The following is a 112,788-nucleotide window of genomic DNA, read 5'->3' as shown; positions in this document are numbered from 1 at the left end:
CCATCGGGGAGACCCGCACGGCCAGCGGGTCGATCCGGGCCTGCTGAAGATCGAAGTTTCCGAAGTCGTCGACGCTGCCTTGGAGGTCACGTCATGAGGGCTCTGGTCACCGGGGGCGCCGGGTTCCTCGGCTCATACCTGTGCGAGCGGCTGCTGGAGGAGGGGGCGGAGGTCGTCTGCATGGACAGCTTCCTCACCGGCGGGCCGCGCAACGTCGAGCATCTGATGGACCGTCCGGAGTTCCGGCTCATCGAGTGCGACCTGACCGGGTTCGTGCACGTCCCGGACCGGCTGGACCTCGTCCTGCACTTCGCCTCGGCCGCCTCGCCGGCCGACTACCTGCGCTACCCGATAGAGACGCTGCGGGTGGGCAGCGTGGGCACGCTCCACGCGCTGGGGCTGGCCAGGGAGAAGGGCGCCAGGTTCGTGCTGGCCTCGACCAGCGAGGTGTACGGCGACCCGCTGGAGCACCCGCAGAAGGAGACGTACTGGGGGAATGTGAACCCGGTCGGCCCGCGCAGCGTGTACGACGAGGCCAAGCGCTTCGCCGAGTCGCTCACCACGGCCTACCGCCAGTCGCGCGGCACCGACACGGGCATCGTCCGGATCTTCAACACCTACGGCCCGCGCATGCGCCCGTTCGACGGGCGGGCGATCCCGACGTTCATCAGGCAGGCGCTGACCGGCGAGTCGATCACCATCACCGGCGACGGCTCGCAGACGCGCTCGATCTGCTACGTCGACGACACGGTGTCGGGCATCCTGGCCATGGCCCGCAGTGACTTCGCCGGACCGGTCAACATCGGCAACCCGGACGAGGTCACCATGCTCGAGCTGGCCACGATGATCAAGGAGCTGACCGGGTCGTCGTCGGAGATCGTGTTCATCGACCGGCCGGCCGACGATCCCAAGGTCAGGCGTCCTGACACGACGCTGGCGGCCGAGCGGCTCGGGTGGCGGGCGCAGGTGCCCGCGCGCGAGGGGCTGCGCCGCACGATCGAGTGGTTCTCGGCCGAGCTGGCCGCGATCGACGGGCTCGAACGGCTGCGGGTCTGAGCGTGCCGCGGACCGCGATGGTCGTCATCGACATGCTCAACCCGTACGACCACAAGGACGCCGATCAGCTCGCCGGCAACGTCGCACCGATCGTGCCGGTGCTGGGCGAGTTGGTCGGCCGGGCGCGCGAGCGCGACGACGTGGAGCTGATCTACGTCAACGACCACTACGGGGACTTCGCCGCGACGCGGGAGGACATCGTGGCGCGGGCGCTGCGGGGACGGCACCCGGAGCTCGTGGAGCCGATCGTGCCGCCGGAGGACTGCGCCTTCCTGCCCAAGGTGCGGCACAGCGCCTTCTACGGGACCGCGCTGGAGTATCTGCTGCGGCGGCGGGACGCCCGGACGGTGTTGCTGACCGGTCAGGTGACCGAGCAGTGCATCCTGTACAGCGCGCTGGACGGCTACATCCGCGAGTTCTCCATCATGGTGCCGCCGGACTGCGTGGCGCCGATCCACCATGACCTCGGCCGGGCGGCGCTGCGGATGATGGAGCGCAACATGTCGGCCGAGATCGTCCCCGCCTCCGATTGCCTGGTCTAGTGATCGCGCCCCGCACCCTGTGCGAAGTGCGGGGCTTCGACGGTTTTCGTCAGAGAGCGACGCCGAGAAGGGCGTCGGCCAGGTCCTTGACCAGGGCGGGGGCGGCGGGGTCGGGGTCGCCGCCGGTCGCTAGGGCCTCCTCGGCCCAGGCGTCGATCACGGCCAGGGCGCCCGGGGAGTCGAGGTCGTCGGCCAGGCGCTCGCGTACCCGGGCCAGCAGGTCGTCGGCGCGCGGCCCCGAGGACAGCGCCGTCGCCGACCGCCACCGAGCCAGCCGCCGCTCGGCCTCGGCGATCAGCTCGGGGACGTACTCCCAGTCGGCGCGGTAGTGATGGGCCAGCAGCACGAGCCGGACCGCCATCGGGTCGTGCTGCTGGCGCAGCTTGGAGACGAAGACCAGGTTGCCCTTGGACTTCGACATCTTCTCGCCGTCGAGCCCGACCATGCCGGCGTGGGTGTAGAACTTGGCGAACGGCCACTCCCCCGTGGCCGCGTGGCCCTCGGAGGCGCCGCACTCGTGGTGCGGGAAGATCAGGTCGGAGCCGCCGCCCGCCACGTCGTAGCCGGCACCCAGGTGGTCGAGGGCGATCGCGGTGCACTCGACGTGCCAGCCGGGGCGGCCCCTGCCCAGCCGGGACTCCCAGGCCGGCTCGCCGGGCCGCTCCGCCCGCCAGAGCAGCCAGTCCAGCGGGTGGCGCTTGCCCACCCGGTCCGGGTCGCCGCCGCGCTCGGCGAACAGGGTCGTCATCTGCTGCTCGTCGTAGCCGGAGACCTGGCCGAACTTGGGGGCGTCGGCGACGCTGAAGTAGACGTCGCCGCCCAGGACGTACGTGACGCCCTTGGCCGACAGCCGGGCGATCAGGTCGGCCACCTGGCCGACGACCTCGGTGACGCCGACGTACTCGCGGGGCGGCAGGATCCGCAGCGCCTCCATGTCGCCGCGGAACAGCTCGATCTCCCGCTCGGCCAGGTGCTGCCAGTCGACGCCGGTCTGGGCGGCCCGCTCCAGCAGCGGGTCGTCGACGTCGGTGGCGTTCTGCGTGTAGTGGACCTCGTGGCCGGCGTCCCGCCACATCCGGCCGACCAGGTCGAAGGCGTGATAGGTGTTGGCGTGGCCGAGGTGGGTGGCGTCGTACGGCGTGATGCCGCAGACGTACATCCTGGCGGTCGGCCCGGGATCGGTCTGCCGCACCTGCCTGGCCGAGGTGTCGTAGAGACGCAGCGGAATGCTCTTACCGGGGAGCTTTGGAACGTTCTGGGCAGACCACGATCTCATGTCCCTGAGCCTATCCGTCCCGTTCTGCGGTCAGGTCGGTGAACTCGTACGTCACGCCGTCCGGGGCGAGCGCGACCTCCATCACCGACAGGGAGGCGAAGATCCGGCCGTCGGGCAGCTCGTGCCGGACGATGAGCGCGCCGGGGTCGGAGGAGGGCTCCGCCGTGATCAGCTCCCGCCAGGCCTCCGAACGGAACCTCGGCAGGTACGCGACCACCCGCTCGTCGGCCGGGTCCAGCCCCGAGTTGACGACCATACTGGTGCCGTCGGGCAGGCCGGAGGTCGTCAGCCGCTCGCCGTCCCAGCTGAACAGCCGCACCCGCGCCAGGTCCGCCAGGACCAGGTGGAAGGGGTCGTAGCGGGTGAGGTCGGCGTCGGGCATCTCCCCCGTGTGCGCCGCCCGCAGCGCCAGATCGCCGCGCGAGACCTTGGTCGTCTCGGGCGCCGGGGTGCCGTGCGCGTTGAGCAGGGCGGCGGCGCGCCGGGCCGCCGGGTGGACGGCCAGCCAGGTGCCCCCGGCCTTGAGGTCGCGCCCGCCGATCACGCCCGGGTATTCCGGCCAGTGCTCCCCCGGCCCCTCCCAGGGCCGGTCGGTGAACTCGTCTCGCACTCCCATGAGCGTCAGCGGCCGCCCGGTTCTCACGATCAGCGTGCACATGGGCAAAGGGTATTAAACGGGCGCAATCATGAGGACGCGGGGCCGGGGCTTGGGACGGAGGCCCAGGTCAGATGGGCGGCCAGGGGATGGCGGGCCAGCCCTCCGACGGGTACGGGTGCACGCCGGTGTCGAGCAGCCGCCTGACCCGCTGCCAGGTGGCCTCGACCTCCGCCAGCGTCAGCAGCTCGCGCAGCCGCCGCCCCAGCGGGCCGGACTCCAGGTCGCGCTCCAGCTTGGCCAGCACCGCCACCGCCTCGCGGGCGAGCGGCTTGCCGCGCCACTGCCACAGCACCGTGCGCAGTTTGTCCTCGACGGAGAAGCACACCCCGTGGTCGACCCCGTACACGTGGCCCGTGGGCAGCGGCAGCAGGTGGCCCCCCTTGCGGTCGGCGTTGTTGACCACCGCGTCGAACACCGCCATCCGCCGCACCACCGGATTGCGGCTCTTGACCAGCCGCATCAGGTCGATCTCGCGCTCGGTGTCGATCCACAGCTGCACCATGCCGGGGCCGAAGGGGCCGTCGCGGTAGACCGTGGGCGGCACGATGCGCCAGCCGGTGGCCTGCGACACCTCGTACGCGGCCACCTCGCGGGCGGCCAGCGTGCCGTCGGGGAAGTCCCACAGCGGGCGCTCGCCGCGTACCGGCTTGTAGACGCAGGCGGCCGTGCGGTCGCCCAGCTTGATCGAGCAGTAGAGCGTCATGTTGGTCGCCTCGACGAGGCGACCGGCCACCTCCAGGCGGCCGTCGCGGAGCAGTGTGAGGGCCTCCTCGTCGTGCATGCCCGGCGGGTTGGACGGTTTGACGGCCGGTTCGCTCTCCGGAGCGGTCATGAAGCCGCCTCACCCCCGCGGTATCCGTTGAGACGTACGCACACATGCCCGGTGGCGTCGAGAGGCTGCCCGCACAAGGGGCACGGCGGGCGGCCCGCCGCGACGATCTGGAGCGCCCGCTGGGTGAAGGCGCGTGCGGCACCCGCACTGATCCGCACGCGCAGCACCGCGGGGTCGGGGCTCTCGAGGTCCTCCTCGTCGATCACTTCCTGCGCCTCGATCACCACCTGAGATCTCTCGGCGTCCCATGCCAGCGCCATGGTGCCCACGCGGAAGTCCTCCGCGACGGGCACGTCGAGAGGGTCGTCGTCGGTCAGGTCCGCGGGCGCCAGGGCGGGCACCTGCGCGGTGCCCCCGCTGAGGCGCAACACCTCGTCGAGCAACTCCTCCAGCCTGCCCGCGAGCGCGGCGACCTGGAGCTTCTCCAGCGCCACCGTGGTCAGTCTGCCCTCGGCCCTGGCCTGCAGAAAGAAGACCCGCGCGCCCGGCTGCCCCACGGCACCGGCGACGAACCTCTCTGGTGGGTCGTAGTCGAAGACCGGCATAGCCTGACCTTACGTGGTTCCGGGTCCGCCGCCGACGGCGGCATCGCTCCCGGTGATGTTTTCTCCCCCGTCTTTCTCCTCCGAATCCTCGGGAAGCCTCAATTCCCCCATATCGTTAAGTCTGAGAACAAAGGGGCGCAAGGGGGCATAGCGAATGACAGTGAGGGCTGCCGGATCGGCTGTTATCCGCTGAAAGTGATCGAGGTGAAGGCCTAGGGCGTCGGCGACGATCGACTTGATCACGTCGCCGTGGCTGCAAACCAGGTAGACAGCTTTCTCCCCGAGGCGTTGGTTCCACTCCCGGACCGCCGCGACCGCCCGATGTTGCATTCCGGCCAGCGACTCGCCTTCCGGAAATGTCGCCGCGCTGGGGTGGGCCTGCACCACCTGCCACAGCGGCTCCTGGGCGAGCTCCTTCAGCGGCCGCCCGGTCCAGCCGCCATAGCCGCACTCGATGAACCGCTCGTCGATCTCGACGCCGAGCTCGCGGCCCTCGGCGACCGCCTCGGCCGTTTCCCTGCAGCGTTCGAGCGGACTGGAGACGATGGCGTCGAGCCTGACGCCCGCGATGCGCTCGGCGAGCGCGGCGGCCTGCGCCCGGCCGGCCTCGCTCAGCCGCACCCCGGGGGTGCGGCCGGCCAGCACCGGCCCGGTGAGGTCCGTCAGCCCGTGCCGGGCCAGAAGCAGCGTGGTCACCCAGCAAGTGTCGCAGGCGTCGATCACAGTGTCGAAACCGGAGATCACGATCTCACGGCGGCCCGATCACGCCCGGGCTGCCGCCACGGCGTCGCCCACCAACCCGGGGGCTGCCGCTACGGCGTTGACCACGAACAACAGTAGTGCGGGAGCCCGGTGGAGCAGGTTTCTTGTTGGTAATCTGGCGGGATCATGGAGCAGCGCTATGTCGGCCACAGCGGCCTGTCGGTGTCCCGGCTGGGGCTCGGCACGATGACCTGGGGGCGTGACACCGACGCGGACGAGGCGGCCGCCCAGCTCCGCACGTTCCTGGACGCGGGCGGCACCCTGGTCGACACGGCCGACGTCTACACCGGCGGCGACGCCGAGCGGCTCCTGGGCCGGCTGCTGCGCGACTCGGTGCCGCGCTCCGAGCTGGTGATCTCCACCAAGGCCGTGGTGACGCCCGCGGGGCGCCGGCCGCGCGACGCCTCCCGGCGCCACCTGATCGCCGCGGTCGACGACTCGCTCAACCGCCTCGGGCTCGACTACGTCGACCTGTGGCAGCTGCACACGTACGACGAAGAGGTGCCGCTGGAGGAGACCCTGGCCGCGCTCGACGCGATCGTCTCCTCCGGCCGCGCCGTCTACGCCGGCGTGTGCGACTACACCGGCTGGCAGCTGGCCGCCGCCGCGGTCACCCAGAAAATGATCCCCGGCCGCATCCCGATCACCTCGGCCCAGGTCGAATACTCGCTGCTGGCCCGCGAGCCGGAGCGCGAGCTGCTGCCCGCGGCCGCGCACCTCGGCGTCGGGGTGCTGGCCTGGTCGCCGCTGGGCCGGGGTGTGCTGACCGGGAAATACCGCACCGGCATCCCGGCCGACTCACGGGCCGCGACGCCGCATTTCGCCGATTTCGTCCGCCCGTACCTCGACGAGAGGAGCCGGCGTGTGGTGGAGTCGGTCATGACCGCGGCCGACGGGCTGGGGGTGTCGCCGCTGGCCGTGGCCCTGTCGTGGGTGCGCGACCAGCCGGGCGTGGCCTCGGCGATCGTCGGCGCCCGTACGCACGCGCAGCTCACCGGGGCCCTGCCGGCCGAGGACGTGGTGCTGCCCATAGAGATCCGAGAGGCCCTCGATGACGTGTCGTCACTCGACTGACCGGGAACGAGAGACTCTCTCGTGTATCACTAGTCGATACCGAATCGCAACGTTACCTGCCAAACGCCTGCGTCCAGCGAACGATGTCCATAAAGATTTCCCCCGGAAGCGACGCAGGAGGGGACGGATGGGGAGCAGGACCGCGATCTCGGCTGGGGTGCTCGCGGTGGCGCTGGCGGCCGTCCCGAGTGCGGCGCCCGCCGCGACGGCCGCCACCGCGACGCAGGACTGCACGCGCGAAGAGGGCCTGCTCTCGGGGGTGACCAACACCCTGTGCGACGTCGTGAAGACGGTCACGGGCACGGTCGACTCCCTGACGGGCGACGCGACCGATCCGGTGACCAGCGGCGTGGACGAGACCACCGACGACGTACTGGGCAAGGTCGGCAAAGCGGTCCCGACCGGCAAGGCGTCCCCCTCCGATTCGGCCAAGCCGTCGCCCGGCCCGACCAAGACCGGGCTGGTGCCCGAGACGCTCAACGACGTATGCCTGCCGGTGCTGGCCTGCGAGGGCGGCACCGTCCCCGACACTCAGTCGCCCAGCCCCACGCCGTCCGACGACCGCACGGGCCGGCCGCGCGCCCGCGACAAGGAGTCCTCCACCGTCCCCACCGCCGATCCCACGCCGCCGCAGAGCCGTCCGCAGCAGATGGACACCGGGCGGCCGGTGGCCGAGCAGCCCACCGCGGACACCGACGAGCCGCGGGTGGACCTGCTGTGGCCCAACCCGTTCGCGCACGAGCTGACGGTCCCGATGCAGGACCAGCGCGTGGTCCGCCCCACGCCGCCCGCCTCCGACGTGCTGGGGACGGCGCTGACGATCGCCCTGCTGGGGTCGGCGGTGCTGGCGACCCGGATCGTGCAGCAGCGGCGGCAGCGCACGGAGCCGGTGGAGTCGATCCCCTTCGAGCCCGCCCACGTCGGCAGCGGGCGGCATCGCCTGGCATGACCTCGCCTCGCCCGTGAGGATCCCTGCACCGGGTTCGGGCGGGTGAGGGGCGAGCCGGGGCACGGCCAGGGGCCAGGCGTGATGTGCAGACGTCCAGGACATGCCGATGCGCCTGTAGTCGGAACGCGGTGTTTCAGGGTGCCGGGACGGCGGTGCCGAGAGGGAGGGAGACCTCGATGAGGGCGCCGCCGTCCGGTGGCGAGGAGATCATGCAGGAGCCGCCCACCTCCGCGGCGCGTTCCCGCATCGAGGACATGCCCACACCACCGGGCCCGGATTCCGCCAACCCCACGCCGTCGTCACGCACTCGCAACGACAACACCGAGTCCGCGTGCAGCGTCACCGACACGGTCGTGGCATTCGCGTGCCGGATCGCGTTGGTGAGCGCCTCCTGGAGGATCCGGTAGACCGCCACCTCGAGGGCCGCGGGAAGACCCGACAGGTTCCCGCTCACCGACACCGTGATCAGCGGAGCTCTGCCGTCCCCGCCCTCCAGAACGGCCCCGTTCCCGGCTCGGACCATGAGGGCTTTCCCGCGTGCCGCGACGGCGGTCCCGTCGACCAGGCCTGAGGTTGGGTCGGGGTCGGGGCCGGCGACCGGCCCGGCGCCGCCCGCGCCCATCGCCTCGGCGGCGAGCGCGCGCACCGCGCCCTCCAGACCCAGGTCGTCGAGCACGGGCGGGCGCAGGCCGTGAACCAGCTCGCGAATCTCGATGGTCACCCTGTTCATGCCGGCATGCAGATCGCGCAGCATCTGGTCGGCCTGCTCCGGCGACGTCCTCAGCGTGTGCCGCGCCGAGGTGAGTGTCATGGCCATCCCGGCGAGCGATTGGCCGAGACCGTCGTGGAGGTCGCGGCGGAGCCTGCGGCGCTCCTCCTCCCTGGTGCCGAGGATGCGCTCGCGGGAACGTTGCAAATCGGCGGTGAGTCGTACGGCATGAGCGATGTCGGCGACGTAGGGCGTCAGCGCATTGATCACACGCTCGCTGTGGGCGGCGGGAAAGCGGCGTGGTCCGGGCGCGCCGATGAGCAGCCGGCCGACGTTCTCACCGTGCCATACCAGCGGTACCACGCGGGCGGTTCCGGCGTCGATCTGCCCGCTCTCGACATAGTGCGGCTGCCCGTCACGCACCTCGATGGCCGCGCCCGTGACCGCGAGGCCCTCCCGTACCGCGGCGACCACCGAGGCCAGCGAGGTGGCCGGGTCGGCGTCGTGCACCTCACGGGCCAGCCGCCGCGTCAACGCCTCGGGATCGCCCACGGGGCCGTAGAAGAGGCGGTCGAGCAGCCGCTGCAGCCGACGGCGGAGCGGCCGGAAGAACGCCCCGGCGAAGAGCGCCGCGGCCACCCCCTGCAGCTGGCCGTACTCGGACAGGAACAGCCCGAGTAACGCGCCGACTCCGATGTACATCGCGCTGACCGAGCCCACCACGCCGACGGCGACCATGGTTCTGCTGACCAGCGTGTCGATGCCGTACAGCCGATAGCGCATGACCGCGACGGCGACCGCGACCGGTATGGCGGCCGTGGTCAGCATCGCCAGCGGCGAGTAGGGCGCCCAGAACTCGACGATCAGGTTGGCGGCCACGGCGTACAGCAGCCAGCCGATCTGCCGCCGGCTGACGGTGTCCGCGGCGCGGAACCTGACCAGGAGCGACAGCAGGCAGACCGCCTCGAGCAGGTAGGAGTAGCTGAAGGGGATGGCGGCCGGCCACTCGTTCAGCGGGTCCAGCCAGGCCACTTCCAGCGGGTTCGGCCCTCTCCGCGAGGTCGGGGGGACGACACGGCAGATGTACGCGATCGACTGGACCGCTATCACGAGGCTCACGACGACGGCGACGGGGCGCCATCGCCGTGACGGCAGCCGTCCGTCCGGGTACAGCAGCGGCAGCAGAAGGTCCACCGCGAGCACTCCGAGGCCGCCGAGGGCGGTGTTGACGATGAGGGGGTAGTACTGGGCCGGCAGGTCGCCCTGGTAGGCGAGCCACTCGTACACCGCCTGCGACGGCCCGAGCACCGCGATCGCCATGCCGCCCCCGACCATCAGCCACCCCACGCGGACCTTCGGCCGCCGGACGACCAGCAACGCGCCGAGCACCGGATAGGCGATGCCCACCACGTCGTCGCCGGTGAGCACCGCAGGCCTCACCCGCGCCTCGATGGGCAACGCGAACCGGCTCACGGCCGCCGCCACCACAAGGACCACCGAAAGGGCGGCCAGTCCCCCGGCCACCAGGCCCGCCGTACGGGCTCCGGTGAGTCGGCACACCCCGTGCTCCTCCCCCGCCACGCCACCCGTGAGATGCGGCGTCGCCGGAGCTTAACGCTTGCTGGAGGGTGCCTGTCCAGTGACCGGGGCCCCGGCCGCTCGAACACCGCCTGGGCGTCGCAGGCCGTTGCTCACGAAGCTTCTCCAGCCGACCCGGTGCGAGCGCCTGGGTCCGTTCCCACCTGCGGCGTGAGCTGGGAGGCTCTCGTCTTCCACCAGGGCCGGGTCAGGCGCCGATGGCGTGGACGCCGCCGTCCACGTGGACGATCTCGCCGGTCGTGGCCGGGAACCAGTCGGACAGCAGGGCCACGCACGCCTTGGCGGCCGGGAGCGTGTCGGACAGGTCCCAGCCCAGCGGGGCCTTGTCCGGCCAGCTGTCCTCGAACTCCTTGAAGCCGGGGATCGACTTGGCCGCCATCGTGCGCAGCGGGCCCGCCGCGACCAGGTTGACGCGGATGTTCTGCTTGCCGAGGTCGCGGGCCAGGTAGCGGTTGCACGACTCCAGGCCGGCCTTGGCGACGCCCATCCAGTCGTAGACGGGCCACGCCTTGGAGGCGTCGAAGTCGAGGCCGACGACCGCGCCGCCCTCCTTCATCAGCGGCAGGCAGGCCACCGCCAGCGCCTTGTACGAGTACGTCGACACCTGCAGGGCGGTGGCGACGTCCTCCCACGAGGTGTTGAGGAAGTTGCCGCCGAGCGCGGTCTGCGGGGCGAACCCGATGGAGTGGACGACGCCGTCGAGGCCGTCGACGTGCTCGCCGACCCGGTCGGCCAGCGTGTCGAGGTGCTCGGTGCTCTGGACGTCGAGCTCCAGCACCGGCGCCGGCTCGGGCAGGCGCTTGGCGATGCGCTCGACCAGGCTGAGGCGGCCGAAGCCGGTGAGGACGACGGTGGCGCCCTCCTGCTGTGCCAGCTTGGCGACGGAGAACGCGATCGAGGAGTCGGTGAGCACGCCCGTCACCAGGATCCGCTTGCCTTGGAGAATGCCCACGTCAGTGCCCCATTCCGAGTCCGCCGTCGACCGGGATCACGGCCCCGGTGATGTAGGAGGCGTCGTCGCTCGCCAGGAAGCGCACGACGCGCGCGATCTCCTCGGGGGCCGCCTGCCGCCCGAGGGGGATGTTGGCGACGATCTTGTCGTGGTCGAGGTCGGCCGTCATGTCGGTGGCGACGAAGCCGGGCGCGACCACGTTGACCGTGATGTTGCGCGAGCCGTACTCGCGGGCCAGGGAGCGGGCGAAGCCGACCAGGCCGGCCTTGGAGGCGGCGTAGTTGGCCTGTCCCGCCTGGCCGGACAGGCCCACGACGGAGGAGATGAGGACGATGCGGCCGCGCTTGAGCTTCATCATGGGCCGGATGGCCCGCTTGGCCACGCGGAAGGCGCCGGTCAGGTTGGCGTCGATGACGTCGGTGAAGGCTTCTTCCTTCATCATCGCCAGCAGCGTGTCCTTGGTGATGCCGGCGTTGGAGACCAGGACCTCGACCGGGCCCTGCTCGGCCTCCACCTTGTCGAAGGCGGACTCGACGTCGGCGGTGCTGGTGACGTCGCAGCGCACGCCGAACAGACCCTCGGGCGGCTCTCCCGATCGATAGGTGACCGCGACGGAGTCGCCGGCCGCGGCGAGTTCACGGGCGATCGCGAGGCCTATGCCGCGATTGCCCCCGGTGACGAGTACAGAGCGTGCCATGCCACCTGACGCTATCTCCTACCCGCCGGTATCCGGTTGTCCGGGTGACACAAGATCACGGGGTTAGGATCGTGGACATGCGCCAGATCGATCCCGATTTCCTGGAGCTGCCGCTGCGGCAGCTCGCGGACGCCGCCCTGCAACGCGCTCGCGACCTCGGCGCCGAGCACGCCGACTTCCGGCTCGAACGCGTCAGAGCCGAGACGCTCAGCCTCTACGACACCCGGCTCGAGGGCGCCATGGACGCCGACGACCTCGGCTACGCCGTGCGCGTCGTCAAGGGCGGCACGTGGGGGTTCGCCGCCGGGATCCATCTGACGCCCGAGGCCGCCGCGACGGTGGCCGAGCAGGCGGTGCGGGTGGCGGAGGTGAGCGCGCCCATCAACAGGGAGCGGATCGAGCTGGCGCCCGAGCCGGTGCACGCCGAGGCGGTGTGGGTGTCGGCGTACGACGTCGACCCGTTCGACGTGCCGCAGGCCGACAAGGTGGGCCTGCTGGCGGAGTGGTCGGCCGGGCTGCTCAAGGGCGCCGACCACGTCTCGGCGCGGCTGCTGCAGGTCAAGGAGCAGAAGTTCTACGCCGACACGGCCGGCACGGTGACCACGCAGCAGCGGGTGCGGGTGCACCCGAAGCTCAACGCGATGAAGGCGCACGAGACCGGCTTCGACGACATGTCGACGATCGCGCCGCCGGTCGGGCGCGGCTACGAGTACCTGACGGGCACCGGCTGGGACTGGGCGGCCGAGCTGGGCCGCCTTCCTGAGCTGCTGGCGGAGAAGCTGGCGGCGCCGTCGGTCGAGGCGGGCGACTACGACCTGGTGATCGACCCGTCCAACCTGTGGCTGACGATCCACGAGTCGATCGGCCACGCCACCGAGCTGGACCGGGCGCTCGGCTACGAGGCGGCGTACGCGGGCACCAGCTTCGCCACGTTCGACCAGCTCGGCGAGCTGGTCTACGGCTCGCCGCTGATGAACGTCACCGGCGACCGCACCGTCACCCACGGCCTGGCCACGATCGGGTACGACGACGAGGGCGTGCAGGGTCAGAGCTTCGACATCGTCAGGGACGGCATCCTGGTGGGCTACCAGCTCGACCGGCGGATGGCGCTGATGAAGGGGCTCGGGCGCTCCAACGGGTGCGCGTTCGCCGACTCGCCCGGGCACATGCCGATCCAGCGGATGGCCAACGTGTCACTGGTGCCGGCGCCCGACGGGCCCTCGACCGACGAGCTGATCGCGGGCGTCGAGCGGGGCATCTACATCGTCGGCGACAAGAGCTGGTCGATCGACATGCAACGCTACAACTTCCAGTTCACCGGGCAGCGGGCGTACAAGATCTCGCACGGCAAGCTGGCCGGTCAGGTCAGGGACTTCGCCTACCAGGCGACGACGACGGACTTCTGGTGGTCGATGGAGGCGGTGGGCGGCCCTGAGACGTACGTGCTGGGCGGGGCGTTCAACTGCGGCAAGGGGCAGCCGGGGCAGGTGGCGCCGGTGAGCCATGGATGTCCGTCGGCGCTGTTCAGGGGCGTGCGGATCCTCAACACCGTTCAGGAGGGTGGTAAGTAGTGACCCCGCAGGAGATGGTGGAGAGGGCGCTGGAGCTCTCCCGGAACGACGGCTGCGTGGTGCTCGTGGACGAGGGGTCCACGGCCAACCTGCGCTTCGCGGGCAACACGCTCACGACGAACGGCGTGGCCCGGTCGTCGCGGCTGACGGTGATCTCGATCGCGGGCGAGGGCGTGGGGGTCGTGTCGCGGGCCTCCGTACGCGACGAGCAGCTCGCGGACGTGGTGGCGGCGGCCGACGCGGCGGCGCGGGACGCGCGGCCCGCCGAGGACGCCCGCCCGCTGGTCGAGGCCGGCCCTGCGTCGGCCGAGTGGGGCGAGGCGGTGCGGCCGACCGACATCGGCGTGTTCGAGGGGTTCGCGCCGGCGCTCGGCGAGGCGTTCGCGGCGGCCGAGTCGGGCGGCAGGAAGCTGTACGGCTTCGCCGAGCACTCGTTCACCTCGACCTTCCTCGGCACGTCCGCGGGCGTGCGGCTGCGCCACGACCAGCCGACGGGGCGGCTGGAGCTCAACGCCAAGTCGGCCGACCTGAAGCGGTCGGCGTGGACGGGCGTGTCCACACAGGACTTCACGGACGTGGACGTGGCCGCGCTGGACTCGTCGCTGGCGCAGCGGCTGGAGTGGGCCAAGACGCGGGTGGACCTGCCGGCCGGGCGCTACGAGACGCTGCTGCCGCCGAGCGCGGTGGCCGACCTGATGATCTACCTGTTCTGGTCGGCGGGGGCCAGGGACGCGCTCGACGGGCGCTCGGTCTTCTCCAAGCCGGGCGGGGGCACCCGGGTGGGCGAGCAGCTGGCGACGCTGCCGGTGACGCTGTCGAGCGACCCCGGCGCGGACGGCATCGCGTGCGCGCCGTTCGTGACGGCGCACGCCTCCAGCAGGCAGAGCTCGGTGTTCGACAACGGGCTGCCGCTGGCGCCGACCGACTGGATCAAGGACGGGCGGCTGGAGGCGCTGCTGCAGACGCGTTACTCGGCCGAGCTGAGCGGGCTGGCGGTGACGCCGGCCATCGACAACCTGATCATGAACGGGCCCGAGGGCGGGCGCCCGCTGGAGGAGATGATCGCCTCCACGCAGCACGGGCTGCTCGTGACCTGCCTGTGGTACATCCGGGAGGTCGATCCGCAGACGCTGCTCGTCACCGGCCTGACCAGGGACGGCGTCTATCTGGTCGAGCACGGCGAGGTCGTCGGCGAGGTCAACAACTTCCGCTTCAACGAGAGCCCGGTCGACCTGCTGGCGCGGCTGACGGAGGTCGGGGCGAGCGAGCGCACGCTGCCCCGGGAGTGGAACGACTACTTCCAGCGGACGGTCATGCCGCCGATCCGGGTGCCGGACTTCAACATGTCCACGGTGAGCCAGGCCAGCTGACGTGCCGCGCCCGCCCCTCCGGTGACCGTCAGGGGCGGGCGACCCGGTAGCGCACGTGGGTCACGCCGTCGGACGGGATGACGGAGACCTGCTCCAGGTCGACCGGCCCGATCCCGTCGAGCAGGCGGACTCCGGAGCCGAGCAGGCACGGCACGACGCTCAGCCGGATCTCATCGAGCAGGCCGGCGCGCAGGAGCCCGCGGGTGACGCCGGCCGCCGACACCGACACGTCGCGCCCGTCCGCGGCTTCCTTGGCCAGCTTCACGGCCCGCTCGACGCCCTCGGTGACGAAGGAGACCCGGGGGCTCCACTCGCCCTCGGCGGGCGGGTTGTGGGTGAGAACGAAGATCGGGACGTCGATGGGGTGGCCGTCCCGCCAGCCGCGGGCGATGTCGAACGTCCGGCGGCCGCTGATCATCGCCCCGCAGTCGCGGTACCAGCCCTCGACGATCTGCTTGCTGGTGTCGGGAGGGCAGAAGTACCGGTTGATCCGGTTGGACTCCGGGCCGGCGGTGAACCACTCGAACAACCGCCCGCCGCCGTCCCCGAGGGGGTTGTCCAGACCGTCGTCCGCGCCGGCGATGAATCCGTCCAAGGAGATGCTCAGCTCGACGAACACCGTGCTCATGTCCCGCTCCTTTCGTACGTCACCTGGTTGACCGCCTCGGGGAGCGAAACTCATCGGAGGGTCAGCGGGGGCCGAGGAGGGCGCCCAGGGCGTGGCTGAGGGACTCGCCGAGGCTCTTGGCGCAGGTCTCGTAGCCTTCCGGCGGGCCGCCGTACGGGTCCCACACCTCCATCACGCGCCGGAGGTCGCGGCGCTGGGCGGCCGACTGGACGATGGCGCGGGCCCGTTCCACCGTGTCCGACCGGTAGCGGCGGTGCCCGTCACCGGAGGCGAGCTGGGCGAACTCCGGCAACGTGAACGTCTTCTGCGCGGCCGCCGGATCGAGGCCGACCGCGACCCCCACGTGCGCGGTCTCCATCGTCAGCAGCAGGTCCGCGGACCTGACCAGGTCGGGGTCGAGCATCCGGGCCCGGTGCGCCCGCCCGTCGAGGCCGAGCTTGTCCAGAGCGGCGACCGCGTGCGGCGCCATCGGATGGCCGACCAGAGCGCGGACCCCGGCGCTCCCCGTCGCCACGGGCAGGGGTGCGGAGCGGAGCATCGCGCCGGCGATCACTTCTGCCATGGCGGAACGGCAGATGTTGGCCGTACACACCAGGAGGATGCGGAACTCAGCCGTCACATCGGCCAATCTAACCCGTGGAGTCGGATCATGAGAGGCGGATGGTGTGGACGCGTTCCCAGCGCTGCCCGGCGACGAGCCTGGCGCTGCCCGCGTCCAGGTCGTAGACCACGGACCAGCGGGTGTGCCGCTGGGCCACCCGGCGCAGCAACTCCAGGGCGTCGGCGCGGCCGCCCTCGGCCAGCTTGCGGTAGCGGGGGTCGGCCAGCCGGGCGGCGCGGTCGGTGCCGGTCATCGTGATGTTGGTGAGGACGCGGTCGTCGATGACGTTCATGCGGCCGTCGGCGTACTCGACGACGGCGGACCTGCCCGCCCGGTCGGCGATCAGGTAGTGCAACTGCGGGCCGCCGGTGAAGTCCAGGTCGTAGCGGCGCATGAGCGCGATGGCCTCGGGGACGGTGGCGGCCCGATCGAGCAGGAGGCGGATGATCCGCACGCCGCTCACCGTGACCCGCCCGGGCGTCCTGGCCGGCAGCCGCGCGTCCGGCGCCTGGGCCAGGCCGACGGCCAGCCCTTTGTCGTTCACGCCGTCGAACGGGGCCAGCACCGCGTGCGCCAGCCGCCGCCGGTCCTGGGGGGCGGCCAGGTCGGGCGGGCCCGGCGCGGCGAGCAGGTAGGAGACGTCCACGAGGGAGAGCGAGGCGTGGGCACCGGGCGGGCGGGCGTGGACGATCATGGCGGGGTTTGGGTCCCAGTCGAAGTTCCTGCCGAACTCGCCCGGGCGGTGGAAGAGCGAGCACGCCCATCCGTCGGCCTTCCTGGCCAGCTCGGCGTCGGTGAGCGGGGCCTCGGCGTCGTAGCCGCCGTGGTAGGTCATCTCGTACAGCGGCAGCCCGGCGTCCACCAGGCGCAGGCTCGAGGCCGTACGGGCGATCTGGTCCGGGGTCTGGCGCAGGACCTCTCGCACGGCGGCGGGCGCGGGGGCGCGTGGGGCGGGGGCTGCGGCGCAGGCGGGCGCGGCGGTCAGGGCCAGCGCCGCCAGCACCGCGACGGTACGGCTCCGCATGCCCGCAGTGTGCCGTCCGGCGCCCGCCCTGTCACGTCCCATCGGAAAAGCCCTCGAAGGCCTGTCAAGCCCCCTGGAGGCCGCTCAGGCGTCTTCCAGGCGGAAGCCCACCTTCAGGCCGACCTGGAAGTGCGCGACCTCGCCGGCGTCGATGTAGCCGCGGATCTCGGTCACCTCGAACCAGTCCAGGTGACGCAGCGTCTGCGCGGCCCGCTTGATGCCGTTGCGGATGGCCTGGTCGACGCTCTCCCCCGACGTGCCGACTATCTCGGTGACCCGGTACGTTCGATCCGTCATCTCGTCCTCCTCCTTACTCGAAGGCCATGATCGCATGACCCCCGTCGCCGCCCGGGTGCGCCGTCGCGTCCCGCTCGTCCGAGGTCTACGGTGGAAGATATGAAGGGGTGGCGCAGGAAACCAGACGTCCACCAGGTCACCGACGCCAGGCCGTCGCTGTCGGCCGACATCCGCAAGCGGGAGATCAGCTACCTCATCAAGATGGGGATCCGCACGATCTGCCTGATCCTGGCGGTCGTGGTGCCGTTGCCGTGGCCGTACCGGCTGCTGTTCATCGCGGCGGCGGTCTTTTTGCCATACATAGCGGTAATCGGGGCCAATGAGAGGGGGAAGGCTGCCCCGCCTCCTACCTTTCAGAGCCCTGAGGCTAACCAAACCGAGATACCGCTGCATCGACGCGAGATCGGGTCGTGACTAAGTCTTGACGCATCCCATGGGTTGTAGGTGTACGCTTTAGCCAAGCGCTCCGGTCCCCCGTCGGAGTGCTGGTGCCGGCGTTCCGGGCCCCCGTCGGAACGCCGATGAAGCGACGCCGGGTGGTTTGCCCCCGTAACCACCCGGCGTCGCCCTTTCCTGGCAAAACCTTTGCCGACGGGCGATCAAGCGCCGCGGTGCCGGACCAGTTCGATAGGGCCGCTTTCCCGAAATCGTTTACACTCGCTCCCGCCTCGAAATTCACAGGAAATCTTCAGGTAGGAGCGAGCTTGACTTCAAGAGTTCGTTCGAGTGTCAGCTGTCGGTCAGGGTCTCAGTGGTGGCCTGTCCCCAGTTCTTCGCCAATGTGATCAGTTTCGCCACGGCGTCCTCCGGAGCGCTTCCCGATCCCTGGGCCAGGCCGAGTAGATAGGCGGTCAGGGGCGCGGCCGGGCGGGCGACGCCGTGGGCGACCTCCTTGGTCAGGTCGAGGATCTGGTCGCGGTCCACGGCGGCCGGGTCGATGCCCAGCTCCTTGCAGGCCAGCGCGGTCCATTCGTTGAGTACGTTCATGCGAGCCTCCTTCAGGTCGTCCATTGTGTCGCAGTCGAACCACGGCCGTCCGGGTCAGCGCCGGACGCGTGCGATCACGGGCGCGATCGCGTGACGGCTACCACCGGTCCGGCCGGTCATGTACCCGCCGCCGGTCCGGCCGGTCATGCCGCCAACGCCACTGAGCCGGGTGGTCGCCTGGTCGGCGGCGTCGGGTCGGCCCATTGCGTGGCGGATCCAACCAGCCCTCGTCGCTTGGCCGGTGTCATCTGCCCAGCGCCACGTGCGGTGGGCTCACCGGGGCGCCCGGCGACACACTGCCGACGCAGGCCGACACCGGCCGACGCAGGCCGACGCAGGCCGACACCGGCACGGGCCCATGGCGGCGGGTCGCCTCCTGGCCGGCCTGGTCGGCATGGGCGGTCGCCTTGAGCGCCAGGGTGGCGCGCATCGCCGCGCGGCCGGTTATCCCGGCGCGGATGCCGCGTCGCCGGCACCGTCGGGTAGGGAAGCCGCCCGGTCGGGCGCTTGAACGCTGCCGGCCGCATCGCCGGCACCGCTGACGAAGGACCCCTGCGGGTCGGGCGCTTGGATGCGGATGGCCACAGCCCCAGCAACGCCGACGAAGGACGCCGCCCAGCCGGGCCCTTGAGCGCGGGTGGCCACAGCGCCGGCGAAGCGGTGCGGTGTGCGGGCGGAGCCGTGGCCGTGGAGCGTCACAGGGGCGGGTCCGGCGGGTCCGGGGGCTTTGTCGGGTGGGGGCGGCATGGGGAAGGCATGCCGGCGGGCCGTCAGCCGCCGATGGCGGACATCGGGCGGGCCGGCTGGAGGAAGGTGGGGTCGTCGATGCCGTGGCCGGCGCGCTTGCGGGCGACGGCCGCGATCCAGCGCTCGGCGAGCTCGTCGTCGGAGGCGCCGGCCCGCATCGGGGTCTTCAGGTCGGACTCCTCCGTGGCGAACAGGCAGTTGCGCACTTGGCCGTCGGCGGTCAGCCGGACGCGGTCGCAGGCGCCGCAGAACGGCCGGGTCACCGAGCCGATCACGCCGACCCTGGCCGGCCCGCCGTCCACCAGGAACCGTTCGGCGGGCGCGCTGCCGCGGTCCTCCAGGTCGTCGACCGTGAGGTCGAACGAGTCCGACAGCAGGGCGAGGATCTCGTCGGCGGTGACCATGTCGGCGCGGTTCCACCGGTGCTGGGCGTCGAGCGGCATCTGCTCAATGAAGCGCAGTTCGTACCCCTGGTCGAGACACCAGCGCAGCAGCGGGACGGCCTCGTGGTCGTTGACGCCGCGCATGAGCACGGCGTTGACCTTGACGGGTCGCAGGCCGGCCGCGTCGGCGGCGGCGAGCCCGGCGATCACGTCGGCGTGCCGGTCGCGGTGCGCGAGCCGCTTGAACGTCCCGGGGTCGAGCGTGTCGAGGGAGACGTTGACGCGGTCGAGGCCGGCGGCGGCCAGCGGCTCGGCCAGGCGGGCCAGCCCGATGCCGTTGGTGGTCAGCGAGACCTGCGGCCGGGGCTCGAGCGCGGTGGTGCGGGCCACGATGTCGACCAGCTCGCGCCGCAGCAGCGGCTCGCCGCCGGTGTAGCGGACCTCGCTGATGCCCAGCCGCTCCACGCCGATGCTCACCAGGCGCACGATCTCGTCGGCGGTGAGCAGCTGGGCGTTGGGCAGCCAGTCGAGACCCTCGGGCGGCATGCAGTACGTGCACCGCAGGTTGCACTTGTCCGTGAGGGACACCCGAAGATCTGTCGCCACCCGTCCGAACGAGTCTCGCAACACGGGGCGTCACCTCCTTGTTCTCTCGCCAGGGGGCCAGCCTACGACGGCGGCCGTCCCGCACCCAAAACCGACTCTTCACCGCACGACAACACATTTGGCCCTAGATCGATTCCACTCCCCCACGACTCAGGGCCGCGTCGTCCGCCGCGGCGTCCTCATCGGTCCAGGGTGTGTCCGGCGGGTTGGCCAGGTGCCAGCGCACCGACTCGGCCACCCGCGCCGCAGGGTCGCCGGGCGACCAGCCGAGCAGCTCCTGGGCGCGGGCCGAGGACGTCAGCAGGTGCTGTGCGGGCGCGCCGGACAGCGCCAGGTCGGGAGGGAGGGCGTCGTCGGGCACGCGGACGAGGCGGGCGCCGAAGCCGGCGGCGTCGAGGATCTGCTGGAACCAGGCGCCCACCGTCACCGTTCCGCTCTCGCCGAGATTGAGCGCCTGCCCGTCGGCGGCCCGGGTGTCGAGGGCGGAAAGCACCGCGGTCGCGAGGTCGTCCACGTATGCCCTGGTCCAGAGCAGGTTCGCGGCGCCGACCGGGATGCGGTCGCGGCCGGCGCGGACGCGGCGCAGGATCGGCTCCTCCCTGCGTTGCCAGTCGTGCGGGCCGTAGATCATGGGCAGGCGGAGCACGACGGCGCCGCGCGGCAGCCACCGTGCCTCCACGTCGAGCTTGTCGTAGTCGTCGGGCACGCCCGGATAGCCCTTGCCGCGGTACGGGTAGCGCTCGCGACGCAGCTCGGACCCCTCGGTGATCGGCACGGGCGCCAGGCAGCGGCCGACCTGCAGCCCGGTGTAGGCCTCGTACACGTCTTGGCTGGACAGCACCACGGTCGGCACGTGCGGCAGCACCGGCAGGACGGCGTCCACGTCGGTGGCGGTGAGGGCGTGGGTGTCGACGACGGCCTGCGGGCCGAAGTCCTTGATCCGGCCGGCGTGGCGGGCCAGGTTGTGGCGTTCGGCCGTCAGATGCGTGCCCGGCAGGCCGGGCGCGGACCGGGGCGAGCCGCAGTGGGCCAGCATGATCTGGTCACCGCGTTGCGCGAGGCGTTCGGCGATGCGGCGGCCCAGGAACCAGGTGCCGCCGAGGATCAGGACTCTCATGTGCCCAGACTGGCCGCCTCCCAGGACTCGCGGGCGCGCATGAGCTCCGCCAGGTGGCGCCGCGACCACTCGCAGCCGGCGTTCATGGGTTCGAGCAGGCTGCGGCCGAGGTCGGTCAGCTCGTACACGACGCGCGGCGGGATCTCGTCGTACGCGGTCCTGGTGAGCAGGCCGTCGCGCTCCATGGCGCGCAAGGACTCGGTGAGGACCTTCGGGGTGATCCCGCGCAGCGGCGTCTGGAGCTCGGTGAAGCGGCGCGGTCCCGACTCCAGGCAGCGGATGATCTTAGCGGTCCACTTGTCGCCGATGCGGATGGGCGCGGCGACGGGCGGGCAACCGGTGAACATGTCCGGATCGAGCGGCACTCCCATGCCGAGCATCGTACGTGCGTGACGGCGACCTGCGGGGAACCGTGGGTGACTATCGTTGCGGATAGTGGCATGTCCGCCTCTAGCGTCTGCGGTGCGGCCGGGAAGCCCGGCCGGCAGGAGGCGAATGGAGGCCCGGCATGGGCAGGATCGTGGTGTTCGGGGCTGGCGGCCGGGCAGGGCGCCGGGTGGTCGCGGAGGCGGCCGGGCGCGGGCACGAGGTGACGGCCGTGGTCCGCGATCCGGGCAGGCACGGGGATCTGGCGGGCGACCGGGTGCGGGTGGTCGCGGGCGACGTCACCGACGCGGCGAGCGTGGCGGCGGCCGCGGCCGGGCACGACGTGGCGGTGCAGGCGGCCGCCCGGCTGGACGTGCCGTCGGAGGAGTTCTACGGGGCGGCGGCCCGCGCCCTCGTCGAAGGGCTGGGACGGGCAAAGGTGACCCGGCTGGTGGCGATCGGTGTCGGCACTCTGCTGGAGGTCTCGCCGGGGATCCGGCTCGTCGACACGCCCGGCTTTCCTGAGGAGGCGCGGGCGTTCTCGCTGGGGCACGCGGTGGAACTGGCGGTGTTCGAGGAGTCGGAGCTGGACTGGGTGGTGCTCGCGCCGCCGCCCGTGTTCCTCGACGAGGAGGCCGGCCGGAGCGGGCGTTACCGGATCGGTGACGGGCGGGTGCCGGACTCGGCCGAGGGCGCTCCGGTGTTCTCGTTCGCCGATCTGGCGGTGGCGGTGGTGGACGAGGCCGTGGGCGGCGGGCGTCACCGGGTGCAGGTCGCGGTGTCGTACTGATCCGCCGGGGGCCGGGCGATCAGGGCCGCTGTCGCCGCGCATGGCGGACGCCCGGCCGCGGCGGCCGGGCGTCCGGGTGACACTAGTGGTGGTGGCGGCCGATGACCTTGACCCAGTCCGTGGCCTGCGAGGGCTCCAGCCACTTGGCGCCCTCGAAGACCGCGCGCCACGTACCCGAGGTGCGGGCGGGCACGCGGGTGTGGAAGTAGCCGCCGCGGTTGGTCCTGACGGTGTCCACGTACTCCCACTTGCCGCTGCCGTCCGGCTGGAAGAGGATCACGATCCGCTTCCAGGCGAGACGGTGCCAGCGCTCCTGGCTCTTGCAGGTGTCGGCGTGGTGGACGTGCACGAACCCGTCGATGTAGTCCTCGTTGCACTGCACCGACAGCTTGCCCTCGAGGTCGATGGGCTTTCCGCGCCAGGCGGGCTCCGGGTTCGCGTCGAACTGCAGGCTCGTGTTGCCTCCGTCGATGTCGGGATCGACCTCGTCCGCGAGTGCGGGCGAAGCCGCGGTGGCCACCACGGTGGCGCTCAAGGCGGCGGCCGCCAGGCCGGCGGCGAGACGTCGCATCTTCAAATGACTTTCCTTCCCCGTCTCAAACGCACCCCTGGCTGGGCACGTCAACAGCCAATGACGCCTGATGGTGAAGAAAAGTTGCGACGTTGTTGATCACAATTCGACAACGCCTGATTTTGGCGTATTTAAGGTGTTATCCGGTTATTTGTTGGGATTTAGAGGCATCTGGTGCGTAGTGTTCTGTTCCGGTGTAGCGGACCCGCCAGTGGCCGGCCGTACGGCCCGGAATCGTCGTCACGAACGCGCCCGCGGCGTCCGTCGTGGTCTCGCCGACCTGTTCCCAGGAGGATGCGGTGTCCGGGCGCCAGAGGATCTCGAGGCGCTGCCTGCCGAACGGGCCGTAGTCGGTGAGGCCGCGCGGGTCGACTCTGGTCAGAGAGCCGCGCAGGCGTACGGCGCCCCTGGCCTGCTCCACCCGTACGGAGGAGAGCCTGGCCTCGCGCTTGAGCTGGAACGCCGCGTACTCCGTCACCGTCGCGCCGCCCTTGCCCGTGGCGGTGGCGGTGACCGTCCAGGTGCCTGTGGGGTAGTAGCGGCTCAGTCTCTTGTCGGGCAGGAAGCGCCAGGTCTGCCAGTCCCGGGCCATACGGGCCGCTGACGGGCTCGGTGTCGCCAGACGCCAGACGAGCCTCGGCGGGATGACGGGGCGGTTGCTCCCAGGCTGAGCGCCGACCTTGGGAGCCGTGTCCTGGGCCGCCGGGCCGGCGCCCTCGATCGCCGGGCTCGCGTCCCCGATCGCCGGGCCGGCGCCGGTGGCCCCTGGGCTGGTGCCAGCGGTCCCTGGGCTGGTGCCAGCGGTCCCTGGGCTGGTGTCGACGATCGTCGGTTCGCCGCCCTCGATCACCGGGCTGCTGCCCTCGACCGCGGGCGCGGCACCGCCTGTCGCCTGGCCGCCGCCCTCCACCGCGGGCGCGGCATCCGGGACGGGGCTCGTCCCCTGCACGGGTCCTGCGCTCTGCGGTGGCGCCGGGGCCTGGGCAGCGTCCGCGCCCTGGACCGGCTGGCCCCCCTGAATCGGCTGACCAGCCAGGACCGGCTGGGCGGGCTGGTGAAGCTGGGGCGACTGCGCCGGGGCGATGGAGTGGTTCGGGTCGGCCGACGTGCCGGGAGCGGTGGCGGTGGACGGTGACGGGCTGGGGGCCGAAGGCGTCGCGGCGGGCGGCGCGGCCGGGGCCGGAGAGGACGGAGCCGCGATCTGGGCTGACGGCGACGGGTTTGTGGCCGACGAAGACGCGCCCCCGGCCGAAGGAGACGCGCCCCCGGTCGTAGGAGACGCGCCCGTGGTCGACGGAGACGTGCTCCCGGTCGGCGGTGACGGGTCCGTGGTCGTCGGCTTGGACGTCAGGAGCGGGCCCGGCGGGGCGCCCGGCTCGACCTTGACGGCGACGCCGTTCCTGCCCCGCACTCCCCTGGCGACCACGTCGATCACCAGGCGGACGGAGCCGTGCGCCCCCACCACGGGCTCCGCGGGACGTACGGTGATGGCTTGGATGGCGAGCTCGGTCGCGGCGGCGGACGCCGGCGCGGGCGCCGCGAGCGTCCCCGCCGCGAGCGAGACGAGAAGTAGGCCTCTGGTCATGATCGAGACGGTAGGAACCGGCCGGTAATGACCAGGACCACGACACACGCCTCGAATGGCAAAGCCGGGATCAGCCGGAATAGAGCCCCTCGATGACGTCGGCGTACTTGGCGTGGATGATGCGCCTCTTCAGCTTGAGGCTCGGGGTGAGCTCCTCGGTCTCGGCGGTCCACTCGGTGCCGAGCAGCGCCCACTTCTTGACCTGCTGCACCTGGGCCAGCTTGGCGTTGGCGGCGGCCACGGCGGCCTCGACCTCCTTGAGCACCTCGGGGTGCTCGGCCAGCTCGGCGAGCGAGGTGTAGGTGATGCCGCGGGCCTGCGCCCAGCCGGGCGCGACCTCGGCGTCGAGCGTCAGGACGGCGACCGTGTGCGGCCGCCGGTCGCCGTACGCGAGCGCCTGGCCGATCAGCAGGTGCTGCTTGAGGTGGTTCTCGATCTCGGCCGGGGAGATGTTCTCGCCGCCGGCGGTGATGATGAGCTCCTTCTTGCGGTCGACCACCCGGTAGAAGCCGTCCTCGTCGACGGTGCCGATGTCGCCGGTGTGCAGCCAGCCGTCGGCGTCGATCAGCTCGGCGCTGGCCTCGGGGCGGTTGAGGTAGCCGCGGGTGTTGAGCGGGCTGCGGGTGAGGATCTCGCCGTCCTCGGCGATGCGGATCTCGACGCCGGGCTCGGCCCTGCCGACGGTGCCGAGGCGGTAGCAGGCCGGGCTGTTGCCGGTGAACGCGCCGGTCGTCTCCGTCATGCCGTACACGTCGATGACCTTGAGGCCGAGGCCGGCGAAGAAGTTCTGTACCTCGGGGGCCAGCGGTGCGGCGCCGGTGGCGGTCCACTCGGCGCGGTCGAAGCCGATCATGCCGCGGATGATCGACAGGAGCGAGGCGTCGGCCTTCTCGTACGCCTCGCGGATCTCGGTGGTGATCGTGTGGCCGTGCTGCCCGGCCTCGACGTACGCCTGCCCGGCCCTCATGGCCTCGCGGACGGCGGCCTGCTGCTCCTCGGGCTGGGTGGCGAGCACGGCGAGCAGGCGGGCCATCATCTTCTCCCACACGCGCGGCACGCCGAAGAACATCATCGGCCTGACCTGCCCGAGCGTGGCCCCGAGATTGGCCAGGTCGGTGCAGAAGTGCACGTGGGAGGCCTTCGTCAGCGGCAGGTAGAGGCTGAGGATGCGCTCGGCGATGTGCGCGTACGTGAGGTAGGAGATCTGCGTGCCCAGCATGGGCAGCGACGTCATGCGGTCGGTGGCGGCGCACTCGTAGAAGACGTTGGCGTGGGTGAGCGGCACGCCCTTGGGCATGCCGGTGGTCCCGGAGGTGTAGAGGACGGTGACCATGTCGCCGGGGGTGACGGCGCGCCAGCGTGCCTCGACCTGGCCGGGGTCCTCGGCCAGGCGGGCGCGGCCGAGCTCCAGGAAGTCGGCCCACGTCATGAACCGGTCGTCGCCGGCGGGCGCCCCCTCCAGCATGACGATCTTGCGGAGGGAGCCCAGCCGGTCGAGCACCGGCTGCCAGCGGGCGAGCTCGGCGGGGCCGCCGAGCACGGCGTACTTGGCGCCCACGTTCTCGGCCACGAACTGGATCTGCTCGGGCGCGAACGTCGCGTAGACCGTGCAGCCGACCCCTCCCGCGTGCACGGCGCCCAGGTCGGCGAGCACGTGCTCGCTTCGGTTGACCATCATCAGGGCGACCGGGTCGCCGCGTTCGAGCCCGAGCGCGGCGAAGGCGGCCGCGATCTCCAGGACCCTCTGGCGCGCCTGCGCGTAGGTCAGCGTCCGCCAGCCGTCGCCCTCAGGGTCCGAATAGGCGGGTGCGTCGGGATGCTGCTCGGCTACTTGTTGGAGCTGCAGGCAGACGGTACGGCCCGCGATCTGCTGCTCGATCTCGGCTCGGACCTCGAGGACTTCGGCCATGGCACGCGCCTCCAGTCAGTATTCACTTGCATGAATGGCATGCATCGCACCACACCCGCCGGGTAGCGGCAAGACCTCACGGGAAACGTTCCCGTTCAGTGATCGAGCAACCACGAAGACTCATCGGGGGCCTGGCATGACTGGCGGCGGCAGGACGTTCTTCGGACACCCGTGGGGCCTGGCGACGCTGTTCGGCACGGAGATGTGGGAGCGGTTCAGCTGGTACGGGCTGCGCGCCATCCTGGCCACGTTCATGGCGGCGTCGCCGGCGCACCAGGGCCTGGGCATGTCGCAGGAGACCGCGCAGGCGGTCGTCGGCGTCTACGGGGCGCTGATCTACCTGGTGGCGCTGCCCGGCGGCTGGATCGCGGACCGGATCCTGGGGGCGCGCAGGTCGGTGTTCTGGGGCGGGTTCGTCATCATGCTGGGCCACATCAGCATGGCGATCCCGGTGACGACGCCGTTCTTCGTCTGGTTCGGCCTGCTGCTGATCATCACCGGCACGGGGCTGCTCAAGCCGAACATCTCCGTCATGGTCGGCCGGCTCTACACCGAGGAGGACGACGGCCGCAGGGACGCCGGGTTCTCGCTGTTCTACCTGGGCGTCAACCTGGGAGCGTTCTTCGCGCCCATCGTGGTCAGCTGGCTGGCCGCCGGGGACCGCTGGCACTGGGGGTTCGGCGCGGCCGCGGTCGGCATGGCGCTCGGCCTCATCCAGTACGTGTGGGGCGGGCGGGCCCTGCGCGGCGTCGGCGAACGGCCGGGGCTGCGCCTTTCCCCCGCCGAACGGCGCCGCTTCGGCCGCCTGCTGGCGCTCGGCGTCGGCGCGACGGTGGCAGGGCTGGGCGCCTGGGTGGCGACCGGCACGTTCACGATCGACCGGTTCACCCTCGTGGTCACCGTGATCATCCTGGTGGTGCCCGTCGCGTACTTCAGCTACATCCTGGCGGGCGCCCACGGGCTCACCGAGGACGAGCGTGACCACATGAAGGCGTACATCTGGCTCTTCGCCGCCGCGGCGATCTTCTGGATGATCTACGACCTGGCGCCGAGCAAGCTGCTGTTCTTCGCCCAGGACCACACCGACTTGTCGTTGTTCGGCATCCCGATCCAGGCGGCCACGACGCAGGCGTTCAACCCGCTGTTCATCATGATCTTCGTGCCGGTGTTCGCGGCGCTGTGGGTGCGACTCGGCACGCGGGTGAGCACGCCGCAGAAGTTCGGGTTCGCGCTGATCACGATAGGGCTGAGCTTCGTGGTCATGGCGATCGCGGCCGGGCTGGCGGGGGCCGGCAGAGTGTCGGTGTGGTGGCTGGTGCTGGTCTACCTGATCCAGGTGTTCGGCGAGCTGGCGCTCAGCCCGGTCGGCGTGTCGGTGACCACGAAGCTGGCGCCGGAGGCGTTCAAGGGGCAGATGCTCGGGGTGTGGTTCATCGCGGTGTCGGTGGGCGACGCGGTCGGCGGGCAGACGGGGCGGCTCAACCGGGTGCTGTCGGAGCCCGCGTACTACTTGGTGCTGGCCGGCATGGCGGTCGTGGCCGGGGTGGCGCTGCTGATGTTCACGCGGCGGCTGCGGGTGCTGATGGCCGAGCACCACCACGCCGAGGCCCAGCCGTTGCGGTAAAGATGGCGAACGTGTCTGAGCTTCTCGACCTGGCCGGAATCTTCGTCTTCGCCCTGTCCGGCGCGCTCATGGGCGTACGCAAGCGGCTCGACGTCGTGGGGATGGGGGTGCTGGCCGAGATCACCGCCCTGGGCGGGGGCGTGGTGCGTGACCTGATACTCAACGTGCGCCCGATCGCCTTCCAGAGCCTCGGCTACGTGCTGGTGCCCGTGGCGGCGACCGTGATCGTGTTCTTCTGGCATCCGCACGTCGCACGGGTGATGCCGGCCATCCTGGTGCTGGACGCAGCCGGGCTCGGGCTGTTCTGCGCGGTGGGGACGGAGAAGGCCCTGGAGTACGGGCTGAGCCCGCTGCACGCCGCGCTGCTGGGGGTGGCGACGGCGGTGGGCGGCGGGATGCTGCGGGACATGCTGGCCGGGGAGATCCCGACGCTGCTGTACGACCGGCAGCTCTACGCGGTGCCGGCCATGCTGGGGTCGGCGGTGATGGCGGGGCTGTGGTCGTCCGGGCTGCAGGGATGGCCGGCCACGCTGGCGGCGGCGGTGCTCGCCTTCGGGCTGCGGATCACGGCGATGCGCCGCAAGTGGCGCGCGCCGCTGGCCCGGGGGGTCGGCGAGTGACCGTCCCGCATTGCGGGAAAGCCGCCGAAGGCCTGACGATCTCCGACTATCTGCGCCGCCAGCTCCGCCTCTTCACGCGCCCGACGGCCGCCGAGGTCGTCGAGCGCGCGCTTCGGCGTCCGCGGGACGGAGGGCCCACCAACGAGGACATCGTCCAGGCGATCCACGACAGCCGCGGCGAGTAGCATGATCGTCGTTGATGCCTCGGCATGCGTCCACGTGCTCCAAGCCGAGCGACCCGACCGCGAGCTGGTGCGCACGTTTCAGAACGCCGGCTCACTGCACGCTCCCGCCCTTCTCGACGCCGAAGTCCTGAGCGCGCTTCGCGGACTCGTGCATGGCGGAAGGCTCACCCCGCGTCTGGGCGCTCCATCCGCTCACACCATGGCGATGAGCGAGTCCGCGGGGCGGGGCGGGCCGACGGGGCCCTTGTCGCGGGCGGTGCGGAGGCGGGTGACCGCTTCGGTCAGGACCTGGGGCGGCAGCGTGTACGGCAGCCGGAGGCAGCCCTCCAGCGTGCCCTCCAGGCCGAACCACGGGCCGGGCGCGAGGCGCACACCGTGGCCGGCCGCCGCCTCGGCCAGCGGTGTCGCGGCGTCGCCGTTGAGGCGTACCCAGAGCGTGCCCCCGCCGCGCGGCACCGTGAACGTCCACTCGGGCAGGTGCTCGCGCAGCCCCGACACCAGCGCGTCGCGGGAGGCGCGCAGCGCGCGGCGCCGCTCGGCGCGCGTCTCCTCCAGCCGGTCGAACAGCCGCGCCACCACCAGCTGCTCCATCACCGGGCTGGCGATGTCCACCACCGAGCGGTGCCTGGCCAGGCGGCGGGCCAGCGCCGCCGTGGTGCGGATCCAGCCGATGCGCAGCCCGCCCCACCACAGCTTGGACGCCGAGCCGATGCTGATCACCCGGCTGTCGGTGTCGAACGCGGCCATGGGAGACGTGGGCGGCACCTCGTCCAGCGCGAGCTCCAGCCAGGTCTCGTCGACCAGCACCAGCGTGTCGGAACGCCGGGCCGCGCCCACGACGGCGGCTCGCGTGGCGTCGTCCATGAGGGCGCCGGTCGGGTTCTGGAAGTCGGGCATCAGATAGGCCAGGCGGACTCCGGACTGGCGCATGGCGCCGATCACCAGGTCGGTCTGCCAGCCCTCGTGCGAGATCCCGACCGGGACGATCCGTGCGGAGCGCTGCCGGGCCATGTCGATGGCGTGCGGGTACGTCGGCGACTCCACCAGCACCGGGTCGCCGACGGCGACGAGCAGGCCGAGCACGAGCTGGATGGCGTGCTGGGAACCGGTGGTGACGACGATCTGCTCCGGACGGGTGGCCAGTCCCCTGGCGGTGTAGCGGGCGGCGATGCGCTCCCTGAGCACCGGCAGGCCCATGGGGTCGTAGCCGTTGCCCATGCCGTACCGGGGCAGGTCCTCGACGGCCTCCAGCATCGCCTGCCGCAGGGCGGTCGGCGCGGGCGGGGCGGCGCAGTGAAGCTGGACCAGGCCGTCGCCGTCGGTGGTGAGCCACGGGTTGTCATGCGTCATGGCCGGGTCCGGCAGGGCCGTCCAGCTGCCCGAGCCCCGGCGGCTCTCCAGGTAGCCGCGTTCGCGGAGCAGGTCGTACGCCGCGGTCACGGTGGTGCGGCTGACGTTGAGGCTCTCGGCGAGGTGGCGTTCGGCGGGCATGCGGACGCGTACCGGGAGCCGGCCGTCCATGATGAGCGCGCGTACGCCGTCGGCGAGCGCGCGGTAGTACGGGCGCGCGCCGGGATCGACGTCGACCAGCCGGGCGACCTGAGCCGCCGAGAGATGCTTCATAAGGCCACTTTTCGTGATTGGCCCTGTTTTGGCAAGCGAGTGCCCTGCCATTCTGGGGCCACTATGAGCGAAACGACCGTCCCCAGAGTGAGTTCTTTCCCCGCCCGCCTCGCCCGACTGTACGGCGGGCTGGCCCTGTACGGCGCCGGCATCGGGCTGCAGGTGGAGTCCGGACTGGGCAACGACCCCTGGGACGTGTTCCACCAGGGCGTGGCGATCAGGGCCGGGGTGTCGATCGGCACGGTGATCATCGGCGTGGGCGCGCTGGTCATGCTGCTGTGGATCCCGCTGAAGCAGCGGCCGGGCTTCGGGACGATCAGCAACGTGGTGTTCCTCGGTCTGTTCGCCGACGCCGCGATCTTCCTGCTGCCCACGCCGGCGCATCTCGTGCTCCAGGCGTCGTACGTGGTCCTGGGGGTGGTCGCGGTCGCGCTGGCGACCGTCCTGTACATCGGCGCCGGCATGGGGCCCGGCCCGCGAGACGGGATCATGACCGGGCTGGTGCGGCTCGGCCTGTCGGTGCGCATGAGCCGGTTCCTCATCGAGATCACCGTGCTGGCGGCCGGATGGCTGCTCGGCGGTACGGTCGGCATCGGGACGCTGGTGTTCGCGCTGGCCATCGGGCCGCTGACGCAGCTGTTCACCCGCTGGTTCCCGCTGACGTGATCCCGTGGCCGGGTCCGGCATGACGCGACATGATCGAATCCGGCCACGGGATCACCCCCGCTCGGAGTAGCGTCTAGGCATGCGGATCGAGGATTACGCCCTGATCGGAGACATGCAGTCGGCCGCGCTCGTGGGCAGGAACGGTTCCATCGACTGGCTCTGCCTGCCCAGGTTCGACTCCCCCTCGTGTTTCGCGGCGCTGCTCGGCAGCGAACGCAACGGTCACTGGTGGCTCGGCCCGACCGGGCGCAGACCTGCCGACCGGCGGCGCTACCGGCCAGGCACGCTGATCCTGGAGAGCGAGTGGGACACCCCGACGGGCACGGTCCGCGTCATCGACTTCATGCCGCCCCGCGACCGCAATCCCGACGTCGTGCGGATCGTCGAGGGCGTCTCCGGGACCGTGGAGGTGTCCACGCAGCTCAGGGTCCGCTTCGACTACGGCAGGATCGTGCCGTGGGTGCGGCGCAGCAACGGGCACCTGCAGGCCATCGGCGGGCCCGACTCGGTGTGGCTGCACGCCCCCGTGCCGCTGAAGGGCGGCGACTACGCCCACCGGGCCACGTTCACCGTGAAGGAGGGCGAGCGGCTGCCGTTCGTGTTCACGTGGCACCCCTCGCACGAGCCGATGCCGCCGCAGATCGAGGCCGCCACGCAGCTCGACGAGACCGAGGCGTACTGGGCCGAGTGGGTGTCGCGCTGCACCTACGAGGGGCCGTTCCGGGACGCCGTGGTGCGCTCGCTCATCACGCTGAAGGCTTTGACGTACGCGCCGACCGGCGGCATCGTCGCCGCCCCCACCACGTCGCTCCCCGAGGACCTGGGCGGGGTCCGCAACTGGGACTACCGCTTCTGCTGGCTGCGTGACGCGACGATGACCCTCGACGCGCTGATCTCCTCCGGATACCTGGAGGAGGCGGCCGACTGGCGTTCCTGGCTGCTGCGCGCGATCGCCGGCCGGCCGCAGGACCTGCAGATCATGTACGGCGTCGCCGGCGAACGCCGCCTGCCCGAGCTGCTGCTGGACTGGCTCGACGGCTACGAGGACTCCCGCCCGGTACGCATCGGGAACGAGGCCGTCAAGCAGCTGCAGCTCGACGTGTACGGGGAGGTCATGAACTGCCTGTACGTCGCCCGCACCAGCGGCCTGTCGGCCGACGACCGCGCCTGGACCATCCAGCGGGAGCTCCTCGACTACGTGGAGGACCACTGGGACGAGCCCGACGAGGGCTTGTGGGAGGTGCGGGGACCGCGGCGGCACTTCGTGCACTCGAAGGTGATGTGCTGGGCGGCGCTCGACCGGGCCGTCAAGTATGTGGAGCGCTTCGGGCGCACGGGGCCGGTCGACAAGTGGCGGACGTTGCGGGACGTCATCCACGCGGAGATCTGTGAGCGGGGGTACGACCCGGAGCGGAACACGTTCACGCAGTCGTACGGGTCGTCGGAGCTGGACGCCGCTCTGCTGATGATCCCCATCGTGGGGTTCCTGCCGATCGACGATCCCCGGGTGAAGGGGACGGTGGCCGCGATCGAGAAGGAGCTCATGTCGGACGGGTTCGTGCTCCGCTACCCGATCGCCGAGGACAACGACGTGGACGGGCTGCCCGGCGGGGAGGGGGCGTTCCTGGCGTGCAGTTTCTGGCTGGCGGAGGTCATGGCGATGCAAGGGCGGAAGGATGAGGCCCGGGACCTGTTCAAGCGGCTGCTGGCGTTGCGGAACGACGTGGGGTTGCTGGCGGAAGAGTACGACCCCCGCTACGGCCGCCTGGTCGGCAACTTCCCCCAGGCCTTCAGCCACGTCCCTCTGATCCACGCCGCCCGCGCCCTGTCGTAGCTTCCTCGGATTGCCGAGACACGTGGTTCCCTGACGCGCACTGAGGCGATAATCCGGCTGCGGACGCCCTGCACGCCATGCGAGGCTGTGCCACGAGCAGGCCGACCCGGTGCGGCACGTCGTCGATCTGGCGTGGCGGCTGAGCTCCCCGGCCGCCCGGTCGGGACGCCACGCACGGGTGTGGCAGGACGCGGCGGGCCAGGCAGTCGGGTTCGCTGCCTGGCAGCCGGACTGGGCGACCCTCGACCTCCTCACACGCCCGGGGCCCCAAAGGGGGACGGTCCTGGACGCGATCTTCGCCGGGGCGGAGCGGTTGTTCCGCCGGCTGGACGAGGAACGCGGCGAGAAGCTGCCGTACTGGATCGAATACCGCGAGGACGACGAGCACGGCGCCGCCGTGGCCGCCGCCTACGGCTACACGACGCCAGGACCGGGCCTGGCGCAGTTGGAGCATCCCCTGACCGGTCTTGCCGCCCAGGCCCTCTCCCCGCGGGGGTGCGCGTCGCGGGTTCTGGTCGGCGCCGCCGAGGCGGACGCCTACGCCCGGGCGCACCGAGCCGCCTTCGCCAGCGAGTCGATGACCGGCGGGTGGAAGGCGCGCACGCTGCGCGTGCCGGGCTACCGGCCTGACCTTGACCTGGTGGCCGTCGCTCCTGATGAGACACTCGCCGGCTTCTGCGTGGGCTGGTTCGACGCAGACCGGCGGCTTGGTCAGGTGGAGCCGCTGGGGGTCGATCCGCGCCATCGACGCGCCGGCCTCGGCGGGGCGCTCCTCGGTGAGATGCTGCATCGATTCCGGGCGCTCGGCGCTCGCCGTGCCCTCGTCGAGACCGACCCCGGTGACGCGGCAGCGGTGCGGTTGTACGAGTCTGCCGGGTTCCGCTTCGCTCACGCCGTGCGCCGGGTGGGCCGGGTCATGGCGGGATGACCGTGGAGTTCTGGGCGTGGTCGCGGGCGGCGGCCAGCCCCTCATTGGGTCCAACTGAGAAGCGCTGTGATTGATACGCTTCTCAGTTAACCTCAGACGCGTGGGCCACGACGAAGCAGACGCCGCCCTCGCCATGCCGGTCGGGATCACCTTGCCGATTTGACGGACCGAGCGCTCCTTGAGTCCCTCCGGCTGGTCACGCCCAGCGGGAGCGTCACGAACGCGGGCGTGCTCCTGCTCACCGACGAATCACTGATCCACGAGATCGTGCCCGGCTACGGGTACTCATACCAATTCCGGCCCACATCGGGAAGTGAAGCCACCGGAAGAATGCGGGGGAATCGTCCGCTCATCGCGGCGATCCAGGCCCTGACCGACGCCATAGAGAGCCGCAGCAACATCTATCCGCTCAACCTCGCCGGCGGAATTCAGCTCCAGCTCACCGATTACCCGAGCGTCGCGGTGAGGGAACTGATCGTCAACGCCCTGATTCACCGATCGTACGAGACGGGTGGCACGGTCGACGTCGAACACTCCCCCGAGCGTCTGGTGATCACGAGCCCTGGAGGGCTCGTGTCAGGGGTGACGCCCGCCAACATCCTCACTTACCCTTCAACGCCCAGGAACAGGCTGCTCACGGAAACCGTCTCCGTCCTTCAGTTGGCGGAGCGGACCGGACAAGGCGTGGACAGGGCCTATCGGGAGATGCTGCGGGTCGGCAAAGAGCCCCCTCTGTTCGAGGACAGCGGGACGCTTGTTCGCGCCACGCTCGCGGGAGGTATAGGAAACGACGCGTTCGTACGCTTCATCAATGATCTGCCTGCCAAAGCGGGAAGAGATCTCAATGTGCTGCTCGCCATGTCCCACCTCCGCCACAACAGCGGAATCGAAGCGTCCAAGCTTGCTGGAATAATCCAGAGGACTCCGGTCGAGTCGCAAGAGGTCCTGCTCGCCATGGCGGACGAGTACAACTTGATCGAGCCGGCGAAGAGAACCGCCACAAACCCTTCCCCACCTACCGGCTGCGATCGGACGTGCTCGCGGCCATGTCACGATCGCTCTCATATCGGCGCCGCTCCGTCGACGACGCCGATCAGAAAGTCGTCGACCACGTGAGAGAGTACGGCTTCGTCACCAACCAGACGATTCGGCGCCTCTTCGATATTCACGTCTACGCTGCTCGAGACCTGCTGAACAGTCTGCGGGAACGCGAAATCATCGACAAAATAAAAGACGCGCGGGGAGGGACCGGAGTCAAATACGGCCCCGGGCCGAAATTCCCCAAGGGCCGGTCCTGATCGTCTGCTCACCACGCGATTCAGGGCTTCGGCGTCACCGGGCCGGTGAGCGAAGGGTCAGGTTCATACGGATGTCGTCGGCGGCCCACAGGACGAAGCGTTCGGTGGGGACGACGTCGTGGCCGGGGACCGGTTGGAAGGTGAATCTCCTCAGGAGGGTGGCCAGGACCAGTTCGGCCTCCACCATGGCCAGGCTCGCGCCCTCGCAGCTGCGTGGCCCGAGGCCGAACGGGACGTAGGCGTAGCGGGGGCGGCGGGCGGCTTCGTCGGGGGTGAAGCGGCCGGGGATGAACGCCTCGGGGTCCGGCCAGTACTGCGGGTTCATGTGGACGGCCCAGAACGGGTAGAAGATGGTCGTTCCGGTGGGGATGTCGTAGTCGCCGAGGGTGAGGGGCTCGGTGGTTTCGCGAGCGCCGTACGGGCCGGGAGGGTACAGGCGCATCGATTCCTTGAGGGCCATCTGGAGGCACGGCAGGCGTTTGAGGTCGGCGTAGTCGGGGGTGGTGCGGCCGGCCAGGACCTGGTCGATCTCGGCTGCCACTCGGGCGGCCTCCTCGGGGTGCCGGGAGAGGAGGTACAAGGTCCAGGAGACGGCCACGCCGGTCGTGTGGTGGGCGGCGAGCATGATCATCAGGACGGTGTCCCGTATGCGGGCCGGGCTCATCCCGGCGGTGGCGAGGGCGGCGACCAGGTCGTGACCGTCCTGCTCGGTCGAGGACAGCACGCCGTCCACGACCTCCCGCAGGTACGCCAGGGCCTCTTCGGCGCGTTTCCGGCCCTGCTCCTCGGTGCCGGGCTCGGCCGGCTGGTAGAGGCGGCCCAGGTACTCGGTGAGCACGATCTCGAAGGCCGTCACGACCTTGCCGGGGTCGTCGACGACGCCGCCCAGGGCGTACTGGCAGATCATCCGGAGCGACAACGCGCTCAGGTCCTTCTGGAGCTCGACGGGGCCGCCCTCGCCGGCGCGCTCCGCCCACCGGTCGGCCTGCTCCTCCGCGAGCGCCGCGAAGCCGGCGAAGTGGGCCTCGTGGGAGCGGCGGCCGGCCAGGACGGACAGCAGCGCGCGGCGCAGCGGGGCGTGCTCGTCCGCGGGTAGCGTCTGCAGGTTGCCCGCCTCGCACAACGGGGCGAGGAACTCGAACAGTTTCTCCGGCCGTTTGTTGATGCCGGCGGTGGCTTCGAGCAGCACCGGGTCGGCGACGGAGACCGCCGAGTCCGTGCCGGGCAGCTGGAAGCGTACGACGGGTCCGTATTCGGCGTGCAGCCGCAACTGGTAGGCGTGCAGGCCGCCGGCGGCAGCGATGTCTTGCAGGCCGCCGTCGCCGCGCACGGGCGGTCCGGGAATCACCGACACGCTCACTCCTTCACGAGGCCCTTCATGAGACATGGATCATTTCCACGTATCTCTCCGGAGTGATTGATTGGCAAGGGTGACAGGGAAATACCTTTGAGGGGAGCCTCGATGATGCGGCCGCGTCTGCGACTTACGTCCGTGACGATCGGGACATCACAACCGCGGGAGCTCGCGCGCTTCTACTCCCGGTTGCTGGACATGCCCGTGACCACGGAAGAGGGCCCGGCGCCCGGTGAGCCCGAGGAGGCGGGATGGGCGCAGATCCGGGCGCCGGAGGGTGTGGGCGCGCCCACGCTCAACTTCGAGTACGAGCGGCACCATGTCACCCCGGTGTGGCCGAGCGTGTCCGGGGGGCAGAACGCCTCGCAGCATCTGGACATCAAGGTCGACGATCTGGCGGAGGCGGTGGAATGGGCGCTGGGCTGCGGTGCGGTTCTGGCCGATTTCCAGCCGCAGGACGAAGTCCGGGTGCTCCTGGATCCCGACGGGCATCCGTTCTGCCTGTTCCTCTAGCCCGCCGAATGTTCCTCTAGCCCGCCGAACGGCGCGCCGAACCGGGCCACCAGAGGGTGACCAGGTCGCGGCCGGACGAGCCCAGGTCGGGCGGGGATTCGTCGGAGACGCCGGCGTCCCGCAGCGCGTCGGCGACGTCGTCGCGGCGGTCCGGCGGCAGGCAGAGGCGGCGGCGGGTGACGTCCACGAGGGTCGCGAAGCTCTTGTACTCGGCCAGGGCCGGGCGGGTCCAGCGCTCGGCCGTCACCTGCAGGCCGAGCGCCTGCAGTGTCTCGATCACCTGCTCGGCCGTCGGGCCCTCGGGGCGCTCCAGGCCGTGGAACCTCTTCCAGTACGGGTTCAGCTCGGTCAGCGGGTGACGTACGGTGATCTCCGCGACCACGCGGCGGCGGGCGTGCCGGGTGAGAGCCGTGACGAACGGCTCCAGGTCGGGCACGTTGTAGATCACGTGATGGCAGAGCACCACGTCGGCCTCCGGCACCTCGGCGGCGACGTCGGGCCAGGTGCCGCACACGGCCGCGGGCGTCAGGCCCAGGGGCGCGGCGCGGCGTACGAGATCGTCCAGGAGCGGCCGGGAGGAGTCCACGACGGTCAGTCCGGTGGTGCGGGCGGCCAGCGGCAGGCTCGCGGAGCCGCCCCCGGCGCCGATGTCCAGCACCGATCCGCCTCCTGGCCCGAGCGCCTCCATCGCACGCTCGTAGGACGGTCCGCCGGGTTCGGCCAGATAGTGCTCGGTGCGCCGGGTGAAGACCTCCTCGGGCAGGACCCAGGGGGACTCCTCGACGGCGGAGAGGATCGGCTCGGGAATGCGCCAGGCCGCCAGGTCTTCGGCCCAGGCGCGCAGCAGGTGTTCGGTGGTGGTGCTCACGGTCTCTCTCACTGTGGTCATGCGGCCGCTCCCAGCCTGCGTCTCAGCATACGGGAGCCCAGATCGACGACGAGGATGACCGCGAGGACGGCGATGACCAGCGTCGACAGCTCGTCGTAGCGGAAGAGCCGGAGCGAGACCGCCAGTTCCTGGCCGACTCCCCCGGCGCCGACGAAGCCCAGCACGGTCGAGGTGCGCAGGTTGCACTCCCACTGGTAAAGCAGCAGCGAGGCCAGCCCGGGCGCGGACTGGGGCACGATGGCGAGCGCGGTGGTGCCCATGCGGCCGGAGCCGGTGAGGCGCAGCGCTTCCACCGGGGCCGGGTCCACGGCCTCCAGTTGCTCGGCGCACAGCTTGGCCAGCAGCCCCGCCCCGTGCACGGCGAGCGCCAGCGACCCTGCGGCGGCTCCCGGGCCGAGCATCGCGACGAACAGCAGCGCCCACAGCAGGTCGGGGACGCCGCGCAGCGTCGCCGCGGTCGTCCTGGCCGCGGCTCGGAGAGCGGGCGGCGCCTCGACGTTGCCCGCGATCAGGACGGCGAGCGGCAATCCCAGCAGGGCGGCGAAGAGGAGGCCGGTGAGCGAGATCTGCACGGTCTCCACGAGGGCGCCCGCCACGTCGGCCAGGAAGGCGCCGGAGAGGTCGGGCGACAGGAGGCCCTCGACGAGCAGAAGGGCTCCCCCGCCGCCTTCCGCGAGCGCGCCGAGGCTGAGGCCGGTGCCGTGGACGGCCCAGCCGAGCACGAGGGCGAGCAGCAGGGCGTTCAGCCAGCCGCGCCCCCGCCCGCCGTTCATCCACCCGGGCCCCCGCCTGCCCGTCCGATGCGGTCGGCCGCCGGGACGCGGTGGGTCGTCGGGAACGTCCTGAAGGGCCGCTCCGTCATGTCCGTCCTCGAGTGACCGGCTCATCGGGTCCGTCCTCGATCGCCGTAGACGCCGGCCGCCGCCGTCTCGTCCAGGGAGTCCCCGTCGTGGACCAGCCGGCCCTCGCGCATGGCCAGGATCCGCGGGAAGCGGCGGGCCACGGTCAGGTCGTGGGTGGCGACGACGACCGTCACCTCCCCGGCCGGTGCGCGAAGCGCCTCGACCACGGCGGCCGCCGTGACCGGGTCCAGACCGCTGGTCGGCTCGTCGGCCAGCAGCAGTCGCGGCCCGGGAAGCAGGGCGCGGACGACGGCGACCCGCTGGCGCTGCCCGCCGGACAGCTCCCGCACCCGCGCGGCGAGCGAGCCGGTGATCCCGTGCCGGTCGGCCAGGGCCGCGAGCCGGTCCTCGTACGCCGCGGGGACCCGGCCGGCGAGCACCCTGGCCCAGTCCCGGAGCCTCCAGGAGGGGCTGGTGCCCATGACGGCGTTGAGCCGGGCCGACAGCCCGGGCACCAGGTCGCCGCCCTGCCGGACGAAGCCGGCGGCCCGCCGGATCTCGCGGCGCTCGCGGGCGGTGCCGTACGGGTCCAGCCCGTTCACCCGTACCGTGCCGGTGGCGGGGACCGCGCCGAGCAGGGCGCGCAGCAGCGTCGACTTGCCCGCGCCGGACGGCCCGAGCAGCGCGACCCGCTCCCCTTCCGCGATCCGCAGCGTCACCCCGTCGACGGCACGCAGCCGCCGTTCGGGGAAGTCCACGGTCAGGTCTCGTGTCCGGAGTTCGATGGTGTGCCTTCCTTCACTGTTCGACGGTGAGCAGGCCGAGGTCGGCCGCGCTGCGGCGGACCTCGTCGTAGTCGGCGGCGGTGACCGTCACGTACCGTTTCGCCCGCATCAGGTCGAGCAGCGCCGGATCCCGGATCGACGTGAACGCCTCGGCGAGGGCGGCCCCGGCGGGCTCGCCGAGCGCCGTGCGCATCACCCACGGGTAGCCCTGGACGCAGCGTTCCTCGATCACGCGCAGCTTCCCGGCCGGGACCTTGCCCTCCTTCTCCAGGCGGCGCAGGATGCGCAGCTCGATGCCGCCGGCGTCGGCCTGCCCGCTCAGCACCGCCTGCGCGGTCGCGTCGTGCCCGCCCGTGAACGTCACCTTCTCCAGCGGCGGGCACTCGTCCACGCGCCGGGGCGAGCAGGCCGCGCCCGCCTCGGTGAGCATGATGCGCGGGTAGAGGCTGCCCGACGTGGAGCTGACGTCGCCGAACGCGAACGACTTCCCGGCCGCGACGACGTCCCGTTTCAGGTCCCGGTACGGCGAGTCGGCCCGCACCACGATCGCGGAGACGTACTGGGGCGTGCCGGTGTCGTGGTCGATCTCGGTGACGAGCGGGGTGAGCGGGACCTGCTGCTCTCCCTGGACATAGGTGAGCCCGCCGAGATAGGCCAGATCGATCCGGCCGCCGGCGAGCGCCGCGACGACCCCGGCGTAGTCGGAGGCCACGAACAGCTCCACCGGCACCCCCAGGCGGCGGTGCAGGTAGGCGGCGAACGGCTCGTACTTCGCCCGCTGCTGCTCGGGAGAGATGTTGGGGATCAGTCCGACGCGGAGCCTCTCGGGGAGGCCGCGCTCGTTCACGGCGGTCTCGGCCGCTCCTCCGCACGCCGTGGTGAGCGAGACGGCGAGGAGCAGCGCCAGGAGGAAGGGGCGCATAGCCGTACGGAATCATGGAATGCCGGTACGCGTCTTACGAACCTGTGACGTCCTCGGCCGCGTCGCTGACGGTGGAGATCGCCTGGCCTAACGTGAGCCGCATGAGTGCCGTTCGACTGCTGGCGGCCGGTGAGGCTCCGCTGCTGGCCCGCCCCTACTACGGCGACGGCGATCCCGGGCCCATCGTGGCCGCCCTGGCTCATGTGCCCGAGCTGCTGGAGGTGGCGCTGCCGTTCATCGGCGCCGCGCTCGGCCCGTCGGCGCTGTCGTGGCGGACCAAGGAGCTGGTGATCGTACGGGTCTCGGCGCTCGCCGGGTGCCGGTACTGCGTGCAGACCCACACGGCCGTCGCGCTCGACGCGGGCCTGTCGCGCGAGGAGATCCTGGCGTTGCGCCTGTCGCTCGACTACCGGGAGGTGTTCGCCGGCGCGGCCGAGCGCGCGGTGATCGCCTGGTCGGACGCCGTCGCGGCCGGGCACGGCCCCGTGTCCGGTCAGGCGCGGGACGGGCTGCGCGCGCACTTCGCCGAGCACGAGACGGTGGAGCTGACCGTGACGGCGGGGGCCACCCTGATGCTCAACCGCCTGGCCACCGCGCTCGAACTGCCCACCTCCCCCGGCACGCTGTCCCGCCTGACGTCGGAGGGCCTGCTGTGAGCGCCATCGCGGAGGCGGTGGCCGCCGGGCGGCTGCCCGGCCGGGTCTGGATGTACGCCGACTACCACTGCAACCTCGCCTGCACGTACTGCCTGACCGAGTCCGCGCCCGGCGTGCCGCGCCGCGAGCTGGGCCACGAGCGCATGGTCGAGATCGCCGCCGAGGCCGCGGAGCTCGGTTTCACCGACCTGGGGGTCACCGGCGGCGAGCCGTTCCTGCTGATGTCGCTGCCCGGGACGCTGGCGGAGATGGCCGAGCATCTGCCCGTGCTGGTCCTGACCAACGGCACGCTGTTCACGCCGAAGCGGCTCGCGCGGCTGGAGCCGATCCTGGGCCGCCGTGTGGCGATGCAGATCTCGCTCGACCGCCCCGACCCGGACGCCAACGACGGGATGCGCGGCCCCGAGAACTTCGGCAAGGTCGTCGAGGCCATCCCGCGGCTGGTGGAACGCGGCATCAGGGTCCGCATCGCCACCACCGTCGAGTCGATCGAGGAGGCCGAGCTCGACCGGCTGTGCGCCCTGCACCGCGACCTCGGCGTACCCGACGAGGACCACGTCATCCGGCCGATCGTCCGGCGCGGCCGTGCCGTGGACCACGGCCTCGGCGTGACCGCCCGGCAGCAGGACCTGCCCGCCGAGCTGACGATCACCACGGACGGGGCGTTCTGGAGCCCGTTCGGGCCGACCGTGTCCGCCGGCGTGGTGGACACGGACCTGCTCATCACCCGCACGACCCGCCCGCTCGGCGTGCCCGCGGGCGCCCTGCTCCGCCTCGTCGAGAACCGGCCGCCCGGCGACGACGTGGCGCTGAACATCCGTTGAGCGTGAGCCGTACAGGGGCCCGGTCGGGCACCATCTGACACCCGCCGCTCGCGGACGCGCCGGATGACGGCGTGCGTGATTAGGGAATCCGGCAGGCGACGATCTCTCGGCGTTCATGTCCGCGTCATCCGGGTCCGCCACGCTCCCGCCGTAGCCGGAGCACCCTCATTCCGGCGGGACGGAGAAAAGCGAACCATGGGTCGCGGGCATCACCACCATCATGACCATGGTCACGAGCTTCCCGGTGAAGCCGACCTGTCGATTCCCGACGAGGAGTTGTCCCCCGGGGAGCTGTCGCGGCGGCGGATGTTCCGCCGGGCGGGGCTGCTGGGCGCCGGCCTGACGGCCGCCGGCGTGCTCGGGACGGCGGGCGAGGCGGCCGCGGACGGCGACCAGGGCGTCGCCGGGCGCGGACGGGAGCCGCGGGACGGCTACCTGTGGCTGGCGGGCGACCACCACATCCACACCCAGTACAGCAGCGACGCCGTCTACCGGGTCATCGACCAAGTGCGGCACGGCAACGCCTATGGTCTCGGCTGGATGGTCATCACCGACCACGGCGGCGCCACGCACGCGAAGATCGGTGTGGACAAGGTCAACCCGGACATCGTGGCCGCCCGCGAGGCGGTCAAGGACACCCTGGTCTTCCAGGGCCTGGAGTGGAACATCCCGGCGGCCGAGCACGGCACCGTGTTCGTCGCCCCGGGGCAGCACGAGGTCGCCACGCTCAAGGAGTTCGAGAACTCCTTCGACGGCTCGGTGAAGGGCGCCGGAGCGAGCACGCCGCAGAACGAGGCGCTGGCCATCGCCGGGCTGAACTTCCTGGCCGACGCCGTCCGGCGGCGCCGGATCCCCGACGCGCTGTTCCTCGCCAACCACCCGTCCAGGAAGGGCCTGGACTCGCCGCACGAGATGCGCGGCTGGCGGGACGCTCAGCCGTCCATCGCGGTCGGCATGGAGGGCGCGCCCGGCCACCAGGCGGCGGGCATCGCCAAGCCGCACGGCCCCGGCGGCGGACGCGGCTACTACGACAGCAACCCGGGCGCCGACTCCTTCCCGGGCTACCCGGCCGAGAGCTACAAGACGTTCGGCGGGTTCGACTGGATGACGGCCACCGTGGGCGGGCTGTGGGACAGTCTGCTGGCGGAGGGCAAGCCGTGGTGGATCACCGCGAACTCCGACGCGCACTGGGTGCACGGCGACACCAGCGACCGCGGCCCGAACAGCAACTTCAACGCCAACGGCAAGTACGAGGACCCGATCTACAAGGGCGTGCCGAACTTCGGGGCCGGCGACTTCTGGCCCGGGTACTACAGCCGCACCCACGTCGGCAGCCAGGGCTTCTCCTACCGCGCCGTCATGAACGGCCTGCGTGCCGGACGCGTCTGGGTCGACCACGGCGGGCTGATCAGCGGGCTCGTGGTGCGGGCGCGGGCGGCGGGCACCGGGCAGCGCGGGGTCACCCTCGGCGGCACGCTGCACGTGCGGCTGGGGGCGCGGGTCGAGCTCACCATCGAGATCACCCTGGCCGGGCGGCCCAACTGGGCGCAGTTCGTGCCGACGCTGGCCCGGGTGGACGTCATCCAGGGCGACGTCACCGGCCCGGCCGCCGACAAGGACGCCTTCACCACGCCTGCCACGAAGGTCGTGCAGTCGTACGAGGTGAACAAGAGCACCGGCACGGTCGCCTTCACCTACCAGCTGGGCGTCGTCGACCGGCCGGTGTACGTGCGGCTGCGCGGCACCGACGGCGGGCGCAGCGCCCCCGGCCTGCTGGGCGCGGCCGTGGACCCGCACGGGCCCCAGATCGACGTGTACGGCGACGCCGACCCGTGGAACGACCTGTGGTTCTACAGCAACCCGATCTGGGTGCTGCCGCGCCGATGACCGGGCCGATGATCCTCGGTGTCGACGCGGGATCGCGTACCCTTCCGGAGGCCGAGCACCTGCTCCACACCGTGGCGCGGGCGCTCGGGCTGCCGGGCGGCACGATCGGCTGCACCCATTTCGTCCCGGCCGGGACGGGCGAGCCGCACATCGCCTGCTCGCTGGCCGTACCGGGGCCGGTCGCGGGCCTGCCCGGCGTTCCGGAGGTTCCGGACGTGTCGTGGGCGCTCGCCGAGCGCCGGGCCGGGCCGCTGGCGGACGGGGCGGCGCTGGCCGCGGCCGAGCACGGCGAGCGGCGGGCCGGGCGGGTGGTCACCTACCCGGGCCGGGACGGGCTCACCGGGACCGTGAGCGTGGGCGCGCTTCTCGGCGGGTCGGCCATCGAGCGGGTCCTGGTGCTCGCCTCCCCGGACCCGCCCGGCGACGACGTGCTCGTCGTCACGGCCGGCCACGTGCGGCCGGTGTGGCGGGACGGCCTGATGACGCTGCTGGCCATGCCCGCCGCCGGCGGGCGCATCGCCCCCGCCGAGGTGCCGAACCCGACCCCCTGCTGCGCCGACCACGCGTAGTTACCTGGGGCCGGTGAGGCGGCGCTCGCCGGCCGTGGTGAGGACGAAGACCTGCCAGTTGTAGTACGCGTAGTAGTTGCGCGGGTCGCGCTTGATCTGGCGGGCGTGCAGGAGGATGGCGTTCACGTACGCCTGCGAGTGGTTGTAGGCGTACAGGGCGCGCCGGTAGTTGCGCGGGGCGCCGCTCGCCCGCAGGTAGTTGGCGGCGGCCATGACGGCGTCGTGGGGGTCGTGGACGTCGCCGCCCATGCCGTAGGCCCGCCAGGTACCCGGCATGAACTGCATGGGCCCCTGGGCGCCGGTGTGGCTGGGTGACTTGACCCGCCCGAACTTCGTCTCGGCGAGCATGACCGCCGCCAGCACCTCCCACTCCACGCCGAAGCGGCGCTCGGCCTTCTTGAAGTAGCCGAGCAGCTCGGCCGCGGGGCGGGGCGCCTGGACCTTGAACACGGCGGACGGCTTGATCGGCCGGGCCAGGACGAGCAGGTCGCGGATGGCCTTGGCGTTGTCCTTGGCCTGGGCGGCGAGGGCGGCGGGCAGGCGGGCGAAGGCGCGGTCGGCGACCTCGGGGTGGCGGGCGGCGTAGCGGTAGACGCGCTGCTGGTAGAGGGCGAGCAGCTCGACGTCCGCGGGCGGCTTGCCCTTCTTGTCCCACCGGTCGATGGCGGCGTTGAGCGCGGTGGTGGTCTTGCGCAGCTCGGCGGCCAGGCGGCCGGCGTTCTCGGGAACCGGCCGGCCGGGGGCGGGGAGCTCCTCGGCGGACGCGGCAGGGGTGCTCGCCGCGGGGGACGGCGTGCGGGCCGGGGCCGCGCCGGCCGCGCCTCCCGACGGTGCCGACGCGCCGCAGGAGGCGGCTCCGACGAGGGCCGCCACCGCGGCGGCGGCGAGGACGGGACGGCGTGGGCGGTGCTGGCGTTCGCGTTCCTCCATGGTCGGCCAACCTACCGGCTGCGGCGGCCCGCTTCCGCACGACTCGGCAGCGGCGCGTCCCGTGCCGGTGCCGAGTCGTTGCGGAAGCGGGCCGGCGGCCGTCGGACGAAGCGCAGGTCACTCGTACGGCGTCAGGAACTCCCGCGGCTTCAGCGCCCGCGCCACGATCCGCACGTCACCGATCCATCCGTAATATCCCTGCCCGTACCTCTGCGCGAACTGCGTCCCTCCGATCGCGAACGGCTTGCCCAGCGTGGAGATGCCCTTCGACGGCTGGGTGGGATTCCGGGCGATCTTGGAGCCGTCCACGTACACCACGGTCCGGCGCGCGTCGTTCACCACCGCGACGTGCGCCCAGCGCCCGACCGGCAGCGCGTGGCTCCACGAGGTCGGGTCGGCGTCCCGGTCGGTCGGGTACACGACGAACTGCAGGAACCGCTCGGGCGACAGGTTGAGGCTGCACGTCGGCTCCTCGGGCGACCAGCCGCTGGTCTTGCCGGCGTCGCCGCTGCGGCCCTCCCAGCTCAGGATCCCCATCCAGGCGTGGTCGCCGACGAACGGATCGGGCAGCTTGATGAACGCCTCGATCGTGTACCCGGACTCGAACCTCATGCTGTTGATCGGCGCGCCGACGGCCGACCTCAGCACCGCGCCGCGGTCCGGGCCCTTGCCGCCGTCGAAGCGCAGGCTGGCGTGCGCCGGCTGGCCCTCGTGGTGCTCGGCCGACCACTTCAGCACCTCGGGGGCGCTGGCGTGCAGCAGCTCCATGGTGAGGTCGTTGCCGCCCCCGGTGAGGTCGCGGGCGACCGCGCCCGCCGGGACGACGGCACCGTCCGTGCCCGCGCCGGCCAGCCCCTCGGCGTCGAAGCGCCAGTACGCCACCGTGCCCTTCGGCATCACGGCCTTCGCCGGTCGCGGCGGGGGCGGCGTACGCGGCGCGAAGCCGGCGAAGCGCTCGTCGAAGTCGATCTCGATGCTGAAGCGGTCCACGGGGCCGGTCAGCTCGAGGTTCTCCGCCTCCAGCGGGGTGCGGTCCTCGGGGTCGCGCGCCAGCAGCCACGGCGACAGCGTCTCCACGTCGATGACGTTCCGCGCGAGGTCGAAGGCGTACAGGCGGACCATGCCGGCGCCGCCGTAGTAGCGGTCCTGGTAGTTGGCGATGTGCACGTGGACGTCGTGGCCGGCGTCGTTCTTCAGCACCGTGCGCCCGGGGGGCCAGTAGTGCCCGTTGAGCGTCAGGAAGATCTGGTCGTTGCGCCGGACGAGGGCGTCCCACAACCGCTGCCCGTACTGCGACAGCGCCGCCTTGCCCGACGCGTCGGCCCAGGCCAGGTCGTGGGTGGTGAGGATGGCGGGCAGGGTGCGGTTGGCGTCGATGACGCCCTGCGCCCACTGGATGCCCTTGTCGGAGATGCGCCAGTCGAGCGCGAGCACCAGCCACTCCCGCCCTCCGGCCGCCAGAACGTGGTAGCTGTTGTAGCCGTCGGGCGAGGCGCCGCGGAACGTCGGCATCCTGGCGAACCTGGCCGGGCCGAACGCCCGCAGGTACGCGCTGTCGCCGCGCTGGTCGTCTCCGCCCCTGATGTCGTGGTTGCCGGCCAGCACGCTGTAGGACAGCCTGCCGTCGATGGCCTTGAAGGCGTCGCTGGCCAGGCCGATCTCGTGCTCGCTGCCGTGCTCGGTCACGTCGCCCAGGTGCGTCATGAACGCGATGTTCCTCCTCTCCCGCTCGCCGGTGAGGAAGCGGAACGTCTGGCGTAACGGGGCGGGGTCGGAGCTGTCCTCGTCGAAGAGGTACTGCGTGTCGGGCAGGACGCCGATGGTGAAGCGCGGGCTTTCCCGGTCGTACCTGCCGCCGCCCGTCGCGGCCTGGGCGGGGGCGGCGCCGATGAGGGCTCCGGAGGCCGCCGCGGCGGGCGTGGCGACGGCCGCCTGCAGCAGCGTGCGGCGGCCGAGGGAGGGGTGGGTCATGGGTTTCTCCGTTTCAGGGTGCCGCGCAGCACCATGATCGGCTCACATGGCCCGGTGGTGCCCCGGGCGCTAACGCCCGCCCTCCGCCGGTGGAAATCTTCGGCCCCTGGCAGGGCGAAAGGTTCATGGGTCGCCGGGCGGGCCGCCCTGCCGGCGTAAGGCCCGGGGAGAGGCGCCCAGCTCGCGGCGGCAGGCCTTGTTGAACGCCTGCAGGTCCGGGATGCCCACGGCGGCCGCGATCGCCGGGATCGCCAGCGTCGACTCGCGCAGGAGGTGCAGTGCGCGGGTCATGCGGCGGCGGCGGATGTAGGCGACCACGGTGTGGCCGGTGTGCGCGCGGAACAGCCGGGTGAGGTGGTTGTGGGACACGCCGGCGGCGCGGGCGATGCCGGGCACGGTCAGCGGCGCGGCCAGGTCCGCCTCGATCTGCTCGATCGCGGCGGCCACGACGGCGTCCGGGCCGCCGGCCACGGGCAGGCCGGCCACCCGCCAGAGCACCGTCCACACCTCCGCCGCCGCCCGCGCCCGCGTGTCCGGCACTGCGGCGATGGCCTGCCGGAGCGAGGCGGCGATGAGGGGCGCCTGGTCCCCGGCGTCGCGCATCACGGCCACGTCGCGCCGGTCGCCGTCGCCGGGGAGGCGGAAGTGCGCGTACAGGTGCTCCGACCGGCCTCGATAGTGGTAGTGCACCTCGGCGCCGGGCGGGATGAGGCTGACGTGGCCCGGTCTGATCGGGTGCGCGGTGCCCTCGAGCACCAGCTCGGCGGTGTAGCCGTACAGGTGGAGCTGCCAGAGGTCGGGCAGCTTGAACACGTCGTGGGAGCTGACGACGCCGTGCACGCCGACTCCCGCCCCGGCGACGGCGGGAGGGTCGGACAGCGCAAGGGTCACCCGGTGCATAGACGCATATATAGGTGAAAACGGACCACTAGTCGATGATTACAACCCACGACATGACATATGCATGATCGTACCTTCGAGGCATGCGAACCACTTTGCTGACTTCGGTGGAGGTGGCCCGGTTCGTCGCGGCCGGCTACCTGCGGCTCGACGCGGTCGTCCCGGACGAGCTGAACGACCAGGCCGTCGACGTGCTGGAGGCGGGCATCCCCGCGGTGCCGTACGGGACGCCGCTCAAGGAGGCCTTCCCCGAGGGGTCCTTCGCCCGCAGGCTCGTCGAGGTGCCGGAGGTCGCCGGGGCCCTGCGCTCCCTCGTCGGCCCGGACCCGACCGTCGACCACCACGCCGTGCACGTACGCGAGCCGCGCGGCGGCGAGGCGCAGCCGCTGCACGCCGACGCCATCATCGACACCCGCACGGACGCCTTCGACGTGCAGCTCATGTACTACCCGCGCGAGGTGACCGCGGACATGGGCGGCACCCTGGTGGTGCCCGGCAGCCACCTGCGCCGCACCAACGAGAGCGACACCGGCCGCTACCAGAACCTGCGCGGCCAGACCCGTCTGACGTGCCCGGCCGGCACCGTGATGCTGCTGCACCACGGCATCTGGCACGGCGGCCGGCGCAACGACAGCGACCAGCGCCGCTACATGTTCAAGATCCGCTTCAACCCGACCGTGCCCCAGGTGCTCCTGTGGGACACCGCCGATCTGGCCGACCCGGCCGTGGCCGCCGAGCTGAACCGGCGTTTCCCCTGGTACGAGCCCGCGACCGGGCGGCTGGAGGTCCACAACCGGGTGCTGCTGTGGCGGGCGATGACCGCCGACCCGGCCTTCGACATCGACTACTGGACGACACGTGTGAACAACCGCCCCGGGAGGGTCGCATGAAGCAGCAGGTCCTGGTTCTCTACCTCGCCACGTCCGCGCTCGACGCGCCCGTGGTGGGATGGTCGTCCTACGACGGCACCGGGCGCACCCATCCGACCGCCGGGGACGGGGACGAGCCGCCGTACGAGACCGGGGTGGACGCCCTGCGCGACGGCTGGCGGCTTTTCCAGGCGTCGCAACTCATCCCGCCGTACCCCGGAAGCGAATACGACACGTCGTTCCTCAAGCACGAGTTCTTCTTCGAGAAGCTGTCGTAGTGACTTATGGTGTGGATCGCCCATGGAGGTCCGGGAAAGGAGCGGAATGCCGGATGTCCGCCCGCTCCGGCCGGGCGATCCCGAGTGGATGGGCGGTTACCGGCTCGTCGGCGTGCTCGGCTCCGGCGGGCAGGGAACGGTCTACAAGGCGGTGGCCGGCGGCGGTCGCGAGGTCGCCGTCAAGGTGCTGCACAGCCACCTGAGCGGGGACGACGACGTCACCAAAGGGTTCCTGCGGGAGGTGGAGGCGGCGCGGCGGGTGGCGGCGTTCTGCACGGCCGCGGTGCTCGACGTCGGGATGCTGGACGACCGGCCGTACATCGTGAGCGAGTACGTCCCGGGCGACACGTTGCAGCAGGTCGTCCGGTCGGCCGGGCCGCGTTCCGGCGGGGCGCTGGACCGGCTGGCGATCTCCACGCTGACCGCGCTGGCCGCCATCCACCAGGCCGGGATCGTGCACCGGGACTTCAAGCCGGGCAACGTGCTCATGGGGCCCGAGGGGCCGATCGTCATCGACTTCGGGATCGCCAAGGCGCTGGACGCCACGACGATGGCGTCCGGGCCGGTGGGGACGCCGACGTACATGTCGCCGGAGCAGTTCGAGGGGCGGCGGATCGGGCCGGCGTCGGACGTGTTCAGCTGGGCGGGGACGATGGTGTTCGCCGCCACCGGGCGCCCGCCCTTCGCCGGGGACACGGTCCCGGCCCTCATGAACGCCATCCTGAGCGGTGCCGCCGACCTGTCCGGCGTGCCGCCGCACCTGCTGGACCCGATCCGGGAGTGCCTGTCCAAGGACCCTGCCGCCCGGCCGCTTCCCGCGGACCTGTTGCAACAACTGATCAGGCGGACCGGACCCGCCCTCCAGCCGCCCGGCGCGGCCTCCGCGGGTTCCCAGCCCGGACCGGCGGGCCGGCCGTCGTCCGGGGGTCCGTCCACGCCGACGGGCCACCCACCACCCATCGGTGCACCATCCGGACCCACGAGCCGACCATCCAGACCGGCGGGCGGGCCGGCGTGGGGCGGGCCGGCGACGGGCGGGCCGGCGACGCCGGCGACTCGCCCGCCCGACATCTCCCCGTCCGGGCCGGTCGGGGCGTGGTCCGGGGCGGCGGGCCCGCGCTCTTCGGACCCTGAAGCGGTGCAGGCAGGGCCGCCCGCGGGTCACCACGCCGGGCAGGCGTTCCCGGTGCCCTCGCAGGCGGGCCAGGCGCTTCCGGTGCACCCGCAGGCAGGGCAGGCGTTTCCGGTGCACCCGGGGCCTGGGCAGGCGGTCGACGTGGCCACCTCGCCGAGCGGCGGGCGGGTCAGCCGCCGGGCCGTGCTCAGCGCCGCGGCCGCCGCCGCTGCCACGGCGGCCGTTTCCGCGTTCGTGATCTTCCGTCCGGATGGCGGGTCGCTACGGCCCGGAGGCGGCGCGTCCTCCTCCCCCGGCGGCGACGCGTCCTCCCCCACGACGACCACCACGGACGCGAGCCCGACCACCACGGACGCGACCTCGCCATCCACCCGGAAGACGACCGCTTCCGCCGCCGCGGAGCCGTTCGGGACGCAGGTCGGGGAGCCCGTGCGGCTGGCCGGCGGATCCGGCGCGCCCGCGGCTCTCGCCGCGAGCGGGAGCGGCGTCGCGTGCGGCACGGCCAACGGGACCGTGCTCGCCTGGGACCTGGACAAGTCCAGGGTCACCAAGCTCGGCGACGGCGGCGGCAAGGCAGTGTCCGTGGCGTACGGCCTGTTCAACGGCGCCACCGCCGTGGCGTCCGGGCACTCCGACGGCACGATGCGCCTGTGGAGCACGTCCGGCCGCAACCTGGCCTCACGCCGGGCCGGCGACCCGATCATCGCCGTGGCGGTCGTGGGTGCCCGGGCCATCGCCGTGTCGCAGAAGTACGACGACATGCGGGACTATCGCAGCACCGTACGGCTGTGGGACATCGCCACGGGCGACCAGATCGGCGCCACGAGCACCGAGCACCAGCAGGGCGTCAGAGGGCTGGCGTTCGGCTGGCTCGGCGACGACGACGTGCTGGTGACGGGCGACGGCAAGCAGAACGTCCGGGTGCGCCGCCTGTCCACGGGAGTGGTCACGCACTCGTTCAACACCGGACAGATCGGCGGCATCGAGCTGCTGGCCTGCGGCACGGCGAGGAACAAGCCCATCCTGGTGTCCACCCACCTGGACGCCACCTTGCGGGTGTACGACCTGGCCACCGGCAAACGCAGGAAGAAGTGGACCTACAGCGACCAGAGCCCGGACGACCGCGGCGCCGTGGCCCTGGCCGCGGGGCTGCTGGGCGACGTGCCCATCGCGGCCGTCGCGCACGCGCCGTACGGCGGCGAGGTGATCGTCCGCGTCTGGAACCTCGACGACGGCGAGATCATCGGCGTGCTGGGGCCCGGTGAGGGCGGGGCGATCCGCACGCTGGCGCTGGCCGAGCAGGCCGGGCGACCGGTGATCGCGGGCGCCGGCGACGACGGGCTGCTGCGGGTCTGGAGCCTGGGCCCCACCTGAGCCCCGGCCCCGCCTGAGCCCCGGCCCCGCCTGAGCCTGGGCCCCGCCGTGCGGCGGCGGGGTCAGCGGCGGCGCGAGGTCAGGGGGCGGTGTCGGTGGCGGCGCTGGACGTGCCGCCTGCGCCGCCGGCCCAGCACCCAGCCCACCGCGAGGAACACAGCCCCGATCGGGGTACGCGCCAGCCTGCGCAGGATCATGGCCTTGAGGAAGCGTTTCATCCGCTCACCCCTGCCCACGGCGGGGCTTGCGACGCGCAGGTGTTGTGTGATGTCGTGCCGCATCGTCATAAGGGAGGCGTCGTCGTGCCGTTCATCGTCGATCTGACCAGCGGGACCGTCGAGCGTGATCACCGATCCGGCGAGCCCGGACATTACGGCGGGACCATCCTCGGGCTGCGGCTCCTGGCCGAGCGCACCCCCGCCGGGCTGGATCCCTACGACCCGCGCGCGTTGTTGTACGTGGCGGCCGGGATGCTGGGCGGGACGCGCGCTCCCGGCCTGGCCAAGGCCGTTTTCCTGGCCAAGTCGCCGTTGACGGGCGTCGCCGGGGAAGCGCATGCGCTGGGCCCGTTCGCGGCCGGGATGCGCGGGGCCGGCGCCGAGGCCCTGGCCGTCACCGGCCGCGCCCAGCGGCTCTCCTACCTGCTGATCCACGAGGGCGAGGTCTCGTGCCACGAGGCCGAGGAGCTGCGCGGGCTCGGGACCGCCGCCACGACCGACGCGCTGAGGTCCCGCCACGGCCAGAAGGCGAGCGTGGCGGCGATCGGCCCGGCCGGGGAGAACCTCGTGCGGTACGCGAGCGTCGTGACCGACCGCGCCTACGCCGCCGGCCGGTACGGGATCGGCGCGGTGTTCGGGGCCAAGAACCTCAAGGCGATCGTGTGCGTCGGCGACGCGCCGGCCGAGGTCGCCGACCCGGACGCGGTCGCGGCGATCGCCTCCTACTACCGGGACTCGCTCACCACCAACACCCTCGCGAAACTCCAGGTCGGTGAGCCGGGGTTCGCGGGATGGGTGGGCGAGCCGCCCGCGCCCGGGTACGCCGCCGTGCGGAACTTCTCCGTCACCGGCGCGGCCGGCCTGCGGGTTCCCCAGGCGCGGGACTACGACGGGCGGGCGGTGGCGCTCAGGGGCGCCTGTCCCGGGTGCCCGAACGACTGCCTCAAGGTGTACGCGCCGCACACGACGGCCGAGCGCAGGTCGGGCGGGCTCGGCCAGGAGGCGTTCCTGTCGCTGGGGTGGAACCTCGGGATCGACGACCTCGACACGATCCTGGACGCCAACGCGCTCTGCAACGATCTCGGGCTCGACCAGGTCTCCCTGGGCGGGACGCTGGCGTTCGCCATGGAGTGCGCGGAGCGCGGGCTGCTCCCCGGCGGGCCCGCGTTCGGCGACGCCGCGGCGCTGCCCGAGCTGATCAGGGACGTGGCGACGCGCACGGGCGGCCTCGGCGGGCTGCTGGCCGAGGGGGCGGAGCGGGCGGCCGGGCGGCTCGGGCCCGCGACCGCGCCGTACGCGATGACCGTCAAGGGCGCCGAGCTGCCGTGCTTCGACCCGCGCATCCAGCCGGGGATCGGCCTCGGGTACGCCATCGCCCCCAACGGCCCCCGCTACGACGCCCTGGAGCACGATCTCGACTTCGACCCGGTCGCCGGGCTGGCCTACAGCTTCCCCGAGGCGCGCCGGATCGGCGCCGAGCCCGCGCCGGCCGGGCGGCTCGACGCCGAGCGAGGGCGGCGGAGCGCCCGGCTGCTGCGGCTGTGGAGCGGGCTGGACGCGCTCAACCTGTGCGTGTTCGCCTCCTCCCCCACCAGGCCGCTGACCATCGACCACCTGACCGCGCTGACCGGTGCCGTGCTCGGCCAGAACTTCACCCTGGAGGATCTCCTGGCGGCCGGGCAGCGGCGGCTCGACGAGATGCGCGCGTACGCCGAGCGCGAGGGCGCGGCCGGTCGCGACGACCTGCCCGCGCGCCTGCACGACGAGCCGGTCACCGACGGCCCTCACAAGGGCGCGGTGCTGGACCGGGAGGCGTTCGCGACCGCCCGCGACGCCTTCTACGCCGAGCTCGGCTGGTCCTGACACAGGCGCCCGCCGGCCCGGCGACGAACGCGGGGAAAGTCCCAAAAACGATCGACCGCCCTCTGGTCGCGATGGCCCGGCTGCCGGCCGCCGGCGATCCGCCCACGGCGGTGGTCGTGGCCAACGCGGCCTCGGCCGTCGGCGCTACGCCGCGGAAAAGCTCGCGCCGGACGCCCACGCCCTCATGGACCGACCGGCGCCCCCTCCTCACGGCTCATCGGTGAAGCGGGCCGGTCCCATTCGGCGGGAAGGCCGAAGGCGGCGAACAGGCCGGTGTCGTGGAAGGCCGTGATCTCCGTGATCAGCCCCGCCTCGATGCGCAGCACGCCGATCCCGAACGCGCGGAAGGTCGTGTCCCCGGGTGCCCGGACGTAGACCGCCGCCGCGGGCTGCCGGTTGGCCCCGACCGGCACCATGCGGAAGGAGCCGACGTACCAGGGAGCGTCGGCGTCCCAGCTGGCCTCCAGCGACGCCACGACCGCCGCCCGCCCGTGGAACCACATCGGGTAGGGAGGCATCGTCGCCCGCACGTCGGCGGCGAGCAGCTCGGCCACGGCGGCGAGGTCGGCCCGTTCCATGGCGTCCATGTACCGCCGCAGCACCGCCCGCTCCTCCGGCGACGGCTCGGCCGACGGCGCCCAGTCCGCGCGGCGCTCGGGCAGGTGCTGGCGCATCGTCGCCCGGGCCCGCTGGAGAGCGCTGTTCACCCCGGCCACGCTGCCCTCCAGCAGGGTCGCGACCTGTTTGGCGGGCCAGCCGGCCACGTCACGCAGGATCAGCACCGCCCGCTGCCGGGGCGGCAGGTGCTGGAGCGCGGCCAGGAACGCCAGCTCCAGCGTCTCCCTGGAGACCGCCACGGCGTCCGGCGCGGCCTCACCGGGCGCGGCGGGCTCCCACAGCCGGTCGGGGAACGGCTGCAGCCACGCGATGTCGTTGCGCGGCGGCAGATCCACGCTGGGGTCGGACGGCGCCGCCAGGTGGTGCGGCAGGACCCGCCGCGCCCGGCCGTCGAGGGCGTCGAGGCAGGCGTTCGTCGCGATCCGGTACAGCCAGGCCCGGAACGACGAACGGCCCTCGAAGGCCCGCAGCCCCCTCCACGCCCGCAGGAACGTCTCCTGCACCAGGTCCTCGGCCTCCTCGACCGAGCCCAGCATGCGGTAGCAGTGCGCCAGCAGCTCGCCCCGATGCCGCTCGACCAGCGCCGCGAACGCGGGCTCGTCCCCGGCTCGCGCCGCCGCCACGGTCGCGTCGTCACCCGCGTGCGCCGCTGTCGCGGTCGCTTGGTGGCCCGCCGGCGCGGCCGGCGCGGTCGCGTTCTCGTCGCCCATCCCCGTTTCACGCTCCCCGTTGCCCGGCCGATCCCGTCGCAGGTGGCCAAGCTATCAACGTGGGCGCGCCCTCCCCGCCCGAAAGGCGGAGATTTCTGATGCCCGACTACAATCAGTAACGAAAGGAGAGGCCGGTGCAGAGTGACGGTGAGCTTGCGCTGGGCGGTCTGCTCGAGACCACGCACCTGGCGGCCATGGAGGACCTCCCTGCCCTCGTGGCCGAGCACGCGCGCCTCATCGGCTTCTCCCAGACCATGATCTACGTGTGCGACCTGCAGCAGCAGCGCCTGGTGCCGCTGCCGGGCCAGCTCGACGCGTCCGGCGACCCGCTCGAGCCCATGGGGATCGACTCCACCTTGGCCGGCCGCGCGTTCCGGGCGGTGGAGATCGTCCAGTCGAGGCCCGACCCCCAGGAGGAGGGACCCCGACGGTTGTGGCTGCCGCTGCTGGACGGCACCGAGCGGATCGGCGTGTTCGGGGCGACCGTGCCCGAGGGCGACGAGCTGGTCGATTGGCGGGCCAAGCAGCTCGCTGCGCTGGTCGCGGTACTCGTGATCAGCAAGCGGCCGCACAGCGACTCGTACGCCCGCCTCGTCCGCGCCCGCCCGATGACCCTGTCGGCGGAGGTGCTGTGGAACCTGCTGCCGCCGGGCACGTTCGCGAACGACGACGTGGTGATCAGCGCCGCGCTGGAGCCCGCGTACGAGATGGGCGGCGACGCCTACGACTACGCGATCGACGGCGACTCCCTGCACGTGTCGCTGTTCGACGCGATGGGGCACGACACGTCGGCCGGGCTGACCGCCACCGTCGCGATGGGGTCGTGCCGCCACAACCGCCGCCAGGGCATGGAGCTGCCCGAGATCAGCGAGGCCATCGACACGGCGATCAAGGAGCAGTTCACCGGCCGGTTCGCCACCGGCATCCTGGCCCGTCTCGAGCTGCGGAGCGGCCTGCTGAGCTGGGTCAACCGGGGCCATCACCCGCCGCTGGTGATCCGCGGCGGACAGCGGGTGGCCACGCTGGAGAGCGTTCCCGTGCCGGACCCGCCGATGGGCTTGGGCCTGGGGATGTCGGGGGGCCTGCGCCGCTACCAACTGCAGCGCGGCGACCGGCTGTTGTTCTACACCGACGGCATCATCGAGGCGCACAGCCCGGACGGTGAGCTGTTCGGGCTGGAGCGTTTCGCCGACTTCATCGTCCGCCACGAGGCCGACGGCGTGTCGGCGCCCGAGACGCTGCGCCGGCTGATCCAGGCGATCCTGCGGCACCAGAACGGGCGGCTGCAGGACGACGCGACCGTGATGACGGTCGAGTGGGCCGCCCACCGCCCGGACCAGCTCACGATATGAGGCGGCGGCCGTTCAGGACCTGGCGCTCGACCGTCATCGGTGGAGCAGGCGGGCGGGCACGGCGTCCGCCAGCGCCTTGTAGCCGGCCGGGCTCAGGTGCAGGCCGTCGCCCACGTCGTACGGCGCCGACAGCCGCCGGGGGTCGGCGGGGTCGCGGACGGCGCGGTCGAAGTCGATGACCGCGTCGAACGCGCCGCTGGTGCGGATCCACTCGTTGACCGTCTGCCGGGCCGTCTCGCGGTGCCCCTGCGGGTCGTCGTAGGAGTGGCCGCCGAAGGGGGTGATCGTCGCCCCGTACACCGCGAGGTCGTGCGCGTGGGCACGGACGATGATCTGTTCGTACGCGGCGATCAGGTCGTCGGCGACCTTCTTCTGGGCCTCCGGCGTGGCCGCCGCGGTGCCGAGGTCGTTGACGCCCTCGAAGACGATCAGCCACCGCGCGCCGCTGCGGGCCAGCACGTCGCGGTCCAGCCGGGCCAGCGCGCTGGGGCCCAGGCCGTCGTTGAGCACCCGGTTGCCGCCCGCCGCCTGGTTCGCGACGGCCACGCCGGCGGTGCGGCGGTCGGCCCGCAGCCGGTCGAACAGCTGGTCGGGCCAGCGGTTGTTGAGGTTCGTGGTGGAGCCCCTGCCGTCGGTCAGCGAGTCGCCGAGCAGCACGAGCGCGGCCGTGGACGGCTTGGACCAGACCTCGACGGCGCTGAGGAAGTACCAGTGGTCGACGGGGGTCGCCCCGGCGAGGTCGGCGGCGTCGGCCTGGTTGCCCATCGCCAGGTAAGAGGTGGTGCGGGAGCCCGGGTGCGAGGTGATGGAGGAGGAGGCCTGACCGTCGGCGAGGTACGCGGTCACGGTCAGGACGGAGCCGGGCGCGAGCGTCAGCTCCAGCGGGTCGGACACCACCTGCGCGCCGACCGGGACGACCGTGGAGGGACGGCCGTGGAACGTCACCGGCCGCGCGGTCCCCGGCTGGATCGCGCTCACGCCCGCCTTCCCGCCGGCCGGTGACGCGACGGTGACCCGCGTGATGGGCAGCGGAGCGCCGCCGAAGGCGTTGGAGAAGCGCAGGCGCGCCCGCGGGCCGCCGACCGACACCCGCACGGTCTGGCGCAGCGTGCTGTCCGCCATGACCAGGCCGTCCTGCGTGTACGGGGCGGGCGGCATGTTGTGAGGCTCCGTCAGCTGCGGCATCGCGGTCCAGGTGTCGACCCAGCGCCCGCCGGGGACGTCGCCCGCGTCGGTCGCGGGCGAGGCCGTCAGCATCCCGGTCCCTAACATCGCGACGATCGCCAGCTTCAGTCCTCTGCCCATCACCGGATCCGTCTCTCGAAATTTCCGTCCCTGTCCGCCGGGGAGCCGGTGGTGAAAGTTTCACCCAGGCGGCCGCACTGCCGTGGGAATGCCCCAGGCAGCCGACGAAATCGTAGCGGATTCCGAAATCTTTTCATTGATGCACTGAAACTTTCTTGAGACGCTCGTCCACCACCGGCTACGACACGGAGGACGCAGTGCGCTCGAATCGCCCCCGGTCCTGGATCATCGCGGCCGCTCTCGCCGCGCTCACCGCCCTCGCCTTACTCGCCGCCCCGACCGCGCAGGCCGCTCCCGGCTGCCGCGTGGAGTACAAGGTGACCAACCAATGGTCGAATGGCTTCGGCGCGAGTGTTAGCGTTACCAACCTGGGTGATCCGCTCACCGGCTGGCGGCTGACCTGGTCGTTCACCGCCGGGCAGACGATCACGCAGCTCTGGAACGGCACCGTCACGCAGTCCGGCGCCCAGGTCACCGTCTCCAACGCCTCCTACAACGGGACGCTGGCCACCGGCGCGAGCACCTCGTTCGGCTTCAACGGCACGTGGAACGGCTCCGCCAACCCCGACCCGGCGGACTTCGCGGTCAACGGCACGCCCTGCACCGGCAGCACGCCGACAGTCACGCCCACAGTCACGCCCACAGTGACGCCCACCGGCGGCACCGGCTCGCTGCCCAGCAGCTTCCGCTGGCGCTCCAGCGGCCAGCTGATCGGCCCCAAGTCCGACGCGAGCCACAACATCCTCGCGGTCAAGGACCCGTCGGTGGTCTACCACAACGGCCGCTGGCACGTCTTCGTCAGCACCGTGAACACCTCCGGCGGCTACAACCTCGGCTACCTCAACTTCACCGACTGGTCGCAGGCCGCCGCCGCGCAGCATCACTACCTCGACCAGAGCGCGATCGGCACGGGCTACCGGGCCGCGCCGCAGGTGTTCTACTTCGCGCCGCAGAACAGGTGGTACCTCGTCTACCAGACCGGGAACGCCTCGTACTCGACGACCACCGACATCAGCAACCCGCGGTCGTGGAGCGCGCCGCAGCACTTCTACTCGAGCATGCCGGACATCATCCGGCAGAACATCGGCAACGGCTACTGGGTCGACATGTGGGTCATCTGCGACACGGCCAGGTGCTACCTCTTCTCCTCGGACGACAACGGGCATCTCTACCGCTCGGAGACGACCGTGGCGAACTTCCCGAACGGCTTCACCAACACGGTGATCGTGCTGCAGGACTCCAACAAGTACCGGCTGTGGGAGGCCGCCAACGTCTACAAGATCAAGGGCACCGACCAGTACCTGCTGCTGGTCGAGGCCATCGGGAGCGACGGCAAGCGGTACTTCCGCTCCTGGACCTCCACGAGCATCGGCGGGACGTGGACGCCGCTCGCCGACACAGAGAGCAACCCGTTCGCCCGCGCGAACAACGTCACCTTCGACGGCACGGCGTGGACCAGGGACATCAGCCACGGCGAGATGATCCGCGACGGGGTCGACCAGACGCTCACCATCAGCCCGTGCCAGATGCGCTACCTCTACCAGGGGATGGACCCGAACGCGACCGGCGACTACAACAGGCTGCCGTGGCGGCTGGGGCTGCTCACGCAGACCAACTCCACCTGCTGACCGGCGTCCGCCCCCGGCGCCGGGGCGGGGCTACGCCTTCAGCAGGGTGCGCCGTACGGGGACGAACGTCGCCGAACGCAGCCGCGGCGCGCCCTTGCGGGTGCGCACCTGCGGGGAGAGGTAGACCGGCGCGTCCTCGGGGAAGGGCAGCAGGCGCAGCTCGACGACGCCTCCGTGCTCCCGCAGGGCGGGGCGGAAGCGGCGCAGGCCGATCTCCCAGGGCGGGCCGTGCCAGAACTGGTCGGCCACCAGTCGGCCGCCGATGTGGGCGCGGCCCACGTCGCCAGACCAGTCCAGGCGCAGCAGTACCTCGTCGTCGCCGTCGAGGAGGCCGGGGGGCACGGTGACGAGGTAGACGGCGGCGCCGGCGAAGTCGGCGTCGGTCGGCGCGGAGGCCCTCCCCGACTTCGCGTCGATGACGGCCCGTCTGGGCGCCCCCGCCTCGGTCACCTGCTCGACCACAGCCTCAACCGGCCCGCCACCGGGCGGCGCAGGAAACTCGATGACCCCGAAGACACCCTCGGCAGCCCAGCCCGCCGACTCCCCGGCCACCCCGCCCGACGCCTGACCCGCCGCCCTGCCCGTCGCCGAGCCGGCCGTTCGGTCACTCCCGGCACCGGAAGCACCATCGGCTGCCTGGCCGCTCCCGGCGCCCGGCCCGCCACCGGCTCCTTCGCCGCTCCCGGCGCCCGGCCGGCCATCGGCCGCGTGGCCGAGCGCAGTGTCCGGCGTGACGCCCGTCGGTGTCACGGGTGGGAAGACGCGGAGACGGTCGCCGGCGTGAGGCCCGCGTCGTGCCTGGCCACCGCCCAAGCCGCCGTCCGGCGAAGCCGGCCCGCCGTGCTCGTCGTCGCCGGGTGTCGCGGGCCATGCGCCTTCGGCACCGGTCTCCGGCGTGCGGCCGTCGAGGCCGTACATCACCAGGTGGTCGCCGTCCAGGACGGCGGGGCGGGGGCTGAGCAGGAGGCGGTCGGCGCCCCAGACGCGGGCGCGCGTGGCGGTGAGTGCGCTCTCCTCGTCCAGCACCAGCACCTGAGCCACGGACCCGTCGGCAGCGGTGACGCGCAGCAGACAGTCCACACCGGGGCGCAGGCCGGTCACCACCACCGCACCGTCGGAGGAGCGCGTCACGACGCCCGGGCCGTCGATCGCGGCGACCGTGTCGGCGTCGAAGGACAGCTCGACCGGAACGCCCGCGATCTGCGCGAGCACCAGGACCGGCCCGTCCAGCGTGCACACGACCTGGGCGGAGGCGGTCAGCAGGGTCGTCGCGCCGACCGGCCGGGCCAGCGGCCACACGAAGTACGCGCCCGACGGGACGGTGACGGGCCGGCGCGGCACCACCAGCTCCCGGCCACCGAGGGTGACCGCGAACTGGACGTCTTCGTGCGTCGGCAACGTCTCGACCGGCTGGTGGTTGTTGACGAAGAGGAAGCCGGAGCGCCCGTCCGAGCGCACCGACCAGCGCAACGCACGCCGGTCGCCGGTGTCGGAGGGGGCGTCCGGCGGCATGGTGAGGGTCATCGGCGCGAGGTCGGACCCGTCCGAGGCCAGCCACAGATGCTGCAGGCGCAGCCGGAAGTAGGACTCCCGGAACTGCCCGAACTCGCCCAAGGGCGCCTGGAAGTCGTAGTTGATCACCGGGCAGTCGTTGGGGTAGCCGGTGGCGTGCGACTCCTGCAGGGTGCTCAGCTCGCCGACCTTCTGGGAGGCCCCGTGGTACAGGTAGTAGCCCTGCCAGACTGACCCGCTGCCCAGCTTCACCAGCGACAGCGCCGCCACGTCGTGGGCGCAGACGACCGGCCGCCGGTGGTAGGAGGTGTACATGCCGCCGCCGAGCTCGCAGGTGGCGAACGGGTAGTCCGCGAGGTGGCTCTCGTCCGCCCCGCCTCCGCCGGTGGTGCGCAGGTCGGCACCGATCGAGTCGTCGTCCCTGCCCGGCCCGAAGAAGTAGTGCGCCCTGCTCTGCCGCGGCCAGCCGTCGTGCGGGGTGTCCCAGGCGGCCTCGGCGTACCCGCCGAACAGGGGGATCACCTCGGCGGGCGGCAGCTGCGCGTGGCCCCAGCCGGTGGCCGTCCACAGCGGCGCGTCGATGCCCGACTCGCGGGCCAGCCGCTTGAGCGTGAGCAGGTGGCCGGGCTGGTCGTGCAGCTCGTTCTCCACCTGGACGGCGACGACGGGCCCGCCGTCGCGCCTGGTCAGCCCGCGGAGGCGGAGCCCGATCTGGGTGAAGAACGGCCGGACCAGGTCCAGGTAGCGGGGGTCGTCGGTGCGCGGCACGCAGTCCTCGGCCAGGAGCCAGTCGGGGAAGCCGCCGTTGCGCGACTCGCCGTGCGCCCACGGCCCGATCCGCACCGCCACGTCGAGCCCGGCGTCCGCGCAGGTCGCCACGAACCGGCTCAGGTCGCGGTCGCCGCTCCAGTCGAAGCGGCCGCGGCGCTCCTCGTGCAGGTTCCAGAAGACGTACGTGGCCACGCCCGTCACCCCGCCGGCCCGCACCTTCAGCAGCTCCTCCCGCCACTCCGCGGCCGGGTAGCGGGCATAGTGGAACTCCCCCGTCACCGGGAACCACGGGCGGCCGCCGCGCCACAGGGTGCGCGCGTCGGCCGTGATCGCGTCCGGCCGGCCGGGATCCTCGCCCATGGCGAGATGGCCGCGCGCCGGCGGCTCGGGCGTCCCTGGGACGGCGACTCTCAGCACCCGCCGATCGTAGCGGCGTTTGGGGCATCCGATTCACCGCCATTGACATCACCGCAAAACGGACCCTACGGTGTGCGAAACGTTTCGACAACCGGCCGGAGTGGCATGTCCTCCCTACGTGACGTGGCCGAGCGCGCGCAGGTCGCGGTCAGCACGGTCTCGGCCGCGCTCAACGGCACCCGCCCGGTGGCCGCGGCCACCAAACGCCGCATCGAGCAGGCCGCGGCCGAGCTCGGCTACCGCCCCAACCTGCTGGCCCGCGGGCTGCAGAGCAAGCGCACCCGGATCCTGGCGCTGTTGTACCCGGCGCCCAGCAGCGGCTTCGGGCTCACCGAGATGCAGTTCGCGACCGGCGCCGCCGAGGCGGCCCGCGAGCTGGGCTACCACCTGCTGCTCTCCCCCGAGAACGCCGGCCCGATCGAGGAGCTGCGCCACCTCACCGGCCTGGGGCTCGTGGACGGGGTGCTGCTGATGGAGGTGCACCTCGACGACGAGCGGACGGAGTTCCTGACGCAGGCCGGGGTGCCGTTCAGCATGATAGGGCGCACCCGCGAGCCGGGCTCGATCGACTACGCCGACATCGACTTCGCGGCCACGGCCCGCGAGGCGGTGGCGCACGTGGCCGGGCTGGGGCACCGCAAGCTGGGCTTCTTCAACCTGTCGGCCGGCGCGTACGCCGCCGGCTACGGCCCCGCGGTCCGCGCGGGCGAGGAGTTCGCCGCGGCCGCCCGCGCCGCCGGGCTCGGCTACGAGGACGGCTTCCACCCGGGCTCGGCCGAGGAGGGCCGGGCGGCGTTCGACCGGCTGCTGGAGGCGCATCCCGACGTGACGGCGCTGGCGGTGATGGACGACCACGCGGCGGTCGGCGTGCTCGCGGGCGTGGCGGCACGCGGATGGCGGGTGCCGGACGACCTGACGCTGATGCTGGTGCTGTCGTCGGCCAGGGTCGCCGAGATGTTCCACCCGAAGCTGACGACGCTGGAGCCGCCCAGCGCCGAGCTGGGCCGGCTGGGCGCGCGCATGCTCATCGACCGGCTCGACGGCGACGGGCCGCCGCAGCAGCGGCTGGTGCCCTGCCGCCTGGTGGCCGGCGACAGCTCCGCCCCGCCGAGGAGCGGCACGTGAACAGGCTCACCCGCGGGCGCGGGCTGCTGTTCGGCGGGGACTACAACCCCGAGCAGTGGCCGGAGCACGTCTGGGCCGAGGACGTCGAGCTGATGAAGGCCGCCGGCGTCAACCTGGTGACGGTCGGCGTGTTCAGCTGGGCGCGGATCGAGCCGGAGCCGGGCGCGCGGGACTTCGGCTGGCTGGATCGGGTGATGGACCTGATGGCCGGGGCGGAGATCGCGGTGGACCTGGCCACGCCGACCGCCTCGCCACCGCCGTGGCTGGGACGCCGCTGGCCGCGGACGCTCCCGGTCGACGAGTCCGGCCACCGGCTCTGGTACGGCTCGCGCAACCAGTGGTGCCCGTCGTCGCCCGTCTACCGGGAGCGGGCGCTGGCGATCGTGACCGACCTGGCCGACCGGTACGCCGGACATCCCGCCCTGGCCCTGTGGCACGTGGGCAACGAGTACGGCCAGTTCTGCCACTGCGACGACTCCGCGGCGGCGTTCCGCGGCTGGCTCCAGCACCGGTACGGCGACCTCGACGCGCTGAACGAGGCGTGGGGCACGACGTTCTGGAGCCAGCGCTACAGCGAGTGGGCCGAGGTCGTGACCCCGCGCCGCGCCCCGTACATGATCAACCCGACGCAGAGCCTCGACTGGCAGCGCTTCTGCTCCGACGCGCTGCTCGCCTGCTACCGCGCCGAACGCGACGTCCTGCGCGAGCGCACCCCGGACACGCCGGTCACCACGAACTTCATGGGCCTGTTCAAGCCCGTGGACTACTGGTCGTGGGCGGTCGAGGAGGACGTCGTCTCCAACGACTGCTATCCCGAGCCGGGCGACCCGCTCTCCCCCGCCCGGACGGCGCTCACCCACGACCTGATGCGCGGACTCGGCCGGGGGCGGCCGTGGCTGCTGATGGAGCAGTCCGCGGGCGCCGTCAACTGGCGCCCGCACAACCTGCCGAAGCCGCCGGGACAGCTCCGGCTGGAGTCGCTGCAGGCCGTCGCCCGGGGCGCGGACGGATCGTGCTACTTCCAGTGGCGGGCCTCCCGTTTCGGCGCCGAGCGCTTCCACTCCGCGATGCTGCCGCACGCGGGCCCGGACACGCGGCTGCACGCCGAGGTCCGCGCGCACGGCCAGGAGTTGCGCAAACTCGCCTCTGTGGCGGGGCAGGCGGTGCCGGCGCGGGTGGCGATGGTGTTCTGCTGGGAGAGCTGGTGGGCGCTGGAGGAGCGCGGAAGGCCCAGCGACCGGCTGAACGCCGCCGATCAGCTGCTCGCGTACTACGTGCCGCTGTGGGAGCGCGGCGTGAGCGTGGACGTGGTGCCGCCCTCGGCCGAGCTGAGCGGATACGCGCTGGTCGTGGTGCCGAACCTGTTCCTGGTGAGCGACCGGGACGCGGCCGCGCTGACGGACTACGTACGCGGCGGCGGGGTGCTGGTGGTCGGGCCGTTCTCGGGGGTCGTGGATCCGCGGGCGCACATCCGTACCGGGCGGTTCCCCTCGCCGTTGCGCGAGGTGCTCGGGGCGTCCGGCGAGGAGTGGCAGCCCGTGTCCGGCGAGGTGCGCTGCCGGTGGGCGGACGGCGCCGAGTTCACGGCGCACACGTGGACCGAGCTGATGGCGGCGGAGGGGGCGGAGGCTGTGGCCGAGTTCGCCGGGAGCGGCCGCCCCGCGGTGCTGCGGCACCGCTTCGGGCAGGGCGTCGCCTGGTACGTCGCGACCATTCCCGAGCCCGCCGCGCTCGCCGACCTCACCGCCCGGGCGCTGGCCGACGCGGACGTGCGCGGGGCGGTGCCGGACGGAGCTCGGCTGCCGCCGGGCGTCGAGGCGGTGCGCCGCGGCGACGTGCTGTTCCTGCTCAACCACGGCGCGGAGCCGGCGACGGTGCCCGTTCCCGAGCCGGCAGAAGACCTCCTGACCGGAGCCGTCGCCGACGGTCTGATCACGCTGGCGCCCCGCGCGGTCGCCGCGCTGCGCCCCCACGGCTGACCCCCGCGTCCACCCCTTCGAGAACGGATTCGCATGAAGTTCAAAGACGGCTACTGGCGGATGCGTCCCGGGATGCGCGGCGCGTACGCCGTCGCGGCCCACGACGTGGCCGCGGAGGCCGCCACGCTGCGCGTGCTCGCGCCGACCCGGCCCATCACCCACCGCGGCAACACCATCGACGGCCCGGTCCTGCGGGTGGACGTGTCGTCGCCGATGCCGGACGTGATCCGGGTCCGCACCGTGCACTTTGCCGGTTCCGTGCCGGACTCCCCCGTCTTCGCGGTACGCGACGACGCGCCCGAGGTGAAGATCGCCGTGGACGGCGAGGCGGCGAGCCTCACCAGCGGCGCGCTCAGCGTGCGGCTGCGCAGGGACACGCCGTGGGAGATGACGTTCAGCGCGGACGGGCGCGAGCTGACCCGCAGCGACGGCAAGAGCCTGGGGATCGTGCACGATGCCGACGGCCGCCATTTCATGGTGGAGAACCTGCACCTGTCGGCCGGGGAGCTCGTCTACGGCCTCGGCGAGCGCTTCGGCCCGCTGGTGCGCAACGGCCAGTCCGTGGACATCTGGAACGAGGACGGCGGCACCAACAGCGAGCTCGCCTACAAGAACGTCCCCTTCTACCTCACCAACCGGGGCTACGGCGTGTTCGTCAACCACTCCGGCCGGGTGTCGTTCGAGGTGGGGTCGGAGACCGTGTCACGGGTGCAGTTCAGCGTCGAGGCCCACGACCTGGAGTACCTGATCATCCACGGGCCGACGCCGGCCGACATCCTGCGCCGTTACACCGCGCTGACCGGGCGCCCGGCGCTGCCGCCCGCCTGGTCGTTCGGGCTGTGGCTGTCCACGTCGTTCACGACCGACTACGACGAGGCCACGGTGACGTCGTTCGTGGACGGGATGGCCGAGCGCGACCTGCCGCTGAGCGTGTTCCACTTCGACTGCTTCTGGATGCGGCAGTACCGGTGGTGCGACTTCGAGTGGGACCCGGAGGTGTTCCCCGACCCCGAGGGCATGCTGCGCCGGCTCAGGGAGCGCGGGCTGAAGGTGTGCCTGTGGATCAATCCGTACATCGGGCAGGCGTCGCGGCTGTTCGACGAGGGCATGGCGGCCGGGCACCTGCTGCGCCGCCCGGACGGCACGGTCTGGCAGGATGACCACTGGCAGGCCGGGCGGGCGCTGGTCGACTTCACCTCGCCGGCGGCCAGGGAATGGTACGCGGGCAAGCTGCGGGGGCTGCTCGACATGGGGGTGGACGCGTTCAAGACCGACTTCGGCGAGCGCATCCCCACCGACGTCGTCTACGCCGACGGCTCCGACCCCGAGCGCATGCACAACTACTACAGCCTGCTCTACAACCAGACCGTTCACGACGTGCTGGCCGAGCGGGGCCCGGCGGTGCTGTTCGCCCGGTCGGCCACGGTGGGCGGGCAGCGGCTGCCGGTGCACTGGGGCGGCGACTGCGAGTCGACGTACGAGGCGATGGCCGAGTCGCTGCGCGGCGGGCTGTCGCTGGGCCTGGCGGGGTTCGGGTTCTGGAGCCATGACATCGGCGGGTTCGAGGGCCGGCCGGATCCGGCCGTGTTCAAGCGGTGGGTGGCGTTCGGGCTGCTGTCGTCGCACAGCCGGCTGCACGGGAGCGGGTCGTACCGGGTGCCGTGGCTGTTCGACGAGGAATCGGTGGACGTGCTGCGGACGTTCACCCGGCTCAAGGCCCGGCTGATGCCGTACCTGTACGGGGCCGCCGTCGAGGCCACGACCGATGGGCTGCCGGTGATGCGAGCCATGCACCTGGAGTTCCCCGCGGACCGGGCCTGCGACCACCTGGACGCCCAGTACATGCTCGGGCCGGACCTGCTCGTGGCGCCCGTGCTGTCCACCGAGGGGGACGTGTCGTACTACGTCCCCGAGGGCGTGTGGACCAGGCTGCTGGACGGCGAGACCGTCACCGGGCCCGGCTGGCGGAGCGAGCGGCACGGGTTCGACAGCCTGCCGCTGCTGGTGCGGCCTGGCGCGGTGCTGCCCCTCGGGGCCCGCGACGACCGGCCCGACTACGACTACGCCGACGGGGTGACCCTGCAGGTCTACGGGCTCGCCGACGGCTCCGCCCGCACCGTCGCCGTGCCGGCCGCGGACGGCGGCGAGGGCGCGGTGTTCGAGGTGTCCCGCACCGGCGACCGCGTCCGCGCCCGCCGCCTGCGGGGCGCGCCCGCGCACTGGAACCTGCTGCTCGCCGGGGTCCGCGAGGCCCGGCACCCGCGGCTGGAGACGACACCCGGCGGCGTGCGGGTCGCCGCCGCCCCCGGCACCGACGACATCGAGATCATCCTTGAAGGAGCAGCATGACCACCAGTTTCCCCGACACGTTCCTGTGGGGCACCGCCACCGCCGCCTACCAGGTCGAGGGCGCGTGGAACGAGGACGGCCGCGGCCCGTCGATCTGGGACACCTTCTCCCACACGCCCGGCCTGGTCGCGAACGGCGACACCGGTGACGTGGCCTGCGACCACTACCACCGCCTCGAGGAGGACCTGGACATCCTCGCCGCGCTGGGCGTGGGGGCCTACCGGTTCTCGATCTCCTGGCCGCGCGTGCAGCCGGGCGGGCAGGGGCCGCTCAACCAGCCGGGCGTGGACTTCTACAACCGGCTGATCGACGGCCTGCTCTCCCGGGGCATCGCCCCCGTGGCCACCCTCTACCACTGGGACCTGCCGCAGGAGCTGGAGGACGCCGGCGGCTGGCCGCACCGCGACACCGCGCTGCGCTTCGCCGAGTACGCCCACCACATGGGCCAGGCGTACGGCGACCGGGTGCACACGTGGATCACGCTGAACGAGCCGTGGTGCTCGGCCTACCTCGGCTACGCCTCCGGCGTGCACGCCCCGGCCAGGACCGAGCCCGCCGCGGCGCTGGCCGCCGTGCACCACCTCAACCTGGGCCACGGCCTGGCCGTGCAGGCGCTGCGCGCGGTCGCGGCCCCGTCCGCGCAGATGTCGGTCACGCTCAACCTGCACCACGTGCGCGGCGTGTCCGAGGCCGACGCCGAAGCGGTGCGCAAGGCGGACGGGCTGGCCAACCGGGCGTTCCTCGGCCCGATGCTGGAGGGCGCCTACCCGCGTGACCTCATCGACGACACCGCCGCCGTGACCGACTGGTCGTTCGTGCACGACGGCGACGAGGCCGCCGCGTGCCAGCCGCTCGACGTGCTGGGCGTCAACTACTACAACCCCACGCTGGTGCGGAAGTGGGACGGCGCCGGCCCGCGGGAGACCGCCGACGGGCACCAGGACGGCGCCGCCTCGCCGTGGATCGCGTGCGAGGACGTCGAGTTCGTCCGGCAGCCCGGGCCGTACACCGAGATGGGCTGGAACATCGACGAGACCGGCCTCACCGAGCTGCTGCTCCGGCTGCACCGCGACTACCCGTCCCTGCCCATGATGATCACCGAGAACGGCGCGGCCTTCGCCGACGTCGTGGACGCCGACGGCCGCGTCAGGGACGAGCGCCGGGTCGACTACCTGCACCGGCACCTGTCCGCCGTGGCCGAGGCGATCGCGGCCGGGGCGGACGTGCGCGGGTACTTCGTGTGGTCGTTGATGGACAACTTCGAGTGGGCGCACGGCTACGCCAAGCGGTTCGGCATCGTCCGCGTCGACCCGGACACGAAGGAGCGCGTCTGGAAGGACAGCGCCTACTGGTACCGCGACGTGGTCGCCACTGGCAAGCTCCCCGGCTAGGGAACTCCGGTGCCGCTCCCCGGGACTCGACCCGGGGAGCGGCACCAGGCGGGGCTCCACGGCCGCCCGGCTGTCAGGTCCAGTCCTCGTCGAACGTCACCCGGGTGCCGTCCGTGCCGTATCCGGGGTCGACGTCCGCCGACGCGGCGGTTCCGAACAGGGCGGCGGACAGAACGCCGACGGTGATCGCCGCTGCGATACGCGTGCTTCTCACTTACCGGTCCTCTCGTGAGGCGACGGGGTTTCCTTGGTTCGCGCCTCAAGAGTTCCAAGCGCCGGCGGAAGCCACCAGGGCATCAGACCGGCCATATTCCGGACATTGCCGCCCTCAGCGGCCGCCGAGCTCGGCTCGCAGCAGGCGGGCGGCGCCGGCCATGGCGCGTATCTTCCTCTCGGCAGGTATTTCATGCCGCAGTCGGTGGCGATGACGATCCGCTCGGGCGGCACCCGGTCGAACGCCCGGCGCACCCGCCCCGCCACCACCTCGACCGGCTCCGTCTCCGGCGTCGACAGGTGGATGACACCGAGGATGATCGCCTCGTAGCCGAAGCAGATGTGCACCGCCGTCGTGCGGGTGACGCCCTCCAGCACGGCGTTCAGCGCCGCCAGCCCGTAGGCGCGCGCCGCCTCCGGCCTGGCCTTGTCGTCCCCCTCCTACCAGCTCTTACCATCGATCGAGGTGCAGGACGTCGTCGAGCGGCTGGCGCCGCGCCGGCCTGAACGTCTCCCCCGTGTAGTAGGCGGTGGGGATGAGCACACCCTGACGCACGTCGGCCGGGATGCCCAGCAACTCGGCGATCTCACTCTCGTACGCCAGGTGCAGGGTCGTCCAGGCCGTGCCCAGCCCGCGGGCGCGCGCGGCCAGCATGTAGCTCCACGCCGCCGGCAGCAGCGACCCCCACAGGCCGGCCTGGTTGCCCTCGGGCAGTCCGCCGGGCACCCCGATGCACCCGATGACCAGCACCGGCACGTCCCCCATGTGCTCCCCCAGGTGGACGGAGCTCTCCGCCACGCGCCGCTGCGCGGCCCCCCGCACCGGGTCGTCCTGGAACAGCGACCCCGCGGAGGCGCCCGACGCGTAGTAGGCGCGGAAGGAGCGCCCGTAGTAGTCGCCGATCTTCTTCCGCAGCTCGGGGTCGGTGACGACGATCCAGTGCCAGCCCTGCCGGTTGCCGCCGGTGGGGGCCTGGAGCGCGATCTCCAGGCATTCGCGGACGAGTTCCATGGGGACGGGGCGGGTCAGGTCGAGGCGCTTGCGGACGCTACGGGTGGTGGTGAGCAGCTCATCGGGCGTCATGCGCCCATCATGTCAACGTCGGCGTCCCCCGTCATGGCGCGTTGCCCGCCCTCAAAGAGGCGGAAGAGCGGGAGGAGACGTCATGCGCAGTGCTTCTGCGATGGCCTTTGTCAGGCGAGCGGCCTCGTCGACGGCCAGGTTTTTCAGCGCGGCGGGGTCGCGATCGGCAAGATAGGAGCGATCCATCTCGAAATGAGCTTTCGCGATGTTCTTGCCGCGCTCGATCTTGTGCTGGTTCCCGCGGGAATTGACTGTTATATCGATCTTGATCTTGTGCAGTGACGTCTGCCTCCACCACGTCAGCCACTCTTCGGATCGGTTGAGCTTCTGGTCGAGTTCGCGGGCGGCGATCAGCGGCCTCGTACCGGGCTCTCCCCGCCGCGACGATCGCGTAGAGGAAATTTTCGTGAGCATCCCCGGCGAGGGGGAGAGCGTCCCGGCCGACGTCGGTGACATCGGGGACGGCCAGCCCTTCGAGCGGCAAATCGGCAAGCGCGCCTACTTTGGCGGCGAGGTGTGCGCAGAAGCTCTCGACGTCTTCGGGGGCGAGGGAGGACAGTCGCTCGGCGAGGAGGCCGATGCCGTCGTCATTGATCACTCCGCCGAGCGCGTCGATCATTTCCCAGAACGTTTCTTCCGTCATCGGAACGCCTCGTCCTCGTCACCGGGTGATCCGGAGGGCCCATTCGAGCTCGCCCGTCACCTGCACCTGTACGGGCAGGGTCCTGCTCAGTGTGAGGTCCATCTTGTACGCGAACGCGCCGTCCGGCTCGCAGGTGGGGTTCAAGGTGGCCTCCGTACCCAGGATGACTTGGGCCTTGCCCGATCCCCTGCAGTCGAACAGCACCCACAGCGGGCCCTTGCCGCGCGGGATCTCTCCCAGATCCATGGAGCCGTTGCTGGGGCCGGCCTTGAGCAGGGTCTTCGAGCCCTCGTCCATGGCGGGCACGCGGAGCGGCGCACGGGTCGCGGATGGTGTGCCGGTGGGGGTCGTGGTCGCGGTGGGCGTCGCCGAACGGCCGGGCGACGGCGGTGGGGATGGAGGCGCCGCCGAGCACGCCGCGGCCAGCGAGGCGACGACGAAGAACGCCGGAAGACGGATCCGCATCCCCACCACCATCCCGGGAAGATCGCGTGTCCTTGCGGACACTACCGGCCGCGCCCGGCCGCGTCATGCCCGTCGGCATGGCACGGCCGGGCAGGGGTCATTGGCTGCCGAGCACCCGCATGGCGGGCAGCGCCCGGTCGCCGTAGTCGAACAGGGCCTGGTTCTCCCAGCCGTTGCCCGACGACGGGTCGGCCGGGTCCCAGCCGTTGCCCTTCACGCCGGTCCAGGTGGCCTCCCAGGTGAACAGGCCGAGACCGAGGCCGTTCGGGACCTGGCGGACGATGTCGGCGACCTTCGCCAGCATCGCGGCCTGGCCCTGCGGCGTCGCCTGGTAGCCGGGGTACGGCTCGGGCGACAGGATGATGTTCTCCCAGCCGTCGTCGTCGGCCGTGGTGAACGGGTACGCGGTCTCGACCACGACCACCGGCTTGCCGTACCGGGTGGCGACGTCGTTGATGTTGGCCTGGAACGCCTCCAGCGTGCCGTGCCAGTACGCGTAGTAGGACAGCCCGATGACGTCGTACCGGATGCCGTTGGCGTCGGCGTTGTCGAACCACCAGCGGTAGAGGCCGTTGTCGCCGCCGTTGGCCAGGTGCAGCACGACCTTGGCCGAGCGGGAGACCTTCTTGACGGCGTCGTAGCCGGAGTTCAGCAGCGCGGCCGTGTTCGCCCAATTGGAGTTGGAGCCGTCCGGCCAGAGCAGGCCGCCGTTGATCTCGTTGCCGACCTGGACCATGTCTGCCGTGGTGCCCTGGCGGCGCAGCGCGTCGAGCACGTCGTACGTGTGGTCGTACACGGCCTGCTTGAGCTGGTCGAACGTGAGCGACTCCCACGCGGCGGGCTTGAACTGCTTGCCCGGGTCGGCCCAGGTGTCGGAGTAGTGGAAGTCCACCAGCAGCTTCATGCCCTGGGCCTTGGCGCGCTTGGCGACGGCGAGCACCTGCGTCTTGGTGTTGTAGCCGTCGGCCGGGTTCACCCAGACCTTCAGCCGGATGTAGTTGAGCCCGGCCTGGGACAGGATGCGCAGGGCGTCGCCGCGGCGGCCGCGGGCGTCGCGGTAGACGCCGCCGAAGGCCTCGGACTTGGCGAGGCTGGAGATGTCGGCGCCTCTGATCTGCAGGCGGGGCTGGGCGTCGGCGGGCAGGGCGACGGCGGCGGCGACGGTGGTGACGAATAACAGCAGGGCGGAAAGGACGCGGTTCATGAGGGTTCTCCCTGGGATCGGAGGGTTTCCACGACGACCACGACCGCGCCGGGCGCGACGGTGACCGGCCCGTCGTGGCGTACGCCGTCGAACACGCTCGTGCCGGTCACCCCCTCGACCGTCACGGGCTCGTCGCCGTGGTTGATCAGGAAGGTGTGGGCGCCCCTGCGGACCAGTTCGAGGGTGTCGGGCAGGCCGCGCGGGCGGGAGACGTTCGCGTGGTCGAGCACCTGCGTGAGGAGGCCGCGCAGGCCGGTGACGGGGGCGGTGGCGAGGTACCAGGCGGTGCCGGCGCCCAGGTCGTGGCGGGTGAAGGCGGGGTGTCCCGCGTCCGGTCCCGCGGCGAAGTCGAGCACGGCCGCCGCACCCGCCGGGCGGACCCGCTCCGACCAGATGCGGGCCGTGTCGCCGCCGGTCAGGGCCACGGTCTCGGACTCGCGGAGGGGGTGGAACTCCTCGATGGACAGGCCGAGCAGTTCGCGCAGCGCGCCGGGGTGGGCGCCCGGGTGGATGGTGTCGTGCTCGTCGACGATGCCGGAGAAGTACGACACGAGCAGGTTGCCGCCCCCTTCGACGTACCGGTGGAGGTTCTTGGCGGAGGCCTCGGTGAGCAGGTACGAACTGGGCGCCACCACCACCCGATATCCCGAAATATCGGCGGAAGGGTGGACGAAGTCCACCGTCACGTGCTCCCGCCACAGCGCCTCGTAGAAGGCGTCGACCCGCTCCCGGAACGTCAGGTCCACCGACGGCCGCCAGTCCAGCTCCAGCGCCCAGTACGACTCCCAGTCCCACACGATCGCCACCTCGGCCCGCACCCGGCTCCCCCGCAGATCGGCGAGCCTGCGCAGGTCGGCGCCGAGCCGCACCACCTCGCGCCACTGCTCGGAGTCGGTGCCGGCGTGCGGGACCAGCCCCGAGTGGAACTTCTCGGCCCCGAACCGCGAGGCCCTGAACTGGAAGAACAGCACGCTGTCCGAGCCGCGGGCCACGTGCGCGAGGCTGTTGCGGCGCATCTCGCCGGGCCGCTTGGCGATGTTGCGCGGCTGCCAGTTGACCGCCCCGGTCGAGTGCTCCATGAGCATCCAGGGGGCGCCGCCCGCCACCGAGCGGGCGAGGTCGGCGGACATGGCCAGGTCGATGTGGTTGTCGGGCTGCTCGGCCCTGAGGTAGTGGTCGTTGGCGATCACGTCGAGCTCGCGGGCCCACTGCCACAGGTCGGCGGACTTGCAGTTGACGGTGCCGGCGAAGTTCGTGGTCACGGGCAGGTGCGGGGTGATCTCGCGGAGGATGTCGCGCTGGAGCGCGTAGTGCTCGCGGTGCTGGCCGTCGCTGAAGCGGGCGTAGTCGAGGCGCTGGGCCGGGTTGACGGCGGTGTGGTTGAAGCGGGGGGCGTCGATCTGCGACCAGTCGGTGTAGATCTGACCCCAGAAGGTGGCGCCCCAGGCGTCGTTCAATGCGGAGATGTCGCGGTAGGTGGCTTTCAGCCACTCGCGCCAGGCCGCCACGCTGTGCTCGCAGTAGCACTCGCCGAGCGGCGCGCCGTACTCGTTGTGCACGTGCCACATGACGACGGCGGGATGGTCGCGGTAGTGCTCGCCGAGGGCGCGCACCAGGCGGGCGGTCGCCTCGCGGAAGGCGGGGGCGCTGGAGCAGGCGGTCTGCCGGCCGCCGAAGCCGATCCGGATGCCCTCCCTGGTCACCGGCAGCACGTCGGGGTGCGCGGCGACGAACCAGGCGGGCGGGGCGACCGTTGGCGTGGCCAGGTCGACCGCGACGCCGGCGGCGTGCAGCCGGTCGATGATCTCGTCCAGCCAGCCGAACTCGTAGCGTCCCTCGGCCGGCTCCATCAGCGCCCACGAGTGAATGCCCAGGCTGACCAGGTTGACCCCGGCCTCCCGCATGAGGGCCACATCCTCCTCGAGGACCTCACGCGGCCACTGCTCTGGGTTGTAGTCCCCGCCGAAGGCGATGCCAGCAGGACGCTCCGGATACATCCATCCCCCTTGAGAAGCTTCTGTGAACGTGCACAGTAACGCTCATCTGGGCTTTGAGGGAACAGTCACCCATGATTTTCCTGCTGGGACCCGACGTTAACGAGACCGTAACGACCCCTTGACGGGGATTTCCGGGCTGTTCCACTCTGTGCACGTTCACAGAACCCCCCTACGGAGGTACGCAATGCGCGCCAACCGCCTTGGAGCCGCCCTGGCCGTCGCCCTCACGGCCACCCTCGCGAGCTGCGGATCCAGCGAGCCCGCACAGAGCCCTGAGGCGGCGCAGAGCCCCACGGCCGCCGCCCAGGGACCGGTCAAGCTCACCTTCTGGACCTGGGCCCCGAACATGGACAAGATCGTCGATGTCTGGAACAAGGCCCACCCCGACATCCAGGTCACGGTCAGCAAGCAGGCCGGCGGCGACGACGCGGCCGCGAAGTACCTCACCGCCAGCAAGGCCGGCAACCCGCCGGACCTCGTGCAGGCCGAATACCAGCACCTGCCGTCGTTCGTGGCCGCCGACGCGGTGGCCGACCTCAAGGCCGAGACCGCCTCCATCAAGGGCGAGTTCTCCGAGGGCCTGTGGGGGCTGGTCACGCTCGGCACCGAGGGCGTGTACGGCATCCCGCAGGACAGCGGCCCGATGATGCTCTACTACCGCAAGGACCTCTTCGACAAGTACGGCATCGCGGTCCCGAAGACCTGGCAGGAGTACGCCGACGCGGCCCGCACGGTGCGCAAGAAGGACTCCAAGGTCTACCTCGGGACGTTCTCCAGCAAGGACCCGGGCGCCTTCGCCGGGCTCGCGCAGCAGGCCGGCGCGCAGTGGTGGTCGATCAGCGGCGAGTCCTGGAAGGTCAACATCGCCGACGAGCCCACCAAGAAGGTCGCCGACTACTGGGGCGGCCTGGTGAAGGAGGGCGCCATCGACGACATGCCGTTCTTCACCCCCGAGTGGAACAAGGCACTCAATGACGGCAAGCTGCTGAGCTGGCCGTCGGCCGTGTGGGCGCCCGGCGTGCTGGCGACCAACGCGCCCAAGGCCAAGGACAAGTGGGCCATCGCGCCGATGCCGCAGTGGAACGCGGGCGAGAACTTCACCGGCTTCTGGGGCGGCTCGTCCGTCGCCGTGTCGTCCAAGACGCCGAACAAGGCGGCCGCCGCCCAGTTCGCGACCTGGCTCAACACCGACCCGGCCGCCGTGGATCTGCTGGTCAAGGAGGCCGCGATCTACCCGGCCACGACCAAGGCCCAGTCGGCCCTCGGCGAGGCGCCCGAGTACTTCTCCAACCAGCCCGACTTCTGGCAGCAGGCCTCCGCCGCGTCCGCCGGCGCCCGCGGCTTCACCTTCGGGCCGAACGTCGGCGTCACGTACAACACCTTCAAGGACGCCTTCGACAAGGCGCTGCAGAACAAGACGCCGTTCTCCGACGCCATCCAGTCCATGCAGGACGCCACGGTCGCCGACATGCGCAAGTCCGGATTCACGATCGCCTCATGAAGCGCTCGGCACCCTATCTCTTCCTGACCCCCGCGATCGTGCTGTTCACGCTCTTCCTCGCGGTGCCCATCGGCTACACGGTCTACCTGGCGATGCGCCGGACCAAGGTGTCGGGGCTCGGGCTCGGGAAGGGCGCGCGGCGGGAGGTCTTCGTCGGGTTCGACAACTTCGCCGCCGCGCTGTCCGACGCGGAGCTGTGGAACGGGTGGCTGCGGGTGCTCGGGTACGGCGCGCTGGTGCTGGTCGTGATGCTCGGCCTGGCGCTGCTGTTCGCCCTGCTGCTGGACTCGGCACGGGTACGGCTCGCGAAGTTCTCGCGAATCGCGATCTTCCTGCCGTACGCCGTGCCGGGCGTGGCGGCCACCCTCATGTGGGGATTCCTCTACCTGCCCTCGCTCAGCCCCATCAAGGACGTCCTCGAGGTGAACTTCCTGGGCGCCACCGCCGTCACGTACTCCATGGCGAACGTGGCGGTGTGGGGCGGGGTCGGCTTCAACATGCTCGTGCTCTACACCGCGCTCCGGGCGATCCCGCGCGACCTGTACGAGGCCGCGCGGCTCGACGGCGCCTCCGAGGTCCAGATCGCGCTCCGGGTCAAGATCCCGATCCTGACCCCCGCGATCATCCTCACCACGGTGTTCTCGATCATCGCCACGGTCCAGGTGTTCACCGAGCCCAGCACGCTGCGGCCGCTGACCAACACGATCAGCTCCACGTGGAGCCCGCTCATGAAGGTCTACCGCGACGCGTTCGTCACCGGCGACCTGTACTCGGCCGCCGCCACCTCGATCGTCATCGCGGCGATCTCCCTTGTCCTGTCGTTCGGGTTCCTGCGCGTGGTCCGCAACCGCGCCTTCGGGGAGGGCTGATGGCCGCCACCACCGTCGCTGCCTCACATCGCCGCGCCCGCGTGGCCACCCGCCGGCCGCTCGGCCTCGTGCCGACGGCGGTGCTCCTGGTCGGCGCGATCTACTGCCTGTTCCCGGTGTTCTGGGTGATGATCGCGGCGACCAAGTCGCCGGGCGAGCTGTTCAGCACCGCGACGCTCGCCTTCGGCACCGGCTTCGCCGACAACGTGGCGCAGCTGTTCGCCTACCGCGACGGGGTGTTCTGGCTGTGGGCGCTCAACACGCTGATCTACGCGGGCGGCGGCGCGCTGCTGTCCACGGCGGTCTCGGCGATCTCCGGGTACGCCCTGGCCAAGTACCGCTTCCCGGGCCGGAACGTCATCTTCAACGTGCTCATCGGCGGCATCCTGGTGCCGTCGGTGGTGCTGGCGATCCCGCAGTACCTGCTGTTCGCCAAGATCGGTCTGGCGGACACGTACTGGGCCGTCCTGCTGCCGCAGATCCTGCACCCGTACAGCATCTACCTGGCCCGCATCTACGCCGCCGCGGCCATCCCCGACTCGCTGCTGGAGGCGGGCCGCATCGACGGGGCCGGCGACTGGACCCTCATGTCCCGGGTGGCGATGCCGCTCATGGTGCCGGGCATGGTGACCATCTTCCTGTTCCAGTTCGTGGCCATCTGGAACAACTTCCTGCTGCCGTTCATCATGCTGGGCGACGACAACAAGTTCCCGCTCACGGTCGGCCTGTTCACACTGCTGCAGGCCGGGTCGAACCAGCCGTCGCTGTACAACCTCATCCTGACCGGCGCGTTCCTGTCCATCGTTCCCTTGATCGCGCTCTTCCTCACGATGCAGCGATACTGGAGGACAGATCTGTCCTCCGGAGCGGTGAAATGAAGCGCCCTACGATCCACGATGTCGCCGCCGCCGCGGGCGTGTCCCGCGGCACGGTGTCGCGTCTCCTCAACGGGGACAAGTACGTCAGCCCGGCGGCGCGCGTGGCGATCGAGCGGGCCATCTCGGAGACCGGCTACGTCGTCAACCGCGCCGCCCGCAGCCTGGTCACGCAGCGGACCGGCTCGGTGGCGATGGTGCTGTCGGAGCCGCACGAGAAGCTGTTCGAGGACCCCAACTACAGCACGCTCATCCGCGTCGCCATCAGGATGCTGGCCGAGCGGGACCTGTCGCTGGTGATGATGCTGGCCGGCGACGAGGGCGACCGCGAGCGGGTGGTCCGCTATGTGCGCGGCGGCCACGCCGACGGCGTCCTGCTGGTCTCCACGCACGCCGGGGACCCGCTCGTCGAGGCCCTCGGCTCCGGCGGCCCGCCCGCCGTCTCCTGTGGAGCGGTCATCGGCCACGAGAACGTCATCCCGTACGCGGCCGCCGACGAGCGGCTCGGCGCCCGGCAGATGACGGAGTACTTCGTCGCCCAGGGCCGCAAGCGCATCGCCATGATCACCGGCCCGATGGACACCCCGGGCGGCATCCAGCGCCTGGAGGGCTTCGCCGAGGTGCTCGGCCGCAAGGCCACCTCGAAGCTGATCGCGCACGGCGACTGGACGCAGGCCAGCGGCGAGCGGGCGATGACGGAGCTGCTGGAGCGCGCCCCCGACATCGACGCGGTCTTCGTCGCCTCGGACCTGATGGCGGCGGGAGCGCTGGCCGCGCTGCGCGCCGCCGGGCGGAGGGTGCCGGACGACGTGGCGGTGGGCGGCTTCGACGACTCGTCGGTGGCGCTCTCGACGCATCCGCCGCTGACCACGATCCGGCAGCCCCTGGCCGAGATGGCGCAGGAGACGATCCGGCTGCTGCTGGCGCTGCTGGACGGGGCGAAGCACGTCGATCCGGTCATACTGCCTACAGAGCTGGTGATCAGAGAGTCGGCGTGAGCCCGCTGGGGGAGAAACAGTATCTTGATCGCGGGGGCGGGGCGTACGAACTCCCAGGTGACGATCGAGGACGTGGTTCCCGTGCAGGGCTCGGCAGGCAGCGTGCGCGTCACGGCGACGGTCAAGCGAACGTCGGAGGAGTCCTTTCAGGCCGGCACGGCGCAAAGCGTCAAATCCGCAGGCCAGGGGGACCTCAGTGAGTTCACCATCACCATCGTCGTATTCGATCGCTGCGGTAACGTCACCCCACATCGAGGTATCACCCGAGGCGGAGCAGGATCCGACCGACTTCGCCTGCCGAACAAGACTGGTGAATGGCCTAAAGAGCCGCGTGGTTACAGCCGATACTCCAATCTGCTCACCCAGAGCGTATCGGACGCTGCTTTTATCTTCCGGCAAGGGCGAGCAGCGTAAGTTGGATCGGTCCGCCTGAGCGATGAAGAGCTGTCACATTTGTGGGATTTCCTCGGAGTGAGATTCCAGCGCTCCAGCTGTGGATTGAGGAGTTCTCCTGACGCCAGGCCAGGGGACACGACGGCCCTGAATTCTCTCGTCACCGTACTCTCGCGCCGGACGACGCCATCCATGCGGCGATCTGCGTACGCGAGCTGAAGCCGAGCTTGTTCATGATGTTGCGGATGTGGCTGTCCACGGTGTGCTCGGAGATGAACAGGCGCGCGGCGATCTGTTTGTTGCCCAGGCCGTCGGCGACCAGCCGGGCGACCTCCGCCTCGCGCTTGCCGAGCGGCGCCGCGCCCGCGTCGGCCGGAGCGGGGGCGATGTCGCGGTTGGGCTCGCCGAGTGCCAGGCCGATCGCGGCGTCCATGCTCAGGCGTTTACCGGTCTCGGACTCCGCCTCGAAGCCCTCTTCCCCGAGTGCCGCCGTCGCTGATTCCACGGCACGCCTCACGAGGGGAACGAGAAAGGGAAGGAGGCTCGCGCCCGCGCCCGTACGCACGGTTTCCGCCGCGCCGAGCAGGTGGGCGGCGAGGCGCGCCCTGCCGGAGCTCGCGGCCTGGCATCCCAGGGCGTCGAGCAGGCAATACTGCGCCACCCGGTCGTCGATCCGGTGCGCGATCCGCAATGCCTCCGCCAGCAGCGGCTTCGAGCCATCGAGGTCGCCGGCGATCAGGGAGGCTGAGCCGAGGTTCAGCAGCATCATGCCCAGGCTGTAGAGATCGCCGGCCCCGCGGCTGAGCCGCACGCCTTCCGACGCGGCGGACCTGGCCGTATCGAGATCGCCGTCGAACAGGCCGTTGAGCGCCCGCGACTGGAGTGACATGAGCCTGGCCGGGAGGTCGTCGGGAGTCGTGGGGACGGCACGGGCCTCGGCGGACAGGCGGGTGGCCGAAGCTCGGTCACCGGCCATGTTCGCGGCGATCGAGGCCAGGGAGAGTGATTGGGACAGCAGGCTGAGCAATTCCGTCTGCCGGGCCGACGTGATCGCGCGGTCGAGCGCCGGGCGCGCGGCGGCCGGATCGGTCTGCAGCACGGCGAGAAAGCCGCGCAGGTAGCAGGCCTGAGCGTACGCACGCAGGTCGCGGGCACACGGTGAGCTCCTCTCCCGCGGGTCGCCGGCGTCCGGTGAGCTCCTCCCCCGCGCGTCGCCGGCCCGCGCTGAGCTGCTCCCCCGCGCGTCGCCGGCACGCACTGAGCTAATCGTCCGCGCGTCGTCGCCGGCGGATGCGAGGAGTTCGTCGAGCCATCGGACGCCTTCGCTGGTCGCGCGCGTCATCCAGTACCAGCCGAGTGAGTAGGTCAGCGCGATTCCGCGCCGGAGGTCCCGCCGGTGCAGGCATCGCCGCAGGACCGCCCGGATGTTGTCGATCTCCAGGTCCATCCAGTCGAGCCACTCCACGAGCCGGTACCGGGCTTCACCCGCGGATCGCCGGCACCTCGCCTCGTAGTATTCGGCGCACCCCCGTTCGACGGCCTCCTCCTCACCGGCCGCCCGCAGCTTGAGCCTGGCGTATTCGCGGATCGTCTCGTGCAGGTGATAACAGGCGAGACCCGCGAGGTCCTCTTTCATCACGAGGGATTTCCCGACGAGCGAGGACAGCAGGTCCAGAACGCCTGCGGCCGGCACGTCGCCGGAGGCGCAGACCGACTCGATGTCCTCGAGGGTGAACCGGCCGGCGAACACGCACAGCCGTCTCAGCAGCGCCTGCTCGTCCGCCTCCAGCAGGTCGTGGCTCCAGTCGATGGTGGTACGCAGCGTCTGATGGCGCGGCAGCGCGGCCCGGCCGCCGCCCGTGAGGAGGCCGAACCGGTCGGAGAGGCGGTCGAGGATCTGCTCGGCGGTGAGGACCCGGGTCCTGACGGCGGCCAGCTCGATCGCCAGCGGCAGGCCGTCGAGACGGCGGCACAGCGCGACCACGGCCTGCTGGTTGGCGGCGGTCAGCTCGAAGGCGCCCGACCCGGCCGCGGCCCGTTCCGCGAACAGCATGACCGCCTCGTTCTGCCGGATCCGCGCGAGCGGTTCCCCCGGGCCAGGCGGAGGGAGTTCGAGAGGCGGGACCGGGACCACGTGCTCGCCCGGCGCCGACAGCGGCTCCCGGCTGGTCGTCAGGATCCGGATGCCCGGTGCGGCCTTCAGGATCTCCGTCACGAGCCGGGCGACCGGATCCAGCAGGTGCTCGCAGTTGTCCACCACCAGCAGCAGCCGCTTCTCCCGCAGGTAGGACAGCAGATGGGGCAGGGGCTCGGCCGCCTGGTCCCGGAGATCGAGTGCGGCCGTGACGGCGTCGCCGGCCCGTGCCGGATCGCGGACGTCGGCCAGCTCGGCCAGCCACGTGCCGTCGGGGAAGGTGCGGCCGAGGCCGGTCGCGATCCGGATCGCCAGGCGGGTCTTGCCGACCCCGCCCGGCCCGACGAGGCTGACCAGCCGCGCCTCGGCGAGCTTCCTCCTGACGTCCGCCAGTTCGCGGCGGCGGCCGATGAAGCTGGTCGCTTCGGCCGGCAGGTTGCCCGAGAGGCGTGGGGGTCTGGCCATGGCTGACCACGACACTACTACCGGCGCGAGCACGGCGGGCCGCAGCGATTGACGGCCGTATCACGAATTCTCGTGATACGGCCGCTCTGGGTGGCTGCCTAGCGTGGCAGGCATGTTCGAGGATCCAGCGGTACGGCGGGTGGAGGTCGGTTTCGTCGGCGCGCCGCCCGCCGAGCGGGTGAGGGTCGCGCCGGGAGTCAGCGATGTGGAAATCGACGGTTCGGTCCTGCGATGCCTGGTCTGCGGCAGCTTCCAGCCGTTCCTGGAGGCGTTGCGCGGTTACGAGGTGATCAGCCTCCAGTCGTACCCCGTGCCGGAGCCGGGCGGAGAGCAGCAGACCGCCGCCCGGATCACCGGGACCGCGCCCATCACCGCCACTCCTGAGGAGACATGATGAAGGCCATCCGCTTCCACCGGTACGGCCCGCCGGACGTCCTCGCCCTCGAGGACGTCGACCCGCCCGTCGCCGGCGACGACGACGTCCTCGTCCGGGTGCGGGCGGCCTCGGTCAACCCGCTCGACGTCCACGTCATGAGAGGCACGCCGTACCTGCTGCGCATGATGTTCGGCCTGCCCCGCCCCAAGAGCAACGGGCTGGGCGGCGACATGGCCGGACGCGTCGAGGCGGTGGGCAAGAACGTCACGCGGTTCCGGCCGGGCGACGAGGTGTACGGCGGCCGCGGCCTCGCGGCCGCCGAGCGCTGCTCGGCGTTCGCCGAGTACGCCGCCTTCCACCAGGACGGAATGCTGCGGAGGAAACCGGTCAACCTGACCTTCGAGGAGGCGGCGGCCGTGCCGGTGGCGGCCATCACCGCGCTGCAGGCGCTGCGCGACAAAGGGCGCGTCCAGGCCGGGCACCGGGTGCTCGTCAACGGCGCGGCGGGCGGTGTGGGCACGTTCGCGGTGCAGATCGCCAAGGCGTACGGCGCCGAGGTGACCGGTGTGTGCAGCACCGGCAACGTGCACCTGATCCGCTCGATCGGCGCCGACCACGTCGTCGACTACACCCGGGAGGATTTCACGCGCGTCGGGCGGCGGTACGACCTGATCGTCGACAACGCCGGCAACCACCCACTGACCGCGATCAGGCGCGCGCTCGCCCCGAAAGGGGTGCTCGTGGCCGTCGGAGGGCCGGTCAAGGGCCGGTGGATCCGCCCGTTCCTCGGTCAGGTCAAGTTGCCGGCGTACTCTCTGGTCGTGAGCCAGGCCATGAGGCCCATGCTGGCGCGTGGGAACGGCGACGACCTCGCCGTCCTGACCGGGCTCATCGAGGCCGGGAAGGTCACCCCGGTCGTCGGCCGGACGTACCCGCTCAGCGCGGTCCCCGACGCCATCCGCCACCTCGCGGAGGGACATGCCCGGGGAAAGGTGGTCATCACCGTATGAGCCGCCTGGCCCCTACACCGGGCCCACGTAGACCCAGCGGCCGTCGACACGGACGAAGCGGCTGTGCTCTCCCGCCTCCCCCGGCCGACCGCGATCGACGTAGTGGGCGCGGAAGCGGACTGTGCCCTCGGTATGGATGACGCTGCCGCCGGTGGTCTCCAGGACCTCCAGCCGCACCCAGCGCACCTGCTTGTCCAGGTCCAGGCGGGTGGGGCGGGAGGAGGGGTGCCAGGTGCGCAGCAGGTAGGCGGCGTCATCGGCCGCGAACGCGCTGAATCGCGACCTCATGAGCTGCTCGGCCGTGGTCGCCGCCGCCTCGCCGCGGTGGAGCCTGCCGCAGCAGTCCTGGTAGGAGGCGGGCAGGCCGCAGAAGCATGATCGAGGAGGCATGCGTTCTATTGTGCCCCGAGGTGGGTGGTGAGGGCGGTCAAGGTGGTGCCGAGTGGCGCGTCGAGTGTGAGGGTGGCGTGGTCGTCGCCGCCGGTGGGGCCCTGGTTGACGATGGCGATGGGGATGCCGAGCGCGGCCGCCCTGGAGACGAAGCGCAGACCCGACTTGACCGTCAGCGAGGAGCCGAGCACGAGCAGGGCGCGGGCCCGGGCCACGGTCGCGAAGCACTCCTCGACGCGCGGACGCGGCACGTTCTCGCCGAAGAAGATCACGTCGGGCTTGAGGAGGCCGCCGCAGCCCGTGCAGTCCACGACCTGGAAGCCCGCGACCTGCTCATCCGTCAGTACGGCGTCGCCGTCGGGGTTGATCTGGGCGGCGGCCTCGTCCCAGCCGGGGTTGGCCTCGCGGAGGCGGCGGTCCAGCTCGGCGCGAGGGGTGCGTTCGCGGCACGACAGGCAGACGACGCGGTCGAGGCCGCCGTGCAGCTCGATCACCCGCCTGGCGCCTGCCGCCTGGTGGAGGCCGTCGACGTTCTGGGTGACGATGCCGGCGAGGAGGCCGTGGCGTTCCAGGGCGGCGACGGCGCGGTGGCCCGCGTTCGGCCGGGCCTGGCCGATCTGTCGCCAGCCGACGTGGCTGCGGGCCCAGTAGCGGCGCCGGGCCTCCGCGCTGCCGACGAACCGCTGGTACGTCATCGGCTCGGCCCGCCGGGCCCGGCCCGTCGGTCCGCGGTAGTCGGGGATGCCCGACTCGGTCGACAGCCCGGCCCCGCTCAGCACCACCACGTCTCCCTGGCGGACCAGCTCGATCAGCCATGCCAATCCGGCGAGCTGGGCCGGGCCACGCACCTCAGCCAGCCCGGCGCGCCGGTCCCGGGCGGTCGGGTCGGATGTCTCCGGCGGGTCCGTGAGGAGCGGCTTCGGCATGCTCGGTGTCACAAACTCCATGGTGCACGACTCGGTCGCCCGCTCGTTCCTCGGCTTGCGTGATGCACTCGGCGCTCCACATGCAGCGCATTCCATGAGTACTGCAGTTTCCAGGCGGCCCACCACAAAGGTAGGCAGGACGGAATCCGTCTCCCTGCAGATCGTACGGTTTCGCGGCATCCCTATGCCGTGAGCGGTCTACCATGACGGCATGACCGCTCCACAGCACCGAGCCCACATCGCCGACCGCGTACAACGCCTGGAGGCATGGGCCTTCACCGCCAGTGCCGACGTGGCGGACATCAAGGCGGCTGTGGAGCAGCCTCCTGCGGTGATCCGTGAGGAGGTCCTGGCCTACACCGAGCCCGTGTTCGGGGAGATCATGGCCGGTCGCGCCACCCTCGCGACGAAGGAGAACCTGGACGACCTCGAGCGACGGCTGACCGAGTTGGTGGAGACCCGGTTCCGGACGGTCGACGTCAAGCTCGACCAGCGATTCCAGGCAGTCGACGCCAAGCTCGACCAGGTCCTGGCAGCCCTCGGCAAGACGGACGGGTAGGGTGCGCCCCCGTGCGCACAAGCGTGCGCGCGGCGGCGCACGGGCCAGTCCGGCGCGGGCGATCAGGGCAGGAATGACGCGGCGCAGAAGCGTCGGCGCTCCCTCACTTGTCGTCGCACGCCTCACTCGCCCACTCCTTCCTCGGCTTCCCTGATGCGCTCGGCGCTCCACAGGCGGCGCATCTCCGGGCAATTCTCCAGCAGCTCGCCGAGCGGGCCGCGCCCGGCGACCCGTCCGCGGTCGAGGACGATGACGTGGTCGGCGCGTTCGAGTGCGGCCTGCCGGTGCGACACCACGAGGACGGTCTCCGGCCCGCGGCTCGCGATCCGCTCCCACAGCACGCGCTCGGTCTCGACGTCCAGCGCGGACGACAGGTCGTCCAGGACCAGCAGCTCCGGAGTACGCACCAGGGCACGGGCTGCGGTGGCCCGCTGGACCTGACCGCCGGACAGACGTACGCCGCGGGGGCCGACCATGGTGTCCAGACCGTCCGGCATGTCAGCCAGATCCGATTCGAAGGCGGCGAGCTCCAGTGCCCGCGCGATCTCGGCGTCGGTGGCGGGCCGGCCGAGGAGCAGGTTCTCGCGCAGGGTCTCGGAGAACAGGCGCGGGACCTGTCCGGCGTACGCGGCCCGCCCGGGGACCAGGAAGGTGCCCGGGTCGTCGATCGGCACGCCGTTCCACGAGATCGTCCCGGAATCCAGGGGAAGGAGACCGAGCAGAGCGCGGACCAGGGTGGTCTTGCCGGCGCCGACCGCGCCGGTGACGACGGTGAAGGTGCCGCGTTCGAGCCGCAGGTCCACGTCGTGCAGTCCGCCGCCGTATCGGACGGTCAGTCCGCGCGCCTCCAGCACCTCAAGCCGGTCCGCATCCACCAACCGGACCGCTGCCGGCGGAGGTGGGTCGCGGTGGAGCCAGACGCCGTTGTTCCTGGACAGGTCGTCGGCGGTTTCGTGCGGCGCCATCAGGCGCGTCAGTCGTTCCGTCGCGACCGCCGCCTGGGGAAGCCGGTACAGGATCGTGCCGATCGACCGTGGCAGGGCCGTCAGCCAGCCGATGTAGCTGGTGAACAGCGCCAGGTCGCCGACCGTGAACGTGCCGCCGCGCATCGCGGGCGCGGCCAGCAGCAGCACGAGCCCGATGCTGAGCTCGATGGTCGTACCGGTGGCAGCGTCGAGGAGGTCGGTCGCGAGGCGGTCCTTGACGGCGGCGTCACGCCGCCGCCGGTTGTGCTCGCGCAGCCGCTCCAGCGCCGCCTCCTCGGCTCCCGCGGTCTTGATCGCGAGCACGCCGCCGAAGAGCTCGCCGATGTACGCCGTGACGGCCGCGCCGAGCACCCTGGCCCGCCGGTGCAGCCGGCCGATCACCTGCCGCAGCGCCCTGCTCAGCACGGCGATCACGATCATCGGCACGACCAGCACCAGCGTGATGACGGGGTCGATGAGCGCCATGATCGCCAATGCGGCGGCGGCGAAGAGCGTCGTGCCCATCAGGCTCACGCTCTCGTCGGTGAAGTCGACGGCGTCGGCCACGTCGTCGCGCATGCGCGCGACCGACTCGCCGGAGGAGTGCGGCAGCCGGGACGCGGCCGGTCCGCGCGCGGTGAACACCGAACGCAGCACGTTGGCGCGCAGCAGGGTGGCCGCCGCCAGCCACCAGTAGACCCCGTACGTCCACGCGATGATGATCATGATGCCGCGGACGATCTCGACGCCCACGAACGCCGCGCACAACCACAGCGACAGCTCCAGGCTCGCCGGCCGATGCCCGCTGAGCTGGTCGAACAGCTGCTGCAGCACCAGCCCGCCGCCCAGCGGGACGACGTGGACCGGCATCCACAGCAGGGCGCCGACCAGGTAGCGGCGCAGGTCGAACGTGGCCAGCCGGGTGGCGACCAGCATCACCGGCCTCATCGGCCCACCCCCGCCAGGTCGAGCAGCCGGCCGTACCGGCTGCCCGGGTCGGCGGCGAGGTCGGCGCGGCGACCGTACTCGATGATCTTGCCGTGCTCCAGCACGGCGATCTTGTCGACGCGCGACAGCGAGGAGAGCCGGTGCGCGATGATCACACCGGTACGGCCGGCGAGCAGCCGGTCGATGCTCTGCTCGATGCGGCGTTCGGTGGCCGGGTCGAGCCTGCTGGAGGCCTCGTCGAGCACGACCAGCCCGGGGTCGGCCAGGAACGCCCGGGCGAACGCGATGAGCTGCGCCTCTCCCGCCGACACGCCTCGAAGCTCGGTGTCGAGCCCGTCGGGCAGCGCGGCCAGCCAGTCGCCCAGGCCGACGCCGTCGAGGATCGCGCGCAGCCGGTCGTCGCCGGGCGACGGGCGGAACAGGGTGAGGTTGTCCCGCAGGCTGGCGGCGAACAGCTGCACGTCCTGCGTGACCACGCCGATGCGGCGGCGTACGGATGCCGGGTCCGCCTCGCGCAGGTCGACTCCGCCGACCCGCACGGCGCCCGCGCCCGGGTCGTACAGGCGCAGGACGAGACGGGCGAGCGTGGTCTTGCCGCTGCCGGTGCGCCCGACCAGGCCGAGTGTCTCACCGGGCGCGAGGTCGAGGGTGATGCCGGACAGCACCTGCTCGTCGTCGCCGGGGTAGGCGAAGCTCACCCCGTCGAGACGCAGGCCCAGCGGCCCGGTCGCGGGCAGCGGCCGCGGGCGCTCGGGATCGGGCAGGGTACGGCGCTCGGCCAGCAGCCCGCCGATGCGGGCGAGCCCGGCCAGCGCCGCCTGGTACTCCCTGATCTGGTCGATCAGCCGCTCGAACGGCGCCCGCACCATCAACGTGTACTGGAACAGCAGCACGGCCGTGCCGACCGTGAGGGCGCCCGCGCTCATGGCCCAGGCGGCCAGCCCGAGCATGATCGCCGTACCGGCCGCGAACGCCACCGACGTGCCCGCCAGCAGCGTGGTCCCGACGCGGGCGTCCCGGTTCTCGGCGCGGAACAGGGCGGCGCTGACCTGGTGGAAGCGGTAGACGGCGTGCTCCCCCGCGCCGTTGGCCCTGATGTCCTCGGCGCCGGCCAGCCGCTCCTCCAGATTGCCGAACAGGGTCGCGCCGGCCGCCCGCGACCGGGCCGCCGACGGGACGGCGGCCCGCTGGGCGCGGGCCATGCCGTACCCGATCAGGACGCAGTACGCCAGCAGCGCGCAGCCGATGCGCCAGTCGACGCCGAACACGACGACCACCACTCCGGCCAGGAGCAGCACACTGGCCACGACGTCCAGCAGGAACGCCACGACGAAGTCGCCGACGGCCACGACGTCGCCGTCCACGCGCTCGATCAGCTCGCCGGGCGTGTGGCGGCCGTGGAAGGCCAGGTCCAGGCCGAGCGCGTGCCCGGCCAGCCGTTCACGCAGCCGATTGGTGCCGTCCCAGGCGAGCCGGCCGGCCAGCCAGGCGGTCACCATCCTGGCGGCCTGCCCGGCGACGGCGAGCGCGAGGTAGCCGACGGCGATCAGCGTCAGGTGGCGCGTGCTCGCGCCGCCGATGGCGTCGTCGACGAAACGGCGGGTGATCTGGGGTGCCGCCAGCGGGAGCGCGGTGGCGGCGGCGATGGCCGCGGCGAGCGCGGCGGCGGGGCGGGGTCCCGGCCGGAGCAGGCGCAGGACGGTGGTGCTATGCGGTGGAATCTCCGGGTCGAACGATCTCAAGAAGCGTCATGCCCTCTGTGTGGAAGGAGTCGATGTACTGGGGGGACATGATCGCTTCCCGCATCTCGGGCCTCCTTGATCGCCATGGGCATTCGCTGTCGGCGAGTACAGCAGCCCTCGGCCCCCCGCGGCAACTGATTTACCGGGCGGCCGCTCTATCGCCCGGCCGCCCGGCGAAGGAGGCAGGCGAGCCGTAGTTCGGCGCAGCGCTCGTCGCCCGCGACGCGCCACCAGAGCTGCCCCGGGGCCGGGAGCATCTCGGTGACCAGCACCTCGGCCGGGTCGCGCCGGGCCAGGTCCTCGACGGCGAGCGGGTCGCAGAGGTCGACGTGGAAGGGCTCTGGCTCGGCGAGGTGGTGGACGAAGACGTGGCGCGGCAGGCCGTGTCCGGCGCGGAGCCGGTGGATGGCCGTCCAGCGGTCGAACGCGTCGGCGCCGCGCGCGGCCGGAAGGGAGAGGCGCCAGCGGGCGCGCTGGAAGACCAGATCGTCGATCATGATGCGCGGGGTGTGGGGGCCCAGGTCGACGCGTGGGGCCACGACGGGGACGGTGTGCTGGGCCGGCGGGGTCACGTCGACGGTGTCGCGGTCGTCGCGGAGGTCCGACAGCAGCCAGGTCGCGGAGGCGAGGTCGGGTCCCACGGCCATGAGGCGCGGGGCGGGCAGGCAGCGATCGAACCGCTCTCCGGCACGCGCCCAGAGCCCGGCGACGGCCGCGGCCACGTCCTGGGCCCTCAGCCGGACGACGTCCGGCCCGTCCTGCACGGGCTGGGGTTCGCCCGGAGGTGCGCCCCGGGCGTGCCGATCTCCGCCGGGGTCGGGCCGTCCCGTGTCCGGCCCGTGCCGGTGCGCGTCCTGCTGGCGTCGGTGCGCATGGGACACGAGCCGCCCCAGGATGGCGGCGAGGTCGCGCATCCGGGTGGGCGGGGCCTGCGGGCAGGCGGCGGCCTCCGCGGCGTCCTCCCTGGCGAGCAGCGCGGCCAGGTAGCACAGGGGCATGATCGACGACAGGGCGTCCCGGAGCCGGACGAGCGCCGCGCCGCCGATCGTGACCCGCTCGCAGGCGGGCGGCACGAGGCCGCCGCCGATCGCGTCGCCCTCGCCGGTGGACGACGCCGCATGGCCGACCGTGATGGGGACGCGGGTGGACGACCCGGCCCCGTCGCCCGTCACCGGATCGCAGTCGCACGCCCCAGCGCCACCGACCCGCGCGCAGCCGCACGACCCTGCGTCACTGGCCGGGGCGCTGTCGTGCCTGGACGGCTGGGTGGCGGGCCGGTCGGGGGACCGTGCCGGGGGTGCCGGCTCGACGTGCAGTGGCTCGGGGGTCGCCGGGTCCAGGCGGACGTAGAGGGTAGGGCCCGGGAGGGCGGTGGGCTCGATGACGGTGGCTAAGCGGCGCAGGTGCCGGTGAGCGGTCGCGGTGAGCAGCCGGGACCGCCTCGCCGTGCCGGCGCCGGGGCGCCGCGCCAAGGGGTGCTTCGCGATCGCCTGGAGGAAGGCGGGGTCGGCGGCGGATGTCGCGTGGCGGACGGACTCGTCGTCGTACGCCTCGGCGACCCTGCATCGCGTGGCCAGCCGGGCCGCGGCGTGGGCGCTCCAGGCCGCGGCGCGTGCCGAAGCGGCCGCGACGACGGCGGACTGCCAGCGCCGGACCCAGTCGCCGAGGCCCAGCGATGCGAGCAGGCCGATCTCGGCGCCGGTCAGCGGAGCCCCCGCGCGCACGCTCTGGATGCACGACCTGGCGTGTTCCTGCTGCTCGGGCGGCAGGCGCAGGACCGTGTCGCGAAGTGCGGCGGCGCGCTGCTGGAAGTGCCGGCGTTCGGTGGAGAGGCGGTGGCCGGCGGCGAGCATGCGTTCGGTGAGGTGCCGCAGGGCGGGGCGGCCGAGATCGCCGATCAGGCGGGCGGGGAAGCCGGTGGCGCACACGAGGGCCCAGGGGTGCACCTCGACGACCAGGTCTTCCCCGCCCGCCGGAACGCGCCAGGAGAGCCCGCCGGGTCCGGCCGGGACGGACGAGCCGCCGCCGTCGACGGTTCCCGCCGGGACGGAGCCCAGGGCGTCGGCGGGGCCCGCCGGGACGGACGAGCCGGCGCCGTCGGCGGGGGCGGGCCGGTCGGAGTCGATGGGGCCGGGGGTCGGGTGGGTCATCCGCATCGCCTCAGGACGCCTGTTCCGGGCACCCGGCAGGGCGCACGTAGACGCAGCGCAGCTGGGCGGCGAAGCGCTGCCCGTCGTCGCGCAGCCAGCATTCCTCCGGCCCCGGCAGCGTCTCGGTCAGCGTGGCCCGCTCGGCCGTGCCTGCCAGCCGGGCCAGCTCCTGGATGAGGGCGGGCGCGCGGGTGTCGACGTACAGGGGTCTTCGCTCGGCGGCGTGGAAGGTGGCGAAGAACGTGAGCGGCAGCTCGTGGGACTCGCGCAGCCGCGCCATGGCCAGCAGCAGCTCCCGGTCGCCCCCGGCCCGGCCGAGCGGCTCGAACGCGGCCCTGGCCACCTGCCACCGCCGCCGTGAGATGACCACGTTGCCCCAGGTCAGGCGGGGCAGCCGGGGCAGGTCGGGCAGGGCCGGCGGCCGGATCCTGGGCAGGGCGAGCGCGGTGTGCAGGGCGGTGTCGAGCTCGCCGTTGTGGAACATCAGCGGCTCGTCCGTCCCTTTGACGCGCAGGACGGCATGCCGGCCATCGCAGCGCACGTACAGGTCGTCGAGCCCCAGGCGGCGCCGCCGCTGGTCGGCCGCCGCGCCGCCGGACTCCAGGACGGGGCCGGGGAACTCCAGGGAGGGCAGGCCGTCGGCGCGCGGCGTGATGACGTTCAGCGCGGTGAGACCGTTGAGCGCCCGCGCGATGGCCGCGTCCCGCTCGGCGGCGAGCGCGCCGCCGTCCCGGCAGAACTGCAGCTCCCACGGCGTGAACAGGGGCGCGTCGTGCAGCTCGCTGAGTACCAGCGGGGTCACGCCCGCCTCGTAAGCCTCCAGCGACGGCGCGGCGACCATGACGTCGGCCGCGCAGAGGACGGGCGCGGCCGGCGGGACGGGCTCGCCGAGCAGCTCGGCGAGGTCCAGACTGGAGGCGTCCGGAGGGGTGGTGCGGACGAGCGCGGCGATCCGGTCGCCGCGCTGGACCTCCAGGTCGCCGGCCGCGCCCAGCACTTCGGCCAGCTCGAACGCGCCCGCGCCGAGCCGCTCGGCGAGCAGCCGGTTGGTGCGCAGCCGCGTCAGCTCGGCTTCTTCGGCGAGCGGGCCGAGGGCCCGGGGCACGCGTTCGCGAAGGTCGCCGGCGAGCGGGTCGCCGACGGTGAGGCGCAGGGTGCCTGCGGCGGCCTCGTACACGATGACGCGCTCGTCGGCGCGGGCTCCGGCGCGCCCGGCGAGCTGGCCACCGCCGGCGAGGGACTCGATCCGGCTCTGCACGGCCAGCTTCACGTCGGGCGAGGCGGCGGGGTAGCGCTCCAGCAGGCCGGCGATCTCGCGGACGCGCCGGCCTGCGGACAGGTCGGCGTCGGCGGCGGGCCGCGGGCCGGCGAGCACGCGCCGCCGCCGCTGCGCCGGCACGCCCTGCGCCGGCACGAGCCCGTCATCGGGCACGCCGGGGGCGTCGTCGGGCAGGCGGTCGCGGAGCCAGCCGAGCGGGTCGGGGACGGTGGCGGGCGGGCAGAGGTCGTGGGTGAGCAGCCCGCGGCGCACCGCCACGGCGAGGGCGGCCGAGGCCCGCTCCAGGCCGGTGCCCGACTCGGCGGCGATCTCGGCGACCGTGCGGCGGCCGTCGCACTGACCGGCGAAGGCCGCGCCGTCGTACGGTGTGCCAGTGCCGGTCCGCCGCCGGGGCACGAGCCCGGCGACGAGCGCGGGGTCGGACAGGATGCGCTGCTGGAGCGCCTCGCCGACGCGGGCGGCGGCATAGGCGACGCGCCGGGACAGCTCGCGATGCCCCGTCCAGGTGTAGCGGCTGGTCTGGCCGGGTTCGAGGCGGCCGGCGTCGATGGGCGCGTAGAAGCCGGTCGCCGCGCACCGGGTGGCCAGCCGCTGCACGTGCGGGGCGAGCTGCCGGGCGGCATCGGACGGGCCGCGCCGCAGGTCGCGGTAGGCGGCGGGGGCGGAGCACACGAGGGCGTCGAGGAAGCGCTCGTCGGCGAAGATCCCGGCGGCGGCCACCCTGGCCGCCGCCGTGTCCGCAGCGATCACGTCGGACAAGGCGAGCCGCGCCTCCTCCAGCCGGCCGGTCACGCGGTTCCAGTCGGCCAGCCAGTCCTCGGGGCCGGGCGTGCCGGGGGGCAGAGGGCGGAGCCGGCGCAGGCGGCTGCGCACTCCGCGCGGCAGCCGCCCGCCTCCCGTCCGGCCGGCGTGCGGTCCGGCCGGGCGGGCGTCCCGGCGGGCGAGCAGGTCGAGCGCCTGGCGCTCCAGTCGCACGACGGCCGTCGCCGTCTCCGCCGCCCGTGGACAGGCCAGGGACAGGACGAGCTCCCACGGGAATCCCGCGCTCCGGACGACCACGGCCGGCACCATCGTCCACTCGTGATCGCCCATGCGCCCGCCTCTCTTTCTTGAAACAAAAGGAAAACCCGGCTAAGTCAGATGCTTACAAGATCGTTTTCCTCTGTCAATGCTTTCTCGCATGAGAAATGAGTGAGAGTATTTACCCTCGGCGATTACCGGCCGCCAAGGATTATCCACCAATGCCAGCAAACCCCGCCAAACAGGACACAGGTATTTACTTTCCGTAGTCGTCGGCCTATCCTACCTGTACAGCGGCCCGCAGAATCCGGAATTCCGAGCCGGAGAATCACGGGGCATTTCAGCGCCGCATAAATGGCGGACGCTGCCCCATTGTTGTTTTCCCGGTGCCCCGGGCTGGGCACGATCAGGTCGTGGTAAATCAAGAACGGCGGCGAAGTCTTTCGACGCCGGTGTTCGCGGCGGGGCTTGTCGGGGTCACGGCGGCGGTGGCCGGGCTGGACCTCGTCACGGGCACGACCGTGCGGCTGCTGCCGCTGCTGATCTTCCTGCCGGCGATCGCGGCGGCGCTGGGCACGGTGCGGCAGACGGCCGTCGCCTCCGTCTGGGCGGCTCTGTGGGTGATGGCGGTCCAGGGGTACTTCGGGACGGATCTGGGCGACACCCTGGTGGCCGCCGCGTTCATGGCGGTGTTCGGCGTGGTGAGCGTGCTCGGGTGCCGCTACCGCGTGCGGCGTGAGGAGGAGGTGCGCCGGCTGCGCTCGGCGGCGGCCGCGCTGCAGCGGCAGATCGTGCGGCCGCTGCCGCTGCGCACCCGCGACGTGGTCGTGGACGGGCTCTACCAGCCGGTGGAGGAGGACGCGATGGTGGGCGGCGACATGTACGAGGTGGCCGCCTCGCCGTACGGGACCCGGGTGCTGATCGCCGACGTGCAGGGCAAGGGGCTGCCCGCGATCGGCACCGCGCTGGCCGTGCTGGGGGCGTTCAGGGAGGCGGCGTACCGAGAGGACACCCTCACCGGGGTCGTGGCGGTCATGGAGTCGGCCGTGGCCCGGCACAACCTCTTCGCCACGCGCACCGGCGAGCCCGAGCGGCTGGTCACCGCGCTGGTCCTCGGCATCGGACGGCAGCTCGAGGTGGAGGCGGTCAACTGCGGGCACATCGCCCCGTACGTCCTCCACGACGGCGACGTCCACCAGGCGGCGCTCGGCGAGCCCGGCGTGCCCCTCGGCCTGGCCGCGCTGGCCGCGCTGGCCGCCGGGCCGCGCCGCAGCACGCGGTTCCCCTTCCCCGACGGGGCGACGCTGCTGCTGTGCACGGACGGCGTCACCGAGGCGCGCGACCCCGGCGGCGCGTTCTACCCGCTGGAAGAGCGCCTGCGTGCGTGGGCGCTCGCCCCGCCCCCCGGCCTCGCCGAGACACTCGACGCCGACCTGCGGCACTTCACCGGGGCCGCCCCGCGCGACGACGTCGCCGTCCTCACGGTGACCAGGGCCGGGCGCGCCGACGAGGAGGCCGGCCTGGCCCGGCCGGACAGTCTGACAACGTCATGAACCATGCTCACCATCCGCGCGTACCTCCACTCGTTGGACACGTGTTCCATGGAGGTGTCGTGGAGCTCAGCCTCTTGCGGGCACAGGCGCACAGCCCGTCGTATTTCTCACTGCTGCGCAGCTCCTCCGGAGCGGAGCGCGCACCGGTGGATTTCTGCATACCGTGCAACCCATACTTCCCGACGCCGGAGATCTTCGAGATGCTCGGGAGGAACCTGGAGACGATATTGAAGTTCTACCCGAGCGACGCGGGCACGATCACCCAGGAACTGTGCTCCACGCTCGGGCTCCACCCCAAGACGGTCGCCATGGGCAACGGGTCGACCGAGCTGATCACCTGGATCGACCACCTCCTGGTACGGGAGAGCCTGGCGGTGCCGATCCCTACTTTCGGCCGCTGGACCGACCAGCCGCTGGAGACCGGCAAGCGGGTGGACATGTATCCGTTGCTGGAGAGCCGGAACTTCGCCCTCGACGTGGACGACTACGTGTCGTTCATCCGCATGCGGGGCACCCGCGTGGCCGTCATCTGCAACCCCAACAACCCTGACGGCGGCTACCTGCCCAAGCACGACGTCATCCGGCTGATGGACCAGCTCATCGACCTCGACCTGGTGATCGTGGACGAGTCCTTCGGCGAGTTCGTGGACGCCGAGCCGTACCCGGGCGTCGCGGACGAGGCCGCGGTGCGGCCGAACGTGATCGTGCTGCGCAGCCTGGGCAAGAACTTCGGCCTGCACGGCATCCGCTTCGGCTACATGGTCGCCAATCCGGCGCTGGCCGGCCGGGTGCGCGACGCGCTGCCCAAGTGGAACCTCAACTCGTTCGCCGAGGTCATCGTCTTCATGATGAAGCAGTTCATGGGCGACTACCAGAACAGCCTGAAGCGGCTCGCCAACGACAGGCGGGCGATGTTCCAGCAGCTCAGCGCCATGCCGGGGCTGACGGTGTTCAACTCGCAGGGCAACTTCCTGCTGGTGAAGCTGCCGCCGGGACAAGACGGGGTGCCGCTGCGCGACCACCTGCTCTCCGAGCACGGCGTGTACGTCCGCGAGTGCGGCAACAAACTGGGCACCACCAGCCAGTTCCTGCGGCTGGTGGTGCGGCCGCAGGAGGACGTGCGGCGGCTGCTGATCGGGATGACGCAGTTCCTGTACTCGGGCAGCCTGCACGAGATCCCCGTGATAGGGCTGCACCACCGGCACGCCAACCCGCTGTCGGCCTGACGCCTCAGCGCGGGCCCTCCGTGTTCCGAGCCCGCCGCCGTTCGAGCGGCGGGCACTCGTGCCAGGGCAGGAAAACGGGACCTAGTCCTTGTGCGGGCGGTACGGGCGGGGAAGCTTGAGCCCGCGCTCGGCCATGACCGCGCGCAGCCGGTCGGGGTAGTCGGTGATGATCCCGTCCACACCGTCGTCCATGAGCTTGCGCATCGTCGGCTCGTCGTCGATCGTCCACGGGATCACCTTCAGCCCCAGGGCATGGGCCTGGTCGACCATGTCCTTGGTGACGTACGGGACGTAGCCGGGGTCGGTGACCTTGCCGTTCTGCGGGAACCCGTGCACCGGGGAGAACGCGTCCGCCCCGAACGACTTGACCGCCTTGAGCGGGTCGCCGCCGAAGTCGTCGATGTCGAGGCCGCCCAGCCACGGCGAGGCGCCCGGCTGCCCGGTCTGCAGGAAGTCGCGGTTGGTGAGCGCCACGAGCGGCAGCCGCGGCTCCACCTCCCGCATGCGCATGAGTGCGCCCCAGTCGAAGCTCTGGATCGTGACCTGCCGCAGCAGCCGGGCCCGCCGGATCTCGCCCAGCGTCACCTGCACGAACTGCTCCCTCGGCGCGGTCTCGTGCGGCGCCCCGGCCTCGACCTTGGTCTCGACGTTGAGCGTGACGCCACGCGCCTGATACCGGTTGACCAGGTCGAACACCTCGCGCAGGGTGGCCATCGGCGCCCCGGGCACCGCCCGCTGCCCCGGGAACTCGGGCAGCGTCCGCGAGCCGCAGTCCATGGTCCTCACCTGCTGCAGGGTGAGCGTGTTGATGTACTTGCCGACGTACGGGAACTCGGGGTCTCCCGGCACGGCGGGCGCCGTGTCACGGCACTTCCTGTTGCTGATCCGCCTGTCGTGGGTGACCACCGCCTCGCCGTCCTCGGTGATCTGCACGTCCAGCTCCAGGGTGCTGACGCCGAGCTCCAGCGCGTTGGCGAACGCGGGCAGCGAGCTCTCCACCACGAGCCCGAGCCCGCCCCGGTGCGCCTGGAGGTCGAACCGCTGCCCCCGGTCGGCCACGGCCGTCCCGGGCGCCGCCACGACCGCCGCCCCGAGAGCCGCCGCCACAACCACATGCCATCTCTTCATAGCGAGACAAGATCCGGCATGCGGGGGAAGGGCGGGCGTACGTGAGGTGATCGCGAGGCGAAAGCTTGGAACGTATGTGCGAGACCTGAGGCTCCAGGACGTTGTAGGCTATCCCGGCTTTCCCCTTACGCCATAAGAAATCCGACGATAGAAGGGTTCCGTGGTTTCCAGCGCCCAGGTAAGTAGCAGCGTGAGCCATCGTGATCACACCGCCGCCGACAGCCACGACCTCATCCAGGTCCGCGGCGCCAGGGAGAACAACCTGAAGGACGTCTCCCTCGACATCCCCAAGCGGCGCCTGTCCGTCTTCACCGGAGTGTCCGGCTCCGGCAAGTCCTCCCTCGTCTTCGACACGATCGCCGCCGAGTCACGGCGGCTGATCGACGAGACGTACACCGCGTTCATCCAGGGGTTCATGCCGAGCCGGTCGCGCCCCGACGTCGACGCGCTGCACAACCTCAGCGCGGCGATCATCGTCGATCAGGAGCGGATGGGCGCCAACGCCCGCTCCACCGTGGGCACCGTCACCGACGCCCACACCATGCTGCGCATCGTCTTCAGCCGGATCGGCGTCCCGCACGTCGGCTCCGCCTCCGCCTTCAGCTTCAACCTCGCCGAGGGCATGTGCCCCGAGTGCGAAGGGCTGGGCAAGGCGTCCGAGATCGACGTGGACGAGCTGGTCGACAGGGAGTTGTCGCTGAACGAAGGGGCGATCAAGGTCCCCGGGTACGCGGTGGACAGCTGGCCGTGGCAGGTCATCGCCGGCTCCGGCCTGTTCGACCCCGCCGTCAAGCTGAAGGACTTCACCCCCGAGCAGTGGGAGGACTTCCTCCACAAGCCCGCGACCAAGCTCAAGTACGGCTCCAACAACTTCACCTACGAGGGCCTCGTCGTCCGGGTGAAGCGGACGTACCTCGGCAAGGACCGCGAGTCGATGCAGCCGTCGGCGCGGGCGTTCGCCGACCGGGCGGTCAAGCTGGCCACCTGCCCCTCCTGCGGCGGCTCCAGGCTCAACGAGGCCGCCCGCTCCTCCAGGATCGACGGCAGGAACATCGCCGAGTGCTCGGCGATGCAGATCAACGACCTGGCCGACTTCGTCCGCGGCATCGACGACCCGACCGTGGGGCCGGTGCTGGAGGGGCTGCGCTCGACGCTGGACTCGCTGGTCGAGATCGGGCTCGGCTACCTGAGCCTGGACCGCGAGTCCGGCACGCTGTCGGGCGGCGAGGCGCAGCGGGTCAAGATGGTGCGCCACCTCACCTCGAGCCTCACCGACGTCACGTACGTCTTCGACGAGCCCACGGCCGGGCTGCACCCGCACGACATCCAGCGGATGAACAACCTGCTGCTCCAGCTGCGCGACAAGGGCAACACGGTGCTCGTCGTGGAGCACAAGCCGGAGACGATCGAGATCGCCGACCACGTGGTCGACCTCGGCCCCGGCGCGGGCTCGGCCGGCGGGCGGGTCTGCTACGCGGGCGACCTGGACGGGCTGCGCGCCTCCGGCACGCTGACCGGCCGTTACCTGGACCACCGGGTGCGCCTTCGCGAGGAGGTCCGCAAGCCGTCCGGGCACTTGTCCGTCGAAGGCGCGACCCTGCACAACCTGCGGGACGTGAGTGTGGAGGTCCCGCTCGGCGTGCTCACCGTGGTCACCGGCGTGGCCGGGTCGGGCAAGAGCTCGCTGATCCACGGGTACGTCGCCGGCCGGGAGGGCGTGGTCGTGGCCGACCAGTCGCCGATCCGCGGCTCGCGCAGGAGCAACCCCGCCACCTACACCGGGCTGCTCGACCCGATCCGCGCGGAGTTCGCCAAGGCCAACGGGGTGAAGCCGGGCCTGTTCAGCGCCAACTCCGAAGGGGCCTGCCCGGCGTGCAAGGGCATCGGTCTGATCTACACGGATCTGGCGATGATGGCCGGAGTGGCGTCGGTGTGCGAGGAGTGCGAGGGCAAGCGGTTCACGCCGAAGGTGCTGACGTACACGCTGCGCGGCAAGAACATCAGCGAGGTGCTGGCCATGCCGGTGGCCGAGGCCCGCGAGTTCTTCACCACCGGGCAGACCAAGACGATCCTGGAGCGGCTGGCCGCCGTCGGCCTCGGCTACCTGGGTCTCGGGCAGCCGCTGAACACGTTGTCCGGCGGTGAGCGGCAGCGGCTCAAGCTGGCGATCAATATGGCCAGGAACGGGACGACGTACGTGCTGGACGAGCCGACCACCGGCCTGCACCTGGCGGACGTGGACCAGCTGCTCGCGCTGCTCGACCGGCTGGTGGAGGACGGCAACACGGTCATCGTGATCGAGCACCACCAGGCCGTGATGGCCCATGCCGACTGGATCATCGACCTCGGGCCGGGCGCCGGTCACGACGGCGGGCAGGTGGTCTTCACCGGCACGCCGCGCGAGCTCGTCGACAACGGGACCACGCTCACGGCGATCCACCTGCGGGAGTACGTCAGCCGGTGACCGTACCGGCCCGTGCCCGCCTCGCCGTCCGGGAGCCTGCTCAGACGGCGAGGCGGGCCAGGACCCGGGCGAACTCCGGGGGCGGCGCGACCACCAGCCTGGTCTGCCCGTCCTGCACGACGATGTCGGCCTTGATGAGCGTCAGCCGTCCCCGGTGCCACCAGTAGACCTGCGGGCTGAGGCCGTCCGTGCGCACCGCGTGGACGCGCAGCCGCTCGATGGCCCGCACCACGCCGATGCCGTCCACGGGGTGCACGAGCACCGTGTGCGCATCGGGCAGCACGGCCAGCACGCCGTCCGCCGGCACCCGCACGTAGTCGCCCAGCCAGCGCAGATGCGTGGCGGCGGACGGTGAGCGGCCGGTCAGCCGGGTCACCGGCGTCCCCGACAGCTCGATGCCCTCCACGAGCAGCCGCTCCTCCCGGCGCACGTTCGCGACGGCCAGGTCGAGCGCCCGCGCCGTCGGCACGGGCCAGCAGCCGGCCTCCTCAGGCCGCACGGGGCGGGAGCCGACGGTGAGCAGCTCGACGAGGTCGGCGTTGAGGTGGCGGCCCACCACCCGGGTCAGGTCGGCCAGCTCGTCCACGGACTCGACGCGGGTGCGCAGCTGCGGCCCGGCCTGGTCCAGGTCGCACACGTCGAGCCGCTCGCCGGCGGTGGCGACGGCGTGCGCGAGGTGCTCGGAGACGAGCACGGGCCAGTCCTCCCGGGACCGGCGCCCGGCCTCGCGCCGCAGCCCCATGAGCTTGACCACCAGCGTCGTGTCGCCTGTGGGCGTCCCCGTGGGTGTCTCTGTGGGCGTTTCCGTGAGTGTCCCTGTGAGCGTCACCGTGGCGCCGTCGGGGGCGAACCGGCAGGCGAATCCGCGGGATTCCGCGACGAGAGCGAGCAGCGAGTCGAGATCGACGTCTTCGACGGGCCTGCGCGCGGGCTCTCGATCACGCCTGAACAAGCTCACGCGGCATGTCCCTTTCTGTCGGGTTCGTCCCTCCTACCTTGCCTGTTCCCCCTCCTCCAACGTGTCAGCGAGGGAGCACGATTCGGTATCGATAACCCCAAGTCTCCCCAGCCACACGCTCATCTGAGGTGACCCGTGTCCCACCGGGAGCCCCGCCAGAATCGGCACACCCAGCGGCTCCAGGCGGTCCCGCAGCACCGGGTACGGGTCGCCGCAGTCCACCCACGACCCGAGCGCGATCCCCCGCACCCCGTCGAACGCCCCGGCCTGCAGGAGCTGGGTGAGCATGCGGTCGATCCGGTACGGCTCCTCCCCGATGTCCTCCAGGAGCGCGATCCTGCCGGCGAACGACGGCTGCCACCGGGTGCCGCACATGGAGGCCAGCAGCGACAGGTTGCCCCCGTACAGCTCGCCCTCGGCCCGGCCGGCGGCCAGCACCCGATCGCCCCGCACCTGCTGCGGCGCGCCGGACAGGGCCGCCTGGAGACTCGCCCAGCTGCGCGGCTCCGGGCCCCGCTCGCCGCCGAGGAGGTCGCAGGCGGGCATCGGGCCGTGCAGCGTGGGCACGCCCAGCTCGATGGCGAAGGCGTTGTGCAGCGCCGTGATGTCGCTCGACCCGAGAAGGACCTTGGGCCCGGCGGCCCTCAGGGCGTCCCAGTCGAGCAGGCCGAGGAGCCGGCCGGCGCCGTAGCCGCCCCGGCAGCAGAACACCGCGGAGACGGCCGGGTCGCACCAAGCGGCCTGCACGTCGGCGGCGCGGGCGGCGTCGTCGCCGGCCAGGTAGTCGAGCTTCTGGCGGTCGAGGGTGTGCGCGCCGGTCACAACCTTGAACCCGAGGCCTTCCAGGCGCTCGACCCCGCGCCTGAGCTGGACGGCGTCGGGCGGGCCCGACGGCGCGACGATCGCGACGGTGTCACCTGGCCGCATCGATCAACTCCTGGACGAGGGCCGGCACGGCCTCACCGATCGGCTCGCTGACGACCTGATCGGCGAAGGGATCATAGGGCGTGGGCTGCGCGTTGACGATCACCAGCCGCGCGCCCGCGTCGAGCGCCTCGCCGCACAACCCCGCGGCCGGGTGCACGGTCAGCGAGGTGCCGATCGCCACGAACAGCTCGCAGGAGCGCGCGGCGGCGCGGGCGGCGGCCAGCACCTCGGGTTTGAGCGACTGGCCGAACGAGATCGTGTTCGCCTTCTGGATGCCGCCGCAGCGCGGGCAGGGCGGGTCGTCCTCGCCGGCCTCCACCCGCGCCAGCACCTCGGGCATCGGCGTGATCAGATCGCAGGACAGGCACTCGGCGCGGCGCATCGTGCCGTGCAGCTCGATCACCTTCTCGGGCGACGACCCGGCGGCCTGGTGCAGTTCGTCGATGTTCTGCGTGATGAGGGCCCGCAACAGGCCGGCGCGCTCCAGGTCGACCAGGGCGAGGTGCGCCTTGTTCGGGCGCGCGTTCCAGGCGGGATGGTCCAGCCTGGAACGCCACGTCCTGCGCCTGACCTCGGGGTCGGCCAGGTAGCGATCGATGGTCGCGTTCGCCTCGGCCTGCGGGTCCTTGGTCCACACGCCCTGTGGCCCCCGGAAGTCGGGAATGCCGGAATCGGTCGAAATGCCTGCCCCTGTAAGGACCGACACTGGCATTGGCTCGTTCACGTGGGAAACGGTGTCACACTTACCTTCCGTATGCGACTTCCGCCCCACATCCTCGTGGTCAACGGCATCAAGGTCCGCCGCCCGGTCTTCCTGCTCGGAGCTCCGCATTCCGGCGCGGACCTGCTGTCCCGTGCCCTGAAACGCTCGCCGGGCTTCCACGTGACGATGGGCCGCGCGAGCGTGACGCACGTGGTGTACGCCTTCGCCCGCAAGCCGTCCATCGGCCGCACGTCCGGCGCCGTGCGCGTGCTGCGCGACGCGCTGGCCGAGTCGTGGCAGGTGCTGCCCGGCTCCTGCGCGCAGTGCGCCGAGCCGTGCCGGGAGGCGGGCGGCGTCACCGGTGCCGGACCGTGCGTGGCCACCGGTGACGTCGTCAGGTTCGGCGACGGGAGCCCCGACCTGATCTACAGCGCGCCGGTGCTGCTGCAGGCGTTCCCGGACGCCCGCTTCGTGCAGCTCATCCGGGACGGCAGGGACGTCGCGGCCGACATGCTCGACGATCCTGCGTGCCTGGCCTGGTTCCGGCCGGCGATGCTGCCGGAGCGGACCGAGTTCCCCAACGCGTTCCTGGGCGTCAACAAGGACGAGCACCTCGACCGGTGGAAGGGCATGCCGGCGGCGGGCAAGTGCGCCCTGCGCTGGCGCAGCGCCGTACGCCTGAGCGCCGAGCTGCGCCGGACGCTGCCCGCCGAGCAGCTGATGACGCTGCGCTACGAGGACCTGGTGCTCAAGCCGGCGCAGGCGGTGGCCGCGCTGGCCGGCTTCCTGGAGACGCGGGTGTCCAAGGTCCCGTTGTACGGCCGCGCCGCCAAGGTCGGCTCCTGGCGCTCCCGCCTCCGCCCGGCCGACCTGGAGCTGGTGGAGAAGGTGGCGCGCGAGGAGCTCACGCGGCTGGGTTATCTGCCGGGCTGAGCTGAGGCGGCCGGGCTGTCCGTCGAGCTGAACTGGGTGCGGTAGAGCTCGGCGTACAGCCCGCCGCGGGCCAGCAGCTCCTCGTGGCCGCCGCGCTCGGCGATGCGGCCGTCGTGCACGACGAGGATCTCGTCGGCCTCCCTGATCGTCGACAGCCGGTGCGCGATGACCAGCGACGTGCGGCCCTCCAGCGCGGTCTTCAGCGCCACCTGGACCGCCGCCTCGGACTCGGAGTCGAGGTGCGCTGTGGCCTCGTCGAGCACCACCACGCGCGGCGCCTTGAGCAGCAGCCTGGCCAGCGCGAGCCGCTGCTTCTCGCCGCCCGACAGCCGGTAGCCGCGGTCGCCGACCACGGTGTCGAGGCGGTCGGGCAGGCTTTCGACGAGATCACCGATCTGCGCCGCCTTGAGAGCCTCCCAGATCTCCTCGTCGGTCGCCTCCGGCCTGGCGTAGCGGAGGTTGGCCGCGATCGTGTCGTGGTAGAGATGAGCGTCCTGCATGACCACGCCCACGGTGTCGCGCAGCGAGGCGAGCGTGGCGTCGCGCACGTCGAGCCCGTTGATCCGGACGACGCCTTCGTTGACGTCGTAGAGTCGGGACACCAGCGAGGTGATCGTCGTCTTGCCCGCGCCCGAGTGGCCGACCAGGGCGATCATCTGGCCCGGGCGGGCGGTGAACGAGACGCCCTTGAGCACCGGGTGCGAGGGGCTCGTGTCCTGCCTGGCCACCGACTCCAGCGAGGCCAGCGAGACCTCATCGGCCGCCGGGTAGCGGAAGCGCACGTCGTCGAACTCGATCGTCACGGGGCCGTCGTGCACGGGCACGGCGCCGGGCTTCTCCGCCACCATGGGCTGCAGGTCGAGGATCTCGAAGACGCGGTCGAAGCTGACGAGCGCGGTCATGACGTCGACGTGCACGTTGGACAGGGACGTGAGCGGGCCGTACAGGCGCATCAGCAGCGCCGCCAGGGCCACCAGCGTGCCCAGCTCGAAGACGTTCGCGACCGACAGGACGCCGCCGATGCCGTACACCAGGGCGGTGGCCAGCGCCGCGACCAGGCCGAGCGCGACACGGAACACGGTGCCGTACATGCCGACCGTCACGCCGACGTCCCGGACCCGGGCGGCCCGGCTGCCGAAGACCGCGGCGTCGTCCTCGGGCCGCCCGTACAGCTTGGCGACCATCGCGCCGGCCACGTTGAACCGCTCGGTCGCGACCGAGCTCAGCTCGGCGTCGAGCTGCATCTGCTCGCGGGTCAGCGCCGACATGCGGCGGCCGACGAACTTGGCGGGCACGATGAAGATCGGCAGCAGCACCAGCGCGACCAGCGTCACCTGCCACGACAGCACCAGCATGGCGCCCAGCACGAGGATCAGGCTGACCACGTTGGAGACCACGGAGGACAGCGTGCTCGTCAGGGCGCGCTGGGCGCCGATCACGTCGGTGTTGAGCCTGCTGACCAGCGCGCCGGTCTGCGCCCGCATGAAGAACGCCACGGGCATGCGCTGCACGTGGCCGAACACCTCGGTGCGCAGGTCGTAGATCAACCCCTCGCCGATGCGCGCCGAGAACCACCGCTGCACCAGCGTCAGCCCGGCGTCCACCACCGCCAGCGCGGCGATCGCCACCGCCAGCCAGACCACGACGTCGGTGCGCTTCTGCAGGATGCCGTCGTCGATGATCGCCTTCATCAGCAGCGGGTTGGCGATCACGATCACCGCACCCACCACGACGAGCAGCAGGAACGCAACGATCTGCTTCGTGTACGGGCGCGCATAACGTGCGATGCGCCGGACCGTGCCGGGGCGCAGCCGCTCCTTGGTCACCGACCCGTCGCGGCGCAGCGACATCATCACATTGGGGCCGAAGCCCCCACCCATCATCGCCATTCGGGGGATCCCTCCTCCTCCCCCGGAGACAGCGCCGCCGAGCCGTATGCCGATTCCCCGCTCAGCTCACCGCGAAATCCCCACTTCTTCGCACCCTAGCCCTTCCCTTCGCGTCGTGAGTGAGCGGCGGACACGGATCCGGAGCTCCAGGATCGCCTTTGTGTGCCCCCTGAAGGGCCCTGGGCGGCCTTCCAGGGCCGGAGGAGGGACAGAACCCCACCGGATGCCTGACAGGCGGTCCACGCCGATCACAGGATGTCCGGAAGGTGACGTCCACGCCACTGCCGGGTGACCGGCGGGTGTCGCGGAGCGGCGTCACCCATGCCGATGCCCATCTGGTCCGCTGACGCATCGCGACACAACGCCGACGGTCCACGGACGCGCGCCCTCGCCGCCACCCAGCCGCGGCGCACACCAGCGGCACGCAGCCGAAGGCGACCCGGATGTCACGTCCGGGGGCGCACGCACCCCACACCGCCCGACCGCGCCGGGGGCGCGTGGAGCAGGTCCGCCCACCGGGTGGGTGCCGGCGGGCGGGTCAGCGAAAAGGGTGGGCCGGGGAATGGTTGGGGTCAGGGGAACAGGGCCCTGATGCGGGCGGCCTGTTCCAGGCGCTCGGCCGCGCTCTGCTCCTCCAGGGTGCGGGCCCGCGCCCCCTGGAGGAGTCGCTTGGTCGCGACGGCCGCGTCCCGATTGGTGGACAACAGCTGCGCGACCTTGTCATGTACGGTTTGCTCAAGGTCGCCCCGAACGACCACTTGTTCGGCGAGGCCGATCCGCATGGCCTCGTCCGCGTGCACGGTCCTGGCGGTCAGGCAGATGTCGATCGCCTTGGCCAGGCCCACCAACTCGACCAGGGGCTTGGTCCCGGTCAGATCGGGCACGAGGCCCAGGGCGGGCTCTTTCATGCAGAACGCGACGTCATCGGCGACGATCCGCAGGTCGCAGGCAAGCGCGAGCTGGAATCCCGCTCCGATCGCGTGTCCCTGCACCGCGGCGACCGAGACGATCTCGGGCCGGCGCAGCCACAGGAACCCCGCCTGAGCCTGACTGATGAGCTGCTCGAGGTCCGCGCCCTCGCTCGCGGCCGCCGAGCTGAACGAGCCCTGTCCGGGCACCCCCTCAGATGTGAACATTCGCAGGTCGATCCCTGCCGAGAAGGACGGTCCCTCACCTTTCACGACGACTACGCGCACCTGCTCCGGCAGGGTCTCGCCGATGCGAGCAAGCGCCGACCAGGTCGCGAACGTCTGTGCGTTCCGCTTCTCCGGCCGGTCGAGCGTGATCGTCGCTATCTCACCGTCCACCTCGAGGCGAAGCCCGATCTCTGCCAAACGCTCGGCAGAGACGTCCTCCGCATACCCCCCGCGCTGTTGCGCCTGCGCTTCCGCCATCGCCCGCTCCTGTTGTCTGACTGCTGTCCGTCGCGCCCGAGCCTACAGAATATGATTCTGCGGCCCGGGCGCGACGGCGGCTGACTAGGGACGGGCGGCTGCGGTCGCACGTTCCGAGGCGGCCGTCAGCGCTTGGACTTGCCTCGGGTCGCCCCGCCGCGCCCACGCAGAGTCACACCGGACTCGCTGAGGATGCGGTGGATGAACCCGTAGGACCGACCGGTGGAAGCGGCCAGTGCCCGGATGCTCTCGCCCTGGGCGTAGCGCTTCTTGAGATCGCCGGCCAGTTTCTCCCGGTCGGCCCCGGTGACCCGGGTGCCCTTCTTCAGTGTCTCGGCCACGAGTACCTCCTGTAGTGCCGGACTTCCGCAGCGTTACTCCGCCATGATCAGTCATTTCAGCGGGATCGGCTACCTACTCCACGGGAAAAGATCCGTACCCACTCAAATTAAGATCAGGCAAGTGCCACAAGATCGGAAAATTCGTCGCTCCATGCGTCTTCAGTTCCGTCCGGTAGCAAGATCACCCTATCCGGTGACAGGGCGTCAACGGCACCCTCGTCATGGGTGACTAGGACGATTGCTCCTGAATACGACCTCAGAGCGTTGAGAACCTGCTCCCGGCTGACCGGATCGAGGTTGTTCGTGGGCTCGTCGAGGAGGAGGACATTGGCGCTCGAGAGCACCAGCATGGCGAGCGCGAGCCGGGTCTTCTCGCCGCCCGACAGGACTCCGGCGGGCTTGTCGACGTCGTCGCCGGTGAACAGGAACGAGCCGAGCACCTTGCGCAACTCGGTGTCGGTGAACTCGCCGCCGGCCGAGCGCATGTTCTCCAGCAGGGTCCGGCCGGCGTCGAGGGTCTCGTGCTCCTGCGCGTAATAGCCGATCTTGAGGCCGTGGCCCGGCCTGATCGCGCCCGTGTCGGGCTTCTCCAGACCGCCGAGCAGGCGCAGGAGCGTGGTCTTGCCCGCGCCGTTCAGGCCGAGGATGACGACCCTGTGACCTCGGTCGATGGCCACGTTGACGTCGGTGAAGACCTCCAGCGACCCGTACGACTTGGACAGGCCCTCGGCCATGAGCGGGGTGCGCCCGCACGGCTGCGGATCGGGGAAGCGCAGCCGCGCGATCTTGTCGCTTTTACGCTCCTCCTCCGTGCCGGCCAGCAACCGGTGTGCGCGGCGCATCATGTCCTGCGCGGCCTTCGCCTTGGTGGCCTTGGCGCGCATCTTGTCGGCCTGGGCCAGCAGCGCACCGGCCTGTTTCTCGGCGTTGGCGCGCTCGCGCTTGCGCCGCTTCTCGTCGGTCTCGCGCTGGGCGAGATACGCCTTCCAGCCGACGTTGTAGTGATCGATCGCCGAGCGGTTGGCGTCGAGGTGCAGGACCTTGTTGACCGTCGCTTCAAGAAGCCCGACGTCGTGACTGATGATCACCAACCCACCTTGATGAGATCGCAAAAAATCACGAAGCCACCCGATTGAGTCGGCATCAAGGTGGTTTGTCGGCTCGTCGAGGAGGAGGGTTTCCGCACCACTGAAAAGAATTCGCGCCAATTCCACGCGCCGCCGCTGACCCCCGGAAAGCGTTTGCAACGGCTGCGTCAGCACCCTGTCCGGCAGGCCGAGACTGGAGGCGATGGAGGCGGCCTCGGCCTCGGCGGCGTACCCGCCCAGCACGTGCATCTGGTCTTCCAGGCGACCGTACTTCCTGACGGCCTTCTCCCGGGTGCGCTCGTCGGCGGAGGACATGCCGAGCTCGGCCTCGCGCAGCTCGCGCAGGACCTCGTCGAGCCCGCGTGCGGACAGGATGCGGTCGCGCGCCAGCACCTGCAGGTCGCCGGTGCGCGGATCCTGCGGCAGGTAGCCCACGCTGCCGCTGGTGGTGACGGTGCCCGCGGCGGGCAGGGCCTCGCCCGCGAGCACCTTGGTCAGCGTCGTCTTGCCGGCGCCGTTGCGGCCGACGAGCCCGATCTTGTCGCCGGGATTGACCCGGAACGAGGCTTTCTCGATGAGCAGGCGCGCGCCCGCGCGCAGCTCGACGTCATTGGCGATGATCATGGTGGCGGAACACTCCCGAGCTAGGAAACGAGGGATTGGGCGTGGTGCGACGCCGATCAATCGGGAGTATGCATACCGATCAGTGTAAGGCCCCGTGCGGAGGCCCCACCTCTGATTAACGTTCCGCCAGGTGCTCGCCGATCAGGGCGAGGTTGTGGATGGCGGCCAGGCCGTACTGGGCGGCGTCGTTGGTGCTGACGAACGGCGCCTCGCGCAAGGGTGACAGGACCTCGGGGCCGTCCACCAACATGAGCTCCCATTTCCCCTGACGCTGCAACCGGTTCTTGTTGAGCTGGTCGCCCTCGTCGAGGGCGAACTTCCGCCACGCCCACGCGGCGAGCTCGGCGTCGCCGATTCTGGCGGCCGCGTACGCGGTGAGCCTGCTGTGCGCCTGGATCAGCGAGATGCCGCTCAGCCGCTGCCCCGCCTCGGCCTCCTGCTGCTCAGGGGTGGCGAGGTAGAGGCGGCAGTAGTCGAGCCACGCCCGCTCGAACCCGGGCACGTCCAGGCGGAGCGCGATGAGCTCGGCGCAGATCTCCGGCAGCCCGAACAGCGACGACAGGTGCGAGACGGAGATCCTGTCGGTCGAGGTGTCGAAGCGCCCGGTCTCCAGGTTCAGCCGGGCCTCACCGGTCAGGAAGCCCTGCGGCAGCGCCCCGATGTCGGCCATCGTGCCCAGCAACCGGTCTCTGGCCCGCTCGTCGCCGTGGCGTTCCCATCGGGTCAGCCAGGCCGCCGCCAGCGAGCCCCAGTCGGTGCCGAGGCCGACCGACAGCGCGGCAGGGTCGGGGGTGTAGACGTCCTGGCGCACCTTGCGCAGCGGGTCGATGACCGTGAACGTCTCCTCGGGCACACTGAGCTCGTCCATCAGGTCGCCGGTGCGCTCGTCGGCGGTCAGGTAGTAGTGGAAGCGCCGGTAGGCGGCGTTGGAGATGCGCAGCTGCTTGCAGCTGCAGCCCCAGTGCTGGACGTTGTGCCTGCTGCCCAGGCCCTTCCACCTGCCCAGGTGGTAGACGTCGACCTCGCCGGTGTGGCGGGTCATGGCCTCGGCGAAGCGGAAGACGTCGGACCGGCCGGTGCGGAGGAACTGCAGCCACAGCCACAGGTCGGGCGAGAGTTCGGAGTTGTCCCAGGCGTAGCCACCGATGTCGTAGCGCCAGGTGTGCCGGTCGTCGTCGTAGGTGTGCATGACGTCGCCGTAGTCCCAGAACCCGTACCAGCGGCGCTGCTCGCGCTCCAGGACGTACAGGTCGAACAGGAAGTCCAGGCGGTCCTCGATCTCGGCGTGCGCGGGCGTGGAGCGGTCGGGCAGCTCCCAGACGCCGAACACGCCGGCCTGCTTGATCCGCTCGGGGGACGCGGCCAGCAGGCCCGGCTGGTTCATGGCGGCCGCGTAGGCGGCCAGGTCCTCGGACGGCGGTGTGGCGTCGAGGGCGCGCAGCGTCAGCTCGTGCGTGCGCGCGATGCCATACGGGTCGCCGAAGCCGGGCTCGTAGTCCTCGTACGTGATCTCCAGGCCTTCCAGCTGCTCGGCGAAGGTGTCCTGGCCCATGCCGTCGTGGTAGAAGCGCAGGTCCATGGCCGGGGCGGAGGGAGACCACAGCCAGACGGTCGCCGTGGCCAGGCCGGTGGCGGCGTTCCTGACGTCGAGGCGGGTGGGGTGAAGGCGCCAGAAGTCGCGCAGGCCGAAGCCGAGTCCGCCGCTGACGCCGCCGAGGTATCCGTAGCCGGCCGAGCGGGTGCCCGCCGGGATCGTGACCCACGCGTGGCCTTCGGCGGTGCGTTTGCGCAGCGTGAAGCCGTCGGCGGAACTCTGGTCGAGGGTGTAGTCGTTCCAGGCGGGAATGAGGTGCAACCGGTTGGCGACCTCCGGGTCCATCTCGCCGCAGGGTCGGCCGGCGACCTGCGCGTGCCGTACGGACTCGCCGGGGTCGCGGCGCAGCCCGGTCAGGCCGCGCACGGCCTCGGTGAGGAAGCCCTCTGCCCCGGCGAGACGGATGTGCCGGTCGTGAAGCTCGTCGTGCATGACCACGTCGGCCCGCAGGCCGAGCCCGGCCAGGAAGTGCCGCTCCGGGTCGCCGTCCCAGACGAACGTGTGCATGATGCGCACGTCCTCGGCGCCGGCGTAGAAGTACAGGCGGACGGTGAAGGGCAGCCAGTCACCGTGCCGGCCCTCCAGGCGCACGACGGCGCGCACGGGGCCGTCCTGCTCGACCGTGACCCGCTCGACCACGCCCGTGGCCTGCTCGCGGGCCACCGGTCCGCCCTCGTCGGGCGTGGGCTCGCTCTGGCGGAGGCTGACCAGGCGGACGACCTTGGCGATCTCACGGCTCCCGCGCGAGATCGAGCGGGCCAGCGTGCCGCCCGCCTCCTCGATCGTCCAGGTCACCACGCCCGTGCCGACCGTCAGCACGCCGCCCTCGCGGGTGACGGTGACGGGGGTGGCGGGGGCGGCGGGTTCGCGGCCGGGCTCCAGCCGGTAGTCCTGGGAGGCCGGACCGGCGCCGATGGCGTGGGCCGACCACTTGATCGAGCCGTCCGGCCAGGTGGCCGTCACCCAGCTCTGCACAGGCACCTCGCGGCCGTCCGCGTCGGTGAGCGCGAACGGCGCACCCGGCTCGACCGCGCCGCGCGGCCACGGAACGCCCCAGGTCACCCCCTGCTCCCCCGGTCGGTCCAGCCAGCGCAGTGCGGTCATGCGAGCTCCTTCATCTCCTTCAGCCGCTCGGCGACGATCCTCGCCACCTCGTCGGCGCCGTGGAAGCAGAAGTGGGTGTCGTCGGCGATCCCGTCCGGGTAGAGCGGGTGCGCGCCGGGCGGGAAGTGCGTGAACAGGGCCTTGGACCCCTCCGGGCCGAGCCGCTCGTACAGCTCGGTGGTGGCGGCGGTCAGGTCGATCAGCGGCACGTCCTCGGCGGCGGCCAGCACGCGCACCTGCTCGGGGTAGTCGCCGTGCGTGGGGACCAGCCGGTCGCCCTCCCACCGGCGCCGCTGCACCGGCGTGCACAGGACGGGCCGCGCCCCGGCCGCGCGCGCCTCCTTCACGAAGGCGCGCAGGTTGTCCTGGTACGGCAGGCCGGGATCCTTCTGATCGTTGTGCCCGAACTGGATCACCACCAGGTCGCCGGGCACGATTTCGCGCAGCAGCGCCGCCCACAACCCTTCGGCGCGGTGGCTGGCCGTGGTGGCCCCGCCCTTGGCGAAGTTGCGCACCGGGCGGCCGGCGAAGGCGCCGAGCTGGGCGCCCCACCCCGACATCGGTGCCTCGAAGGCCGGGCACGAGGCCACCGTCGAGTCCCCCGCCAGCAGGATCGCAGCCCTCATTCCTTGACCGACCCGATCAGCACACCCTTGACGAAGTGCTTCTGCAGGAACGGGTAGAAGCAGAGGATCGGCAGCGTGGCGATGACCACGACGGCGAACTTCAGCCCCTGGGTGGGGAAGAACACCGTCTCCATGGCCGACAACGCGTTCTGCGCGTCCGCGCCGGTGAGCTGGCGGACCAGCACCTGCAGCGTCCACTTGCTGGAGTCGTCGATGTAGAGCAGCGGCGACATGTAGTCGTTCCAGATGCCCACGGCGTAGAACAGCGAGAACGTCGCGATGATCGGCTTGGACAGCGGTAGCACGATCTTCCAGAAGACGCCCATCTCGGTGCAGCCGTCGATGCGCGCCGCCTCCTCCAGTGCCTCGGGCAGTTCCTGGAAGAAGCTCTTGACGATGATCAGGTAGAACGGGTTGATCGCGAGCGGCAGGATCAGCGCCCAGTAGCTGTTGAGCAGCCCCAGGTCGCGGACGACGAGGTAGGTGGGGATGATGCCGCCGCTGAACACCACCGTGAAGATCACCAGATTGAGCACCAGCGCGCGGCCCGGCAGGTACCGCTTGGCCAGCGGGTAGGCCATGGTGAGCGTGAGCGCGAGCTGGATGACCGTGCCGACGAGCGTCACCACGATGGTCGTGAGCAGCGCCCTGATGAACACGTCGGTGGCGAAGATGTACTCGTAGGTGCTGGTGACGAACTTCTCCGGCCACAGGAAGAACGTCCGCGAGGAGATCTCCGACTCGGAGGCGAACGAGCCCGCGAGGACGTACAGCAGCGGCAGGAGCGTGATCAGCCCCAGCCCGACGAGGGCGGCGATGTTGATCGCGTCGAAGATGCGGCTGCCCACAGAGCGGTATTGGTTGACGGACATATGCGCTCCTAGAACAGTCCGCGCTGGCCGAGGCGCTTGGCCAGCCAGTTGGAACCGAAGATCAACAGGACTCCCGCCACACCCTTGAACAAGCCGACGGCGGTCGCGTAGCTGAACGCGCCCTGGTTGATGCCGACGTAGTACGTGAAGGTGTCGAAGACGTCGGCGGTGGCGCGGTTCAGGTTGTTGGTCATGAGCCAGATCTGCTCGAAGCTCATGTCGAGCAGGTTGCCGGACATGA

Annotated in this window: 104 protein-coding genes (2 of these 104 running past the window's edge); 45 read left to right on the top strand and 59 right to left on the bottom strand. The window is 71.7% G+C overall.

Annotation, left to right across the window (positions count from 1 at the left end; all coding sequences use genetic code 11):
• The 3 genes in view from ID574_RS38860 to ID574_RS38850 are tightly spaced (at most 2 nt apart) and all read left to right on the top strand, a layout consistent with a single transcriptional unit that may run on beyond the window.
• Window positions 1-97, top strand: partial view of a glycosyltransferase family 9 protein gene (locus tag ID574_RS38860; RefSeq protein ID WP_188194008.1) — the 3' portion only. The gene continues 776 nt to the left of window position 1, outside the view; 97 of the gene's 873 nt are visible here — the last part of the coding sequence; the start codon falls outside the window, past its left edge; it ends in the stop codon at window positions 95-97.
• Window positions 94-1,056, top strand: a complete 963-nt coding sequence (locus ID574_RS38855; protein ID WP_188194007.1) for a UDP-glucuronic acid decarboxylase family protein — start codon at window positions 94-96, stop codon at window positions 1,054-1,056. The genes ID574_RS38860 and ID574_RS38855 overlap by 4 nt, the downstream gene beginning before the upstream one ends.
• A gap of 2 nt (window positions 1,057-1,058) precedes the next feature.
• Complete coding sequence (locus tag ID574_RS38850; protein WP_188194006.1) at window positions 1,059-1,598, top strand: cysteine hydrolase family protein; 540 nt, start codon at window positions 1,059-1,061, stop codon at window positions 1,596-1,598.
• Between the two features lie 49 nt (window positions 1,599-1,647).
• Here the strand turns inward: ID574_RS38850 and mshC are convergent, their stop codons facing one another.
• The 5 genes from mshC to ID574_RS38825 form a co-directional block, all read right to left on the bottom strand.
• On the bottom strand, window positions 1,648-2,874 hold the full coding sequence (gene mshC / locus ID574_RS38845; protein WP_188194005.1) for a cysteine--1-D-myo-inosityl 2-amino-2-deoxy-alpha-D-glucopyranoside ligase: 1,227 nt from the start codon (window positions 2,872-2,874) through the stop codon (window positions 1,648-1,650).
• 10 nt (window positions 2,875-2,884) lie between these two features.
• Complete coding sequence (locus tag ID574_RS38840) at window positions 2,885-3,532, bottom strand: NRDE family protein (RefSeq protein WP_188194004.1); 648 nt, start codon at window positions 3,530-3,532, stop codon at window positions 2,885-2,887.
• Window positions 3,533-3,599: 67 nt separating this feature from the next.
• Entirely contained in the window at window positions 3,600-4,364 is a 765-nt protein-coding gene (locus ID574_RS38835; protein WP_188194003.1) for an SCO1664 family protein, read from the bottom strand.
• Entirely contained in the window at window positions 4,361-4,909 is a 549-nt protein-coding gene (locus tag ID574_RS38830) for a DUF3090 domain-containing protein (RefSeq protein WP_188194002.1), read from the bottom strand. Before ID574_RS38830 ends, ID574_RS38835 begins: the two co-directional genes overlap by 4 nt.
• Window positions 4,910-4,918: 9 nt before the next feature.
• Window positions 4,919-5,605 (bottom strand): MSMEG_4193 family putative phosphomutase, encoded by a 687-nt coding sequence (locus ID574_RS38825; protein WP_188194088.1) that lies wholly within the window; start codon window positions 5,603-5,605, stop codon window positions 4,919-4,921.
• Window positions 5,606-5,797: 192 nt separating this feature from the next.
• Between ID574_RS38825 and ID574_RS38820 the strand changes: the two genes are divergently transcribed.
• Window positions 5,798-6,745 (top strand): aldo/keto reductase, encoded by a 948-nt coding sequence (locus tag ID574_RS38820; RefSeq protein WP_188194001.1) that lies wholly within the window; start codon window positions 5,798-5,800, stop codon window positions 6,743-6,745.
• 127 nt (window positions 6,746-6,872) lie between these two features.
• A complete protein-coding gene (locus tag ID574_RS38815; RefSeq protein ID WP_188194000.1) occupies window positions 6,873-7,694 on the top strand; it encodes a hypothetical protein in 822 nt (273 codons plus the stop codon).
• 133 nt (window positions 7,695-7,827) lie between these two features.
• On the opposite strand, the gene ID574_RS38810 is transcribed toward ID574_RS38815, so the two are convergent.
• From ID574_RS38810 to ID574_RS38800, 3 genes are all read right to left on the bottom strand, one after another.
• A complete protein-coding gene (locus ID574_RS38810; RefSeq protein WP_188193999.1) occupies window positions 7,828-9,963 on the bottom strand; it encodes a sensor histidine kinase in 2,136 nt (711 codons plus the stop codon).
• Between the two features lie 226 nt (window positions 9,964-10,189).
• A complete protein-coding gene (gene fabI / locus ID574_RS38805) occupies window positions 10,190-10,954 on the bottom strand; it encodes an enoyl-ACP reductase FabI (protein WP_188193998.1) in 765 nt (254 codons plus the stop codon).
• Between the two features lies 1 nt (window position 10,955).
• Window positions 10,956-11,651, bottom strand: a complete 696-nt coding sequence (locus tag ID574_RS38800; protein ID WP_188193997.1) for a beta-ketoacyl-ACP reductase — start codon at window positions 11,649-11,651, stop codon at window positions 10,956-10,958.
• Between the two features lie 77 nt (window positions 11,652-11,728).
• Here ID574_RS38800 and ID574_RS38795 point away from each other — a divergent pair, with 77 nt between their 5' ends.
• The gene (locus ID574_RS38795; protein WP_188193996.1) at window positions 11,729-13,222 is read left to right on the top strand and encodes a TldD/PmbA family protein; all 1,494 of its coding nucleotides are present in this window, start codon (window positions 11,729-11,731) and stop codon (window positions 13,220-13,222) included.
• The gene (locus tag ID574_RS38790) at window positions 13,222-14,592 is read left to right on the top strand and encodes a metallopeptidase TldD-related protein (protein ID WP_223167526.1); all 1,371 of its coding nucleotides are present in this window, start codon (window positions 13,222-13,224) and stop codon (window positions 14,590-14,592) included. The genes ID574_RS38795 and ID574_RS38790 overlap by 1 nt, the downstream gene beginning before the upstream one ends.
• Window positions 14,593-14,620: 28 nt before the next feature.
• On the opposite strand, the gene ID574_RS38785 is transcribed toward ID574_RS38790, so the two are convergent.
• From ID574_RS38785 to ID574_RS38770, 4 genes are all read right to left on the bottom strand, one after another.
• Window positions 14,621-15,220 (bottom strand): dihydrofolate reductase family protein, encoded by a 600-nt coding sequence (locus ID574_RS38785; protein ID WP_188193995.1) that lies wholly within the window; start codon window positions 15,218-15,220, stop codon window positions 14,621-14,623.
• 61 nt (window positions 15,221-15,281) lie between these two features.
• On the bottom strand, window positions 15,282-15,839 hold the full coding sequence (locus ID574_RS38780) for an arsenate reductase/protein-tyrosine-phosphatase family protein (RefSeq protein WP_188193994.1): 558 nt from the start codon (window positions 15,837-15,839) through the stop codon (window positions 15,282-15,284).
• A 28-nt stretch (window positions 15,840-15,867) separates the two neighbouring features.
• Window positions 15,868-16,845: a linear amide C-N hydrolase gene (locus ID574_RS38775; protein ID WP_188193993.1), complete on the bottom strand. Its 978-nt coding sequence runs from the start codon at window positions 16,843-16,845 to the stop codon at window positions 15,868-15,870.
• Window positions 16,846-16,929: 84 nt separating this feature from the next.
• Window positions 16,930-17,142, bottom strand: coding sequence for a dodecin (locus ID574_RS38770; RefSeq protein WP_188193992.1), 213 nt, complete (start codon window positions 17,140-17,142; stop codon window positions 16,930-16,932).
• A 99-nt stretch (window positions 17,143-17,241) separates the two neighbouring features.
• Here ID574_RS38770 and ID574_RS38765 point away from each other — a divergent pair, with 99 nt between their 5' ends.
• On the top strand, window positions 17,242-17,556 hold the full coding sequence (locus ID574_RS38765; RefSeq protein ID WP_188193991.1) for a DUF3099 domain-containing protein: 315 nt from the start codon (window positions 17,242-17,244) through the stop codon (window positions 17,554-17,556).
• Between the two features lie 315 nt (window positions 17,557-17,871).
• Here ID574_RS38765 and ID574_RS38760 read toward each other — a convergent pair whose 3' ends face one another.
• From ID574_RS38760 to ID574_RS38740, 5 genes are all read right to left on the bottom strand, one after another.
• A complete protein-coding gene (locus ID574_RS38760) occupies window positions 17,872-18,129 on the bottom strand; it encodes a DUF6457 domain-containing protein (RefSeq protein ID WP_188193990.1) in 258 nt (85 codons plus the stop codon).
• A gap of 244 nt (window positions 18,130-18,373) precedes the next feature.
• Window positions 18,374-18,559, bottom strand: coding sequence for a hypothetical protein (locus tag ID574_RS38755; protein ID WP_188193989.1), 186 nt, complete (start codon window positions 18,557-18,559; stop codon window positions 18,374-18,376).
• Between the two features lie 340 nt (window positions 18,560-18,899).
• Window positions 18,900-19,889 carry a GTP 3',8-cyclase MoaA gene (moaA, locus tag ID574_RS38750; protein ID WP_188193988.1) on the bottom strand — a complete coding sequence of 330 codons (990 nt, stop codon included), beginning with the start codon at window positions 19,887-19,889 and terminating at the stop codon, window positions 18,900-18,902.
• A gap of 100 nt (window positions 19,890-19,989) precedes the next feature.
• Window positions 19,990-20,982, bottom strand: coding sequence for a Rossmann-fold NAD(P)-binding domain-containing protein (locus ID574_RS38745; RefSeq protein ID WP_188193987.1), 993 nt, complete (start codon window positions 20,980-20,982; stop codon window positions 19,990-19,992).
• The gene (locus ID574_RS38740; protein WP_188193986.1) at window positions 20,979-21,353 is read right to left on the bottom strand and encodes a winged helix-turn-helix transcriptional regulator; all 375 of its coding nucleotides are present in this window, start codon (window positions 21,351-21,353) and stop codon (window positions 20,979-20,981) included. The genes ID574_RS38745 and ID574_RS38740 overlap by 4 nt, the downstream gene beginning before the upstream one ends.
• A gap of 137 nt (window positions 21,354-21,490) precedes the next feature.
• Here ID574_RS38740 and ID574_RS38735 point away from each other — a divergent pair, with 137 nt between their 5' ends.
• Window positions 21,491-22,138: an NAD(P)-dependent oxidoreductase gene (locus ID574_RS38735; RefSeq protein ID WP_188193985.1), complete on the top strand. Its 648-nt coding sequence runs from the start codon at window positions 21,491-21,493 to the stop codon at window positions 22,136-22,138.
• Between the two features lie 82 nt (window positions 22,139-22,220).
• Here ID574_RS38735 and ID574_RS38730 read toward each other — a convergent pair whose 3' ends face one another.
• On the bottom strand, window positions 22,221-22,715 hold the full coding sequence (locus ID574_RS38730) for a hypothetical protein (protein ID WP_188193984.1): 495 nt from the start codon (window positions 22,713-22,715) through the stop codon (window positions 22,221-22,223).
• Between the two features lie 133 nt (window positions 22,716-22,848).
• The gene (locus tag ID574_RS38725) at window positions 22,849-23,658 is read right to left on the bottom strand and encodes a ribosomal eL19 family protein (protein ID WP_188193983.1); all 810 of its coding nucleotides are present in this window, start codon (window positions 23,656-23,658) and stop codon (window positions 22,849-22,851) included.
• A 133-nt stretch (window positions 23,659-23,791) separates the two neighbouring features.
• On the opposite strand from ID574_RS38725, the gene ID574_RS38720 reads away from it, so the two are divergent.
• Complete coding sequence (locus tag ID574_RS38720; RefSeq protein WP_188193982.1) at window positions 23,792-24,322, top strand: hypothetical protein; 531 nt, start codon at window positions 23,792-23,794, stop codon at window positions 24,320-24,322.
• A 42-nt stretch (window positions 24,323-24,364) separates the two neighbouring features.
• On the opposite strand, the gene ID574_RS38715 is transcribed toward ID574_RS38720, so the two are convergent.
• Complete coding sequence (locus ID574_RS38715) at window positions 24,365-26,203, bottom strand: AMP-dependent synthetase/ligase (protein ID WP_188193981.1); 1,839 nt, start codon at window positions 26,201-26,203, stop codon at window positions 24,365-24,367.
• Between the two features lie 136 nt (window positions 26,204-26,339).
• On the opposite strand from ID574_RS38715, the gene ID574_RS38710 reads away from it, so the two are divergent.
• The 3 genes from ID574_RS38710 to ID574_RS38700 are packed head-to-tail and all read left to right on the top strand — an operon-like array spanning window position 26,340 to window position 28,632.
• The gene (locus ID574_RS38710; protein WP_188193980.1) at window positions 26,340-27,827 is read left to right on the top strand and encodes a peptide MFS transporter; all 1,488 of its coding nucleotides are present in this window, start codon (window positions 26,340-26,342) and stop codon (window positions 27,825-27,827) included.
• Between the two features lie 11 nt (window positions 27,828-27,838).
• Window positions 27,839-28,447, top strand: a complete 609-nt coding sequence (locus ID574_RS38705) for a trimeric intracellular cation channel family protein (protein ID WP_223167525.1) — start codon at window positions 27,839-27,841, stop codon at window positions 28,445-28,447.
• Window positions 28,444-28,632 (top strand): hypothetical protein, encoded by a 189-nt coding sequence (locus tag ID574_RS38700; RefSeq protein ID WP_188193978.1) that lies wholly within the window; start codon window positions 28,444-28,446, stop codon window positions 28,630-28,632. Before ID574_RS38705 ends, ID574_RS38700 begins: the two co-directional genes overlap by 4 nt.
• 192 nt (window positions 28,633-28,824) lie before the next feature.
• Here the strand turns inward: ID574_RS38700 and yczR are convergent, their stop codons facing one another.
• Window positions 28,825-30,255, bottom strand: a complete 1,431-nt coding sequence (gene yczR / locus ID574_RS38695; protein WP_188193977.1) for a MocR-like transcription factor YczR — start codon at window positions 30,253-30,255, stop codon at window positions 28,825-28,827.
• Window positions 30,256-30,342: 87 nt separating this feature from the next.
• Between yczR and yczE the strand changes: the two genes are divergently transcribed.
• The 5 genes from yczE (at window position 30,343) to ID574_RS38670 (ending at window position 34,981) form a co-directional block, all read left to right on the top strand.
• Window positions 30,343-30,921, top strand: coding sequence for a membrane protein YczE (gene yczE, locus ID574_RS38690; protein WP_223167524.1), 579 nt, complete (start codon window positions 30,343-30,345; stop codon window positions 30,919-30,921).
• A gap of 79 nt (window positions 30,922-31,000) precedes the next feature.
• On the top strand, window positions 31,001-32,755 hold the full coding sequence (locus tag ID574_RS38685) for a glycoside hydrolase family 15 protein (RefSeq protein ID WP_188193975.1): 1,755 nt from the start codon (window positions 31,001-31,003) through the stop codon (window positions 32,753-32,755).
• Between the two features lie 109 nt (window positions 32,756-32,864).
• Window positions 32,865-33,683 carry a GNAT family N-acetyltransferase gene (locus tag ID574_RS38680; RefSeq protein WP_223167523.1) on the top strand — a complete coding sequence of 273 codons (819 nt, stop codon included), beginning with the start codon at window positions 32,865-32,867 and terminating at the stop codon, window positions 33,681-33,683.
• A 159-nt stretch (window positions 33,684-33,842) separates the two neighbouring features.
• The gene (locus ID574_RS38675) at window positions 33,843-34,799 is read left to right on the top strand and encodes an ATP-binding protein (RefSeq protein ID WP_188193974.1); all 957 of its coding nucleotides are present in this window, start codon (window positions 33,843-33,845) and stop codon (window positions 34,797-34,799) included.
• A complete protein-coding gene (locus ID574_RS38670; protein ID WP_188193973.1) occupies window positions 34,796-34,981 on the top strand; it encodes a hypothetical protein in 186 nt (61 codons plus the stop codon). Before ID574_RS38675 ends, ID574_RS38670 begins: the two co-directional genes overlap by 4 nt.
• 34 nt (window positions 34,982-35,015) lie before the next feature.
• On the opposite strand, the gene ID574_RS38665 is transcribed toward ID574_RS38670, so the two are convergent.
• Window positions 35,016-36,335, bottom strand: coding sequence for a cytochrome P450 (locus ID574_RS38665; protein WP_223167522.1), 1,320 nt, complete (start codon window positions 36,333-36,335; stop codon window positions 35,016-35,018).
• A 138-nt stretch (window positions 36,336-36,473) separates the two neighbouring features.
• Here ID574_RS38665 and ID574_RS38660 point away from each other — a divergent pair, with 138 nt between their 5' ends.
• On the top strand, window positions 36,474-36,848 hold the full coding sequence (locus tag ID574_RS38660; protein ID WP_223167521.1) for a VOC family protein: 375 nt from the start codon (window positions 36,474-36,476) through the stop codon (window positions 36,846-36,848).
• Between the two features lie 16 nt (window positions 36,849-36,864).
• On the opposite strand, the gene ID574_RS38655 is transcribed toward ID574_RS38660, so the two are convergent.
• The 4 genes from ID574_RS38655 to phnD are packed head-to-tail and all read right to left on the bottom strand — an operon-like array spanning window position 36,865 to window position 40,286.
• A complete protein-coding gene (locus tag ID574_RS38655; RefSeq protein WP_188193970.1) occupies window positions 36,865-37,737 on the bottom strand; it encodes a class I SAM-dependent methyltransferase in 873 nt (290 codons plus the stop codon).
• Window positions 37,734-38,624, bottom strand: a complete 891-nt coding sequence (gene phnE, locus ID574_RS38650) for a phosphonate ABC transporter, permease protein PhnE (protein ID WP_188193969.1) — start codon at window positions 38,622-38,624, stop codon at window positions 37,734-37,736. Before phnE ends, ID574_RS38655 begins: the two co-directional genes overlap by 4 nt.
• Window positions 38,621-39,337 (bottom strand): ATP-binding cassette domain-containing protein, encoded by a 717-nt coding sequence (locus ID574_RS38645; protein ID WP_188193968.1) that lies wholly within the window; start codon window positions 39,335-39,337, stop codon window positions 38,621-38,623. Before ID574_RS38645 ends, phnE begins: the two co-directional genes overlap by 4 nt.
• A gap of 40 nt (window positions 39,338-39,377) precedes the next feature.
• Window positions 39,378-40,286, bottom strand: coding sequence for a phosphate/phosphite/phosphonate ABC transporter substrate-binding protein (phnD, locus tag ID574_RS38640; RefSeq protein ID WP_188193967.1), 909 nt, complete (start codon window positions 40,284-40,286; stop codon window positions 39,378-39,380).
• Window positions 40,287-40,387: 101 nt separating this feature from the next.
• Between phnD and ID574_RS38635 the strand changes: the two genes are divergently transcribed.
• From ID574_RS38635 to ID574_RS38620, 4 genes are all read left to right on the top strand, one after another.
• Window positions 40,388-40,942: a carboxymuconolactone decarboxylase family protein gene (locus ID574_RS38635; protein ID WP_188193966.1), complete on the top strand. Its 555-nt coding sequence runs from the start codon at window positions 40,388-40,390 to the stop codon at window positions 40,940-40,942.
• A complete protein-coding gene (locus ID574_RS38630; protein ID WP_188193965.1) occupies window positions 40,939-41,766 on the top strand; it encodes a radical SAM protein in 828 nt (275 codons plus the stop codon). Before ID574_RS38635 ends, ID574_RS38630 begins: the two co-directional genes overlap by 4 nt.
• A gap of 195 nt (window positions 41,767-41,961) precedes the next feature.
• The gene (locus ID574_RS38625; protein ID WP_188193964.1) at window positions 41,962-43,653 is read left to right on the top strand and encodes a histidinol-phosphatase; all 1,692 of its coding nucleotides are present in this window, start codon (window positions 41,962-41,964) and stop codon (window positions 43,651-43,653) included.
• 8 nt (window positions 43,654-43,661) lie between these two features.
• Window positions 43,662-44,222 (top strand): hypothetical protein, encoded by a 561-nt coding sequence (locus tag ID574_RS38620; protein ID WP_223167520.1) that lies wholly within the window; start codon window positions 43,662-43,664, stop codon window positions 44,220-44,222.
• On the opposite strand, the gene ID574_RS38615 is transcribed toward ID574_RS38620, so the two are convergent.
• The 3 genes from ID574_RS38615 to ID574_RS38605 all read right to left on the bottom strand — a co-directional run bounded on the left by ID574_RS38615 (window position 44,223) and on the right by ID574_RS38605 (window position 48,023).
• Window positions 44,223-45,152: a lytic transglycosylase domain-containing protein gene (locus ID574_RS38615; RefSeq protein ID WP_188193962.1), complete on the bottom strand. Its 930-nt coding sequence runs from the start codon at window positions 45,150-45,152 to the stop codon at window positions 44,223-44,225.
• Between the two features lie 117 nt (window positions 45,153-45,269).
• Window positions 45,270-47,123, bottom strand: a complete 1,854-nt coding sequence (locus ID574_RS38610; RefSeq protein ID WP_188193961.1) for a LamG-like jellyroll fold domain-containing protein — start codon at window positions 47,121-47,123, stop codon at window positions 45,270-45,272.
• A 123-nt stretch (window positions 47,124-47,246) separates the two neighbouring features.
• Window positions 47,247-48,023 carry a helix-turn-helix transcriptional regulator gene (locus ID574_RS38605; protein WP_188193960.1) on the bottom strand — a complete coding sequence of 259 codons (777 nt, stop codon included), beginning with the start codon at window positions 48,021-48,023 and terminating at the stop codon, window positions 47,247-47,249.
• A gap of 83 nt (window positions 48,024-48,106) precedes the next feature.
• Here ID574_RS38605 and ID574_RS38600 point away from each other — a divergent pair, with 83 nt between their 5' ends.
• From ID574_RS38600 to ID574_RS38590, 3 genes are read left to right on the top strand one after another with little or no spacing between them, the layout of a single operon-like run.
• A complete protein-coding gene (locus ID574_RS38600) occupies window positions 48,107-48,913 on the top strand; it encodes a phytanoyl-CoA dioxygenase family protein (protein ID WP_188193959.1) in 807 nt (268 codons plus the stop codon).
• A complete protein-coding gene (locus ID574_RS38595) occupies window positions 48,910-49,170 on the top strand; it encodes a hypothetical protein (RefSeq protein ID WP_127934273.1) in 261 nt (86 codons plus the stop codon). The genes ID574_RS38600 and ID574_RS38595 overlap by 4 nt, the downstream gene beginning before the upstream one ends.
• A 46-nt stretch (window positions 49,171-49,216) precedes the next feature.
• Window positions 49,217-51,679 (top strand): WD40 repeat domain-containing serine/threonine protein kinase, encoded by a 2,463-nt coding sequence (locus ID574_RS38590; protein WP_188193958.1) that lies wholly within the window; start codon window positions 49,217-49,219, stop codon window positions 51,677-51,679.
• A 62-nt stretch (window positions 51,680-51,741) separates the two neighbouring features.
• On the opposite strand, the gene ID574_RS38585 is transcribed toward ID574_RS38590, so the two are convergent.
• Entirely contained in the window at window positions 51,742-51,897 is a 156-nt protein-coding gene (locus tag ID574_RS38585; protein ID WP_188193957.1) for a DUF6203 family protein, read from the bottom strand.
• An 84-nt stretch (window positions 51,898-51,981) separates the two neighbouring features.
• On the opposite strand from ID574_RS38585, the gene ID574_RS38580 reads away from it, so the two are divergent.
• On the top strand, window positions 51,982-53,760 hold the full coding sequence (locus ID574_RS38580; protein ID WP_188193956.1) for an aldehyde ferredoxin oxidoreductase C-terminal domain-containing protein: 1,779 nt from the start codon (window positions 51,982-51,984) through the stop codon (window positions 53,758-53,760).
• Between the two features lie 182 nt (window positions 53,761-53,942).
• Here the strand turns inward: ID574_RS38580 and ID574_RS38575 are convergent, their stop codons facing one another.
• Window positions 53,943-55,088 (bottom strand): sigma-70 family RNA polymerase sigma factor, encoded by a 1,146-nt coding sequence (locus ID574_RS38575; protein ID WP_188193955.1) that lies wholly within the window; start codon window positions 55,086-55,088, stop codon window positions 53,943-53,945.
• A 134-nt stretch (window positions 55,089-55,222) separates the two neighbouring features.
• Here ID574_RS38575 and ID574_RS38570 point away from each other — a divergent pair, with 134 nt between their 5' ends.
• A complete protein-coding gene (locus ID574_RS38570; RefSeq protein WP_223167519.1) occupies window positions 55,223-56,440 on the top strand; it encodes a PP2C family protein-serine/threonine phosphatase in 1,218 nt (405 codons plus the stop codon).
• Between the two features lie 33 nt (window positions 56,441-56,473).
• On the opposite strand, the gene ID574_RS38565 is transcribed toward ID574_RS38570, so the two are convergent.
• Window positions 56,474-57,745 (bottom strand): SGNH/GDSL hydrolase family protein, encoded by a 1,272-nt coding sequence (locus tag ID574_RS38565; protein WP_188193954.1) that lies wholly within the window; start codon window positions 57,743-57,745, stop codon window positions 56,474-56,476.
• Between the two features lie 197 nt (window positions 57,746-57,942).
• On the opposite strand from ID574_RS38565, the gene ID574_RS38560 reads away from it, so the two are divergent.
• On the top strand, window positions 57,943-59,373 hold the full coding sequence (locus ID574_RS38560; protein WP_223167518.1) for a glycoside hydrolase family 62 protein: 1,431 nt from the start codon (window positions 57,943-57,945) through the stop codon (window positions 59,371-59,373).
• A gap of 30 nt (window positions 59,374-59,403) precedes the next feature.
• Here the strand turns inward: ID574_RS38560 and ID574_RS60530 are convergent, their stop codons facing one another.
• Entirely contained in the window at window positions 59,404-62,073 is a 2,670-nt protein-coding gene (locus tag ID574_RS60530; RefSeq protein WP_223167517.1) for a beta-galactosidase, read from the bottom strand.
• 105 nt (window positions 62,074-62,178) lie between these two features.
• On the opposite strand from ID574_RS60530, the gene ID574_RS38550 reads away from it, so the two are divergent.
• Genes ID574_RS38550 through ID574_RS38535 form a run of 4 tightly spaced genes read left to right on the top strand, consistent with a single transcriptional unit; the run spans window position 62,179 to window position 68,917 of the window.
• Entirely contained in the window at window positions 62,179-63,198 is a 1,020-nt protein-coding gene (locus ID574_RS38550; RefSeq protein ID WP_188193952.1) for a LacI family DNA-binding transcriptional regulator, read from the top strand.
• Window positions 63,195-65,177, top strand: coding sequence for a beta-galactosidase (locus tag ID574_RS38545; RefSeq protein WP_188193951.1), 1,983 nt, complete (start codon window positions 63,195-63,197; stop codon window positions 65,175-65,177). The genes ID574_RS38550 and ID574_RS38545 overlap by 4 nt, the downstream gene beginning before the upstream one ends.
• Window positions 65,178-65,210: 33 nt before the next feature.
• Entirely contained in the window at window positions 65,211-67,526 is a 2,316-nt protein-coding gene (yicI, locus tag ID574_RS38540; RefSeq protein ID WP_188193950.1) for an alpha-xylosidase, read from the top strand.
• Window positions 67,523-68,917: a GH1 family beta-glucosidase gene (locus tag ID574_RS38535; RefSeq protein ID WP_188193949.1), complete on the top strand. Its 1,395-nt coding sequence runs from the start codon at window positions 67,523-67,525 to the stop codon at window positions 68,915-68,917. The genes yicI and ID574_RS38535 overlap by 4 nt, the downstream gene beginning before the upstream one ends.
• Window positions 68,918-68,990: 73 nt before the next feature.
• Here ID574_RS38535 and ID574_RS38530 read toward each other — a convergent pair whose 3' ends face one another.
• From ID574_RS38530 to ID574_RS38500, 7 genes are all read right to left on the bottom strand, one after another.
• Window positions 68,991-69,131 (bottom strand): hypothetical protein, encoded by a 141-nt coding sequence (locus ID574_RS38530; protein ID WP_188193948.1) that lies wholly within the window; start codon window positions 69,129-69,131, stop codon window positions 68,991-68,993.
• On the bottom strand, window positions 69,128-69,508 hold the full coding sequence (locus tag ID574_RS38525; protein WP_223167516.1) for a hypothetical protein: 381 nt from the start codon (window positions 69,506-69,508) through the stop codon (window positions 69,128-69,130). The genes ID574_RS38530 and ID574_RS38525 overlap by 4 nt, the downstream gene beginning before the upstream one ends.
• 73 nt (window positions 69,509-69,581) lie before the next feature.
• Complete coding sequence (locus ID574_RS38520; RefSeq protein ID WP_188193947.1) at window positions 69,582-70,214, bottom strand: nitroreductase family protein; 633 nt, start codon at window positions 70,212-70,214, stop codon at window positions 69,582-69,584.
• Window positions 70,215-70,245: 31 nt separating this feature from the next.
• Window positions 70,246-70,833 (bottom strand): hypothetical protein, encoded by a 588-nt coding sequence (locus ID574_RS63055; RefSeq protein WP_442939374.1) that lies wholly within the window; start codon window positions 70,831-70,833, stop codon window positions 70,246-70,248.
• Window positions 70,834-70,875: 42 nt separating this feature from the next.
• Complete coding sequence (locus ID574_RS38510; RefSeq protein ID WP_188193945.1) at window positions 70,876-71,322, bottom strand: hypothetical protein; 447 nt, start codon at window positions 71,320-71,322, stop codon at window positions 70,876-70,878.
• A 97-nt stretch (window positions 71,323-71,419) separates the two neighbouring features.
• Window positions 71,420-72,526 (bottom strand): glycoside hydrolase family 53 protein, encoded by a 1,107-nt coding sequence (locus tag ID574_RS38505; protein ID WP_188193944.1) that lies wholly within the window; start codon window positions 72,524-72,526, stop codon window positions 71,420-71,422.
• Entirely contained in the window at window positions 72,523-74,523 is a 2,001-nt protein-coding gene (locus ID574_RS38500; RefSeq protein WP_188193943.1) for a beta-galactosidase, read from the bottom strand. Before ID574_RS38500 ends, ID574_RS38505 begins: the two co-directional genes overlap by 4 nt.
• Before the next feature lie 184 nt (window positions 74,524-74,707).
• Here ID574_RS38500 and ID574_RS38495 point away from each other — a divergent pair, with 184 nt between their 5' ends.
• Genes ID574_RS38495 through ID574_RS38475 form a run of 5 tightly spaced genes read left to right on the top strand, consistent with a single transcriptional unit; the run spans window position 74,708 to window position 79,180 of the window.
• Window positions 74,708-76,024, top strand: coding sequence for an ABC transporter substrate-binding protein (locus ID574_RS38495; RefSeq protein ID WP_188193942.1), 1,317 nt, complete (start codon window positions 74,708-74,710; stop codon window positions 76,022-76,024).
• A complete protein-coding gene (locus ID574_RS38490; RefSeq protein WP_188193941.1) occupies window positions 76,021-76,893 on the top strand; it encodes a carbohydrate ABC transporter permease in 873 nt (290 codons plus the stop codon). The genes ID574_RS38495 and ID574_RS38490 overlap by 4 nt, the downstream gene beginning before the upstream one ends.
• Entirely contained in the window at window positions 76,893-77,771 is an 879-nt protein-coding gene (locus tag ID574_RS38485) for a carbohydrate ABC transporter permease (RefSeq protein ID WP_188193940.1), read from the top strand. The genes ID574_RS38490 and ID574_RS38485 overlap by 1 nt, the downstream gene beginning before the upstream one ends.
• Window positions 77,768-78,766, top strand: a complete 999-nt coding sequence (locus ID574_RS38480) for a LacI family DNA-binding transcriptional regulator (RefSeq protein ID WP_188193939.1) — start codon at window positions 77,768-77,770, stop codon at window positions 78,764-78,766. Before ID574_RS38485 ends, ID574_RS38480 begins: the two co-directional genes overlap by 4 nt.
• Window positions 78,767-78,823: 57 nt before the next feature.
• Window positions 78,824-79,180, top strand: a complete 357-nt coding sequence (locus ID574_RS38475) for a hypothetical protein (RefSeq protein WP_188193938.1) — start codon at window positions 78,824-78,826, stop codon at window positions 79,178-79,180.
• A 139-nt stretch (window positions 79,181-79,319) separates the two neighbouring features.
• On the opposite strand, the gene ID574_RS38470 is transcribed toward ID574_RS38475, so the two are convergent.
• The gene (locus ID574_RS38470) at window positions 79,320-81,758 is read right to left on the bottom strand and encodes a LuxR C-terminal-related transcriptional regulator (protein ID WP_188193937.1); all 2,439 of its coding nucleotides are present in this window, start codon (window positions 81,756-81,758) and stop codon (window positions 79,320-79,322) included.
• A 112-nt stretch (window positions 81,759-81,870) separates the two neighbouring features.
• Here ID574_RS38470 and ID574_RS38465 point away from each other — a divergent pair, with 112 nt between their 5' ends.
• Complete coding sequence (locus ID574_RS38465) at window positions 81,871-82,152, top strand: hypothetical protein (RefSeq protein ID WP_188193936.1); 282 nt, start codon at window positions 81,871-81,873, stop codon at window positions 82,150-82,152.
• Window positions 82,149-83,144: an NAD(P)-dependent alcohol dehydrogenase gene (locus ID574_RS38460; protein ID WP_223167514.1), complete on the top strand. Its 996-nt coding sequence runs from the start codon at window positions 82,149-82,151 to the stop codon at window positions 83,142-83,144. The genes ID574_RS38465 and ID574_RS38460 overlap by 4 nt, the downstream gene beginning before the upstream one ends.
• Before the next feature lie 12 nt (window positions 83,145-83,156).
• Here the strand turns inward: ID574_RS38460 and ID574_RS38455 are convergent, their stop codons facing one another.
• Together ID574_RS38455 and ID574_RS38450 are read right to left on the bottom strand one after the other, a co-directional pair.
• Window positions 83,157-83,534, bottom strand: a complete 378-nt coding sequence (locus ID574_RS38455; RefSeq protein WP_188193935.1) for a YchJ family protein — start codon at window positions 83,532-83,534, stop codon at window positions 83,157-83,159.
• 5 nt (window positions 83,535-83,539) lie between these two features.
• Window positions 83,540-84,460, bottom strand: coding sequence for an NAD-dependent protein deacetylase (locus ID574_RS38450; RefSeq protein ID WP_188193934.1), 921 nt, complete (start codon window positions 84,458-84,460; stop codon window positions 83,540-83,542).
• Between the two features lie 211 nt (window positions 84,461-84,671).
• Between ID574_RS38450 and ID574_RS38445 the strand changes: the two genes are divergently transcribed.
• Window positions 84,672-85,019 carry a hypothetical protein gene (locus tag ID574_RS38445; protein WP_188193933.1) on the top strand — a complete coding sequence of 116 codons (348 nt, stop codon included), beginning with the start codon at window positions 84,672-84,674 and terminating at the stop codon, window positions 85,017-85,019.
• Between the two features lie 122 nt (window positions 85,020-85,141).
• On the opposite strand, the gene ID574_RS38440 is transcribed toward ID574_RS38445, so the two are convergent.
• From ID574_RS38440 to ID574_RS38425, 4 genes are all read right to left on the bottom strand, one after another.
• A complete protein-coding gene (locus tag ID574_RS38440) occupies window positions 85,142-86,932 on the bottom strand; it encodes an ABC transporter ATP-binding protein (protein WP_223167513.1) in 1,791 nt (596 codons plus the stop codon).
• The gene (locus ID574_RS38435; RefSeq protein WP_223167512.1) at window positions 86,929-88,674 is read right to left on the bottom strand and encodes an ABC transporter ATP-binding protein; all 1,746 of its coding nucleotides are present in this window, start codon (window positions 88,672-88,674) and stop codon (window positions 86,929-86,931) included. Before ID574_RS38435 ends, ID574_RS38440 begins: the two co-directional genes overlap by 4 nt.
• 155 nt (window positions 88,675-88,829) lie before the next feature.
• Window positions 88,830-90,824, bottom strand: a complete 1,995-nt coding sequence (locus tag ID574_RS38430) for a lantibiotic dehydratase (RefSeq protein ID WP_188193932.1) — start codon at window positions 90,822-90,824, stop codon at window positions 88,830-88,832.
• 10 nt (window positions 90,825-90,834) lie between these two features.
• Window positions 90,835-93,195 (bottom strand): lantibiotic dehydratase family protein, encoded by a 2,361-nt coding sequence (locus ID574_RS38425; RefSeq protein ID WP_188193931.1) that lies wholly within the window; start codon window positions 93,193-93,195, stop codon window positions 90,835-90,837.
• Window positions 93,196-93,536: 341 nt separating this feature from the next.
• Here ID574_RS38425 and ID574_RS38420 point away from each other — a divergent pair, with 341 nt between their 5' ends.
• Entirely contained in the window at window positions 93,537-94,676 is a 1,140-nt protein-coding gene (locus ID574_RS38420; protein WP_188193930.1) for a PP2C family protein-serine/threonine phosphatase, read from the top strand.
• Window positions 94,677-94,735: 59 nt separating this feature from the next.
• Complete coding sequence (locus ID574_RS38415; protein WP_223167511.1) at window positions 94,736-95,902, top strand: pyridoxal phosphate-dependent aminotransferase; 1,167 nt, start codon at window positions 94,736-94,738, stop codon at window positions 95,900-95,902.
• Between the two features lie 81 nt (window positions 95,903-95,983).
• Here the strand turns inward: ID574_RS38415 and ID574_RS38410 are convergent, their stop codons facing one another.
• The gene (locus ID574_RS38410; RefSeq protein ID WP_188193928.1) at window positions 95,984-97,030 is read right to left on the bottom strand and encodes a glycerophosphodiester phosphodiesterase family protein; all 1,047 of its coding nucleotides are present in this window, start codon (window positions 97,028-97,030) and stop codon (window positions 95,984-95,986) included.
• A 190-nt stretch (window positions 97,031-97,220) separates the two neighbouring features.
• Here ID574_RS38410 and ID574_RS38405 point away from each other — a divergent pair, with 190 nt between their 5' ends.
• Complete coding sequence (locus ID574_RS38405; RefSeq protein ID WP_188193927.1) at window positions 97,221-99,494, top strand: ATP-binding cassette domain-containing protein; 2,274 nt, start codon at window positions 97,221-97,223, stop codon at window positions 99,492-99,494.
• A gap of 40 nt (window positions 99,495-99,534) precedes the next feature.
• Here ID574_RS38405 and ID574_RS38400 read toward each other — a convergent pair whose 3' ends face one another.
• From ID574_RS38400 to ID574_RS38390, 3 genes are read right to left on the bottom strand one after another with little or no spacing between them, the layout of a single operon-like run.
• Entirely contained in the window at window positions 99,535-100,452 is a 918-nt protein-coding gene (locus ID574_RS38400) for a hypothetical protein (RefSeq protein ID WP_188193926.1), read from the bottom strand.
• Between the two features lie 33 nt (window positions 100,453-100,485).
• Window positions 100,486-101,379: a S66 peptidase family protein gene (locus tag ID574_RS38395; protein WP_188193925.1), complete on the bottom strand. Its 894-nt coding sequence runs from the start codon at window positions 101,377-101,379 to the stop codon at window positions 100,486-100,488.
• A complete protein-coding gene (locus ID574_RS38390; protein ID WP_188194081.1) occupies window positions 101,366-102,091 on the bottom strand; it encodes an SIR2 family NAD-dependent protein deacylase in 726 nt (241 codons plus the stop codon). The genes ID574_RS38395 and ID574_RS38390 overlap by 14 nt, the downstream gene beginning before the upstream one ends.
• 42 nt (window positions 102,092-102,133) lie before the next feature.
• Here ID574_RS38390 and ID574_RS38385 point away from each other — a divergent pair, with 42 nt between their 5' ends.
• Window positions 102,134-103,015, top strand: a complete 882-nt coding sequence (locus ID574_RS38385) for a sulfotransferase family protein (protein ID WP_188193924.1) — start codon at window positions 102,134-102,136, stop codon at window positions 103,013-103,015.
• On the opposite strand, the gene ID574_RS38380 is transcribed toward ID574_RS38385, so the two are convergent.
• The 8 genes from ID574_RS38380 to ID574_RS38345 form a co-directional block, all read right to left on the bottom strand.
• A complete protein-coding gene (locus tag ID574_RS38380; protein WP_188193923.1) occupies window positions 103,000-104,904 on the bottom strand; it encodes an ABC transporter ATP-binding protein in 1,905 nt (634 codons plus the stop codon). The two genes, ID574_RS38385 and ID574_RS38380, sit on opposite strands and share 16 nt — an antisense overlap.
• A 572-nt stretch (window positions 104,905-105,476) precedes the next feature.
• Window positions 105,477-106,298 carry an enoyl-CoA hydratase/isomerase family protein gene (locus ID574_RS38375; RefSeq protein ID WP_188193922.1) on the bottom strand — a complete coding sequence of 274 codons (822 nt, stop codon included), beginning with the start codon at window positions 106,296-106,298 and terminating at the stop codon, window positions 105,477-105,479.
• 125 nt (window positions 106,299-106,423) lie between these two features.
• The gene (locus tag ID574_RS38370; protein ID WP_125642298.1) at window positions 106,424-106,639 is read right to left on the bottom strand and encodes a helix-turn-helix domain-containing protein; all 216 of its coding nucleotides are present in this window, start codon (window positions 106,637-106,639) and stop codon (window positions 106,424-106,426) included.
• 113 nt (window positions 106,640-106,752) lie between these two features.
• Window positions 106,753-108,351: a ribosomal protection-like ABC-F family protein gene (abc-f, locus tag ID574_RS38365; protein WP_188193921.1), complete on the bottom strand. Its 1,599-nt coding sequence runs from the start codon at window positions 108,349-108,351 to the stop codon at window positions 106,753-106,755.
• A 115-nt stretch (window positions 108,352-108,466) separates the two neighbouring features.
• Window positions 108,467-111,049 (bottom strand): exo-rhamnogalacturonan lyase family protein, encoded by a 2,583-nt coding sequence (locus ID574_RS38360; protein ID WP_188193920.1) that lies wholly within the window; start codon window positions 111,047-111,049, stop codon window positions 108,467-108,469.
• On the bottom strand, window positions 111,046-111,675 hold the full coding sequence (locus tag ID574_RS38355) for a rhamnogalacturonan acetylesterase (protein WP_188193919.1): 630 nt from the start codon (window positions 111,673-111,675) through the stop codon (window positions 111,046-111,048). Before ID574_RS38355 ends, ID574_RS38360 begins: the two co-directional genes overlap by 4 nt.
• A complete protein-coding gene (locus ID574_RS38350) occupies window positions 111,672-112,547 on the bottom strand; it encodes a carbohydrate ABC transporter permease (RefSeq protein WP_188193918.1) in 876 nt (291 codons plus the stop codon). Before ID574_RS38350 ends, ID574_RS38355 begins: the two co-directional genes overlap by 4 nt.
• Window positions 112,548-112,555: 8 nt before the next feature.
• On the bottom strand, window positions 112,556-112,788 hold the end of the coding sequence (locus ID574_RS38345) for an ABC transporter permease (RefSeq protein WP_223167510.1). Its footprint extends 730 nt past the window's final position; only the last 233 of its 963 coding nucleotides appear in the window; its start codon lies off the right edge, out of view; its stop codon occupies window positions 112,556-112,558.

The sequence above is a fragment of the Nonomuraea sp. SYSU D8015 genome, from assembly GCF_008065375.1.
Classification (GTDB): Bacteria; Actinomycetota; Actinomycetes; order Streptosporangiales; family Streptosporangiaceae; genus Nonomuraea.
Note: the sequence above shows the minus strand (reverse complement) of the source record. Positions and strands in the feature narration are given on the sequence as shown.

Excerpts from the sequence above, each read along its gene's own strand:
- ID574_RS38655 (WP_188193970.1), bottom strand. The coding sequence starts at position 37,737 with ATGACCACAGTGAGAGAGACCGTGAGCACCACCACCGAACACCTGCTG.
- ID574_RS63055 (WP_442939374.1), bottom strand. The coding sequence starts at position 70,833 with ATGATCGACGCGCTCGGCGGAGTGATCAATGACGACGGCATCGGCCTC.
- ID574_RS38505 (WP_188193944.1), bottom strand. The coding sequence starts at position 72,526 with ATGAACCGCGTCCTTTCCGCCCTGCTGTTATTCGTCACCACCGTCGCC.
- ID574_RS38565 (WP_188193954.1), bottom strand. The coding sequence starts at position 57,745 with ATGGGCAGAGGACTGAAGCTGGCGATCGTCGCGATGTTAGGGACCGGG.
- ID574_RS38620 (WP_223167520.1), top strand. The coding sequence starts at position 43,662 with ATGATCCTCGGTGTCGACGCGGGATCGCGTACCCTTCCGGAGGCCGAG.
- phnD (WP_188193967.1), bottom strand. The coding sequence starts at position 40,286 with ATGCGCCCCTTCCTCCTGGCGCTGCTCCTCGCCGTCTCGCTCACCACG.
- ID574_RS38360 (WP_188193920.1), bottom strand. The coding sequence starts at position 111,049 with ATGACCGCACTGCGCTGGCTGGACCGACCGGGGGAGCAGGGGGTGACC.
- ID574_RS38490 (WP_188193941.1), top strand. The coding sequence starts at position 76,021 with ATGAAGCGCTCGGCACCCTATCTCTTCCTGACCCCCGCGATCGTGCTG.
- ID574_RS38520 (WP_188193947.1), bottom strand. The coding sequence starts at position 70,214 with ATGACGCCCGATGAGCTGCTCACCACCACCCGTAGCGTCCGCAAGCGC.
- phnE (WP_188193969.1), bottom strand. The coding sequence starts at position 38,624 with ATGAGCCGGTCACTCGAGGACGGACATGACGGAGCGGCCCTTCAGGAC.
- ID574_RS38740 (WP_188193986.1), bottom strand. The coding sequence starts at position 21,353 with ATGGGAGTGCCGCTCGATCCGGACATGTTCACCGGTTGCCCGCCCGTC.
- ID574_RS38710 (WP_188193980.1), top strand. The coding sequence starts at position 26,340 with ATGACTGGCGGCGGCAGGACGTTCTTCGGACACCCGTGGGGCCTGGCG.
- ID574_RS38720 (WP_188193982.1), top strand. The coding sequence starts at position 23,792 with ATGGAGTGGTTCGGGTCGGCCGACGTGCCGGGAGCGGTGGCGGTGGAC.
- ID574_RS38480 (WP_188193939.1), top strand. The coding sequence starts at position 77,768 with ATGAAGCGCCCTACGATCCACGATGTCGCCGCCGCCGCGGGCGTGTCC.
- ID574_RS38385 (WP_188193924.1), top strand. The coding sequence starts at position 102,134 with ATGCGACTTCCGCCCCACATCCTCGTGGTCAACGGCATCAAGGTCCGC.
- ID574_RS38465 (WP_188193936.1), top strand. The coding sequence starts at position 81,871 with ATGTTCGAGGATCCAGCGGTACGGCGGGTGGAGGTCGGTTTCGTCGGC.
- ID574_RS38440 (WP_223167513.1), bottom strand. The coding sequence starts at position 86,932 with ATGAGGCCGGTGATGCTGGTCGCCACCCGGCTGGCCACGTTCGACCTG.
- ID574_RS38470 (WP_188193937.1), bottom strand. The coding sequence starts at position 81,758 with ATGGCCAGACCCCCACGCCTCTCGGGCAACCTGCCGGCCGAAGCGACC.
- ID574_RS38635 (WP_188193966.1), top strand. The coding sequence starts at position 40,388 with ATGAGTGCCGTTCGACTGCTGGCGGCCGGTGAGGCTCCGCTGCTGGCC.
- ID574_RS38795 (WP_188193996.1), top strand. The coding sequence starts at position 11,729 with ATGCGCCAGATCGATCCCGATTTCCTGGAGCTGCCGCTGCGGCAGCTC.
- ID574_RS38460 (WP_223167514.1), top strand. The coding sequence starts at position 82,149 with ATGATGAAGGCCATCCGCTTCCACCGGTACGGCCCGCCGGACGTCCTC.
- ID574_RS38550 (WP_188193952.1), top strand. The coding sequence starts at position 62,179 with ATGTCCTCCCTACGTGACGTGGCCGAGCGCGCGCAGGTCGCGGTCAGC.
- ID574_RS38535 (WP_188193949.1), top strand. The coding sequence starts at position 67,523 with ATGACCACCAGTTTCCCCGACACGTTCCTGTGGGGCACCGCCACCGCC.
- ID574_RS38605 (WP_188193960.1), bottom strand. The coding sequence starts at position 48,023 with ATGCACCGGGTGACCCTTGCGCTGTCCGACCCTCCCGCCGTCGCCGGG.
- ID574_RS38815 (WP_188194000.1), top strand. The coding sequence starts at position 6,873 with ATGGGGAGCAGGACCGCGATCTCGGCTGGGGTGCTCGCGGTGGCGCTG.
- ID574_RS38800 (WP_188193997.1), bottom strand. The coding sequence starts at position 11,651 with ATGGCACGCTCTGTACTCGTCACCGGGGGCAATCGCGGCATAGGCCTC.
- ID574_RS38495 (WP_188193942.1), top strand. The coding sequence starts at position 74,708 with ATGCGCGCCAACCGCCTTGGAGCCGCCCTGGCCGTCGCCCTCACGGCC.
- ID574_RS38590 (WP_188193958.1), top strand. The coding sequence starts at position 49,217 with ATGCCGGATGTCCGCCCGCTCCGGCCGGGCGATCCCGAGTGGATGGGC.
- ID574_RS38445 (WP_188193933.1), top strand. The coding sequence starts at position 84,672 with ATGACCGCTCCACAGCACCGAGCCCACATCGCCGACCGCGTACAACGC.
- ID574_RS38575 (WP_188193955.1), bottom strand. The coding sequence starts at position 55,088 with ATGGGCGACGAGAACGCGACCGCGCCGGCCGCGCCGGCGGGCCACCAA.
- ID574_RS38830 (WP_188194002.1), bottom strand. The coding sequence starts at position 4,909 with ATGCCGGTCTTCGACTACGACCCACCAGAGAGGTTCGTCGCCGGTGCC.
- ID574_RS38595 (WP_127934273.1), top strand. The coding sequence starts at position 48,910 with ATGAAGCAGCAGGTCCTGGTTCTCTACCTCGCCACGTCCGCGCTCGAC.
- ID574_RS38485 (WP_188193940.1), top strand. The coding sequence starts at position 76,893 with ATGGCCGCCACCACCGTCGCTGCCTCACATCGCCGCGCCCGCGTGGCC.
- ID574_RS38775 (WP_188193993.1), bottom strand. The coding sequence starts at position 16,845 with ATGCGGAGCCGTACCGTCGCGGTGCTGGCGGCGCTGGCCCTGACCGCC.
- ID574_RS38355 (WP_188193919.1), bottom strand. The coding sequence starts at position 111,675 with ATGAGGGCTGCGATCCTGCTGGCGGGGGACTCGACGGTGGCCTCGTGC.
- ID574_RS38600 (WP_188193959.1), top strand. The coding sequence starts at position 48,107 with ATGCGAACCACTTTGCTGACTTCGGTGGAGGTGGCCCGGTTCGTCGCG.
- ID574_RS38395 (WP_188193925.1), bottom strand. The coding sequence starts at position 101,379 with ATGCGGCCAGGTGACACCGTCGCGATCGTCGCGCCGTCGGGCCCGCCC.
- ID574_RS38840 (WP_188194004.1), bottom strand. The coding sequence starts at position 3,532 with ATGTGCACGCTGATCGTGAGAACCGGGCGGCCGCTGACGCTCATGGGA.
- mshC (WP_188194005.1), bottom strand. The coding sequence starts at position 2,874 with ATGAGATCGTGGTCTGCCCAGAACGTTCCAAAGCTCCCCGGTAAGAGC.
- ID574_RS38375 (WP_188193922.1), bottom strand. The coding sequence starts at position 106,298 with ATGGCGGAAGCGCAGGCGCAACAGCGCGGGGGGTATGCGGAGGACGTC.
- ID574_RS38500 (WP_188193943.1), bottom strand. The coding sequence starts at position 74,523 with ATGTATCCGGAGCGTCCTGCTGGCATCGCCTTCGGCGGGGACTACAAC.
- ID574_RS38855 (WP_188194007.1), top strand. The coding sequence starts at position 94 with ATGAGGGCTCTGGTCACCGGGGGCGCCGGGTTCCTCGGCTCATACCTG.
- ID574_RS38430 (WP_188193932.1), bottom strand. The coding sequence starts at position 90,824 with ATGACCCACCCGACCCCCGGCCCCATCGACTCCGACCGGCCCGCCCCC.
- yczR (WP_188193977.1), bottom strand. The coding sequence starts at position 30,255 with ATGAAGCATCTCTCGGCGGCTCAGGTCGCCCGGCTGGTCGACGTCGAT.
- abc-f (WP_188193921.1), bottom strand. The coding sequence starts at position 108,351 with ATGATCATCGCCAATGACGTCGAGCTGCGCGCGGGCGCGCGCCTGCTC.
- ID574_RS38820 (WP_188194001.1), top strand. The coding sequence starts at position 5,798 with ATGGAGCAGCGCTATGTCGGCCACAGCGGCCTGTCGGTGTCCCGGCTG.
- ID574_RS38760 (WP_188193990.1), bottom strand. The coding sequence starts at position 18,129 with ATGAACGTACTCAACGAATGGACCGCGCTGGCCTGCAAGGAGCTGGGC.
- ID574_RS38770 (WP_188193992.1), bottom strand. The coding sequence starts at position 17,142 with ATGACGGATCGAACGTACCGGGTCACCGAGATAGTCGGCACGTCGGGG.
- ID574_RS38735 (WP_188193985.1), top strand. The coding sequence starts at position 21,491 with ATGGGCAGGATCGTGGTGTTCGGGGCTGGCGGCCGGGCAGGGCGCCGG.
- ID574_RS38510 (WP_188193945.1), bottom strand. The coding sequence starts at position 71,322 with ATGCGGATCCGTCTTCCGGCGTTCTTCGTCGTCGCCTCGCTGGCCGCG.
- ID574_RS38745 (WP_188193987.1), bottom strand. The coding sequence starts at position 20,982 with ATGAGAGTCCTGATCCTCGGCGGCACCTGGTTCCTGGGCCGCCGCATC.
- ID574_RS38615 (WP_188193962.1), bottom strand. The coding sequence starts at position 45,152 with ATGGAGGAACGCGAACGCCAGCACCGCCCACGCCGTCCCGTCCTCGCC.
- ID574_RS38450 (WP_188193934.1), bottom strand. The coding sequence starts at position 84,460 with ATGCCGAAGCCGCTCCTCACGGACCCGCCGGAGACATCCGACCCGACC.
- ID574_RS38455 (WP_188193935.1), bottom strand. The coding sequence starts at position 83,534 with ATGCCTCCTCGATCATGCTTCTGCGGCCTGCCCGCCTCCTACCAGGAC.
- ID574_RS38390 (WP_188194081.1), bottom strand. The coding sequence starts at position 102,091 with ATGCCAGTGTCGGTCCTTACAGGGGCAGGCATTTCGACCGATTCCGGC.
- ID574_RS38835 (WP_188194003.1), bottom strand. The coding sequence starts at position 4,364 with ATGACCGCTCCGGAGAGCGAACCGGCCGTCAAACCGTCCAACCCGCCG.
- ID574_RS38625 (WP_188193964.1), top strand. The coding sequence starts at position 41,962 with ATGGGTCGCGGGCATCACCACCATCATGACCATGGTCACGAGCTTCCC.
- ID574_RS38350 (WP_188193918.1), bottom strand. The coding sequence starts at position 112,547 with ATGTCCGTCAACCAATACCGCTCTGTGGGCAGCCGCATCTTCGACGCG.
- ID574_RS38425 (WP_188193931.1), bottom strand. The coding sequence starts at position 93,195 with ATGGGCGATCACGAGTGGACGATGGTGCCGGCCGTGGTCGTCCGGAGC.
- yicI (WP_188193950.1), top strand. The coding sequence starts at position 65,211 with ATGAAGTTCAAAGACGGCTACTGGCGGATGCGTCCCGGGATGCGCGGC.
- ID574_RS38785 (WP_188193995.1), bottom strand. The coding sequence starts at position 15,220 with ATGAGCACGGTGTTCGTCGAGCTGAGCATCTCCTTGGACGGATTCATC.
- ID574_RS38410 (WP_188193928.1), bottom strand. The coding sequence starts at position 97,030 with ATGAAGAGATGGCATGTGGTTGTGGCGGCGGCTCTCGGGGCGGCGGTC.
- ID574_RS38610 (WP_188193961.1), bottom strand. The coding sequence starts at position 47,123 with ATGACCCACCCCTCCCTCGGCCGCCGCACGCTGCTGCAGGCGGCCGTC.
- ID574_RS38685 (WP_188193975.1), top strand. The coding sequence starts at position 31,001 with ATGCGGATCGAGGATTACGCCCTGATCGGAGACATGCAGTCGGCCGCG.
- ID574_RS38765 (WP_188193991.1), top strand. The coding sequence starts at position 17,242 with ATGAAGGGGTGGCGCAGGAAACCAGACGTCCACCAGGTCACCGACGCC.
- ID574_RS38380 (WP_188193923.1), bottom strand. The coding sequence starts at position 104,904 with ATGGCGATGATGGGTGGGGGCTTCGGCCCCAATGTGATGATGTCGCTG.
- ID574_RS38715 (WP_188193981.1), bottom strand. The coding sequence starts at position 26,203 with ATGGCCGAAGTCCTCGAGGTCCGAGCCGAGATCGAGCAGCAGATCGCG.
- ID574_RS38585 (WP_188193957.1), bottom strand. The coding sequence starts at position 51,897 with ATGAAACGCTTCCTCAAGGCCATGATCCTGCGCAGGCTGGCGCGTACC.
- ID574_RS38755 (WP_188193989.1), bottom strand. The coding sequence starts at position 18,559 with ATGCGCGCCACCCTGGCGCTCAAGGCGACCGCCCATGCCGACCAGGCC.